The 113,582-nt window shown below is 70.8% G+C and carries 106 protein-coding genes and 2 tRNA genes (2 of these 108 only partly in view); 70 read left to right on the forward strand and 38 right to left on the reverse strand.

The genetic code is table 11. The features are described from left to right. The 5 genes from ABZS61_RS13350 to ABZS61_RS13370 all read left to right on the forward strand — a co-directional run. Positions 1–640 carry the 3' portion of an ABC transporter permease gene (locus tag ABZS61_RS13350; RefSeq protein WP_356418897.1) on the forward strand. The gene continues 284 nt to the left of window position 1, outside the view, so only the last 640 of its 924 coding nucleotides appear in the window; its start codon lies beyond the left edge, outside the window; its stop codon occupies positions 638–640. After that, on the forward strand, positions 633–1,613 hold the full coding sequence (locus ABZS61_RS13355; protein WP_356418900.1) for an ABC transporter permease: 981 nt from the start codon (positions 633–635) through the stop codon (positions 1,611–1,613). Before ABZS61_RS13350 ends, ABZS61_RS13355 begins: the two co-directional genes overlap by 8 nt. Before the next feature lie 13 nt (positions 1,614–1,626). Beyond that, a complete protein-coding gene (locus ABZS61_RS13360; RefSeq protein ID WP_356418903.1) occupies positions 1,627–2,604 on the forward strand; it encodes an ABC transporter ATP-binding protein in 978 nt (325 codons plus the stop codon). Further along, positions 2,594–3,790, forward strand: coding sequence for a dipeptide ABC transporter ATP-binding protein (locus tag ABZS61_RS13365; protein WP_356418906.1), 1,197 nt, complete (start codon positions 2,594–2,596; stop codon positions 3,788–3,790). Before ABZS61_RS13360 ends, ABZS61_RS13365 begins: the two co-directional genes overlap by 11 nt. A 206-nt stretch (positions 3,791–3,996) precedes the next feature. Continuing rightward, positions 3,997–5,118, forward strand: a complete 1,122-nt coding sequence (locus tag ABZS61_RS13370) for a hypothetical protein (protein ID WP_356418909.1) — start codon at positions 3,997–3,999, stop codon at positions 5,116–5,118. 3 nt (positions 5,119–5,121) lie between these two features. Here ABZS61_RS13370 and ABZS61_RS13375 read toward each other — a convergent pair whose 3' ends face one another. After that, on the reverse strand, positions 5,122–7,242 hold the full coding sequence (locus ABZS61_RS13375; protein ID WP_356418912.1) for an alpha/beta fold hydrolase: 2,121 nt from the start codon (positions 7,240–7,242) through the stop codon (positions 5,122–5,124). A gap of 166 nt (positions 7,243–7,408) precedes the next feature. On the opposite strand from ABZS61_RS13375, the gene ABZS61_RS13380 reads away from it, so the two are divergent. The 7 genes from ABZS61_RS13380 to ABZS61_RS13410 all read left to right on the forward strand — a co-directional run bounded on the left by ABZS61_RS13380 (position 7,409) and on the right by ABZS61_RS13410 (position 13,953). Next, positions 7,409–7,603, forward strand: a complete 195-nt coding sequence (locus ABZS61_RS13380) for a hypothetical protein (RefSeq protein ID WP_329207729.1) — start codon at positions 7,409–7,411, stop codon at positions 7,601–7,603. A 114-nt stretch (positions 7,604–7,717) separates the two neighbouring features. Further along, positions 7,718–8,629, forward strand: a complete 912-nt coding sequence (gene mshB, locus ABZS61_RS13385) for an N-acetyl-1-D-myo-inositol-2-amino-2-deoxy-alpha-D-glucopyranoside deacetylase (RefSeq protein ID WP_356418916.1) — start codon at positions 7,718–7,720, stop codon at positions 8,627–8,629. Continuing rightward, positions 8,626–9,087: a DUF6113 family protein gene (locus tag ABZS61_RS13390; RefSeq protein ID WP_356418919.1), complete on the forward strand. Its 462-nt coding sequence runs from the start codon at positions 8,626–8,628 to the stop codon at positions 9,085–9,087. The genes mshB and ABZS61_RS13390 overlap by 4 nt, the downstream gene beginning before the upstream one ends. A gap of 175 nt (positions 9,088–9,262) precedes the next feature. Beyond that, a complete protein-coding gene (locus ABZS61_RS13395) occupies positions 9,263–11,443 on the forward strand; it encodes a hypothetical protein (RefSeq protein WP_356418922.1) in 2,181 nt (726 codons plus the stop codon). Positions 11,444–11,716: 273 nt separating this feature from the next. After that, positions 11,717–12,877, forward strand: coding sequence for a histidine kinase (locus tag ABZS61_RS13400; protein ID WP_356419404.1), 1,161 nt, complete (start codon positions 11,717–11,719; stop codon positions 12,875–12,877). After that, positions 12,874–13,485, forward strand: coding sequence for a response regulator transcription factor (locus ABZS61_RS13405; protein ID WP_356418925.1), 612 nt, complete (start codon positions 12,874–12,876; stop codon positions 13,483–13,485). Before ABZS61_RS13400 ends, ABZS61_RS13405 begins: the two co-directional genes overlap by 4 nt. A gap of 30 nt (positions 13,486–13,515) precedes the next feature. Next, positions 13,516–13,953, forward strand: coding sequence for a VOC family protein (locus ABZS61_RS13410; protein WP_356418928.1), 438 nt, complete (start codon positions 13,516–13,518; stop codon positions 13,951–13,953). A 162-nt stretch (positions 13,954–14,115) separates the two neighbouring features. Here ABZS61_RS13410 and ABZS61_RS13415 read toward each other — a convergent pair whose 3' ends face one another. From ABZS61_RS13415 to ABZS61_RS13430, 4 genes are all read right to left on the reverse strand, one after another. Beyond that, a complete protein-coding gene (locus tag ABZS61_RS13415) occupies positions 14,116–15,909 on the reverse strand; it encodes a coagulation factor 5/8 type domain-containing protein (protein WP_356418931.1) in 1,794 nt (597 codons plus the stop codon). A gap of 286 nt (positions 15,910–16,195) precedes the next feature. Further along, positions 16,196–16,756 (reverse strand): sugar O-acetyltransferase, encoded by a 561-nt coding sequence (locus ABZS61_RS13420; protein ID WP_356419406.1) that lies wholly within the window; start codon positions 16,754–16,756, stop codon positions 16,196–16,198. Positions 16,757–16,827: 71 nt separating this feature from the next. After that, on the reverse strand, positions 16,828–17,691 hold the full coding sequence (locus tag ABZS61_RS13425; RefSeq protein ID WP_356418934.1) for a transglutaminase-like domain-containing protein: 864 nt from the start codon (positions 17,689–17,691) through the stop codon (positions 16,828–16,830). A 26-nt stretch (positions 17,692–17,717) separates the two neighbouring features. Continuing rightward, the gene (locus ABZS61_RS13430) at positions 17,718–18,731 is read right to left on the reverse strand and encodes a GNAT family N-acetyltransferase (RefSeq protein ID WP_356418937.1); all 1,014 of its coding nucleotides are present in this window, start codon (positions 18,729–18,731) and stop codon (positions 17,718–17,720) included. A gap of 117 nt (positions 18,732–18,848) precedes the next feature. On the opposite strand from ABZS61_RS13430, the gene fdxA reads away from it, so the two are divergent. Both fdxA and dapC read left to right on the forward strand, forming a co-directional pair. After that, positions 18,849–19,169, forward strand: coding sequence for a ferredoxin (gene fdxA / locus ABZS61_RS13435; protein WP_014154250.1), 321 nt, complete (start codon positions 18,849–18,851; stop codon positions 19,167–19,169). A gap of 101 nt (positions 19,170–19,270) precedes the next feature. Beyond that, on the forward strand, positions 19,271–20,374 hold the full coding sequence (gene dapC, locus ABZS61_RS13440; RefSeq protein WP_356418939.1) for a succinyldiaminopimelate transaminase: 1,104 nt from the start codon (positions 19,271–19,273) through the stop codon (positions 20,372–20,374). A 78-nt stretch (positions 20,375–20,452) separates the two neighbouring features. On the opposite strand, the gene ABZS61_RS13445 is transcribed toward dapC, so the two are convergent. Next, positions 20,453–20,800 carry an ATP-binding protein gene (locus ABZS61_RS13445; protein WP_329207709.1) on the reverse strand — a complete coding sequence of 116 codons (348 nt, stop codon included), beginning with the start codon at positions 20,798–20,800 and terminating at the stop codon, positions 20,453–20,455. Positions 20,801–21,108: 308 nt separating this feature from the next. Then, positions 21,109–22,017, reverse strand: a complete 909-nt coding sequence (locus ABZS61_RS13450) for a hypothetical protein (protein WP_356418943.1) — start codon at positions 22,015–22,017, stop codon at positions 21,109–21,111. Between the two features lie 62 nt (positions 22,018–22,079). Between ABZS61_RS13450 and dapE the strand changes: the two genes are divergently transcribed. Together dapE and ABZS61_RS13460 are read left to right on the forward strand one after the other, a co-directional pair. Further along, positions 22,080–23,159, forward strand: a complete 1,080-nt coding sequence (dapE, locus tag ABZS61_RS13455; RefSeq protein ID WP_356418946.1) for a succinyl-diaminopimelate desuccinylase — start codon at positions 22,080–22,082, stop codon at positions 23,157–23,159. Positions 23,160–23,242: 83 nt separating this feature from the next. Further along, positions 23,243–24,028, forward strand: a complete 786-nt coding sequence (locus ABZS61_RS13460; protein WP_356418949.1) for a TIGR00730 family Rossman fold protein — start codon at positions 23,243–23,245, stop codon at positions 24,026–24,028. 35 nt (positions 24,029–24,063) lie between these two features. Here the strand turns inward: ABZS61_RS13460 and folP are convergent, their stop codons facing one another. Then, the gene (folP, locus tag ABZS61_RS13465) at positions 24,064–24,936 is read right to left on the reverse strand and encodes a dihydropteroate synthase (protein ID WP_356418952.1); all 873 of its coding nucleotides are present in this window, start codon (positions 24,934–24,936) and stop codon (positions 24,064–24,066) included. A 453-nt stretch (positions 24,937–25,389) separates the two neighbouring features. Here folP and ABZS61_RS13470 point away from each other — a divergent pair, with 453 nt between their 5' ends. Then, positions 25,390–25,821, forward strand: a complete 432-nt coding sequence (locus tag ABZS61_RS13470; protein WP_356418955.1) for a DivIVA domain-containing protein — start codon at positions 25,390–25,392, stop codon at positions 25,819–25,821. Next, positions 25,818–26,420, forward strand: a complete 603-nt coding sequence (locus tag ABZS61_RS13475; protein WP_356418958.1) for a DNA-3-methyladenine glycosylase I — start codon at positions 25,818–25,820, stop codon at positions 26,418–26,420. The genes ABZS61_RS13470 and ABZS61_RS13475 overlap by 4 nt, the downstream gene beginning before the upstream one ends. A 74-nt stretch (positions 26,421–26,494) precedes the next feature. On the opposite strand, the gene ABZS61_RS13480 is transcribed toward ABZS61_RS13475, so the two are convergent. Next, a complete protein-coding gene (locus ABZS61_RS13480) occupies positions 26,495–27,307 on the reverse strand; it encodes an enoyl-CoA hydratase-related protein (RefSeq protein ID WP_356418961.1) in 813 nt (270 codons plus the stop codon). Between the two features lie 314 nt (positions 27,308–27,621). Here ABZS61_RS13480 and ABZS61_RS13485 point away from each other — a divergent pair, with 314 nt between their 5' ends. Next, the gene (locus ABZS61_RS13485; RefSeq protein WP_003966491.1) at positions 27,622–27,789 is read left to right on the forward strand and encodes a DUF3117 domain-containing protein; all 168 of its coding nucleotides are present in this window, start codon (positions 27,622–27,624) and stop codon (positions 27,787–27,789) included. An 84-nt stretch (positions 27,790–27,873) separates the two neighbouring features. Here ABZS61_RS13485 and ABZS61_RS13490 read toward each other — a convergent pair whose 3' ends face one another. After that, positions 27,874–28,539, reverse strand: a complete 666-nt coding sequence (locus ABZS61_RS13490) for an O-methyltransferase (protein WP_356418964.1) — start codon at positions 28,537–28,539, stop codon at positions 27,874–27,876. Positions 28,540–28,717: 178 nt separating this feature from the next. Here ABZS61_RS13490 and sigE point away from each other — a divergent pair, with 178 nt between their 5' ends. The 5 genes from sigE to ABZS61_RS13515 all read left to right on the forward strand — a co-directional run bounded on the left by sigE (position 28,718) and on the right by ABZS61_RS13515 (position 33,743). Further along, positions 28,718–29,479 carry an RNA polymerase sigma factor SigE gene (gene sigE / locus ABZS61_RS13495; protein WP_356418967.1) on the forward strand — a complete coding sequence of 254 codons (762 nt, stop codon included), beginning with the start codon at positions 28,718–28,720 and terminating at the stop codon, positions 29,477–29,479. Next, complete coding sequence (locus ABZS61_RS13500) at positions 29,476–30,444, forward strand: zf-HC2 domain-containing protein (protein WP_356418970.1); 969 nt, start codon at positions 29,476–29,478, stop codon at positions 30,442–30,444. Before sigE ends, ABZS61_RS13500 begins: the two co-directional genes overlap by 4 nt. A gap of 90 nt (positions 30,445–30,534) precedes the next feature. Beyond that, entirely contained in the window at positions 30,535–32,361 is a 1,827-nt protein-coding gene (locus ABZS61_RS13505) for a trypsin-like peptidase domain-containing protein (protein ID WP_356418973.1), read from the forward strand. A gap of 120 nt (positions 32,362–32,481) precedes the next feature. Further along, positions 32,482–32,955, forward strand: coding sequence for a sec-independent translocase (locus ABZS61_RS13510; RefSeq protein ID WP_356418976.1), 474 nt, complete (start codon positions 32,482–32,484; stop codon positions 32,953–32,955). 125 nt (positions 32,956–33,080) lie between these two features. Further along, the gene (locus tag ABZS61_RS13515; protein ID WP_356418979.1) at positions 33,081–33,743 is read left to right on the forward strand and encodes a hypothetical protein; all 663 of its coding nucleotides are present in this window, start codon (positions 33,081–33,083) and stop codon (positions 33,741–33,743) included. A 108-nt stretch (positions 33,744–33,851) separates the two neighbouring features. Here ABZS61_RS13515 and ABZS61_RS13520 read toward each other — a convergent pair whose 3' ends face one another. From ABZS61_RS13520 to ABZS61_RS13530, 3 genes are read right to left on the reverse strand one after another with little or no spacing between them, the layout of a single operon-like run. Next, entirely contained in the window at positions 33,852–34,985 is a 1,134-nt protein-coding gene (locus ABZS61_RS13520) for an Mrp/NBP35 family ATP-binding protein (protein ID WP_356418982.1), read from the reverse strand. A gap of 42 nt (positions 34,986–35,027) precedes the next feature. Beyond that, positions 35,028–35,588: a DUF1003 domain-containing protein gene (locus ABZS61_RS13525; RefSeq protein WP_356418985.1), complete on the reverse strand. Its 561-nt coding sequence runs from the start codon at positions 35,586–35,588 to the stop codon at positions 35,028–35,030. Next, positions 35,578–36,852, reverse strand: a complete 1,275-nt coding sequence (locus ABZS61_RS13530; RefSeq protein WP_356418989.1) for a CBS domain-containing protein — start codon at positions 36,850–36,852, stop codon at positions 35,578–35,580. Before ABZS61_RS13530 ends, ABZS61_RS13525 begins: the two co-directional genes overlap by 11 nt. A 174-nt stretch (positions 36,853–37,026) precedes the next feature. Between ABZS61_RS13530 and ABZS61_RS13535 the strand changes: the two genes are divergently transcribed. Next, positions 37,027–37,791, forward strand: a complete 765-nt coding sequence (locus ABZS61_RS13535; RefSeq protein WP_356418992.1) for a hypothetical protein — start codon at positions 37,027–37,029, stop codon at positions 37,789–37,791. 37 nt (positions 37,792–37,828) lie between these two features. Here ABZS61_RS13535 and ABZS61_RS13540 read toward each other — a convergent pair whose 3' ends face one another. Then, on the reverse strand, positions 37,829–38,347 hold the full coding sequence (locus ABZS61_RS13540; RefSeq protein WP_356418995.1) for a hypothetical protein: 519 nt from the start codon (positions 38,345–38,347) through the stop codon (positions 37,829–37,831). 12 nt (positions 38,348–38,359) lie between these two features. Next, positions 38,360–39,475 carry a magnesium and cobalt transport protein CorA gene (locus tag ABZS61_RS13545; protein WP_356418998.1) on the reverse strand — a complete coding sequence of 372 codons (1,116 nt, stop codon included), beginning with the start codon at positions 39,473–39,475 and terminating at the stop codon, positions 38,360–38,362. A 407-nt stretch (positions 39,476–39,882) separates the two neighbouring features. Here ABZS61_RS13545 and ABZS61_RS13550 point away from each other — a divergent pair, with 407 nt between their 5' ends. From ABZS61_RS13550 to ABZS61_RS13565, 4 genes are all read left to right on the forward strand, one after another. Then, positions 39,883–40,467, forward strand: coding sequence for a suppressor of fused domain protein (locus ABZS61_RS13550; RefSeq protein ID WP_356419001.1), 585 nt, complete (start codon positions 39,883–39,885; stop codon positions 40,465–40,467). 79 nt (positions 40,468–40,546) lie between these two features. Then, positions 40,547–41,191, forward strand: coding sequence for a DUF6758 family protein (locus ABZS61_RS13555; RefSeq protein WP_356419004.1), 645 nt, complete (start codon positions 40,547–40,549; stop codon positions 41,189–41,191). Positions 41,192–41,276: 85 nt separating this feature from the next. After that, positions 41,277–42,143: a PHP domain-containing protein gene (locus ABZS61_RS13560; protein WP_356419007.1), complete on the forward strand. Its 867-nt coding sequence runs from the start codon at positions 41,277–41,279 to the stop codon at positions 42,141–42,143. 131 nt (positions 42,144–42,274) lie between these two features. Then, positions 42,275–42,880 (forward strand): MarC family protein, encoded by a 606-nt coding sequence (locus tag ABZS61_RS13565; RefSeq protein WP_329207670.1) that lies wholly within the window; start codon positions 42,275–42,277, stop codon positions 42,878–42,880. Between the two features lie 82 nt (positions 42,881–42,962). Here the strand turns inward: ABZS61_RS13565 and ABZS61_RS13570 are convergent, their stop codons facing one another. Beyond that, positions 42,963–43,115 carry a hypothetical protein gene (locus ABZS61_RS13570; protein WP_093692475.1) on the reverse strand — a complete coding sequence of 51 codons (153 nt, stop codon included), beginning with the start codon at positions 43,113–43,115 and terminating at the stop codon, positions 42,963–42,965. Positions 43,116–43,326: 211 nt separating this feature from the next. On the opposite strand from ABZS61_RS13570, the gene ABZS61_RS13575 reads away from it, so the two are divergent. Continuing rightward, entirely contained in the window at positions 43,327–44,238 is a 912-nt protein-coding gene (locus ABZS61_RS13575; RefSeq protein ID WP_356419012.1) for an NYN domain-containing protein, read from the forward strand. Between the two features lie 25 nt (positions 44,239–44,263). Here the strand turns inward: ABZS61_RS13575 and ABZS61_RS13580 are convergent, their stop codons facing one another. After that, a complete protein-coding gene (locus ABZS61_RS13580; RefSeq protein WP_356419015.1) occupies positions 44,264–45,127 on the reverse strand; it encodes an alpha/beta fold hydrolase in 864 nt (287 codons plus the stop codon). A 102-nt stretch (positions 45,128–45,229) separates the two neighbouring features. Beyond that, entirely contained in the window at positions 45,230–47,209 is a 1,980-nt protein-coding gene (locus ABZS61_RS13585) for a DEAD/DEAH box helicase (protein ID WP_356419018.1), read from the reverse strand. A gap of 474 nt (positions 47,210–47,683) precedes the next feature. Here ABZS61_RS13585 and ABZS61_RS13590 point away from each other — a divergent pair, with 474 nt between their 5' ends. Beyond that, on the forward strand, positions 47,684–48,430 hold the full coding sequence (locus tag ABZS61_RS13590; RefSeq protein WP_356419021.1) for a ferritin-like fold-containing protein: 747 nt from the start codon (positions 47,684–47,686) through the stop codon (positions 48,428–48,430). Between the two features lie 28 nt (positions 48,431–48,458). Here ABZS61_RS13590 and ABZS61_RS13595 read toward each other — a convergent pair whose 3' ends face one another. From ABZS61_RS13595 to ABZS61_RS13610, 4 genes are all read right to left on the reverse strand, one after another. Further along, on the reverse strand, positions 48,459–48,731 hold the full coding sequence (locus ABZS61_RS13595; protein ID WP_356419024.1) for a hypothetical protein: 273 nt from the start codon (positions 48,729–48,731) through the stop codon (positions 48,459–48,461). A gap of 211 nt (positions 48,732–48,942) precedes the next feature. Continuing rightward, positions 48,943–49,170 (reverse strand): DUF3107 domain-containing protein, encoded by a 228-nt coding sequence (locus ABZS61_RS13600; RefSeq protein WP_329207656.1) that lies wholly within the window; start codon positions 49,168–49,170, stop codon positions 48,943–48,945. Positions 49,171–49,306: 136 nt separating this feature from the next. Next, positions 49,307–49,948, reverse strand: a complete 642-nt coding sequence (locus ABZS61_RS13605; RefSeq protein WP_356419028.1) for a TetR/AcrR family transcriptional regulator — start codon at positions 49,946–49,948, stop codon at positions 49,307–49,309. A gap of 167 nt (positions 49,949–50,115) precedes the next feature. Next, complete coding sequence (locus ABZS61_RS13610; protein WP_356419031.1) at positions 50,116–50,331, reverse strand: hypothetical protein; 216 nt, start codon at positions 50,329–50,331, stop codon at positions 50,116–50,118. Between the two features lie 110 nt (positions 50,332–50,441). Here ABZS61_RS13610 and ABZS61_RS13615 point away from each other — a divergent pair, with 110 nt between their 5' ends. The 7 genes from ABZS61_RS13615 (at position 50,442) to moeZ (ending at position 59,470) form a co-directional block, all read left to right on the forward strand. Then, positions 50,442–51,407: an alpha/beta hydrolase gene (locus ABZS61_RS13615; RefSeq protein ID WP_356419034.1), complete on the forward strand. Its 966-nt coding sequence runs from the start codon at positions 50,442–50,444 to the stop codon at positions 51,405–51,407. Between the two features lie 8 nt (positions 51,408–51,415). Beyond that, positions 51,416–52,747 carry a DUF3152 domain-containing protein gene (locus ABZS61_RS13620; RefSeq protein ID WP_356419037.1) on the forward strand — a complete coding sequence of 444 codons (1,332 nt, stop codon included), beginning with the start codon at positions 51,416–51,418 and terminating at the stop codon, positions 52,745–52,747. 437 nt (positions 52,748–53,184) lie between these two features. Continuing rightward, the gene (locus ABZS61_RS13625) at positions 53,185–54,987 is read left to right on the forward strand and encodes a DUF3492 domain-containing protein (protein ID WP_356419409.1); all 1,803 of its coding nucleotides are present in this window, start codon (positions 53,185–53,187) and stop codon (positions 54,985–54,987) included. A 34-nt stretch (positions 54,988–55,021) separates the two neighbouring features. Next, positions 55,022–56,296 (forward strand): hypothetical protein, encoded by a 1,275-nt coding sequence (locus ABZS61_RS13630; protein ID WP_356419040.1) that lies wholly within the window; start codon positions 55,022–55,024, stop codon positions 56,294–56,296. A gap of 133 nt (positions 56,297–56,429) precedes the next feature. After that, positions 56,430–57,395, forward strand: coding sequence for an NAD-dependent epimerase/dehydratase family protein (locus tag ABZS61_RS13635; protein WP_356419043.1), 966 nt, complete (start codon positions 56,430–56,432; stop codon positions 57,393–57,395). Beyond that, positions 57,383–58,207 (forward strand): spherulation-specific family 4 protein, encoded by an 825-nt coding sequence (locus tag ABZS61_RS13640; protein ID WP_356419045.1) that lies wholly within the window; start codon positions 57,383–57,385, stop codon positions 58,205–58,207. Before ABZS61_RS13635 ends, ABZS61_RS13640 begins: the two co-directional genes overlap by 13 nt. Positions 58,208–58,291: 84 nt before the next feature. After that, positions 58,292–59,470 (forward strand): adenylyltransferase/sulfurtransferase MoeZ, encoded by a 1,179-nt coding sequence (gene moeZ, locus ABZS61_RS13645; protein ID WP_356419048.1) that lies wholly within the window; start codon positions 58,292–58,294, stop codon positions 59,468–59,470. Positions 59,471–59,537: 67 nt separating this feature from the next. On the opposite strand, the gene ABZS61_RS13650 is transcribed toward moeZ, so the two are convergent. From ABZS61_RS13650 to ABZS61_RS13660, 3 genes are all read right to left on the reverse strand, one after another. Then, positions 59,538–61,085, reverse strand: a complete 1,548-nt coding sequence (locus ABZS61_RS13650) for an alpha/beta hydrolase (RefSeq protein ID WP_356419051.1) — start codon at positions 61,083–61,085, stop codon at positions 59,538–59,540. A gap of 90 nt (positions 61,086–61,175) precedes the next feature. After that, positions 61,176–62,771: an alpha/beta fold hydrolase gene (locus ABZS61_RS13655; protein WP_356419054.1), complete on the reverse strand. Its 1,596-nt coding sequence runs from the start codon at positions 62,769–62,771 to the stop codon at positions 61,176–61,178. 103 nt (positions 62,772–62,874) lie between these two features. Further along, positions 62,875–65,646 carry a lysylphosphatidylglycerol synthase transmembrane domain-containing protein gene (locus tag ABZS61_RS13660; RefSeq protein WP_356419057.1) on the reverse strand — a complete coding sequence of 924 codons (2,772 nt, stop codon included), beginning with the start codon at positions 65,644–65,646 and terminating at the stop codon, positions 62,875–62,877. Between the two features lie 221 nt (positions 65,647–65,867). On the opposite strand from ABZS61_RS13660, the gene ABZS61_RS13665 reads away from it, so the two are divergent. The 6 genes from ABZS61_RS13665 to ABZS61_RS13690 all read left to right on the forward strand — a co-directional run bounded on the left by ABZS61_RS13665 (position 65,868) and on the right by ABZS61_RS13690 (position 76,415). Continuing rightward, entirely contained in the window at positions 65,868–66,317 is a 450-nt protein-coding gene (locus ABZS61_RS13665; protein WP_356419060.1) for an MGMT family protein, read from the forward strand. A gap of 230 nt (positions 66,318–66,547) precedes the next feature. Then, positions 66,548–69,997: an ATP-dependent DNA helicase gene (locus tag ABZS61_RS13670; RefSeq protein WP_356419063.1), complete on the forward strand. Its 3,450-nt coding sequence runs from the start codon at positions 66,548–66,550 to the stop codon at positions 69,995–69,997. Between the two features lie 102 nt (positions 69,998–70,099). Beyond that, positions 70,100–73,621 carry an ATP-dependent DNA helicase gene (locus ABZS61_RS13675; protein WP_356419067.1) on the forward strand — a complete coding sequence of 1,174 codons (3,522 nt, stop codon included), beginning with the start codon at positions 70,100–70,102 and terminating at the stop codon, positions 73,619–73,621. A 10-nt stretch (positions 73,622–73,631) separates the two neighbouring features. Then, on the forward strand, positions 73,632–75,026 hold the full coding sequence (locus tag ABZS61_RS13680) for a dipeptidase (RefSeq protein ID WP_356419070.1): 1,395 nt from the start codon (positions 73,632–73,634) through the stop codon (positions 75,024–75,026). Positions 75,027–75,070: 44 nt separating this feature from the next. Next, positions 75,071–76,018 carry an NAD(+) diphosphatase gene (nudC, locus tag ABZS61_RS13685; RefSeq protein WP_356419073.1) on the forward strand — a complete coding sequence of 316 codons (948 nt, stop codon included), beginning with the start codon at positions 75,071–75,073 and terminating at the stop codon, positions 76,016–76,018. Positions 76,019–76,124: 106 nt separating this feature from the next. Then, positions 76,125–76,415 (forward strand): hypothetical protein, encoded by a 291-nt coding sequence (locus tag ABZS61_RS13690; protein WP_356419076.1) that lies wholly within the window; start codon positions 76,125–76,127, stop codon positions 76,413–76,415. 27 nt (positions 76,416–76,442) lie between these two features. Here the strand turns inward: ABZS61_RS13690 and ABZS61_RS13695 are convergent, their stop codons facing one another. After that, on the reverse strand, positions 76,443–76,688 hold the full coding sequence (locus ABZS61_RS13695; RefSeq protein ID WP_356419079.1) for a mycoredoxin: 246 nt from the start codon (positions 76,686–76,688) through the stop codon (positions 76,443–76,445). 191 nt (positions 76,689–76,879) lie between these two features. On the opposite strand from ABZS61_RS13695, the gene ABZS61_RS13700 reads away from it, so the two are divergent. The 5 genes from ABZS61_RS13700 to ABZS61_RS13720 all read left to right on the forward strand — a co-directional run bounded on the left by ABZS61_RS13700 (position 76,880) and on the right by ABZS61_RS13720 (position 80,869). After that, complete coding sequence (locus tag ABZS61_RS13700) at positions 76,880–79,108, forward strand: ATP-dependent DNA helicase UvrD2 (protein ID WP_356419082.1); 2,229 nt, start codon at positions 76,880–76,882, stop codon at positions 79,106–79,108. Positions 79,109–79,274: 166 nt separating this feature from the next. Beyond that, the gene (locus ABZS61_RS13705; protein ID WP_356419085.1) at positions 79,275–79,598 is read left to right on the forward strand and encodes a hypothetical protein; all 324 of its coding nucleotides are present in this window, start codon (positions 79,275–79,277) and stop codon (positions 79,596–79,598) included. Between the two features lie 171 nt (positions 79,599–79,769). Beyond that, positions 79,770–80,138, forward strand: coding sequence for a WhiB family transcriptional regulator (locus ABZS61_RS13710; RefSeq protein ID WP_351167944.1), 369 nt, complete (start codon positions 79,770–79,772; stop codon positions 80,136–80,138). Next, the gene (locus ABZS61_RS13715; protein ID WP_351167946.1) at positions 80,135–80,494 is read left to right on the forward strand and encodes a hypothetical protein; all 360 of its coding nucleotides are present in this window, start codon (positions 80,135–80,137) and stop codon (positions 80,492–80,494) included. The genes ABZS61_RS13710 and ABZS61_RS13715 overlap by 4 nt, the downstream gene beginning before the upstream one ends. 171 nt (positions 80,495–80,665) lie before the next feature. Then, positions 80,666–80,869: a hypothetical protein gene (locus ABZS61_RS13720; RefSeq protein WP_356419089.1), complete on the forward strand. Its 204-nt coding sequence runs from the start codon at positions 80,666–80,668 to the stop codon at positions 80,867–80,869. Positions 80,870–80,887: 18 nt separating this feature from the next. On the opposite strand, the gene ABZS61_RS13725 is transcribed toward ABZS61_RS13720, so the two are convergent. Both ABZS61_RS13725 and ABZS61_RS13730 read right to left on the reverse strand, forming a co-directional pair. Beyond that, positions 80,888–82,399 carry an AarF/ABC1/UbiB kinase family protein gene (locus ABZS61_RS13725; protein WP_356419091.1) on the reverse strand — a complete coding sequence of 504 codons (1,512 nt, stop codon included), beginning with the start codon at positions 82,397–82,399 and terminating at the stop codon, positions 80,888–80,890. Continuing rightward, positions 82,392–83,609, reverse strand: coding sequence for a ThiF family adenylyltransferase (locus tag ABZS61_RS13730; protein ID WP_356419094.1), 1,218 nt, complete (start codon positions 83,607–83,609; stop codon positions 82,392–82,394). The genes ABZS61_RS13725 and ABZS61_RS13730 overlap by 8 nt, the downstream gene beginning before the upstream one ends. Before the next feature lie 210 nt (positions 83,610–83,819). Here ABZS61_RS13730 and ABZS61_RS13735 point away from each other — a divergent pair, with 210 nt between their 5' ends. The 4 genes from ABZS61_RS13735 (at position 83,820) to ABZS61_RS13750 (ending at position 87,600) form a co-directional block, all read left to right on the forward strand. Next, positions 83,820–84,443, forward strand: a complete 624-nt coding sequence (locus ABZS61_RS13735; protein ID WP_356419097.1) for a M48 family metallopeptidase — start codon at positions 83,820–83,822, stop codon at positions 84,441–84,443. Between the two features lie 107 nt (positions 84,444–84,550). Next, positions 84,551–86,134, forward strand: coding sequence for a TerD family protein (locus ABZS61_RS13740; RefSeq protein WP_356419100.1), 1,584 nt, complete (start codon positions 84,551–84,553; stop codon positions 86,132–86,134). An 11-nt stretch (positions 86,135–86,145) separates the two neighbouring features. Then, a complete protein-coding gene (locus tag ABZS61_RS13745) occupies positions 86,146–86,826 on the forward strand; it encodes an AIM24 family protein (protein ID WP_356419103.1) in 681 nt (226 codons plus the stop codon). A gap of 18 nt (positions 86,827–86,844) precedes the next feature. After that, on the forward strand, positions 86,845–87,600 hold the full coding sequence (locus ABZS61_RS13750; protein WP_356419105.1) for an AIM24 family protein: 756 nt from the start codon (positions 86,845–86,847) through the stop codon (positions 87,598–87,600). Positions 87,601–87,672: 72 nt separating this feature from the next. Here the strand turns inward: ABZS61_RS13750 and ABZS61_RS13755 are convergent, their stop codons facing one another. Next, entirely contained in the window at positions 87,673–88,218 is a 546-nt protein-coding gene (locus ABZS61_RS13755; RefSeq protein ID WP_356419108.1) for an NUDIX hydrolase, read from the reverse strand. Further along, positions 88,215–89,717, reverse strand: coding sequence for a zinc-dependent metalloprotease (locus tag ABZS61_RS13760; protein WP_356419111.1), 1,503 nt, complete (start codon positions 89,715–89,717; stop codon positions 88,215–88,217). Before ABZS61_RS13760 ends, ABZS61_RS13755 begins: the two co-directional genes overlap by 4 nt. A gap of 191 nt (positions 89,718–89,908) precedes the next feature. On the opposite strand from ABZS61_RS13760, the gene ABZS61_RS13765 reads away from it, so the two are divergent. The 4 genes from ABZS61_RS13765 (at position 89,909) to ABZS61_RS13780 (ending at position 93,221) form a co-directional block, all read left to right on the forward strand. Next, positions 89,909–91,051 (forward strand): SDR family oxidoreductase, encoded by a 1,143-nt coding sequence (locus ABZS61_RS13765; protein ID WP_356419114.1) that lies wholly within the window; start codon positions 89,909–89,911, stop codon positions 91,049–91,051. Between the two features lie 140 nt (positions 91,052–91,191). Further along, positions 91,192–91,653 (forward strand): molybdenum cofactor biosynthesis protein MoaE, encoded by a 462-nt coding sequence (locus ABZS61_RS13770; RefSeq protein ID WP_356419117.1) that lies wholly within the window; start codon positions 91,192–91,194, stop codon positions 91,651–91,653. 127 nt (positions 91,654–91,780) lie between these two features. Continuing rightward, complete coding sequence (locus tag ABZS61_RS13775; RefSeq protein WP_351181275.1) at positions 91,781–91,951, forward strand: hypothetical protein; 171 nt, start codon at positions 91,781–91,783, stop codon at positions 91,949–91,951. 181 nt (positions 91,952–92,132) lie between these two features. Next, positions 92,133–93,221: a PDZ domain-containing protein gene (locus ABZS61_RS13780; protein ID WP_356419121.1), complete on the forward strand. Its 1,089-nt coding sequence runs from the start codon at positions 92,133–92,135 to the stop codon at positions 93,219–93,221. Between the two features lie 121 nt (positions 93,222–93,342). On the opposite strand, the gene ABZS61_RS13785 is transcribed toward ABZS61_RS13780, so the two are convergent. Beyond that, entirely contained in the window at positions 93,343–93,903 is a 561-nt protein-coding gene (locus tag ABZS61_RS13785) for a PPA1309 family protein (RefSeq protein ID WP_356419124.1), read from the reverse strand. Positions 93,904–94,039: 136 nt separating this feature from the next. On the opposite strand from ABZS61_RS13785, the gene ABZS61_RS13790 reads away from it, so the two are divergent. From ABZS61_RS13790 to ABZS61_RS13805, 4 genes are all read left to right on the forward strand, one after another. Then, positions 94,040–97,000 carry a UPF0182 family protein gene (locus ABZS61_RS13790; RefSeq protein ID WP_356419412.1) on the forward strand — a complete coding sequence of 987 codons (2,961 nt, stop codon included), beginning with the start codon at positions 94,040–94,042 and terminating at the stop codon, positions 96,998–97,000. Positions 97,001–97,042: 42 nt separating this feature from the next. Further along, positions 97,043–97,116 (forward strand) — tRNA-Met (locus ABZS61_RS13795). Between the two features lie 225 nt (positions 97,117–97,341). Further along, positions 97,342–99,333, forward strand: a complete 1,992-nt coding sequence (locus ABZS61_RS13800; protein ID WP_356419127.1) for a tetratricopeptide repeat protein — start codon at positions 97,342–97,344, stop codon at positions 99,331–99,333. An 81-nt stretch (positions 99,334–99,414) separates the two neighbouring features. Then, positions 99,415–99,488: transfer RNA gene (locus ABZS61_RS13805), tRNA-Met, on the forward strand. A gap of 153 nt (positions 99,489–99,641) precedes the next feature. On the opposite strand, the gene ABZS61_RS13810 is transcribed toward ABZS61_RS13805, so the two are convergent. Then, a complete protein-coding gene (locus ABZS61_RS13810) occupies positions 99,642–100,061 on the reverse strand; it encodes a Fur family transcriptional regulator (protein WP_356419130.1) in 420 nt (139 codons plus the stop codon). 159 nt (positions 100,062–100,220) lie between these two features. Between ABZS61_RS13810 and ABZS61_RS13815 the strand changes: the two genes are divergently transcribed. Continuing rightward, the gene (locus ABZS61_RS13815; protein WP_356419133.1) at positions 100,221–101,672 is read left to right on the forward strand and encodes a catalase; all 1,452 of its coding nucleotides are present in this window, start codon (positions 100,221–100,223) and stop codon (positions 101,670–101,672) included. 246 nt (positions 101,673–101,918) lie between these two features. Here the strand turns inward: ABZS61_RS13815 and ABZS61_RS13820 are convergent, their stop codons facing one another. After that, entirely contained in the window at positions 101,919–102,320 is a 402-nt protein-coding gene (locus tag ABZS61_RS13820; RefSeq protein WP_356419135.1) for a CBS domain-containing protein, read from the reverse strand. A 228-nt stretch (positions 102,321–102,548) separates the two neighbouring features. Continuing rightward, a complete protein-coding gene (gene hisN, locus ABZS61_RS13825) occupies positions 102,549–103,349 on the reverse strand; it encodes a histidinol-phosphatase (RefSeq protein WP_356419137.1) in 801 nt (266 codons plus the stop codon). 168 nt (positions 103,350–103,517) lie between these two features. Between hisN and ABZS61_RS13830 the strand changes: the two genes are divergently transcribed. After that, positions 103,518–104,132 (forward strand): TetR family transcriptional regulator, encoded by a 615-nt coding sequence (locus ABZS61_RS13830; protein WP_356419139.1) that lies wholly within the window; start codon positions 103,518–103,520, stop codon positions 104,130–104,132. A 33-nt stretch (positions 104,133–104,165) separates the two neighbouring features. Here ABZS61_RS13830 and ABZS61_RS13835 read toward each other — a convergent pair whose 3' ends face one another. The 4 genes from ABZS61_RS13835 to ABZS61_RS13850 form a co-directional block, all read right to left on the reverse strand. Continuing rightward, positions 104,166–104,489: a multidrug efflux SMR transporter gene (locus ABZS61_RS13835; RefSeq protein ID WP_356419142.1), complete on the reverse strand. Its 324-nt coding sequence runs from the start codon at positions 104,487–104,489 to the stop codon at positions 104,166–104,168. A 109-nt stretch (positions 104,490–104,598) separates the two neighbouring features. Then, on the reverse strand, positions 104,599–105,615 hold the full coding sequence (gene rsgA / locus ABZS61_RS13840; RefSeq protein ID WP_329207568.1) for a ribosome small subunit-dependent GTPase A: 1,017 nt from the start codon (positions 105,613–105,615) through the stop codon (positions 104,599–104,601). Positions 105,616–105,619: 4 nt separating this feature from the next. Beyond that, the gene (aroA, locus tag ABZS61_RS13845) at positions 105,620–106,999 is read right to left on the reverse strand and encodes a 3-phosphoshikimate 1-carboxyvinyltransferase (protein WP_356419146.1); all 1,380 of its coding nucleotides are present in this window, start codon (positions 106,997–106,999) and stop codon (positions 105,620–105,622) included. Between the two features lie 103 nt (positions 107,000–107,102). Then, a complete protein-coding gene (locus ABZS61_RS13850; RefSeq protein ID WP_356419149.1) occupies positions 107,103–107,816 on the reverse strand; it encodes a M50 family metallopeptidase in 714 nt (237 codons plus the stop codon). A 75-nt stretch (positions 107,817–107,891) separates the two neighbouring features. On the opposite strand from ABZS61_RS13850, the gene ABZS61_RS13855 reads away from it, so the two are divergent. The 7 genes from ABZS61_RS13855 to ABZS61_RS13885 all read left to right on the forward strand — a co-directional run. Next, on the forward strand, positions 107,892–108,707 hold the full coding sequence (locus ABZS61_RS13855) for an SOS response-associated peptidase (RefSeq protein WP_356419151.1): 816 nt from the start codon (positions 107,892–107,894) through the stop codon (positions 108,705–108,707). 17 nt (positions 108,708–108,724) lie between these two features. After that, positions 108,725–109,375, forward strand: a complete 651-nt coding sequence (locus ABZS61_RS13860; RefSeq protein WP_356419154.1) for an alpha/beta family hydrolase — start codon at positions 108,725–108,727, stop codon at positions 109,373–109,375. Between the two features lie 305 nt (positions 109,376–109,680). Further along, entirely contained in the window at positions 109,681–110,337 is a 657-nt protein-coding gene (locus ABZS61_RS13865; RefSeq protein WP_329215066.1) for a sigma-70 family RNA polymerase sigma factor, read from the forward strand. Further along, positions 110,334–110,651: a mycothiol system anti-sigma-R factor gene (gene rsrA, locus ABZS61_RS13870; RefSeq protein WP_356419157.1), complete on the forward strand. Its 318-nt coding sequence runs from the start codon at positions 110,334–110,336 to the stop codon at positions 110,649–110,651. Before ABZS61_RS13865 ends, rsrA begins: the two co-directional genes overlap by 4 nt. A 158-nt stretch (positions 110,652–110,809) precedes the next feature. Next, complete coding sequence (locus tag ABZS61_RS13875) at positions 110,810–112,198, forward strand: HD-GYP domain-containing protein (protein WP_356419159.1); 1,389 nt, start codon at positions 110,810–110,812, stop codon at positions 112,196–112,198. A 5-nt stretch (positions 112,199–112,203) separates the two neighbouring features. Then, the gene (locus ABZS61_RS13880; RefSeq protein ID WP_356419415.1) at positions 112,204–113,457 is read left to right on the forward strand and encodes an HD domain-containing protein; all 1,254 of its coding nucleotides are present in this window, start codon (positions 112,204–112,206) and stop codon (positions 113,455–113,457) included. A gap of 91 nt (positions 113,458–113,548) precedes the next feature. Continuing rightward, positions 113,549–113,582: the 5' end (the start) of a hypothetical protein gene (locus ABZS61_RS13885; protein ID WP_356419162.1), read on the forward strand. 959 nt of this gene lie beyond the right edge of the window; only the first 34 of its 993 coding nucleotides appear in the window; it begins with the start codon at positions 113,549–113,551; the stop codon falls past the right edge of the window.

Below are 113,582 nucleotides of genomic sequence, written 5' to 3' on the forward strand. Positions count from 1 at the left end.
CATCACCATCCGGCTCACCATCATCGCGATCGTGTTCGAGATCGTCATCGGCATCAGCCTCGGAGTCGTCACCGGACTGCACCGCGGGAGGCCCGTCGACACCGGGGTACTGATCCTGACCCTGGTCGTCATCGCCGTGCCCACGTTCGTCACCGGTCTGCTGCTCCAGCTCCTCCTCGGTGTGGAGTGGGGCATCATCAAGCCGTCCGTCTCACCCGAGGCACCGCTCGACGAACTCATCGTCCCCGGCCTCGTCCTGGCCTCCGTCTCCCTGGCCTACGTCACCCGCCTCACCCGGACCTCGATCGCCGAGAACGCCCGCGCCGACTACGTACGCACCGCCGTGGCCAAGGGGCTTCCCCGGCGCCGGGTCGTCATCCGGCACCTGCTGCGCAACTCCCTCATCCCCGTCGTCACCTTCATCGGTACGGACGTGGGCGCCCTGATGGGCGGGGCGATCGTCACCGAGCGCATCTTCAACATCCATGGAGTCGGCTACCAGCTCTACCAGGGCATCCTGCGGCAGAACTCCCAGACCGTCGTCGGGTTCGTCACCGTGCTGGTCCTCGTCTTCCTCGCGGCGAACCTGATCGTCGACCTCCTGTACGCCGTACTCGACCCGAGGATCCGCTATGCCTGAGCCGCAGCAGCCGTTCGACGAAGCGATCTCGGGGGCCGGAGCCGGCGGTGCGATGGACCTTGCGGTGGACGAGGGCACCAGCCTGGAGAAGACGCCCGGCGGTCCGGAGGGAACCGGCCCGGCCGGCAAGCCGCGCAGCCTGTGGTCCGACGCCTGGCGCGATCTGCGCCGCAACCCGGTCTTCATCATCTCCGGGCTGATCATCCTCTTCCTGGTGATCATCTCGATCTGGCCGTCGCTCATCACCGACCAGGACCCGCTCGACTGCGATCTGAGCAAGGCCCAGGAGGGCTCCCAGCCCGGTCACCCCTTCGGCTTCGACGGGCAGGGCTGCGACGTCTACACCCGCACGGTGTACGGCGCGCGCACCTCGGTCACGGTCGGTGTCTGCTCCACGATCGGCGTCTCGCTGCTGGGCGGCGTACTGGGCGGCCTCGCCGGCTTCTTCGGGGGCAAGGGCGACGCCGTCCTCTCCCGCATCACCGACGTCTTCTTCGGTATCCCGGTCGTCCTCGGCGGCCTGGTCTTCCTCTCCGTGGTCACCAGCTCCACCGTCTGGCCCGTGATCGGCTTCATCGTGCTGCTGGGCTGGCCCCAGATCGCCCGCATCGCACGAGGCTCCGTCATCACCGCCAAACAGAACGACTACGTCCAGGCGGCGCGGGCCCTGGGCGCCTCCAACTCGCGGATGCTGCTGCGGCACATCACCCCCAACGCCATCGCCCCGGTCATCGTCGTCGCGACGATCGCGCTGGGTACCTACATCTCGCTGGAGGCGACCCTCTCGTACCTGGGTGTCGGCCTGAAGCCGCCGGCCGTCTCCTGGGGCATCGACATCTCCGCCGCCTCCCAGTACATCCGCAACGCACCGCACATGCTGCTCTGGCCCGCCGGCGCGCTGGCGATCACGGTGCTCGCCTTCATCATGCTCGGCGACGCGGTGCGCGACGCCCTCGACCCCAAGCTGCGCTGAGGAGCCCGCTGCCATGTTGCTCGAAGTGCGCGATCTGCACGTGGAGTTCCACACCCGCGAGGGGGTGGCCAAGGCCGTCAACGGGGTCAACTACTCGGTGGCCGAGGGCGAGACGCTCGCCGTCCTCGGCGAGTCCGGCTCGGGCAAGTCGGTCACCGCCCAGGCGATCATGGGCATCCTCGACACGCCGCCCGGGAAGATCAGCGGGGGCGAGATCCTCTTCAAGGACCGCGACCTGCTGAAGATCAAGGGCGAGGAACGGCGCAAGGTCCGCGGCCAGGAGATGGCCATGATCTTCCAGGACGCGCTGTCCTCGCTGAACCCGGTGCTGAGCGTCGGGCAGCAGTTGAGCGAGATGTTCGTCGTGCACCGCGGGATGTCCCGCAAGGACGCGAAGGCCAAGTCCATCGAGCTGATGGACCGGGTGCGCATCCCGGCCGCCAAGGAGCGCGTCGGGAACTTCCCGCACCAGTTCTCCGGCGGTATGCGCCAGCGCATCATGATCGCCATGGCGATGGCGCTGGAACCCTCGCTGATCATCGCCGACGAGCCGACCACCGCCCTGGACGTGACGGTCCAGGCCCAGGTGATGGAGCTGCTCGCCGAACTGCAGCGCGAGCTGAACATGGGGCTGATCCTCATCACCCACGACCTCGGGGTGGTGGCCGACGTCGCCGACAAGATCGCCGTGATGTACGCGGGCCGGATCGTCGAGACCTCGCCCGTCCACGAGATCTACAAGGCACCCGCCCACCCGTACACCAAGGGACTCCTGCGGTCGATCCCGCGCCTGGACCAGAAGGGCCAGGACCTGTACGCGATCAAGGGGCTGCCGCCCAACCTGCTGCACATCCCCTCCGGCTGCGCCTTCCACCCCCGCTGCCCGATGGCCCAGGCCGTGTGCCGTACGGACGTGCCGCCGCTGTACACCGTGGACGAGAGCCGCCGGAGCGCCTGCCACTTCTGGAAGGAGACGCTCGATGCACGCTGAGGACCCGAGCCGTGGAGGCGTCACCGCCGGGGGTTCCACCCTGGTCTCCGAGGTGCGCGAGAGCGGCCCTGAGCGGCCGTACGCGGAGGGCGACCCGATCCTGGAGGTGCGCGGCCTGGTCAAGCACTACCCGCTCACCCGCGGCATCCTCTTCAAGAAGCAGATCGGGGCGGTCAAGGCCGTCGACGGGGTCGACTTCGATCTGGCGGCGGGCGAGACGCTCGGCATCGTGGGCGAGTCCGGCTGCGGCAAGTCGACCGTCGCCAAGATGCTGGTGCACCTGGAACCGCCCACCGGGGGCGCCATCCGGTACAAGGGCGAGGACGTCACCAAGCTGTCGGGCCGTGCGCTGAAGGCCGTGCGCCGCAACATCCAGATGGTGTTCCAGGACCCGTACACCTCGCTGAACCCGCGCATGACGGTCGGCGACATCATCGGGGAGCCGTACGAGATCCACCCCGAGGTGGCACCCAAGGGGAGCCGGCGCCAGAAGGTGCAGGACCTGCTCGATGTCGTCGGCCTGAACCCGGAGTACATCAACCGGTACCCGCACCAGTTCTCCGGCGGTCAGCGCCAGCGCATCGGCATCGCCCGCGGCCTCGCGCTCAACCCGGAGATCATCGTCGCCGACGAACCGGTGTCCGCGCTCGACGTGTCGGTACAGGCCCAGGTGGTCAACCTGCTCGACCGGCTGCAGGCCGAGTTCAGCCTGAGCTTCCTGTTCATCGCGCACGACCTGTCGATCGTCCGGCACATCTCGGACCGGGTCGGTGTCATGTACCTCGGCCGGATCGTCGAGATCGGCACGGACGAGGAGATCTACGACCACCCCACGCACCCGTACACGCAGGCGCTGCTGTCCGCCGTCCCCGTACCGGACCCGACGGCCCGCGAGTACCGTGAGCGGATCATTCTGCACGGCGACGTCCCGTCCCCGGCGAACATCCCGTCCGGCTGCCGCTTCCGCACGCGCTGCTGGAAAGCGCAGGAGCGGTGCGAGCTGGAGGTGCCCCTGCTTGCGGTCCCCGCCGTCTTCCGGGAGGCGGACACACCGGCCAGGCACGACTCGGCCTGTCACTTCGCCGAGGAGAAGCAGGTGGTACCGCCGGAGGGACTCCTGGAGACCCCCGAACCGCAGGACGCGCCACCGTCCCTGCACAAGGACGATCCGGGGGAAAAGAAATGATAAAAGGGCATCACATTCGTTAACACAGAGGCAACTTGACTGTCGCCGCACCGATATACGAACGCACCACCATGAAGAACGTACGGCCGTGCGGGTGCCGTGAACCGGCCGGGGTGCTCATCACGTCGCCCCGGCCGGTTTCCCGCTCCCGCCTTTCCCCACAGGTCCCCTTGTTCAACGGCGGACCGCGGTGGAGTATCGCTGGGGTGATAGTCACCCGGGGAGCCAGAATCACCGGCGCGCTGCTGTGCGCCGTGCTCGGCGTCATCGTCGCGGGCTGGATCGTGCGGGACGTGCGGGCGGCCGGCGACCCGCTGGACCTGCTTCGCTACTGGGCCGGCTACACCGACGCACGGCCGGATTCGCTGCCCGCGACGGCCCAGTCCGACCTCGTGCTCCTCGCCGTGTACATCCTCGCCACGAGCGCCGCCCTGCGTTCCTCGGTGGCCGCTTCGGCGCTCGTCGCCACCGGCGTGGTCACGCTCGCCCTGCGGCTGCCCGGCGTCTGGACCACCGGCGCCTCCTGGATGGACGGCCGCTACAGCGACGAGCTGCGCACCCGCGCCCTCCTCGGCACCTTCGTCGCGCTGGCCGCCGGGCTCGCGCTCATCGTGACCGGTGCGGCGGGCCGCAGGACGTCAGCGGACTTTGACGAACCGGGGCCCACCCGGCCCGGTCAGGGAGCCGCGGTCGTCACCTTCCTGGTGCTCGGTGCCTCCGGAGCCGTACTGATCGCCTGGGAGATCCGCCAGTTCGTCACGCTGCCGTCCGCCGTGTATCCCGACTGGTTCATCGGCGGGGACGCCGTCCGGGTCGAACTGACCAGTGCGCCGCCCGGCTGGAGCAGCGTGGCGCTCGCGGTGCTCTGCCTCGTCGTCGCGTTCACCGCGCTCTTCCACGCCGTCCACGCCCGGCCGCTCGGCATGATCGCCGCCGCGTTCCTGCTGCTCTCCGGAGGTCTCGGGATCGCCAGGGCCGTCCATCACGAGATGCTCGACCGCTTCGGTGCCCTGGGGACCGAGTACCAGCTCCTCGTGCTGACCTCGTTCTTCCTCGCCTTCGCCGGGGCGGCAGGACTGATCGTGCTTGCCCGCAGAGGCTTCGAGGACGCGGGCGGAGGCAGCAGGGGCTACGACAGCTACGGAGCGGGCGGATACGGCCCGCCGCCCGGCGACGGCTACGGATACCCGCAGGGACCCGGCCGGGGGCCCGCTCCGGGATACGGCTACCCGCAGGCGCAGCCGCCCGGCCCGGGACCCGGCTACGGGCCGCCGCCGGGCGGCGGATTCGGCCCTCCGCCGCCCTCGTCCCCGCCGCCTGCCTGGTGACGCCTACGACAGCCCCAGCGACCGCCTGAGGAAGTCCACCTGGAGCAGGAGCAGATTCTCCGCCACCTGCTCCTGGGGGGTCATGTGCGTCACCCCGCTCAGCGGCAGCACTTCATGCGGCCGTCCCGCCGACAGCAGCGCCGACGACAGGCGCAGCGCGTGGGCGACGACCACGTTGTCGTCGGCCAGACCGTGGACGATCATCATCGGCCGTACCTCGGCGGCGGGTTGGGAGAGCCCTTCGTCGGTCACCAGGGAGTTGTACGCGTACACCTCGGGCTGCGCCGCGGGGTCTCCGAGATAGCGCTCCGTGTAGTGGGTGTCGTACAGCCGCCAGTCCGTCACCGGGGCGCCCACGACAGCGGCGTGGAAGACGTCGGGGCGCCGCAGCACCGCCAGCGCCGACAGGTAACCGCCGTAGGACCAGCCGCGCATCGCCACCTTCGAGAGGTCCAGCGGGAAGCGTCCGGCCAGTGAGTGCAGGGCCTCGACCTGGTCGTCCAGGGTGAGGGCGAAGTCGTCCCTGACCGCCTTCTCCCAGCCGGGCGAGCGCCCCGGCGCGCCGCGGCCGTCCGCGACGACCACGGCGAACCCCTGGTCGGCGAACCACTGGGACGTGAGATGCGCATTGTGCGCGGCGACGACCCGGCGGCCGTGCGGACCGCCGTACGGGTCCATCAGGACCGGAAGGGGGCCGTCGGACTCCTCGTAGCCGGAGGGGAGCAGCACGGCGCACGGAATCCGCCGTGCGCCCCCCTCCGTCAGCTGTACCCGGGCCGTCAGGACCGGCTCCTGGGCGTGGCTGGCGACGGTGGCGGTCCGCCTGCCGTCCCGCAGCACCCGTACCGCCGTTCCCGGGTGCTCCAGGGATGCCGAGAGCAGCACCGTCACTCCGCCCGACCGCACAGCGGAGTGCACCCCCACGCCTTCGGAGACGCGCTCGACGCCCAGCTCGTTCACCCGGTACACATGGCTCTGCCCGGTCTCCGGATCTGCCGCCTTCTCACCCGCAGTCGCCGACACCAGGATGTCCGACTCCCCGATGTCCAGCACCGACTGGATGTGCAGCTGCGCCCCGGTCAGCGGCCGGTCACCGACCGACAGGACCCGCGCACCACCCTCGTCCGCGATCCGCACGAGCCGCCCGTCCGGCGCCCACGCGGGAACACCGCCGAAAAGATCAAGCCAGACCGCGTCCTCGTCGACATGCACCGTACGGGTCGTGCCGCTCTCCGTGTCCACGGCCAGATACAGCTGAATGCGCTGGTCACGGGCCTGCACCAGGAGCAGCGGAGCGCCGTTGGACGACCAGTGCACCCGGGCCAGATACGGGAAGCGGGTCCGGTCCCAGACAATCTCGGTACGTGCCCCGTCCAGACTCATCACGAAGAGCCGCACCTCGGCATTGGCCGTCCCCGCGGCCGGATAGCCGACCTCGGCGGGCTTGTCGCCCGGGTGCGCGGGATCGGCGATCCACCACCGCTGTACGGCGCTGTCGTCGACCCGGGCGACCAGCAGACGGTCCGACTCGGGCGACCACCAGAAGCCCCGGTAGCGGCTCATCTCCTCCGCCGCCACGAACTCGGCGAGGCCGTACGAGGTGTGCGCGTCCTCCGGCTCGGCGACGGGACGGTCCCCGTCGCCCGCCGCCCCCACGACCCGCAGCGCGCCGCGGGTGACATAAGCGATGTGCCTGCCGTCCGGGGAAGGGCGCGGGTCGATCACCGGGCCCGGAACCGGCAGCGCGCGCGCCGTGCCGGCCCGCAACTCGGCCACGTACACCTTGCCGGAGAGGGCGAACGCCGCCAACTCGGCCGCATCGTCCACCGCGTAGCCGACGATGCCCGCCGAACCCTCCCGCGCCCGCTCCCGCCTGGCCCGCTCCTGCGGCGACAGCTTCTCCGCCGAACCCCCCAGCAGGGCCTCGGGGTCGGCGGCGATCCGCTCCTCACCGGTTCCCGGGTCCAGCACCCAGAGGCGGTTCGCCCGGTCCGTGCCGGACGCCGAGCGGAGGAAGACCACCCGCGTCCCATCCGGTGAGACGGTGAAGGCCCGGGGTGCGCCCAGAGTGAACCGCTGGGTCCGGGCGTGCTGGCGGGCGAAGGACAGCTTCTGCGAGGTCATGGCTCCGAACCTAGCCCGGAGGGAGCCGCACGTGCGCCCCTCGTGCTGCTGTGCCCCGACCAATGCGTTGGCACGGATAGTTATGATCCGTAGCGCTCGGTGGGTATGAACCTGCTGGCTCCATGTGTGCTGCCCGTCCCGACCGTACTGATGGAGGTGAACCGCCGTGGCACTCTCGATTTCGGCGGTGGTGCTGCTGGCGATCGTCGTCTTCCTGCTGATCCGGAAATCCGGACTGAAGGGCGGACATGCGGTGGTCTGCGTGTTGCTCGGGTTCTATCTTGCGAGCTCGTCGATCGCGCCGACCATCTCGGAGGTGACGTCGAACGTGGCAGGAATGATCGGGGGCATCAAGTTCTGAGCGGCGGCGCGGGGGGCGCGGGCAGGGCGGACGCGGGGGGCGTGGCCCGCCTGTCCGGCCACCCCGGCCGGTGGGGAGTCGGCCCGCACGGGGGAGGGCTCGTAGGGTGGACCCATGAAGGACCTTCCCGCCCGCCGTCTGCTCCTGGTGCACGCGCACCCCGACGACGAGTCGATCAACAACGGGGCGACCATGGCCAGGTACGCGGCCGAGGGCGCCCACGTCACCCTGGTGACGTGCACGCTCGGCGAGGAGGGCGAGGTCATCCCGCCGGACCTGGCGCACCTCGCCGCCGACCGCGACGACGCCCTGGGCGCCCATCGCATCGGTGAACTCGCCGCCGCGATGAAGGAGCTCGGGGTCACCGACCACCGCTTCCTGGGCGGCCCCGGCCGTTTCCGCGACTCCGGAATGATGGGCACCGGGCAGAACCACAGGCCCGGTGCCTTCTGGGACGCGGACCCGGACGGCGCGGCCGGGCACCTCGTCGAGGTGATCCGTTCCGTGCGCCCCCAGGTCCTGGTCACCTACGACCCCGACGGCGGTTACGGCCACCCCGACCACATCCAGGCACACCGCGTCGCGATGCGCGCGGCCGAGCTGGCCGCGGATCCCGCGTACGGCACCGGCGACCCGCACGCCATCGCGAAGATCTACTGGAACCGGGTGCCGCGCTCCGTGGCCGAGGAGGCCTTCGCCCGGCTTCGGCTTGCCGCCCCGGACGCCTTCCCGGGGATCGCCGCCGTCGACGACGTGCCCGGCGTGGTGGACGACGCGGAGATCACCGCGGAGATCGACGGCTCTGCGTACGCCGCCGCGAAGACCGCCGCGATGAGGGCGCACGCCACCCAGATCGCCGTGGACGGGCCGTTCTTCGCTCTTTCGAACGACCTGGGGCAGCCCGTTTTCACCACCGAGTACTACCAGTTGGTGCGCGGAGCCCGCGGCAGGGACGATGATGCCCGGGAGCACGACCTCTTCGCAGGCGTGCCGGACGTGGCGGCAGCACCGGGAGCACAGGCATGAGCAGCAGGCAGAGACCGCGGGCCGCATCGCAGTCGCCGCGCACCAACGCGCCGCCCAGAGGCCCCGAGCCGACCGGTCTCGCCGCACCCCTCAACCCCGCGCGGATCGCCCTGTACGTCGGGCTCGCGGTGCTGGGCGCCGTCGTCGGGCTTGCGGGCACACTCGTCCAAGCGGGCCTGTTCCCGGGAGGGTTGCTGCTCGCGCTCGCCGCGTCGGCCGGACTGTTCTACGGGGGCCGGGTGCTGGCCCGGACCCAGTTCGGAGCGCTGGCACCGGCCGTGGGCTGGTTCATCGCCGTCGTCGTCCTGCTCAGCGGCCGTCCCGAGGGCGACTACGTCTTCGGTGACGAGATCGGTCTGACGCTCTTCATGCTCGGCGGCATGGGCGTCGCTGTGATGTGTGCCACCATGTCGCGGTTGCCTTATTCGGCCACCAACACCGGCCGACCGGGCACGTGATGTGCCACATCCGCTCCCGGAATGCCCCCCTCCACGGTGAGGGGTGCATCCTTGTTTTCTCCGCGGGCGGAGAGTCTGTCGGCGGCGGCCAGTATGGTGGTGCGCGCGCCGAGCCGTCCCCTGGCCTGCGGCATGGGGGAAGTACGGGCGGCGGAGCCAATCGGGAGAACCTGCTTTGAGTCGTGAAACTGACAGTTCGTCCTCCGGGCCCCAGGGGCGCGGCGGAGCCGCGTACCCGTCGGGTACGCCGCCGTACGGATCACGCCAGTATCCGTCGCTGCACCCGTCTCAGGACGGGCCGGAGGAGACTCCGGAGCCTGTGGATCCGCCTCGGCCGGAGGAGCCCAGAACCGAGACGACGCTGACGACGCGCATCCGGATCAACATCCCGGGTTCGCGTCCGATCCCGCCTGTCGTCGTACGTACGCCGATGAGTGACACCGGTACCTCGGGCGGCCGCCCGGACGCCGAGCGCACGGGCAGCACACCGAGGCCCGGCGCGCCCGCGCCGTCGTCCGGTGCTGCGGCAGGCGCCGGCGAGCGCGGCGATCCCGGCCCGGACACCAGGGACGCCCGGACCGCCGAGGCATCCGCCGAGAAGCCGGCCAGGGAGAAGGGCGGCAGCGACTGGTTCGCGCCGCGCAAGAACCCGGCGCCGGCACCCGGTACCGCGGTCCCCGGCCCTTCCGGCCCCGCTGCCGGTGCGTCCGCCACGGGTGGCGGACAGGGCGGCGGACAGGGCGGCGGGCAGGGCCCGGCGCCGACACCGCCGCGCGCCGAACCGCCGTACTTCTCGGACGGTCCGCAGCCGGGCGCCCCGCGCCCCGGGCGCAGCGCCCTCGACGACATCGACGCGGACATCCCCGGCGGGCCGCGCTCCACGCCGAATCTCGGGGTGCGCACACCGGGTCCGTCGGGCCCGACCAACGGTCCGGTCTCGGGCAGTTCGTCCCTGACGCCGAACCTCGACGGCATGCCCGGCATGGCCGGCCCGGCAGGCCCAGGCGGCCCGGCAGGCCCCAGGCCCGGCGGTCCGTCCCAGGGCGGCCCCGGCGGTCCGCTCGGCCCGGGTGGTCCCGGCGGCCCCTTCGGTCCCGGTGGTCCGGCCGGCCAGGGTGGGCCCGGCGGCGTACCGCCCCGGATGTCCGACGACACGGCGATCCTGACACCGCAGGCGGCGGCCCCTTCCGGCTCCGCCGGCCATGTCTCCGGTGACACGCTCACCAGCGGCATCCCCGTCGTCCCGTCGGACTCACGTTCGGTGTTCCCCGGTGGCCCCGGTGCCCCGGGCGGCCCCCGTGCCGACCTGGGGGCCGACGGCGCCATGGGCGGCGGACCGGCGGGTCCGGGCCACCAGGCGCCCGCTCCGGCACCCCGGCCCGTACCGAAGGCCGCACCTCCCGCGAAGAAGGGCCGCTCCAAGCTGGTCCTCCTGGGCGTGGGCGTCTTCGTGCTGCTCGGCATCGCCTACGGCGCCGGGCTGCTGATGAACCACTCCGAGGTCCCCAAGGGCACCACCGTCCTCGGCGTCGACATCGGCGGCGGCACGAAGGAGGAGGCGGTCACCAAGCTCGAGGCCGCCCTCGGGAAGCGTGCCGAGGCGCCCCTCCAGCTCTCCGTGGACGGCAAGAAGCAGAAACTCGCCCCGGACAAGGCCGGCCTCACCCTGGACAGCCAGGAGACGGTCCGCGGTGCCGCGGGCAGCGACTACAACCCGGTCTCGGTGATCAGCTCCCTGTTCGGCGGGGCACGCCCGGCCGACCCGGTGATCCCGGTCGACGAGGAGAAGCTCGGGGTCGCGCTGACCGACCTGGCGGGCGTCTCCGGATCCGCCAACGACGGCACGATCAAGTTCGAGCCGAACAAGGCCGTGGCCGTCCCCGGCAAGGCCGGCAAGGCGCTGGACGTCAACCGCTCGATGATCTCCGTCCGCGATGCCTACCGCGCGCAGGTCCAGACCGGTGAGCCCGCCGTCGTCGAACTGCCCGTCGCCACCACCCAGCCCACGATCACCAAGGCCGAACTGGACCGGGCCATGAAGGAGTTCGCCGAGCCGGCGATGTCCGGACTGGTCACCATCAAGGCCGGTCCCAAGCAGATCGACTTCGGTCCCGCGAGGTCCCTGCCGCAGATCCTGTCCATGAAGCCGGTCGAGGGCAAGCTGGTCGCGGTCTACGACAGGGAAGCGATCAACACCCTGCTGGACGGTGTCTTCGACGGCATCATGATCACCAAGGGCGACGGGAAGCAGCACGAGGTCAGCGCCACCGATGTGGCCCAGGCCATGCAGACCGCGCTGCTCGGCAAGACCCCCGCCGAGCGCACCGTCGCGATCAACCTCGGCGGCGAGGGCTGACCGGACGCCGCCCCCTGTGGCCGCCCCTGCCCGGACTCCGGGCAGGGGCGGTGCCGTGTTCCCGTCCGTCGGCTGTTGCTGCCCCGCGGCCCGCCCGGCCGGGACGGCGGCCCGGGCGGCAGAGCCCGGGCGGGATCGCCGATCCTCGCCGCGCCCGGCATCGCCATCGGCTACTTTGCGAGCGGTGGCGCGGTCCGCGCGATCACCGCTGCCCACCCATGCGTACCGGAAGGACACCGTGCGGGCGTGAGTGACGACGACGAGACGTACGCGGTGACGGCGGGCCCGCCGCAGGGCAGGCACCAGTTCGTCATCAAGCTGCTGTGGATAGGTATCTGGCTCGCGTTCATGGGCGCACCGGTGAAGGACCTCCTCGACGGGGACCACACCGGGTGGGCACGCGCGCTGGGCGCCCTGGGCCTCATGGTCTTCGTCGGGGTCTACCTCGTGCTGGTCTTCCGTCAGACGTCGAAGGCCATGGGACGGCGGCGCGTCCTGTCCACGATCGCCTTCCTCTGCGCCCTCGCCCTACTCCTCGCCCTGACGTTCGGGGTCCCGTGGCTCGTCCTGTTCGTATACGTCTGCGTCTCGGCGGGTGCCACACTGCCGATGCGGTACTCGCGCCTGCTGATCCCTCTGGTCGTCGCCGTGATGGCGGGAACCGGGCTCGCCCTGCACGATGCCCGTGAGACCGTCACCGCGCTCGTCTTCCCCGCGCTTCTCGGTGGATTCGCCATGACGGGGGTACGGCAGCTGATCCGTACGACCATCCAGTTGCGCGAGGCCCGAGCGACCGTCGCCCAGCTCGCCGCCAACGAGGAACGCCTGCGGCTCGCCCGCGATCTGCACGATCTGCTCGGGCACTCGCTCTCCCTGATCACACTCAAGAGCGAACTGGCGGGCCGGCTGCTGCCCGAGCACCCCGACCGGGCGGCCGAGCAGGTCGCCGACATCGAACAGGTCAGCAGGCAGGCCCTCGTGGACGTGCGCAGCGCGGTCACCGGCTACCGGCGGCCGACCCTGCCCGGCGAACTGGCCGGGGCCCGTACCGCACTTGCCGCAGCGGGCATCACCGCGGACATACGGGCCGATGCCCACGAGGGCCTGCCGGAGGAGCCGGAGGAGGTGCTCGCCTGGGGCATGCGGGAAGCGGTGACCAACGTCGTGCGCCACAGCGGTGCCCGGCGCTGCACGATCACCCTCACCCGGCGCCAGACCCTCGACGGGCCCCTGCTCGAACTCGTCGTCGCCGACGACGGGCGCGGCGCCCCGGGCCCGAAGGCGGGCAACGGGCTCACCGGTATCGCCGAGCGACTGGCCGCGGTCGAGGGGACGCTCGTCACAGGACCGGCCGGCGGCGGACCTGCCCAGGGCAAGGGCTTTGCACTGACCCTGCGCGTTCCCGTCGGTTCAGGCCTAGGATCCACAGGATGAGCATGATCAGACTCCTCCTCGCCGAGGACCAGTCCATGGTGCGCGAGGCCCTTGCCGCACTGCTGGGCCTGGAGCCGGACATCGAGGTGGTCGCCCAGGTGGCCCGCGGCGACGAGGTGCTGGACGCGGCACGCGAATACCGCGTCGACGTCGCCCTCCTCGACATCGAGATGCCGGGCCGCACAGGAATCGAGGCGGCCGCCGAGCTCCACCGAGAGCTGCCCGGCGTCAAGATCGTCGTCGTCACCACCTTCGGACGACCCGGCTATCTGCGCCGGGCCATGGAGGCGGGTGCGGACGCGTTCCTCGTCAAGGACGCCCCGGCGTCCCAGCTCGCCGCAGTGGTACGCAAGGTGCTCGCGGGCGAGCGGGTCATCGATCCGGCTCTTGCGGCCGCCGCGCTCGCCGATGGTGCGAGCCCGCTGACCGACCGCGAGCGCGATGTGCTGCGGGGGGCCTCGGACGGCTCCACCAACGCGGAGATCTCGGATGCGCTGCACCTCTCGCACGGGACCGTACGCAACTATCTGTCCACGGCGATCCAGAAGTTGGCGGCCCGCAACCGCGCGGAAGCCGTCCGGATCGCGCGCGAAAAGGGCTGGCTCTAGGACCCGGGCCGACCCGTGAGGAAGGGGACCATGTCCACCAGGTGGAGTCTGACGATCGACTGTGCGCGTCCCGCGGAACTGGCGCGGTTCTGGGCGCTGGCGCTCGGTTACGTGGAGAAGCCCCCGCCCGCCGGGTTCGCGAGCTGGGAGGCATGGTTCGCCCATCACGACATCCCGGAGGACGAATGGGATGACGGTGCCTACCTGTCCGACCCGGACGGTGTGGGCCCGGCCCTGTCGTTCCAGAAGGTCCCGGAGGCCAAGGCGGAGAAGAACCGGGTGCATATGGACGTGCAGGTCGGTGGCGGCCGCGAGACACCCTGGGAGGTGCGGTGGCCTCGGGTCGTCGAGGCCCGGGAGCGGCTGACGGCCGCCGGCGCGACGGTGGTCGCGGAGTACGACATGCAGGGCAAGCCCGACCATCTGATGTTGGCGGACCCGGAGGGCAACGAGTTCTGCCTGGTCTGACTCCTGGACTCGCGCTCCGGTCCGGTTCCGTCCCGCCGACAGGGCATCGCCGCAGACCCTGCCGGCGAAGTGCGCGCCGACCCTGCACGTCTGCCCGGTACCGGGCGGAAGGAACGGGGCCCGACCGCAGCAGCGGTCGGGCCCCGTTCCTTCCGTTCGCGGCTACGGGAAGGAGACCACCTGTGACGGGACGGTGGTGTCACCGGAGGTGGGGGATCCGGTGTCGTTGATGACGTGTTCGTACTGTCCCTTGCCGCCCAGGGACACCACGAGCAGGTCGTGGAACTTCACACCCGGCTTCACCGGTGCCTGGAACCCGTGGTGCTGCTGAATGGTCGGGTCGACGTTGTAGTAGCAGTAACTGCCCATGCCCCAGCCCTCATGGCTGGTGACCGAGTCGTCGACCTTGTAGGCGGCGTACCCCTTGGTGTCGCCGTTCTGGATGGCGGCCTGGTTGGGGGCGTCGTACGCCTTCTCGTTCTGGTAGAAGATCGTCTTGCCGTTCTCGCCGGACCACTGCACGTCGTACTTGTTGAAGTGCTCGACGAACAGGCCGGTGGCCAGCACGTCGTCGCCCTTCACGTGGACGCCGTAGTCCGCCCGGTTCGTCTCCCAGCCGACGCCCTCGCCGTGGTCGGCGCGCCACACCCAGGTGTGGTCGATGATCGTGTCGTCGCTGTTGACGACGATGCTGGTGGTCGCCTTGCCGGGGCCGGCGCCACCGATGCGCACGAACACGTCCTGGAGCGACGTCGGATCGGCCGAGTGGTCGGCGGAGGCGCCGTCGGGGCCGACCTCGACGAGCGTCTCGGAGTTGACCGGTCCCGCGTCGATCAGAAGACCGGCCAGCTTCACACCGTCGACGTCGCCGACCTTGATCGCGGTCACCCCGTTGTCGGGGATGATCGTGGCGAGCCCCAGGCCGAGGGCCACGGTGTCCGCCCGGTTGATGTTGATCGTCCGGTCGACGTGGTAGACACCCGGAGTGAACAGCAGGTGCAGCCCCTGTTCCACGGCCGCGTTGATGGTCTCTGCGGTCGCGCCGGGCTTGACCACGTAGAACTGGCTCAGCGGGATGGACTCGCCCTGCGGGGCGCCGTTCCCCCAGGTGGTGCCGCGCGCGTTGGTGCGCTTGGCGGGGACGAAGACCTTGTAGTCGGCGCCGTCCAGGTAGAGGAAGGGCTTCTCGCGGGAGACCGGAGTGGTCTCGAGCGTGGTGTACGGGGGTTCGGGGAAGCTCTGGGCGGGTGCGCCCTCGACTCCGGAGAACGTCATGTTCCAGACGCCGTTGCCCCAGCTGCCGACGGAGCTGTCGCGGGTGTACCACTGCTGCTGGGAGTAGGGGCCGACCTGGCCGTCGATCTTGCTGTCGGCGATGTAGCCGCCGCTGGCCCAGCCGTATCCGTCGGGCGCGAGGTTGAGCCCGCCCTTGACGTGCATGCGGCGGAAGGGAGCGGCCTGGGAGACGGCCCAGCGGTTGGTGCCGCTGACCGGGTTCAGGGCGAGGTTCTCGGCCGAACGCCAGAAGTTCTGGGTGGCGTTGCCGTTGAACCAGCCGGCGTCGACGGTCACATCACCGTTGAAGGTGGTGTCGTCGGGGTTGAGGCCGAGGCCGGCGATGGAGGTGTAGAAGCCGATCTGGGCGTTGATGTTGTCGTACGTGCCCGGCTTGAACATCAGCGCGTAGCGGTCGGTGCCGAACTGGGCCGACTCCTGCTTCTTGAAGATCTCGTCGACCTTGCCCTGGATGTTCGGGGTCGAGGGGTCGAAGACCAGGACGTTGGGTCCGAGGTCACCGCCGCCGGGGACCTCCTGGATGCCCTCGCCGAAGGCAGTCTGAGTGGCGGGGACCGCCATGAGGAGCGACACGGCGAGCGCCGCGAAGCCGAGGGCCCGGAAGCGGCGGCGCCTGTGGGGGGCGGTCCGGCCGCTGGGGCTCGTGGGGGGAACTTGCATGAAGTACATCTCCTGAGTCGTGGTACGGGTGCACGACGAACGTCCGAGAGAAGCGAGAGAGCGCTCTCTCGTGTCGGCGATGTAACCGTCATTGGTCGGGACGCGTCAAGAGGTGTGCATCAGAAGCCCCAGCCGTTTACCGATGACGCCACAATTAACTGCTGCGGAACGGCAATTGACCCCCTATGGGGTCAGTTCGCGGTGACCGTGACTTCACAGGATGACGACGCCGCCCGGATCCCGTCCGCGGTGATCGTTGTGTCGTCACGCTACGACCGGCACACCGTCACCCGGCGTCCGTGTCCTGGACGGTCCCGGTCCCGCGGATCACGCGGGCCGGATTGCCCACCGCGACGACATCGGCGGGCAGGTCCCTGGTGACCACCGCTCCCGCGCCGACCACCGTGTTCTCGCCGATCGTCACCCCGGGGCAGACGATCACCCCGCCGCCCAGCCAGACGTTGTCACCGATCGTAATGGGCTGCGCCGCCTCCCACTTGGCCCGGCGGGCCTCCGGCTCCACCGGGTGGGTGGGAGTGAGGAGCTGGACGTTCGGGCCGATCTGGACGTCGGCGCCGATGGTGATGCGGGCGACGTCGAGGAACACGGCACCGAAGTTGACGAACGTGCGGGCGCCGATCGAGATTCCGTAGCCGTAGTCCACCCGGAGCGGGGCCCGGACCTCCACGCCCTCGCCCAGCTCGCCCAGCAGTTCGGTGAGGGCCGCTCGCCGGGCCACGGGGTCGGCGGCCGAAGCGGAGTTGAACCGCTCGCTCAGCAGGGCCGCGCGCAGCGCATCGGCGGCGAGCTCGGGGTCGTCGGCGATGTACGGCTCGCCGGCGAGCATGGCTTCCTTCTGGCTGGTCACGTCATAGGCCCTTCAGTTGTCCCGCGTTCGCCCCTTCCGGACGAAAGACGCTAGTTCAGCAGCGCCCGGGCGGCCCGGGCGCGTTCGCGGATCGCCTGCGCCGCAGTGGGTTCGATCGCATCGACGACCTGGGCGTACTCCTCCATCTCCGCCGCCCCGCGCAGGAACTCCCCGCGCTGTACGAGGAGCTGGGCCCGCTCGTAACGGAGCCTGGCCGGGTGCGAGGGCAGCAGCAGGGAGAGTTCGAGCGCCCACAGCGCCACGTCCGTGCGCTCGGGGCGGGCCGCCGCCCAGGCCCTGATGTTGTTCAGGATTCGCAGCACGGTCTCCAGTGGCCCCGCGGGCGCCAGCATCGAGGCCTCGAGCGGTGCACCGGTCGCCCCCGCCACCATCAGAGCGGCGTCCTCGCCGCTCAACGGCGCACCGCCGGCGAACGGATCGGCCAGTACCCGTTCCGCCGGATCGCCGAACCCGACCACGAAGTGCCCCGGCAGCGCCACCCCGTACACGGGTGCGCCCGCCCTCCGCGCCACCTCGGTCCAGACCATGGAGAGCAGGATCGGCAGGCCCCGGCGGCGCAGCAGCACCTGCTGGAGCAGTGAGGACTCGAGCCGCTGGTAGTCGGCGGACGACCCGGCGAAACCGCACTGCTCGCCGAGCAAGTCTCCGAGCGCGGACGCCCACGCGGCCGCGCCGCGCGCACCGTACGGCAGGAGCCCCGCCAGCCGGTCCAGCTCGATCTGCGCGGCGTCGATGCCGTACGGATCTGCGGACGGCCGGGAGTCGGCCGCCGTCGGGGCTCCCGCCTCAGCACCCACCAGCAGGCAGAGCAGCGCGAGGTCCGGCCGCTCCGCGCGGGCCTCGTCGGCGAACTGACGCCGCCGTTCGGCCGCACCGGAATCCTGAGCGCTCATATGCGACTCATCCCCTGCTGTTCCCGCTAGGCGGACCGGAAGTGGTGGTACTGATGGTGGGTGGCGAAGCCCATGCCGTCGTACAGCGCACGTGCACCGTCGTTGTCCGCCTCGACCTGGAGCCAGGAGGCCGAAGCGCCCTCGTCCAGCGCCTTGCGGGCCAGCGCGGTCATCACGGCCGTGGCCAGGCCCCGGCGCCGGTACTCAGGGCCCACCTCCACAGCCATGAACCCTGCCCAGCGGCCGTCCACGACGCAGCGTCCGATCGCGGCGGGCACTTCGTCGGCACTCTCGCCCGGCACGGTGGCGAACCACACCGAGGGGCCGCTGCCGAGCACCTTCAGCACGTCGCTGCCCGGGGCGTGTCCGGGGGTGCCGAAGCGCTGGTACCGGGAGAGCCACGCGTCGTCCGTCCCACGGGCGAGCCGCACCGCCGAGACGTCCGCATCGAGGTCGCCGACCGGCGCGAGCGCCCCGATCCGCATCTCGGCCGACACCTCGCGCCGCCATCCGTGCTCCTCCAGCGCCGCGCAGAGCTGCTCCTGCGTGCCCTGCGCACCTGTGGCGGTCTGGATGTACGCGGGCAGGCCGCGCTCCCGGTACCACCCCAGGATGTGCTCCAGCGCCGAGTCGAGCGGGAGGCCGGGATCGCCGAGCGGGAGCACGGAGTTGGCGCGGCGGGTGAATCCGGCGGCGGCGCGCAGCTGCCAGTCGCCCAGCGGCTCGCTCTCCACGGGCTGCCAGGCGCGCGCGGCGACGCGCGCGAGTTCGTCGAACGAGGCGGCGGGGCCCCGACGGCGGGCCGGCGCGGAGGGCACCACCTTGCCCGCCACCAGCGACGATTCCGCTATGTGGACACTCTCGCCGCTCCGGGGCGTGATGGAGAGCACTTCGTTGTCCCACGATGTGAGAACCCCGACCGTGTCCGTGAACTTCGGGGCCTCACCGGGGGCACTGATCAGTTGGCGGACGGACACGCGTTTGCCCACGTCAGCAGCTGTCATGCGAACCTCAAGCCGTCCGCTGATGGTGAATTCCATAGGTCAGTACGCCCCTCCTGTTCGGATCGTGCCCCGGAACGGAGATACTAGGTGCGGGCATCGACGACGCCGCGCTCCCGCGCGAGAGCCAACGCCCTACCGAGGAGGAACGACAGCGTGACCTACGTCATCGCGCAGCCTTGTGTCGACGTAAAGGACAAGGCCTGCATCGAAGAGTGCCCCGTCGACTGCATCTACGAGGGCTCACGGTCCTTGTACATCCACCCGGACGAATGCGTCGACTGCGGAGCCTGTGAGCCGGTCTGCCCGGTGGAGGCCATCTTCTACGAGGACGACACCCCGGAGGAGTGGAAGGACTACTACAAGGCGAACGTCGAGTTCTTCGACGACCTCGGTTCGCCCGGTGGCGCCTCCAAGCTGGGTCTCATCGAGCGCGACCACGCCTTCATCGCCGCGCTGCCGCCGCAGAACCAGTAGCAGCGGCCGCACGAGCGCCGCCCGGTCCCGTACGGCTCGTCACCGTGCGGGACCGAGGTGTTTCCCGGCACGCACGTCCACGTACGAGAAAGCAGAGATCCGTGTCTGCAGCAGGTCCCGTCTCCTCCCGGCTCCCGGTCTTCCCCTGGGACAAGCTCACGCCCTACAAGTCGACGGCTGCTGCCCACCCGGACGGCATCGTCGACCTGTCCGTCGGCACGCCCGTCGACCCGGTGCCCGAGCTGATCCAGCAGGCGCTGATCAACGCCGCCGACAGCCCCGGCTACCCGACGGTATGGGGGACCGGAGCCCTGCGTGACGCCCTGACCGGCTGGGTGGAACGCCGGCTCGGCGCCGTCGGTGTGGAGCACGAGAACGTCCTGCCGGTCGTCGGCTCCAAGGAGCTGGTGGCCTGGCTGCCGACCCAGCTCGGCCTCGGCGCGGGTGACAAGGTGGCCTACCCGAGGCTCGCCTACCCGACGTACGAGGTCGGCGCGCGGCTCTGCGGCGCCGAGCCCGTCGTCTACGACGACCCCACCGATCTGGACCCGGCCGGACTCAGGCTGCTCTGGCTCAACTCGCCGTCCAACCCGACCGGCCGCGTCCTGCCCAAGGAAGAGCTGGCCCGGATCGTCGCCTGGGCCCGTGAGCACGGCGTGCTGGTCTTCAGCGACGAGTGCTACCTGGAGCTCGGCTGGGAGGCCGAGCCCGTCTCCGTGCTCCACCCGGACGTCTGCGGCGGCTCGTACGAGGGCATCGTCGCCGTCCACTCGCTCTCCAAGCGATCCAACCTCGCCGGCTACCGGGCGGCCTTCGTCGCGGGTGACGCGGCCGTCCTCGGCGAGCTGCTCCTGATCCGCAAGCACGGCGGCATGATGACCCCCGCACCGGTCCAGGCGGCGACGGTCGCGGCGTTGGCCGACGACACGCACGTGGCCGAGCAGCGGGCCCGGTACGCGCAGCGGCGCACGGTCCTGCGGGAGGCACTGGAGGCCCACGGCTTCCGGATCGAGCACAGCGAGGCGAGCCTCTACCTGTGGGCCACGCGCGACGAGCCGTGCTGGGAGACCGTGGCGTACCTGGCCGGGCTCGGCATCCTGGTGGCGCCGGGCGACTTCTACGGGCCGGCCGGGGACCGCTTCGTACGGGTGGCGCTGACGGCCACGGACGAACGGGTGGCCGCGGCGGCCAAGCGGCTGTCCTGACGCGATGCGCCGATGGGCCTCGGGAGTGCGCACTCCCGAGGCCCATCGGCGCATCAGTGCCGTGTACGTGCGGGTGGATCAGCCGATCGGCAGGCCGCCGGTGGGGAGGCCATCGGTCGCCAGGGTGTCGTTCGCCAGTTCGCCGCCCGCCACGGTGCCGGCCTTCTCGAGGGTCTGGCCGGCGACCGGGAGGGTCGTGCCGACGACCTTGCCGCCGGTCTCGTTCGCCACTCCGGTGCCCTGCTTCGAGGCGGAGTCGAGCGTGCTGCTCACGCCGGCACCGTCGAGCGTGGTCAGGCCGCCCAGGGCAGGGGTCTGCGGGAGCCCCGCGGCACCTGCGGCACCGGCCGCACCGACCACGGGTGCCGCGCCTGCGGCGATCAGCAGCGCGGCACGGGCGATCCGACGGGTCAGGGGGAGGGACATGATGCTCCTTCGACGGGACTACAACGGGTTCGCGACAGATGTGGAATCTGCCTGTCCGGTGATCCGGACGCACTGACAACCGGTCGAAGGGCAGGGAAGGTTGCGGTTCGCGAAGGTAAAGACTGAGTAATGCGTCAGATAATCCGCAACGGAGGAACCCGGGCAAACAATGCAATCCGTCGGCGTCGGACGAACCGTCACTTCCCTGTGTTCGCACGGAATTCCGGGGGTGGGACGGGCTCGTGGGAAGGGTGACGCGAGGGGGGTTGCAGGAAGGGCTGGACGGCCCGTACGGGCGACCCTCCGTACTACTGTGCGAGCCGCATTCGGACGGCCGTGGTGCCCGATTCCTTACGTTCCGTCCGCCAGCCCACATCGGCGTTCCACACGTGGCCGGCATACGAGACCTCGTCGATCCGCAGCGCGTCGGCCCGGGCGACCGCCCAGTGCGCCAGCTCCCAGCCACGCCGGGGCGCCGTGTCCGCAGCGGTCCTCACGGCGGACCGCACGGGCACCGAGACCGTGCCCGCGGCCGAGGCTCCGGCCGCCCCCGCGGCCGGGAGGACGTCCTCGCCGAAGGCGCGTACCAGCTCGGACCGCACCTCGGCCGCGTCCCCGGGGGTGGCCGCCGTCGACAGCGTGCAGCTCAGCGAGGCGGGCGCGCGTCCGGTCAGTGCGGCGGCCAGCAGTGCGGCGTCCGGCTCGTGCTTGGCGTACGCCTGCGGGAACCCGCTCTTCTGCACCCGCTGCGCGGCGACGGTCAGCGGCAGCCGCGAATAGCCCGGAACCTCGGCGAGGTGCTTGTAGAACTCCCCGGACGAATAGACCGGATCCATGATCTGCGCCGGCGTTCCCCAGCCCTGTGAGGGACGCTGCTGGAAGAGCCCCAGCGAGTCCCGGTCACCGTGGTCGATGGTGCGCAGCGCGGACTCCTGCAGCGCGGTCGCGAGTGCGATGGTCACCGCGCGCTCCGGCAGACCGCGGGTGGTGCCCACCGCCGAGATCGTCGCGGCGTTGGCGGCCTGGTCAGGGCTCATCTCGTACGTCCGCCCCTCGGTGCCGTCCCCGTCCGCGGAGCGCACGGTGCAGCGGGGAGCGCCCTTGTGGCCGGAGACGTACTGCACGGCCAGATAGCCGGCCAGGGCCACGAGCACGGCGAAGGCGGCCGCGATGCGGAAGAAGCGGCTGCGGCGGGTGGAAGTGGCGGTCCGGGGCACGGAGCCCACCGTACTGGAGGGTACGGGCGGGGCCGAGACCCAAGTCCCTTAGGGTCGTGACCATGGACCGACACACGCTTGACCTCGCGCTCGACGGACCCGAGCTCACGGCCCGGCTCGTCGACTTCCCGTCGGTCAGCGGGCAGGAGAAGGACCTGGCTGACGCGATCGAGGCGGCCCTGCGCCCGCTGCCGCACCTGACCGTCGAGCGGCACGGCAACAACGTCGTGGCCAGGACGCAGCTGGGCCGTGCCGAGCGCATCGTGCTGGCCGGCCACATCGACACCGTGCCGATCGCGGACAACGTCCCGTCCCGGCTCGACGAGAACGGTGTGCTGTGGGGGTGCGGAACCTCCGACATGAAGTCGGGCGTCGCCGTCCAGCTGCGGATCGCGGCGACGGTACCGGAGCCCAACCGCGACCTCACGTTCATCTTCTACGACAACGAAGAGGTCGCCGCCCACCTCAACGGCCTCGGACACGTGGCCGACGCGCACCCCGACTGGCTCGACGCCGACTTCGCCGTCCTCCTGGAGCCGTCCGACGCCCAGGTCGAGGGCGGCTGCCAGGGCACGCTCCGGGTCCACCTGCAGCTGGAGGGGGAGCGGGCCCACTCCGCGCGCAGCTGGATGGGGTCCAACGCGATCCACGCCGCCGCTCCGGTGCTGGCGAAGCTCGCCGCGTACGAGCCGCGCCGGCCGGTCATCGACGGGCTCGAGTACCGCGAGGGGCTCAATGCCGTACGCGTCGAGGGTGGCGTCGCCACCAATGTCATCCCGGACGCCTGCACGGTGGTGGTCAACTACCGGTACGCCCCCGACCGCACCGCCGAGGAGGCCGAGGCGCACGTCCGTGAGGTCTTCGAGGACTGCGGCGTCGCCGGATTCACGGTCGACGACCACTCCGGAGCCGCGATGCCCGGCCTCTCGCACCCGGCGGCCAAGGCGTTCATGGCGGCGGTCGGCGGTACGGCGCAGCCCAAGTTCGGCTGGACGGACGTGTCCCGGTTCGGCTCCCTCGGCATTCCCGCGGTGAACTACGGACCCGGGGACGCGCTGTTCGCGCACAAGCGGGACGAGCAGGTGGCGGTCGAACGGATCACGCACTGCGAGGAGCGCCTCCGCTCCTGGCTCACCAGCTGACTCACCGCATTCCCCTGCTCGTAACCTCGGCCGATCTACGCTGAAGCGACACGCACATCGCAGGTCGGCGGAGGGAGCAGGTCATGGGCAACCCGGAGGACGCACGGATCCCCGAGGGCGCGCAGGTTCCTGAGGGCGCGGTGAAGCCCGAGGAACAGCGGCTGGGCCCGGTACTGCGCCGCAGGGACCAGGTACAGCCGGGCACGACGGATCAGCGGCTGCTGGATTCCGAAGGCGATTCCGAATGGGTGCACACGGATCCCTGGCGCGTGATGCGCATCCAGTCGGAGTTCGTGGAGGGCTTCGGGGCCCTCGCCGAACTGCCGAGCGCGATCAGCGTCTTCGGATCCGCCCGCACACCGGCCGGCGGGCCGGACTACGAGGCGGGTGTCCAGATCGGCAGGGCGCTCGTCGAAGCGGGATTCGCGGTCATCACGGGCGGTGGCCCCGGGGCGATGGAGGCGGCGAACAAGGGGGCCCGGGAGGCGAAGGGCGTCTCCGTCGGTCTCGGTATCGAGCTGCCGTTCGAGTCCGGGCTGAATCCACATGTCGACATCGGCGTCAACTTCCGGTACTTCTTCGTCCGCAAGACGATGTTCGTCAAGTACGCGCAAGGCTTTGTCGTCCTGCCCGGAGGCCTCGGCACGCTGGACGAGCTGTTCGAGGCGCTCACCCTCGTGCAGACGGGCAAGGTGACACGCTTCCCGATCGTGCTGTTCGGATCGGCCTACTGGCGCGGGCTGGTGGACTGGCTGCGGGACACGGTGGTGGCCCAGGGCAAGGCGTCCGAGACGGATCTGCTGCTGTTCCACGTCACGGACGACGTCGACGAGGCGGTCTCGCTGGTGACCAAGGAGGTCGGTCGGTAGGGGCCCGTCACGGCGCCCCCGTCCCGTCCCCCCGGCTACGCCAGTCCCCGGCGGGCCACCGCAGGTGCGCGGTGGCCCGCGATGGAGGCCACCATGTCCAGGACCTGCCGCGTCTCCGCCACCTCGTGCACCCGGTACACCTGCGCCCCCAGCCACGCCGACACGGCAGTCGTCGCGAGCGTGCCGATCACACGTTCCTTGACCGGCTTGTCGAGGGTCTCCCCGACGAAGTCCTTGTTGGACAGCGAGACCAGCACCGGCCAGCCCGTGGCCGTCATCTCGCCCAGCCTGCGCGTCGCCTCCAGCGAGTGCCGGGTGTTCTTCCCGAAGTCGTGGCCGGGGTCGATCATGATCCCGTCCGGCCTGACCCCGAGCCCGACGGCCCGCTCGGCGAGGCCGACCGTCACCCGCAGGATGTCCGCCATCACATCGTCGTACGTGACCCGGTGAGGCCGGGTCCGCGGTTCGGCGCCGCCCGCGTGCGTGCACACGAGCCCGGCCCCGTACCGTGCCGCGACCTCGGCGAGTCTCGGGTCGACGCCGCCCCACGCGTCGTTCAGGAGGTCCGCCCCGGCCTCGCAGACGGCCTCGCCCACGTCGTGGCGCCAGGTGTCCACGCTGATCACCACGTCCGGGTGGCGGCGGCGCACCTCGGCGACGAAGCCGACCGTGCGGCGGGCCTCCTCCTCGGCCGTCACCTCCTCGCCGGGGCCGGCCTTCACCCCGCCGATGTCGATGATCGCGGCGCCCTCCGACACGGCCTGTTCGACCCGGGAGAGCGCGGGTTCGTCGCGGAACGTCGCACCCTGGTCGTAGAAGGAGTCGGGGGTCCGGTTCACGATCGCCATGATCACCGGCTCGTGCGGCCCGAATTCCCGCCGCCCAAGCCTGAGCGCACCGCTTCGCATCCCTGGTTCCTCCTCGATAGGTCGCCTGCGACCCTAAGGCCTCTCGTTCGGATCTTGCTCGGCTCGCGTGCCCTGGCACCGCACCTCGCGGCGTTGTCGTCGGTCGGCGACGCTCCGCGTCGCCTCCTGCCTCCGCCTTGCGATGTACGGCACCGGACCCCGCTGCCTGGTCCAGCCTGATCCGGACGAAAGACCCTTGGGCCTCTCGTCCGGATCATGCCGGGCTCGCGGGGTCCGGCACGCACATCTGCGGCGTTGCCGTCGATCACCGACTTCCCCGGGCTCTCGTCTTCGCCCGAGCAGGGGAGGCCCCCTCGCGTTGCCGGGATCCTCCGCCTTGCGGCTGCACGCACCGGACCCCGCTCCCTGATGCGGCCCGGCCCGAACGAAAGACCCTAACTGTCGGTGCCGCATGGCACGATCTCACCCGGACAGGTTTCCGCTCCCGGGGAGATGCACGTGTTCTGGTTCTTGCTGCTCACGATGGCCGTGGTGGTGGCCGCGGTCACGCTCGCGGTGGTCGGCGGAGGCGGAAGTGCGGTGCTGCAGGACGTGGAGCCCGAGCGGCTCACCGACCCGCTGCCGGCCGACCGCCCGGTCGGCCGCGCCGATATCGAGGTCCTGCGGCTGCCGTTGGCGGTGCGCGGCTATCGCATGGCGGAGGTGGACGAGGCGCTGGGCAGGCTCGGTGCCGAGCTCGCCGAGCGGGACGCCCGCATCGCCGAACTGGAGTCTGCGCTCGCCGGCGCGCAGGCGACCGCGGTGACCGGCCCCGACCTGTTCAAGCGGCCGGGCGAGCCGCTCGGTGGGGAGAGCGCCAGGGACACCGGCCGCGACACCGGCCGTGACAACGGCAGGCCGCCGGGCGAGGAAGGCCCGCGATGAGCGACGCCCGGCCGGCCGCCGACGGCGGTCTGCGCTGCCCGTGGGGCCTGTCCACGGAGGACTACCTCGCCTATCACGACACGGAGTGGGGCCGCCCGGTCCACGGCGATGACGCCCTGTTCGAGCGGCTCTGCCTGGAGGCCTTCCAGTCCGGGCTCTCCTGGCTGACGATCCTGCGCCGCCGCGAAGGGTTCCGCAGCGCCTTCGCCGGGTTCAAGATCTCCGCCGTGGCGGAGTTCACCGACGCCGACAGGGAACGGCTCCTCGCCGACGCCGGCATCATCCGCAACCGCGCGAAGATCGACGCGACGATGGCCAACGCCAAGGTGCTGGCCGGCTGGGGCGAGGGCGAGCTGGACGCACTCATCTGGTCGTACGCCCCCGACCCGGCCGGCCGCCCCGCCCCGCGGGCCCTCGGTGACGTCCCGGCCGTCACCCCGGAATCCACGGCGCTGGCCAAGGACCTCAAGAAGCGGTCCATCCGCTTCGTCGGCCCCACGACGGCCTATGCCCTCATGCAGGCCTGCGGCCTCGTCAACGACCACCTGGCCGACTGCGTGGCCCGGGAGGCGCTCCAGGGCCCGTCCAGCGCATCCTGACCGGCTCCACGACGTCCGGTCCCGAGCCGCCGAACGGCCCCGGCGCTTCCTGCCGAGGCCGACGGGCCCGGCGGCTACCTGCCGAGATACTTCGGCCGCTGCTTGGCGAGGAACGCCTCGACGGCGATGGAGTGGTCCTGCGACGCGCCCGCCCGGGTCTGGAGCTCGTCCTCCTTCTCCAGCGACTCGGCGAGCGTGTGGCCCGCGCCGTACGCCATCGACGCCTTCAGCGCCGCGTACGACACCGTCGGCCCTTCTGCCAGGGCACGCGCCACCGCGAGGGCCTCCTCGGCCAGGTCGGCGGCCGGCACCACCTTGTTGGCGATGCCCAGCTCGTACGCCTCCTGCGCGGAGATCGAACGCGGGAAGAACAGCAGGTCGGCGGCGCGGCTCGCGCCGATCAGCCGGGGCAGCGTCCAGGAGACGCCCGAGTCCGCCGTCAGGGCAACGCCCGCGAAGGACGTGTTGAAGGCGGCCGTGTCGGCGACGACGCGGTAGTCGGCCGCCAGTGCGAATCCGAAACCCGCGCCCGCGGCGACCCCGTTGACCCCGGCCACGACGGGCTTCTCCATCTCGGTGATGGCCCGCACGATCGGGTTGTAGTGCTCCTTCACGGTGCTCAGCGCGTTGCCGCCGCCCGACTCGCGGGCCTCGGCGAGCTTGGAGACGTGCTCCTTGAGGTCCTGGCCCACGCAGAAGGCGCGCCCGGTGGCGGTGAGCAGAACTGCTCGTACGGCGGTGTCCTCGGCGACGGCTCGAAGGGCGTCGCGGAGCGCGACCTTGGCCGCGGTGTTCATGGCGTTCATCGCGTCGGGTCGGTTGATCGTGATCGTCGCGAGCCCGTCGCTGACGTCCGTGAGCACGGCGTCAGCCATGGTGTCGGCCATTCCTGGGTCCCCTTACGGCTCCGGCATTGTGCCTGTCCAGGCAAGCATGGCCGACTTCGCGCGGGCCGGAGATGTGACCTGCGTCTAACAATTGGCTCTCGGCTGAGGGCCGGTGGCGGCGCAGTATCGCAGCCGGATCGCCGAAATGGGTGGTTTTGAGAGAGTGCGTTGCGCAAGCGATGCAGACCGATGTTGGTCATCGGGGTCTCCGATGCGGGATAATGCGAAGGAAGCAATGTGTTCGACGCCGGTGAGGCAGCGCCTGTCATGGGGCCGCCGGTTGGGATGAGCTGGTTTCAGGAAGGGGAACGAGCATGGCGGCCATGAAGCCGCGGACGGGCGACGGCCCGCTCGAGGTGACAAAGGAGGGGCGGGGCATTGTCATGCGCGTTCCGCTCGAAGGCGGCGGTCGGCTTGTCGTCGAGCTGACTCCGGACGAGGCCGATGCACTCGGCGATGCCCTGAAGAAGGTCGTCGGCTGACGTAGACGCGCCCACACTTCGCCACTGCCCCGGCACCGATTCGGTGCCGGGGCAGTGGTGCGTCATGGATCAGGTGGTGCGGCCTCAGCCGCGCCGTACCGCGCACAGCAGCCCGTCGCCCACCGGCAGCAGTGTCGCCATCAGCTCCTGGCTCTCCCGCACCGCCCGCAACAGCTCGCGCAGGCGCAGCACCTCGGCCGGCTGGGCGGCGGAATCGATGGTGCGGCCGTCCGCGAACACGCCTTCGAAGCAGACGAGACCGCCGGGCCGCAGCAGGCGCAACGATTCAGCGAGGCAGTCCAGGCTCTCCAGCCGGTCACCGTCGCAGAAAACAAGGTCGTAGCCGCCGTCGGCGAGTCGCGGCAGTACGTCGAGGGCGCGCCCGGGGATGAACCGCGCCCGGTTCGTGGCGAAACCCGCCGCCCGGAACGCCTCGCGCGCGAACTGCTGGCGCTCCGGTTCCGGATCGACGGTGGTCAGTACGCCGTCGGGGCGCATCCCGTGCAGCAGATAGATGCCGGACACGCCCGTACCGGTGCCGATTTCGGCCACCGCCTTGGCGTCCGCGGCGGCAGCGAGCAGGCGCAGCGCAGCTCCGGTGCCTGGGGACACCGAGCGGAGCCCTGACTCGCGGGCCCGGTCACGGGCCCAGCGCAGAGCTGCGTCCTCGGCGACAAAGGCGTCGGCGAACGCCCAGCTTGTCTGCCGGTTGGCGGTAATGACCCTCTCCTGTCCCCGTAGTTGGCGCAACGGTGACTGTATCCGCTGGACCCGGGAACCCGCAGATGGGACCGGGCGTTAGGTAGGGGCAGGGGAAAACACGTGGACCGGACCCGCTCACCGGGCCCGGAATATGGCCCTTGTTCCCGGGTACGCCCGGGCACCGGCAGATAAAAAGGCTTATCCGGAGCTAACAGGCGAGGTGGCTATGGTAGGGGCTCCACTGGACACCACCGGAGCCGATAGGGGAGGTGCGGCTGCGCCTGTGGATCGGGGAGGAGTGCTGCGGCGCTTTCTCAGGTCAGCTGGTGAGCCGAAATCCGTGACCAACATTGCTGACCGTTCTTCCAACGATTCCGCACCGACCGCGACCTTCGCCTCAGATGCGGATTCTCAGGCGTGGACCCCGCCCTCATGGGAAGAGATCGTCAGCACGCACAGCGGTCGCGTGTACCGCCTTGCCTACCGGCTGACGGGAAACCAGCACGACGCCGAAGACCTCACGCAAGAGGTTTTCGTCCGTGTCTTCCGCTCGCTGTCGACGTACACGCCCGGTACCTTCGAGGGCTGGCTGCACCGGATCACGACGAATCTCTTCCTGGACATGGTCCGCCGCAAGCAGCGGATCCGTTTCGACTCCCTGGGTGACGACGCCGCGGAGCGGCTGCCGAGCCGGGAGCCGTCCCCGCAGCAGGTCTTCAACGACACCCACTTCGACGCGGACGTCCAGCAGGCGCTGGACACCCTCGCGCCCGAGTTCCGTGCCGCGGTCGTCCTCTGCGACATCGAGGGCCTCTCGTACGAGGAGATCGCCGCCACGCTCGGCGTGAAGCTCGGGACCGTGCGCAGCCGTATCCACCGAGGCCGCTCGCACCTGCGCAAGGCGCTGCAGCACCGTTCGCCGGAGGCCCGCGCCGAGCAGCGTTCGCTGGCGGACGCGGTCCTGGCAGGGGAGGGCGGATCGGCGTGAGCGCCACAGGTCCGACCCCCGCGGAGCAGCATCTGGGGGACCGCCTCGCCGCGCTTGTCGACGGCGAGCTCAAACACGACGCCCGGGAGCGGGTCCTCGCCCACCTGGCGACCTGTTCCAGGTGCAAGGCCGAGGCCGACGCCCAGCGGCGGCTGAAGAGCGCCTTCGCGACCGCCACCCCTCCCTCGCCCTCCGAGGGGTTCCTTGCCCGTCTGCAGGGCCTTCCCGGGGGCCCCGGGAGTGACGACGACGGCCCGAGCCGCCCCTTCGGCAGTGGACGGCGCTTCGGGGAGGGACTCTTCCCTGAACTGCAGCACCCCGGCGCACGCCCGGGAACGACCCCCGGGTCCTCACCGCTGGACGGGTTCGGCTACCTCCCCACCGCGCACGGCTCCACCGCTGTACTGCCGGGCGGCCCGGCAGCATCGACCTTCCGCATCCACGACGTGGGCCGCGAGGCCGACCGTTCGCCGTGGCGTGCCCGACGCTTCGCGTTCGCCGCGGCAAGTGCCGTCTCGCTGGCGGCCATTGCGCTCGGCGGCGCCCTGCCCCTGGACCAGGGGCCCGACGCGCCGTTCAGCGCGGAGGGCTCAGGAAACAACGTGACGCCGCTCGACGCCGACGCACGGACCGGCAGTGCCAGTGCTGCGGCAAGCCGCGGTGGCGGCGGTGCTCTCGCGGTCGGCCCGGCCACTGCCGCCGCGCCCTCGCACCCCGCCCCGTCGTCATCCGCCCGCCCGGTGCTCGCCGCCGCGCCGTCGATGCTCAGCACCACGATGCTGAGCGGGCACTCGTACACGTACCCGGTGCTGAACGTGAGCGTTCCGCCGCTGATACGCCCGACCGACGCCGGCCCGCTCTTCTCGGCCGCGCTCGGTGGGGGAGCGGACCCGAAGCCGGCGCCCACGGCGACGGCCGCGCCGCAGCTCCGTGACTACGCGATGCCGCTTTCCCCCTTGCGCTGACGGGGACCCTGCGCACGGATTCGCAAACCTGGTTGAATTCCGGGAGGGACGCCCCTGTGGGGGCGTGCAGAGGCCAGTTGCGGGGAGAGCATGGACGACGGAAAGCCCAGCGGGCCGAAGGCGAAGTGGTGGAGCCGTCCCTCGACGGGACGTGCTGTCCCTGCCGAGCCGGAGGACTCGACGTCCGTCGCGGCCGAGGGCACCGTGGTCCACGGGACGTCACCGGAGCCGGCGGCCGAAGCAGCACCCCGGCCCGCCCCCGCAGTCGCCGAGCCGCCCGCGCCTCCGCTCGCCGAGCCGCCTGCGCCCGTCGAGGCGCCGGCCCCCCGTGCACAGCCGCTGCACGCTCCCGACGAGTACAGCACCCCGCCCTACGGCGGCCCGGGCCCGTGGGCGCCCGCGCCGCCCGTGCAGCGCCCGGTGCCGACCCCGGCGCACGGCACTCCGGTCCCCCCGCCCTACGCGGGGACGAACGGGCAAGGGACGGCCCTCCAGGCCGCAGCACCGGCACCCCTGCACGCCACGGCACCGGCACCTCTCCACACTGCGGCACCGGCACCCCTCCACGCCCCGGCACCTGTCGCCCAGGGCCCCGGTGAGGCGTACGCAGCCCCGCCCCGGACCCAGCCCCATGCGGTGCCGCAGCAGCATCACCACAGCGCGTCCCCGCAGCCGCAGCAGCCCCACCCCGCCCAGCACGAGCTCCAGCCGCAGACCTCCCAGTGGCTGCGCTACGACCCGTGGGGTGCGCCCCAGCAGCCACTCACGCACGCCGGCCCGCCCCTCGGCGCCGACCCGCAGCCCCGCAGGCGCCGCCGTGGAACCGCCCTGATCGGTGCCGCGCTGCTCGCTCTCGTCGCAGGCGGGATCGGCGGCGGCATCGGTGCCTACGCCGAGCGCAACGGGGGTCTGACCACGGTCGAGCTCCCGCAGGCCGGCCGGGACAGCGGAGGCCGGGCGCCCGACAGTGTCGCGGGCATCGCGTCCAGCGCGTTGCCCAGCGTGGTGACCCTGCACGTCAGCGGATCCGCCGAGTCCGGTACGGGCACCGGCTTCGTACTCGACAAAAAGGGCCACATCCTCACCAACAACCACGTGGTCGCCCCCGCGGGTTCCAACGGGGACATCACCGTCACCTTCAGCGGGGGAGAGACCGCGGCCGCCGAGATCGTCGGCAAGGACAGCGGCTACGACCTGGCTGTCGTCAAGGTGACCGGTGTGTCGGGCCTCAAGCCCCTGCCCCTGGGGAATTCCGACAACGTGCAGGTCGGCGATCCGGTGGTGGCCATCGGCGCTCCCTTCGACCTGTCCAACACGGTCACGTCCGGCATCATCAGCGCCAAGCAGCGGCCCATCACCGCGGGCGGCGAGAAGGGCGACGGCTCGGACGTCAGCTATGTCGACGCCCTGCAGACGGACGCCCCGATCAACCCCGGCAACTCAGGTGGCCCGCTCGTCGACTCCGAGGCCCATGTCATCGGGATCAACAGCGCCATCCGCGGCGCCGACAGCGGCTCAGGCCTCGACGGCGGGCAGTCCGGCTCCATCGGCCTCGGCTTCGCGATACCGATCAACCAGGGCAAGCGCGTCGCCGAAGAGCTGATCAACACGGGCAAGGCCACCCACCCGGTGATCGGCGTCACGCTGGACATGAAGTTCACCGGCGACGGAGCCAAGGTCGGCGGGAAGGGTGCCGACGGCGGGTCCGCGGTCACGGCGGACGGTCCCGCCGACAAGGCCGGCATCAAGCCGGGCGACATCATCACCGAGGTGGAGGGCGGGCGTGTGCACAGCGGCGAGGAACTGATCGTCAAGATTCGTGCCCACCGGCCGGGCGACCGGCTCGGCCTCCGGCTGACCCGGGATGGCAAAGAGCTGTCCATGACCTTGACGCTCGGCTCGGCGAGCGGCACCTGACGGCCACCGGCAGGTACCGCCCGGACAGCTCGGCCGGGTACCGTGGAGCCGGTCCGGGCCCCTGACGACCTGGTGGCGGAGAACCGCGGAGAACACGCAGAGAACACGAGGAGCAGCAAGGTGTTCAATGACATAGGCGCACTCGAGCTGCTGACGCTCGTGGTTCTTGCCGTGCTCGTATTCGGTCCTGAGAAGCTGCCGAAGGTCATCCAGGACGTCACGCGCACCATCCGCAAGATCCGTGAGTTCTCGGACAGCGCCAAGGAAGACATCCGCTCGGAGCTCGGCCCGCAGTTCAAGGACTTCGAGTTCGAGGATCTCAATCCCAAGACCTTCGTCCGCAAGCAGCTCATGGACGGCAACGACGACCTGGGGCTCAAGGAGATCCGCGAGAGCTTCGACCTCCGCAAGGAGATGGCCGACGTCACCGACGCGGTGAACGGCCGTGAGAGCGCGTCCTCCGCATCCGGCGCCGGTGCTGCGGCAGCGTCCGCCGTCGGCGCGTCGGCCGGTGGCTCCGCGCCCGATCTGCTCAAGAAGCCTGCCCAGCCTGCGAAGGACGAGCGTCCGCCCTTCGACGCAGACGCCACCTGAGACCGGTCAATCCCGACTCGTCCGGACGGTATGGCTATTCTCCATCTGTCCGGTTGCGAGGTTGCCCATGCCCACGGGGGGAGGGCCGCTCCGGATCAGTGAAGATCGAGGAGGCGGCCGGACAGATGGAGACGACGAGTCGGGTAGGGGCGGAAGACGCGCCCAGCGCAGTCACCGCAGAGGGGGTGCCGGCGACCCGGCGTACTGTCGACGGCTATCTCAAGGCGCCGTTCCCCTGGTACGGGCTGGACGGGGCGTTCACCGGTCCGCGCTGGCTGATGCAGGTCACCGCCTCGGCGGACGGCACCGTTCAGCACGGTTCCACCGGGCACGGCGAGGAGCCGGTGGTGCGGGCCGACGCGGGCGCCGAGAAGGCTCGCTTCGCGGTGGTCGTGACGGTGGCCAGCAGTCCGGTACGGCGCAGTGGTGACGGCACCGGTGTGCTGGACGCCACCACCGTATCCTCGGCGGCCTGGCTGGCGGGCTCCGGTCTGCTGGCCTGCACATGGCCTCCGCAGATGGACCACACCCTGCGCAACGAATGGCTGAACCAGCAGACCGAGACCGCGTTCGAACTCGCCGACGACCTGGGCGAGGCGCCGTGGTCGACGCTCTCCCTGCCGGTGGACGGCTTGCCGGTGGAGTTCCACTACCGCGAGTCCGAGTTCGGCTGGGTGCTGGCGGGTTCGGCGCCCGACGGGGTGCACATCGGCGCGTACGGACGCGGGATGAGCGCCTACGGCCTGGGCTTCGCCGTGGTCGGCGACATCGCCGCGTACGACAACTGAGCGAGCGCGAGGCGGCGAGCGGACGCGCGGCGTCGCGCGGACAGCCGTAGGCGACAGCGGTCAGGGGCGGCGCCTCCGAAGAGGTGCCGCCCCTGACCCGTGGACCGCTCAGAACTTGTTGCGCGGGGTGAGCCCCAGCGACATGCCGGACAGGCCGCGCTGACGGCCGCTCAGCTTCTCCGCGATGGACCGCAGTGCGGCGCCGGCCGCGGAGTCCGGGTCGGACAGCACGACGGGCTTGCCCTCGTCGCCGCCCTCGCGCAGGCGCACGTCGATCGGGATGGTGCCCAGGACCGGCACCTCGGCGCCCACCGTCTTCGTCAGTCCCTCGGCGACCCTTTGGCCACCGCCCGAGCCGAACACGTCGATGATCTCGTCGCAGTGCGGGCACGGCATCCCCGACATGTTCTCGACGACGCCGACGATCTTCTGATGGGTCTGCACGGCAATGGACCCGGCCCGCTCGGCGACCTCGGCGGCGGCCTGCTGGGGGGTCGTGACGACGAGGATCTCGGCGTTCGGCACGAGCTGTGCCACGGAGATCGCGATGTCACCGGTGCCCGGCGGCAGGTCGAGCAGCAGGACGTCCAGGTCGCCCCAGTACACGTCGGCGAGGAACTGCTGCAGCGCGCGGTGCAGCATGGGCCCGCGCCACACCACCGGGGCGTTGCCCGGGGTGAACATGCCGATGGAGATCACCTTCACGCCGTGCGCCGACGGCGGCATGATCATGTTCTCGACCTGGGTGGGCTTGCCGTCCGCGCCGAGCATCCGGGGCACGCTGTGCCCGTAGATGTCCGCGTCGACCACGCCGACCTTGAGTCCGTCGGCCGCCATCGCCGCGGCGAGGTTCACGGTCACCGAGGACTTGCCGACGCCGCCCTTGCCGGACGCGACCGCGTAGACGCGCGTCAGCGAGCCGGGCTTGGCGAACGGCACCTCACGTTCCGCCGTGCCGCCGCGCAGCGAGGAGGCGAGCTCCTTGCGCTGCTCGTCGCTCATCACGTCAAGGGTGACCTCGACCCGCGACACGCCCTCGACGCGGGCCACCGCGTCGGTCACGTTCTTGGTGATCGTCTCTCGCATCGGGCAGCCGGAAACCGTGAGGTACACGGTGACAGCGACCACACCGTCAGGATCGATCTCGACCGATTTCACCATGCCCAGCTCGGTGATCGGTCGGTGGATCTCCGGGTCGTTCACTGTCGCCAGTGCTTCACGCACCGCGTCTTCCGTAGCCATAGGACGATGGTACGGCGCCGGTGCCTACGCGCGGGTAGCCCCTCAGCGGTCGCCTTCGTCACTCTCGACCTGGAAGAGGACCTGGCGCTCCTCCATGTCCTTCACCATGGCCTCCAGCTCCGAGCGGATCCAGTCCCGGGTGGCGACCTCGCCGAGACCCATCCGGAGCGCCGCGATCTCGCGGGTGAGGTACTCGGTGTCCGCGATCGACCGCTCGTTCTGCTTGCGGTCCTGCTCGTGGGTCACCCGGTCACGGTCGTCCTGGCGGTTCTGCGCGAGGAGGATCAGCGGGGCCGCGTACGAGGCCTGGAGGGACAGCATCAGGGTCAGGAAGATGAACGGGTACTGATCGAACCGGAACTTCTCCGGCGCGAAGATGTTCCACACCACCCACAGGATGATGATCAGCGTCATCCAGACGATGAACCGTCCCGTACCCAGGAAACGGGCGATGCGCTCCGAGAAGCGGCCGAACGCCTCGGGGTCGTACTCCGGCAGCAGCCGGCGCCGCGGGGCCTTCGGCTGGTCGAGCCGGGGCCGCGGGGGGCGTACGAGGCCCGACGCGCCGGTCGACGCGGCTCTCGGGCGGTCCTCACCGGCCATCGGCGATCCCCTCCTCGCCCTGGAAGTCGGTCTCGCGCCAGTCCTCGGGCAGCAGGTGGTCGAGCACGTCGTCGACGGTCACCGCGCCCAGCAGCGACCCGGTCTCGTCCACCACGGGAACGGAGACCATGTTGTACGCGGCCAGGAAACTGGTCACGGCCGACAGCGGGGTGTCCGGCGTCAGCGGTACGAGGTCGCTGTCGATGAGCGAGCTGACCAGCGTGAACGGTGGATCGCGCAGCAGCCGCTGGAAGTGCACGGTGCCCAGGTACTTGCCGGTCGGGGTCTCGTCCGGTGCCCTGCAGACGTACACCTGCGCGGCCAGCGCCGGGGAGAGGTCCTGCTGCCGGACCCTGGCCAGCGCGTCCGCGACCGTCGCGTCCGGGCGCAGGATGATCGGCTCGGTCGTCATCAGACCGCCCGCGGTCCGCTCCTCGTACGACATGAGGCGGCGTACGTCGGCGGCGTCGTCCGGCCGCATCAGCGCCAGCAGCCGTTCCTTGTCCGCCTCCGGCAGCTCCGAGAGCAGGTCGGCCGCGTCGTCCGGGTCCATCGCCTCCAGGACGTCCGCCGCGCGGTCCTCCTTGAGCTTGCCGAGGATCTCCACCTGGTCGTCCTCGGGGAGCTCCTCCAGTACGTCCGCGAGCCGGTCGTCGTCCAGGGCCGCGGCGACCTCGGCCCGGCGCTTGGGCGACAGGTGGTGCAGGGCGTTGGCGACATCCGTCGGACGCAGCCGTTCGAAGGTGGCGACCAGGCTCTCGGCACCCTGGCCGTGCTCGTCCAGCGAGAAGCCGCTGATGGCGGACCACTCCACGGTCAGGGTCTCGCCCTTGCGGCGCAGCGCGCCGCCGCGTCCCTTGCGTACGAAGAACTTGTCGATCTCCCAGTCGCGGCGGGCCGGCAGCTGCTGGATCGCGACATCGAGGACGGTGACCTCCTCGTCGGTTTCGACCAGGTGCACCCGCCGGTCAAGGATCTCGCCGAGAACGAGTCGCTCGGTCGGGCGCTGCTCGAAGCGCCGCATGTTGACCACTCCGGTGGTGATGACCTGGCCCGACTCGACGCCCGTCACCCGGATCATCGGCAGGAAGATCCGCCGCCGGCTCACCACTTCGACGACCATCCCGAGCAGCCGCGGCGGTTTGCCGCCGACGCGCAGCATGGCCACCAGATCGCGGACACGGCCGACCTGGTCGCCGTTGGGGTCGAAGACCGGCACACCGGAGAGGTGCGAGACGAAGACACGAGGAGCGCCTGCTGCCATCCTGTGCGCCTCCCTGAAGTCCCTCACGCCCTCCTTTGCGTGATCAGGCTAGCCCGTACCGCGACGGTGTGCGCCGGTGGACCCGTCCGTACGGCGCACTGCCGATTGGCGTACGCGGCACAGGTACGCTGCCGTCTGCCACCCCCCGACACACAGACGAGAGGCAGTGCGCCCGTGACCTCTTCCGCCCCGGCCGTCCGGGCCCATCGCCGGACCGCTCTCGCCGTGGTGCTCTGCGCGGGCCTGACCGCCGCGCTCACGGCCTGCGCCGGAGAGGACCCGGACAAGGGGACCAACGGTGTCGGCAAGCTGACCGCAGTCCAGATCGACGGCAAGGCGCGGGCCGCCGCGGACGCCTCGGACGCGGTGAGGCTCACCGGCAAGCTGGTCAGCAAGGGGGGCACGTACACCCTGAACATGCAGCTCAGCGCCGATGGTGGCACCGGATCGGTCACCTCGAAGCAGAGCACGTTCGCCTTGCTGCGGATCGGTGACGAGCTCTTCCTCAAGGCCGACGCGGGGTTCTGGAACCACGCGGACACGGGCGACGGCGACAACGAGGGCGACCGGGCCGCCGCGGACAAGCTGCAGGGCAAGTACGTGAAGGTCCCGCAGGACGACCCGACCTACAAGCAGCTGCGCGGCTTCACGGAGAAGAAGACGCTGCTCGACGGCATGCTCGCTCTGCACGGGAAGGTCAACAAGGGCGACCGCGACACGATCGGCGGGGTTCGTACCGTGCAGATCATGGGTGGAGAGGGTGAGGGCGGCGCGCTCGACGTCTCCCTGGAGGGCACCCCGTATCCGCTGCGCGTGGCGCGTGGCGGGGGCGGCGGCATCGTCACCCTCGCCGACTGGGGCAAGGCCTTCCCGCTGGAGGCGCCGCCCGAGAGTGCCACCGTCGACTACGGCGGCCAGCTCCCCAAGTCCTCCGGCTGAGCGCGGCGCCCTCCGCCGGCCCTCCCCGGCCGGTTCGTCAGTTCTTCCTGCGGCGCTTGAGCAGCAGTCGGGGAAGCGCGGCGGGCGCGGGCCGCCGCGTGGTCGCCCCGGTGGGCAGCGGAGCAGCGGCCAGGGAGCCGTCCGGCACCTCCGTACGGGAGGCGCCCGGCGTCAGCCGTACCACCCGGCACTCCCGCGCCCACCGGTCGGTCATCTGTTCGGCGTCCGGTGCGTTCAGCCGCTTGCCCTTGAGCTCGGCGACCGCCGCCTCCCACTCCTCGGAGTGCGGTTCCAGCACGGCGACCGCAGCGGTCCAGGCGACGAGCCTGCCGCCCTTGTCCTTGCTGCGCACGGTCACTTCGGCTGCGCCGCCGTCCACGAGGCCCTCGGGGAGCGGCTGCTCCCCGGGCCCGTCGCCGACGAGCACGGCCGCGGCCTCGTGCCAGACGTGCCACAGGGCCCGGGCGGGGCCGGTGCCCCGCACCCAGATCAGGCCGGACTTCTTGGTGGCCTCTTCGACGAGAGCCCGGCCCAGCAACACGTCAGCAGCAGTCATGCCCGAACTCTATTAGAGCCAGCCGTTGCGCTTGAGGCTGCGGTGGATGGTGAAGCAGACGATTCCGATGACGCCCATCACCACCGGATAGCCGTACGTCCACTCCAGCTCCGGCATGTGATCGAAGTTCATGCCGTACACGCCGCAGATCATCGTCGGTACCGCGATGATGGCGGCCCAGGACGTGATCTTGCGCATGTCCTCGTTCTGCGTCACCGTCGCCTGCGCCAGATTGGCCTGAAGGATCGAGTTGAGCAGCTCGTCGAAGCCGATGACCTCTTCGTGCACGCGGGCGAGGTGGTCGGCGACATCGCGGAAGTACTTCTGGATGTCGGGATCGATCAGCCGCATCGGGCGCTCGCTCAGCAGCTGCATGGGCCGCAGCAGCGGCGACACGGCGCGCTTGAACTCCAGTACCTCGCGCTTCAGCTGATAGATCCGGCCCGCGTCCGAACCGCGCGGACCGCCCTTCGCCGGCGTGGAGAACACATCGATCTCCACCTCGTCGATGTCGTCCTGCACCGAAGCGGCCACCGCGATGTACCCGTCGACCACATGGTCGGCGATGGAGTGCAGCACGGCGGACGGGCCCTTGGCGAGCAGCTCCGGGTCGTCCTGGAGCCTGTGGCGCAGGGCGCGCAGCGAGCCCTGTCCGCCGTGCCGGACGGTGATGACGAAGTCCCGCCCGGTGAAGCACATCACCTCACCGGTCTCGACGACCTCGCTGGTCGCGGTCAGTTCGGCGTGCTCGACGTAGTGGATGGTCTTGAAGACGGTGAACAGCGTGTCGTCGTACCGCTCCAGCTTGGGCCGCTGGTGGGCGTGGACGGCGTCCTCGACGGCGAGCGGGTGGAGACCGAACTCCCGTGCGATACCGGCGAATTCCTCCTCGGTCGGCTCGTGCAGGCCGATCCAGGCGAATCCGCCTTCCTCGCGCACGCGCAGCATCGCCTCGTGCGGGGTCTGGCAGACGTCGGCCGCGAGCCGGCGTCCGCCCTGGTAGACCGCGCAGTCGACGACCGCACTGGAGACGGTCGGGTCGCGGGTGGTGTCGTAGCTGTTGTACGGCGTGTTGCTCTTGCGCAGGGACGGGCGCACGGCGGCGCGCAGGTCGCGGATCATCGACAAGGCTGACTCCTTCACGGAGGGCCGTCGGCGGGGGCGTGGAACAGCCCGGAATGGGGACGTGCGCTCACGTCCGCAAAGCGGGCGGCACCGCGCAGGCGCGATGACGGCGTTCGCTACAGACAGGCAAAAACGAGGGGCTCTTCCGTTGCGCGAACTGCCGCGAGGACGTCCTGGGAGGGCGTCAGACCACAGAAGGTAGGCGTCGTGCGGAAGAGCGGTTGGTACTGCACGGTCGACTTGGATCCACCGCAGCCCCACCTCCTCCGGCCGGTCCCCCGTGGGGGATCACGTGTACCGGGACTGAGAGCATCGCTTGGCGTGCTGTCCCGGCCGACGGCCCAGGCTATCAGCCACCCCGGGGCCAATCCGTACCTTTGCCCGTTCGAAACGCGTTCTATGCTCGCGGCATGGGAGAAATTCTTGCTCTGGTCGAGGCCCGGCTCCGTACGGCCCTGGGCGAACCGGACGCACGCGCCGATGTGACGTTCCTCGGCACGGACCGTATCGAGGTGCTCCGCTTCATCGACGGCGACGTGGTGCGCTACGCCACGCTCGGCATGTCCGGACAGCCGATGGCCGACCCCACCTCGCCCCTCGCCGACCCGGTGAAGGGCCCGCGCGCGGAACTGGTCCTGTCGGTACGGGCCGGCCTCGCCGACACCGACCAGGTGCTGCGGCCGCTCGCCGTGCTGGCCGCCTCCCCGCAGGTCGAGGGACTGATCGTGGCTCCGGGCGCGTCGCTGGACCTCGGCCAACCGCTGTGGTCCGGGGCGCCGTTCAACTCCGTGCTCGTGGCCGAGCCGGGCGGTCTGGTCGAGGACCTGGAACTGGACGAACCGATGGACCCGGTGCACTTCCTGCCGCTGCTGCCGATGACCCACAACGAGGCGGCCTGGAAGCGGGTCAGGGGGGCGCAGGAACTGCAGGAGCGCTGGCTGTCCCACGGGACGGATCTGCGTGACCCGCTGCGTTCCTCGGTACCCCTGGACTGACCGGGTCCACCGGGTCGCCGCGCTGCGGACGGGTGATCGTCCTTGACGCGGCGACGACCCAGGAGGACCGTTGGGCCCTATGAGGGGCGAACCCAGTTGCCCGAAGTGCGGTGGCCGGGTCAGGGCGCCCGGTCTGTTCGCCGATTCCTGGCAGTGCCCCGTGCACGGCCAGGTGCACCCGATGCAGCCGGTGATCCCACCCAGTGTCGAGGCGCTGGGCGTGGTGGTGCACCGGGCACAGGTGCCGGTGTGGATGCCGTGGCCGCTCCCGGTCGGCTGGCTGTTCACGGGCGTGGCGTACGCCGGTGACGACCGCAGCGGCGGCCGGGCGACCGCTGTGGCCTGCTCCGGCCCCGGTCCGCTCGGAGGCATGGGCGAGCTGCTGCTCGTCGCCGAGGAGCTCGGCGTAGGGCTCGGCGCGCGCTACGCGGGCATCGAGGGCCTGGACCCCGGTGCCGGATTCGGTGTCGAGGGCGCACCGGACGCCAAGGTGCACGCCGCAGGACGCCCCACCCCGCTGTGGCACGTCAAGGACGCCCCGGACGACCGGGCGGTCTTCGCGGGCGAAGCACGCGGTCTGTGGCTCTGGGCGATCCTCTGGCCCGAACAGTCCGGGCTCCTGATGTACGACGAACTGGTGCTGACCGATCTGCGCGACGCCGGCGCGGAGGTGGACCTCCTCCCGTGCGGGGCGCTCACGCCCCGGCTGCTCACGCCGCCCTGACCGGGGTCGCGGCGACGGGGCCGGGCGCGCCCGGCGGTTATCCTTGACCGTCCCCCTGTCCGCAGCCCGCCCTGGAGTACGCGTCGTGCGCATCGATCTGCACACCCACTCCACCGCGTCGGACGGCACGGACACCCCCGCCGAGCTGGTGGCCCGTGCCGCGGCGGCGGGCCTGGACGTCGTCGCCCTCACCGACCACGACACGGTGGGCGGGCACGCGGAAGCCGCCGCCGCCCTTCCCGAGGGCCTCACGCTCGTCACCGGCGCCGAACTCTCCTGCCGCATCGACGGCATCGGCCTGCACATGCTGGCGTACCTCTTCGACCCCTCGGAGCCCGAACTGGCGCGCGAGCGCGAGCTCGTGCGGGACGACCGGGTGCCGCGCGCCCGGGCGATGGTGGTCAAGCTCAGGGAACTCGGTGTCCCGGTCACCTGGGAGCAGGTCGCGCGGATCGCCGGGGACGGCTCCGTGGGCCGTCCCCACATCGCCACCGTGCTGGTGGACCTCGGTGTCGTCGACACGGTCTCCGACGCCTTCACGCCGGCCTGGCTCGCGAACGGCGGACGGGCTTACGCGGAGAAGCACGAACTCGACCCGTTCGACGCGATCCGGCTGGTCAAGGCGGCGGGCGGCGTCACCGTCCTCGCCCATCCGCTCGCCGTCAAGCGCGGCGACGTGGTGCCCGAGGCGGCGATCGCCCGTCTGGCGGCCGCGGGGCTCGACGGCATCGAGGTGGACCACATGGACCACGACGTGCCCACCCGGGCCCGGCTGCGCGGCCTCGCGGGCGACCTGGGGCTGTTGCCCACCGGGTCCAGCGACTACCACGGCACCCGCAAGACCGTACGGCTCGGGGAGTACACCACCGATCCCGAGATCTACGGGGAGATCACCCGGCGCGCCACGGGAGCTTTCCCGGTGCCGGGAGCCGGTGGGCCCCGCCGGGCGTAACGCGCCTCCCGCACGCACCTCCTTCCTGTCTCCGGCGGCACCCCTGTCGCCCCCTCGCAGCGTCCGGCCGTCCTCCCGGCCCCGGACATGCGCACCTCTGTTCGGCCCGCTCTTCTCTCGCAAGGCTCACTGTGTTCGACGTCGCTGTCTTCGGATCCCTCTTTCTCACCCTTTTCGTGATCATGGATCCCCCCGGAATCACCCCGATCTTCCTGGCCCTCACCGCGGGCCGCCCCGCCAAGGTGCAGCGCAGGATGGCTCTGCAGGCGGTCGCGGTCGCCTTCGGGGTGATCGCCGTCTTCGGTCTGCTCGGTCAGCAGATCCTCGACTACCTGCATGTCTCCGTTCCCGCGCTGATGATCGCGGGCGGGCTGCTCCTGCTGCTGATCGCGCTGGACCTGCTCACCGGCAAGACGGACGAGCCGACGCAGACCAAGGACGTCAACGTGGCTCTCGTCCCGCTGGGAATGCCGCTGCTCGCAGGGCCCGGTGCCATCGTGTCGGTGATTCTGGCGGTGCAGCACGCGGACGACGCGGCCGGTCAGCTCTCGGTGTGGTCGGCGATCATCGCCATGCACGTCGTGCTCTGGGTGACCATGCGCTATTCGCTGCTGATCATCCGTGTGATCAAGGACGGCGGTGTGGTCCTGGTGACCCGGCTCGCCGGAATGATGCTCTCGGCCATCGCCGTCCAGCAGATCATCAACGGGGTCACCCAGGTCATCCAGAACTCCTGACGCATCCGGACAGCACGGCGCCCCCGCACAGACCTTCCGTGCGGGGGCGCTTCTCTTCAACGGCGCAAAGCGGTGTAAGGCGTTACGAAGCCGAGCTGTCGGCCGGCCGGATGTAGATGCGCTGGCCTATTGCCGCAGCCTGCTGCACGATCCGGTTGACGGAGGCGGCGTCCACGACGGTGCTGTCCACGGCGGTACCGTCGACATCGTCGAGTCGCATGATCTCGAAGCGCATATGGCTTCCCTTCGTCTGATCCTCCTGCTGGAGAACTACTGGGGAGGACGGGCTGGCCGTCCGCAAGGATGAAGAGCGCAAGGCGTCTGCGTCTCGCGCTCCACAGGGGGTACAACGGCTTGCCCTCTACAAACATTCCCTACGCTAAGGAAATTTTTTGGATGTCTAAGTACCCTTCAGTAACTGAGCATGCGCAGACAATGAGGACCGCATGAACCACGCGGACACGCGGCCGGACGAAGGACCAGGCATCCGCGAGCAACTGGACCGCACGAACGAGCTGCTCCAGCGCGTGCTCGCGGAGGTGTCCAAGACGCCCTCCACCCACGCGATCTTCGTGGACGCGGGCTACGTGTACGCCGCGGCCGGGCTGCTCGTCACCGGCACCGAGGACCGCCGTTCCTTCGATCTCGACGCCGAAGGGCTGATCGAGGCCTTCATCGACAAGGCCCGCACGATCTTCGCGGACAGCAGGCTGCTGCGCGTCTACTGGTACGACGGGGCCAGGCGCAGGATCCACACCGTCGAGCAGCAGTCCATCGCGGAGCTCCCCGACGTCAAGGTCAGACTCGGCAACCTCAACGCCAACAACCAGCAGAAGGGCGTCGACTCGCTGATCCGGACCGACCTCGAGTCGCTGGCCAGGCACCGGGCCATCAGCGATGCGGCACTCGTCGGCGGCGACGAGGACCTGGTCTCGGCCGTCGAGGCGGCACAGGGCTACGGGGCCCGCGTCCACCTCTGGGGCATCGAGGCCGGCGAAGGCCGCAACCAGGCCGAGCCCCTGCTCTGGGAGGTCGACAGCCAGCGCACCTTCGACCTCGACTTCTGCCAACCGTACGTGACCCGGCGCCCCGTCACGATGTACGAGGACGACAGCCCGGCACCGGCCCGTGAGGACGTCCGCTTCGTCGGCGCTCAGATCGCCGCCACCTGGCTCTCCTCGCGCGGCCGGGAGTCCCTCGCCGACCTGCTGCCGGGGCACCCCTATCTGCCGGGCTCCGTCGACCAGGACCTGCTCGTCGAGGCAGAGCGGCTGCTCCAGCACTCGCTGCGCGGCCACGCGCATCTGCGGCGAGCGCTGCGCGACGGCTTCTGGCAGCACCTGCAGGCCCAGTACTGACCTCCGGCCGACGCCGTACCGGAGATCAGGGGCTGTTCCAGAAGGAGACGAGCGCCGCCGCCGTCACCTCCGGCCTGGCCGTGTTGGGGGAGTGCTCGGCTCCCTCGATCACGGTGCGCCGCGCACCCAGCCGCCGCGCCATGTCGTCCAGCAGCGGCACGGGCCAGACGTCGTCGACCTCGCCCGACACCACGTGCACGGGCAGGGGCAGGGCGGCGAGCTCGGCCACCCGGTCCGGCTCGGCCGAGAGCTGGGCGCCCGTGGCGATCAGCTGCGCGGGGTGGTGGCGCATCCAGCGGCGACGCAGGTCCTCGCCGTCCCCGGTGTCCGCGTCTTCGGGCGGATCGAGGGCGCGCATGGCCTGCCAGACGTCGGCCATGCTCCAGCGGGTCAGAGCGTCGCTGAGCAGCTGCGCCTTCTTCTGCTGGGCGGGGGCGATCTCGGCCGGTCCGGATGACATCAGGGTCAGCGAACGGAACGGCGAGGCGTCGAGCAGCACCGCGGCGCGGGCGATCTGGCCGCCCAGGGAGTGCCCGAGCAGATGGATCGCGCCGGTTGCGGCGGAGCCGTCCGGGCCGGTGAGCGCAGCGGCCTGGGCCAGCACATCACGAGCCAACTCCACCTGCCTATAAGAGTCCTGACGGTCCGTTCCCTCGGTCTCGTACTGGCCGCGGCCATCGACGGACACCACTCGGAACCCGGCATCCGCCAGAGGCTCGAGCAGGGCGATGAAGTCCTCCTTGCTGCCGGTGTACCCGGGCAGCAGAAGGGCGGTCGAGTGCGCTCCGGTACGCGGTGCGGCGTCCAGTACGGCGAAGTCCCCGCGCGCGGTACGCAGCATGCGGGCACGGGCACAGGGGGGCGGGGCGAAGGTGGGCGGCCGGCTCATGGGGCGAGGTTATCGCCGGTGGCGGTACCGCGCCCGGGAACGCGTACGGCCCCGGTCCCCGCAGGTGCGGGAACCGGGGCCGTACGGGACGGGCCCGAGTGATCAGCCTTCGGTCGTCGCCGTCTCGGCGGCGGCCGTCGTCGCGCGGGCACGACGACGGCGCGGCTTCGCAGGAGCCTCGTCCCCGGCCACGGCGACGCTCGCCACGGTCTCGGAGACTCCGGCCTCCGCCTTCACGGCGGCACGCGGCCGGCGACGGCGCGGCTTCGTCTCCGCGGCCTCCTCGGTGGCGGCCGGAGCGGCTGCCACCGCCTCGGTCTTCGGCTTGGCGGCGGCACGGGGCCGACGGCGGGCCTTGGTGTCGGGCACGGGCTCGGACGCCGGAGCGATCTGGAAGTCGACCTCGTCGACGACCGGCCTGACGACACGGGCACGGCGGCGGGGCTTGGTGACGGGCTCCGCCACCGGTGCGGCGGAGGCCACGGTCTGGAAGTCGACCACGGGCTCGGCGGCCGGGGCCACCGTCACCGTCTCGGCGACCGCCTTCGCGGTGGTGGTCCGGGCGCGGCGGCGGCGCGGCTTCGCGTCGGCCTCCGGCTCGGCCTCGGCCACGGCGCTCTCGACGACAGCAGGTGCGGCCGGAGCCTCGGCCACTGCCACCGCGGACTCCACGACGCCCTCGGGGGCGCCGACGCGGGCACGGCGACGGCGGCGCGGGGTGCGCGCCTCCGCCTGCTCCTCGCCGGCCTCCGTGGACGGCGCGGGCACGGTGACGGCGCCTTCCTCGGACGCGCTGCCGGCCCGTGTGCGACGACGCTGACGCGGGGTGCGCGGGGCGCGCTCCTCACGGGGGGCGGGGGCGGTCGCGGCGGACTTGCGGCCGCGACCGCCGGTCTCGCCGAGGTCCTCGAGCTCCTCGGCCCGCAGACCCGCACGGGTCCGCTCGGTCCGCGGCAGAACACCCTTGGTGCCTGCGGGGATGTCGAGGTCCTCGTACAGGTGCGGCGAGGTGGAGTACGTCTCGACCGGGTCCGGGAACTTCAGGTCCAGGGCCTTGTTGATCAGCTGCCAGCGCGGGATGTCGTCCCAGTCGACCAGCGTGATCGCGATGCCCTTGGCACCCGCACGGCCGGTACGGCCGATGCGGTGGAGGTAGGTCTTCTCGTCCTCCGGCGACTGATAGTTGATGACATGGGTCACACCCTCGACATCGATACCGCGCGCGGCGACATCGGTGCAGACGAGGACATCCACCTTGCCGTTGCGGAACGCGCGCAGTGCCTGCTCACGGGCACCCTGGCCGAGGTCGCCGTGGACCGCGCCGGACGCGAAACCGCGCTTCTCCAGCTGGTCGGCGATGTCGGCCGCCGTGCGCTTCGTACGGCAGAAGACCATGGCCAGTCCGCGCCCGTTGGCCTGGAGGATGCGGGAGAGCATCTCCGGCTTGTCCATGTTGTGCGCGCGGTAGACGTGCTGCGCGGTGTTCTTGACGGTCGTGCCCTCGTCGTCGGGCGACGTGGCGTTGATGTGCGTCGGCTGCGACATGTAGCGGCGCGCGAGGGAGATGACAGCGCCCGGCATGGTGGCCGAGAACAGCATCGTCTGGCGCTTCGGCGGCAGCATCGTGATGATGCGCTCGACGTCGGGCAGGAAGCCCAGGTCGAGCATCTCGTCGGCCTCGTCGAGGACGAGGACGCGGATGTGCGAGAGGTCGAGCTTGCGCTGGCCCGCGAGGTCGAGCAGACGGCCCGGGGTGCCGACGATCACATCGACGCCCTTCTTGAGGGCCTCGACCTGGGGCTCGTACGCCCGGCCGCCGTAGATCGCGAGAACGCGGACATTACGGACCTTGCCGGCGGTGAGCAGGTCGTTGGTGACCTGCTGGCACAGCTCGCGGGTGGGGACGACGATGAGAGCCTGCGGCGCGTCGGTGAGCTTCTCCGGCGCGGCGCGGCCCGACTCGACGTCGGCGGGGACGGTCACACGCTCCAGGAGCGGAAGACCGAAACCGAGCGTCTTGCCCGTGCCGGTCTTGGCCTGGCCGATGACGTCGGACCCGGAGAGCGCTACGGGGAGCGTCATCTCCTGGATGGGGAAGGGGGACGTGATGCCGACGGCCTCAAGGGCTTCGGCCGTCTCGGTAAGGATTCCGAGGTCGCGGAAGGTAGTCAGGGTGCTGCCTCTTCTGTGAGACGCGGCCCGAGGCGAACGCTGGGGGTCGTACCGTGCCGGGGTTGGTCATCCGGCCGTGGATGGGCCGGGTGGCGCGGGACCACTGCCGTCGCTCGAGCGCTCGTGCCGCTGAGGGGGCCCCTCATCTGCGGTCGTACGTGTCGCACATACCGCGTGGAGGGCTGTCGGGTCGGAGCCGATCGGGCCACCGACCGGGCATCCTCATTCAAGGTCGCGCTTCTGGCACATGACAATGCTCAGTAAGCGCAATACCACTGTACCCCGGATTCGCGCATGTGTGTTGGGCGAATTCATCGGAACGGTGTGATGTCTCCGGCTGACCAGGCCCTTCCGTCCCGGGGCGGGCGGGCTATTCTGCGCTCCATGGAGACGCCTGACAACGCCACTGAAGCATCCGACGAAGCCCCCGCACCCACCGGGATCGCCGCCCAGGACTGGGCCACCGCGTCCGCCGACCCGCAGTACCGTGCCGCAGTCGTGGATCTGCTGGGCGCGCTCGCCTACGGCGAACTGGCGGCCTTCGAGCGGCTCGCCGAGGATGCGAAACTCGCGCCGACACTCGGCGACAAGGCGGCACTGGCAAAGATGGCGTCCGCCGAATTCCATCATTTCGAGCAGCTGACGGACCGGCTCACCGCGATCGAGGAGGAGCCGACGGCGGCCATGGAGCCGTTCGCCAAAGCCCTGGACGACTTCCACCGGCAGACCGCCCCCTCGGACTGGCTCGAGGGCCTCGTCAAGGCGTACGTCGGCGACTCGATCGCCAGCGACTTCTACCGTGAGATCGCGGCCCGCCTCGACACAGACACCCGCTCCCTCGTGCTGTCCGTGCTCGACGACACGGGCCACGGCAACTTCGCGGTCGAGAAAGTACGGGCCGCCATCGAGGCGGAACCCCGTGTGGGCGGCCGGCTCGCGCTCTGGGCCCGGCGGCTGATGGGGGAGGCGCTCTCCCAGGCCCAGCGGGTGGTCGCCGACCGCGATGCCCTGTCGACGATGCTCGTGGGCGGAGTCGCGGACGGCTTCGACCTGGCCGAGGTCGGCCGGATGTTCTCCAGGATCACCGAAGCCCACACCAAGCGGATGGCCGCACTCGGCCTGGCGGCCTGAGCGACGACCCCGCTGGGCCCTGACGCCGCTACTGGGCCGCCGCGGACCGGACCGGCCGGCTGCGGCGCGGGCGGATGAGCAGCGACAGGGTCACCGCCCCGACCAGCACCGCGCCGACCAGTGTCGCCAGGACATGGCCGGAGCCCAGTGCCGAGTGCGTCAGATACGCCCCGAACAGGGCCCCGAGCGCCCCGGTGAGGAGCACGGTGCGGGGGGACGGGAGCCGGCCGGGCAGCCGGCGGAGCGCGACCCAGGACAGGGCGAGTCCGAGCACGACGGAGCTGATGGATTCCCAGAGCACAGAGTGTCACCTCGCTTGATTGCGCGGCGGTCAGATCGGTCGTAGGCGGTATTACCCGGGGCCGCGGAATGCAACCCTCCCCTGCCCCCGGGAAACCCCTCCGGGGGAAAACCGGTGGTGAAACGGTTGGGACGGGAAAACGGGGACAGCGGAAGAGGCCCGGCGGATGTCGTCCGCCGGGCCTCTTCCGCTGTCTCTCGGGTCGCGCGACCTACAGCGCGCCGAACCCCACCCGTCGGGTGCTGGGCTCGCCGATCTCCACGTACGCGATCCGGTCGGCCGGTACGAGAACCTTGCGGCCCTTGTCGTCCGTGAGGCTGAGCAGCTGCGCCTTGCCGCTGAGCGCCTCGCCGACCGCGCTCTCGACCTCTTCGGCGGAAAGCCCGCTCTCCAGAATGATCTCCCGGGGCGTGTGCTGCACCCCGATCTTGACCTCCACGGCTATGTCCCTCCGACGGTCCGTCTCTGCGCGGTGAACCGCGCCGTACGCAGCACACATTAGCCCGGTGAAGGGAGCGACCACCGGTCGACCGGCAACGCCCGCAGCGAACACCGGCGCCTGCCGCGCCGGGGACTCAGTGCTGATCGGTGCCGTACAGCGGGAATCCCGCGATGCCCCGCCATGCGAGCGAGGTCAACAGCTGTACCGCGCTGTCACGCGGAATGCCTGACGGGCTGGAGAGCCAGTAGCGCGCAACCACCTGGGAGACGCCGCCCAGGCCGACCGCGAGCAGCATCGACTCGTCCTTGGACAGGCCCGTGTCACCCGCGATCACGTCGGAGATCGCCTCGGCACACTGCAGGGAGACCCGGTCCACCCGCTCGCGGACCGCCGGCTCGTTGGTCAGGTCGGACTCGAACACCAGGCGGAAGGCGCCGCCCTCGTCCTCCACGTACGCGAAGTAGGCGTCCATCGTCGCCGCCACGCGCAGCTTGTTGTCCGTCGTCGAGGCAAGGGCCGTGCGGACCGACTGGAGCAGCGACTCGCAGTGCTGGTCGAGCAGGGCCAGGTAGAGCTCCAGCTTGCCGGGGAAGTGCTGGTAGAGCACCGGCTTGCTGACACCGGCCCGCTCCGCGATGTCGTCCATCGCGGCGGAGTGGTAGCCCTGCGCGACGAAGACCTCCTGCGCAGCGCCCAGCAGCTGATTGCGTCGGGCGCGGCGGGGCAGGCGAGTGCCCCGCGGGCGCGCTGCCTCTGTCTGCTCGATGGCTGTCACGCCGCCTCCCAAATTGTGATCAAGCACAGCCGTTCCGTACGCGCTGCGCCGTGCAGCCATCGTACTTTTGAGTAACCCGGGTGTGCGCGGCGCGGACGCAGAATTTCACGGACCGGACTGCTGCGGTAGCCACAGATGTGCCAGGTGATGCCGCAAAGCAGGGCGTATTACCGGTAATCGTCCTCATCTTGTGCGACGACGCGGGCCTGCTCCGCCGCATCGGCCTCGTTCGCCGTGTTCCGGTCGATGTCGGTGAGCGGTTCGTCGCGCTCCTGCCGGATGTCGGCGTGCTGTTCCGCGGCGTCGGCTTCGGGGGTTTCCTGGTCCGGTTCGTCGGACTGCGTGTCCTCGAAGGTCTCCGGGTCGCTCGGGTCGACCGTCATGGTGGCTCCCTTCCTTCCCTTGAAGCCTAGGAGCAACCCTTCGAGGGCGCTATGCGGCCTGTGATGGCGAACACATGAACCAGCGCGTGATCGTCTCGTAACATTGCCGCATGTCTTCGACCGAGCTGCCCGGTACCCGAGCCGCCGCCGCCGCGGTGGCTCCCTTGGTCAGTGCTGTGAGGGTCGCGGAGGGTGAGGAGCTTCGCTCCGTCCCGCTGCCCGGCCTCACGTTGACCGTCCGCGGCCGCCCCGGGGCGACGGCGGGTCTCGCTCCCGCTCTCTTCGTGCACGGGCTGGGCGGCTCGTCCCAGAACTGGTCGGCGCTCATGCCGATGCTCGCGGACGTGGTCGACGGGGAGGCGGTCGACCTGCCCGGCTTCGGGGACTCCCCGCCGCCGGACGACGGCAACTACTCGGTCACCGGACACGCCCGGGCCGTGATCCGGCTGCTGGACGCGGGGCAACGCGGACCCGTTCACCTTTTCGGGAATTCTCTGGGTGGTGCGGTTGCCACCCGGGTCGCGGCAGTCCGCCCCGATCTGGTGCGCACCCTGACGCTGATCTCGCCCGCCCTGCCCGAGATCCGGGTGCAGCGGCCTGCCGTGCCGACCGGGCTGCTCGCACTCCCGGGCGTCGCTTCCCTGTTCTCCCGGCTCACCCGGGGGTGGACCGCGGAACAGCGCACCCGCAGTGTCATGGCACTCTGTTACGGCGATCCGGCGCGCATCTCCGAGGAAGCCTTCCGTCACGCGGTGGCCGAGATGGAGAGACGGCTGGAGCTGCCGTACTTCTGGGACGTCATGACGCGCTCGGCACGTGGCATCGTCGATGCCTACACTCTGGGCGGGCAGCACGGGCTGTGGCGCCAGGCCGAGCGGGTGCTCGCACCGACCCAGCTCGTGTACGGCGGACGGGACCAGCTCGTCTCGTACCGGATGGCACGCAGAGCGTCCGCGGCCTTCCGCGACTCGCGGCTGCTGACACTGCCCGACGCTGGGCACGTGGCGATGATGGAGTACCCGGAGGCGGTCGCCCAGGCGTTCCGGGAACTGCTCGACGAGTGCGGCAGGAGCTGATCCGGGGCGTGGGACGACACAGTCGAAAAGGCCCGGTGGCCAAAGGGCGCGATACCGGGGCCGCTGCCGGCAGCGAACGCGGCACGGCCCGCTCCGAATCCGGCAACGGGCGGCGCAGGCCGGACTCCGCCGCACCGTCCGCAGGGGGCGGCCACACGCCGTTCCACGATGTTCCGCAGGCACGCGGCGGCCATCCCGAGCAGCGCGAGCCCGGCGGCGGCTGGGGCACCGGCACCCAGCAGCGGTACGGCGACTGGCAGGGGCTCGGCCCCGGCCAGCAGGCCTACGCCCGGCAGGCCGTGGCGCGGCAGCTGACGGCCCAGCAGGCGGCGCAGCGCGCGGCCGACCGGCGCCCGACCACAGGGCCGCAGACCGGTGGCACGCCGCTGATACCGGGCCCGCGCAGGGAGTTCGTCGACGCGTTCGACCGTACGGACGGGCCCACCGCACAGCCGGCCGAGGAGGCCGAAGGTTCCGACGGGTCCGGGGACGCCCTGGGTGCCGGTGCCCGGGAGGGCAGGGGAGGCAAGGGCCGCGCCTTCACCGGGATCGCGGCCGCAGCGGTGACCACGGTGCTCGCGGTCGTGGTGGCCGGACAGGTCGCAGAGGGTGCCGGGGGTGATTCCTCGGTCGCGTCGCAGGCCGCGGGCGTCGACCGGCAGGGCCCCGAGGACACGTCCCGCTCCGTGGAGCGGCAGACCCCCCGGACGCAGCCTCAGCAGGTGGAGGCCAAACCCCTGACGTACGCGGAGAAGATGGCCAAGCCCTATCCGCTCGCCCCGACGCTCAAGGGGTCCGGGAAGTTCGAAGCCGTCCCGGGGCTGGCGAAGGCACCTGGCAAGGGGCACAAGTACCGCTATCGGATCGACGTCGAGAAGGGCCTCGGTCTCGATGCCGCCCTCTTTGCCGAGGCCGTACAGGAGACGCTCAACGACGACCGCAGCTGGGCGCACAACGGCGCCATGACCTTCGAGCGGATCTCCTCCGGTGAGCCCGACTTCGTGATCACGCTCGCCAGCCCGGGAACCACCGGGATCTGGTGCGAGAAATCGGGTCTGGACACCACGGAGGACAACGTGTCCTGCGATTCCGCCGCTACGGACCGCGTCATGATCAATGCGTACCGCTGGGCCCAGGGCGCCTCGACCTTCGGTCCGGACAGCCTTCTGGCCTACCGTCAGATGCTGATCAACCACGAGGTCGGGCACCGGCTCGGACACAACCATGTGAGCTGCCGCACTCCCGGAGCGCTGGCGCCTGTGATGCAGCAGCAGACCAAGACGCTGGAGCTGGACGGCATCAAGTGCAGGCCCAATCCGTGGGTGCACCCCGGCAGTTGAGCCGTGCGCTCTCCGCTTCCTTCCGGAGCTCGCCCGGTCATGAATGCCGCGCCCGGGCGGGTCCGTTCGCAGGCGCGGCATTCCGGCGTGCGGCCCTCCCCGTTCCGGGGCGGAACCTCGCGGTCGACGAGGTGTACGGATCCCCGGAGGACCCGTACACGAAGCAGCTCCTGGCGGCTGTTCCGGCGCTCGATCCGGCACGTGCGGCCGTGCGCCGCGCCGCCCGCAAGGAACTGGCCGCAGCCTGACGCGCTGTAATCGAACGGCACCTTATCGCGACAGAACGCGACGGGGGCGGGAAAGTTACGGTGGTTCACCCCTTTCGGTGGTGCGACGGACAACCGTCCGTCGCACCACCGGCGTATCCGCTTACGGTCGTCCCGCTGTGAGTCGCCGATCAACGGCGGCCGCCCACAAGGGAGATCGGGGGTGTGCTCGTGCGGATCGGACTCCTCACGGACGGTGGTTATCCGTATGCGACCGGTGAGTCCAGACTCTGGTGCGACCGCTTGGTGCGCGGTCTGCCCCAGCACGAGTTCGACCTCTTCGCACTCAGCCGCTCCGCCCACCAGGAACAACAGGGCTGGGTGAGGCTCCCGGACCGGGTCGCGCGGGTGCGGACGGCGCCGCTGTGGACGCACGACGACGAGGCCCGGCACGGATTCCGTACGAGAGGGCTGCCCGGCCGGCTCGCCACCGGTCTGGGGCGCTCGTACGGGCGGCGCGACCGGCGGCGCTTCACGTCGCACGTGACGGCTCTCGTCGACGCCGTCTGCGCGGGAGGCGACGCCGCCGCGGAGACCGGTGAGGACACCGGGCGGGCAGCCGCCCACGCCGCGTCGGCGGACCGCTTCACCGACGGCCTCTACGGTCTGGCCGAACTGGCCCGGGAGCGCGGTGGCCTGCACACCGCGCTGCGCTCCGAAGTGACCGCAGGGATCGTGGAGTCGTCGTGCCGCGCCCCAGGAACCGGACGGACCCTGCACGGCGCGACCGTCCCCGACTACCTCGCCTTCGCCGCCGAACTGGAGCGCGTCCTGCGCCCGCTCTCCCTCGACTGGTACGACGAGGAGAGCCTCGGCGCGGTCGACCTCTGCCACGCGGCCTCCGGTGGTGCCGCGGCCCTCCCCGGGCTGCTGGCCAAACGCTTCTTCGGAGTGCCGCTGCTGGTCACGGAACACGGCGTACCGCTGCGGACGCACTATCTGGCCGCGCCCGAGGCGTCGTTCGGCGCGCCGGTGCGCGCCCTGCTGGCCAACTTCCACGGGCAGCTGGCCTCAGAGGTGTACCGGCAGGCCACGGTCATCACGCCCGGCAACACCCATGTCCGCCGCTGGCAGGAGCGGTGCGGGGCCGACCGCGCCAAGTTGCGCACGGTCTACCCGGGCATGGAGGCGGAGCGCTTCGGTGCCATCGGGGAAGGGGACGACGGCGGTGGTCCGGACACGCTCGTCTGGATCGGACGGATCGAACCCGCCAAGGACCTGATCGCCCTGCTGCACGCCTTCGCCGAGGTGCGCCGGGCCGAACCGGACGCGCGGCTGCGCATCTTCGGGGCCCCGGCCCAGGGCGGCGAGGGGAACACCTACCTCGCGCACTGCCGGGCCCTCGCCGCCCAGCTCTTCCCCGACGAGGCGACGGACGCGCACGCCGTGGGCGACAACCCGGTCACCTTCGAGGAGATCGGCGGTCCCGAGGTACCCGATCTCGCGGAGGCCTACGCCGCGGGCGGTGTCGTCGTTCTGTCCAGCGTCGTCGAAGGCTTCCCCATCAGCCTGGTCGAGGCGATGTTCTGCGGCAGGGCCACCGTTTCGACGGATGTCGGCGCCGTCGTCGAAGTCATCGGCGGTACGGGGCTCGTGGTGCCCCCGCGCAACCCCCGGGCGCTCGCCGACGCCTGCGTCGCACTGCTGCGCGACCCCGAGCGCCGCGCACGACTCGGAGCCGCGGCGCGCGCCCGGGCGCTCGAACTCTTCACCGTCGAGCAGAACCTTGCGGCATTTCGCGGCATCTACCTGGACCTCGTGATGCATTCCCCGGCCCCATGGGTCGCGACAGCCGGCCCTGAGGACCCCGACGGCCCACCACGCCCCTTCGCCACACCCCCGGAGGCCCATGTGCTGGGCCAACTGCCCCCCGCCCCGGTGGCCTCGGGCGCCCCCCGGGTCCCGAGCTGGGCCGTCGGCGCCGAGGAGGGCGTGTGCGCGGGCGGACGCCGAGTGGGGGACCGCGATGCGTGACGACCTGAGCGGCCACGACCACGGAGGACCCACGATGGGCCGACCGACCGACGTCCGGGACGGAACCGCCGCGCTGCCGCAACGCACCCCGGAGGCCACCGCGGCCGACTCGCTGTCCGCCACGGCCACCGACGACGCGGACGGCGGGACGTCCCCCTCGGCCGGCGGCGGTGCCCCGGAGCAGGCAGCCTCAGGCGCCCGCGCCCCGGAGATCGCCTACCACCCCGCCCGCAGGACCGTCGCGCGGCGCGGTCCCGCCGACCCCGTGAAACTGCTCATGCACCGCCACCGGGACCTCTGCGAGCGGGCCGTCGACCCCTTGGAGATCGCAGCCGGCCTGGAGGCCCACGGGCTCACCGACCGCAGCGCCGCCCGCTATCGGCACCGCGACGTCTTCTCGCTCGCGGAGGAGCTCTACGCCCGCGTACCGGGCACGGTGCGGCCCACACCCTCCGACACCCCGCAGCCGGGGCCCGACACCGGGACGCGGGCCGGCTGGACGCTGCTCGCGCTACTCCCCGGCGCCGCGTGCCTCGCGACCGTCGGAGTGCTCAGGGCCACCGAAGGGGTGCTCCACGGGGAGGCGCGGTTCGCGGTGACCGCCCTCGGGGCGCTGCTCGTCGTCCTCGGGCTCCGCCTCTGCCTGCGGACCGGCCCCCTGCGCGCTCCGGCCGGCGTCGGCGGCGTCACGCTGTACGTCTGCTGGCTCCTCGGCTACGCGGTGTACGGCGACGACCTGCTCGGCCAGGTCATCAGCGGTGGCCCCGACGGGCACTGGACAGCGACGCCCGCCCCTCTGCTCGGGCTGGCGCTGTCCGTGGCCCCCGCCGCCTGGTGCACGCACCTGTTCGCCGTACACGCCCGCCGACGACTCGCAGGCAGCCACGGACTGGCGGAGTTCGGCGCCGGTGTACGCCCCCTGCTCCTCGGCCTCGTCGCCGTCTTCCTGTGTGCGCTGGCCGCGATGCTGTTCCTCGCCGGTCTCGGCCACGGGGGCGGCGGAGCCCCTCTCGCCCCGGCCGCACTCGGAGCCCTGCTCTTCCTGGCCCGTCTGCTGGCCGTCCACGGCTTCCCCGAACCCGCCGCCACCGGACTCGCCGCAGCCTGCGCGGTCGAAGTGGCCGCTCCCTTCCTGATCCTGGCCGGGCGGCTGCCCGGTCTCGACCTCCTCGCCCGGCCCGTCGAGGCCCTCGTCATGGCGGCCGGCGCCGGAGGCGTACCCACCCTGGCCTGCGGCGTCGCCGCCCTCGGCCTGCTGATCCACGCCTCGGTCGCGCTCTCCCGGGCTTCCGCCCACGCCACGGCGTAACCAGAGACCGCCCCTCCGCGGAGCCGACGCCGCGGACCTTCCTCCCGCACCACACCTTCCTCAAGGAGACACCGGACATGACCCCCCAATCCCTCGCACCGGCAGCCCGCCGTCGGCACTCAGGGGGCGCGCGATGAGGGTTCTGCTGCTCGGAGCCAACGGATTCCTCGGCCGCTTCGTCGCCGACCGCCTGCTCGCCGACCCTGCCGTGCACCTCACGGCGCTCGGCCGCGGCGACGACGCCGACGTACGGTTCGACCTCGCCGGCGGAAGTCCCGGAGCGCTCACCCGCTTCCTGGACGCGGTCCACCCCGGAGTCGTCGTCAACTGCGCGGGCGCCACCCGAGGCGGCGCACGCGACCTCACCCGGCACAACACCGTCGCCGTCGCCACCGTCTGCGAAGCCATGCGGCGCAGCGGCTGCAGCGCCCGGCTCGTCCAGGTCGGCTGCGCCTCCGAGTACGGGCCCTCGCAGCCCGGCTCGTCGACCCCCGAGGACGCCGTGCCCCGACCCGGGGGCCCGTACGGCGTCAGCAAGCTCGCCGCCACCGAACTCGTCCTCGGTTCCGGCCTGGACGCGGTCGTCCTGCGGGTCTTCTCACCGGTCGGGCCCGGCACCCCGGCGGGCTCCCCGCTCGGCAGGCTCGCCGAGACGATGCGCCGGGCCATGCAGTCCGGCGACCCCGAGCTCAAGCTCAGCGGCCTCGGTGTACAGCGCGACTTCGTCGACGTACGGGACGTGGCGCGCGCCGTCCACGCCGCCTCGCTGTCCGCCGCCCAGGGCGTCGTCAACATCGGCACCGGCAGGGCCGTACGGCTGCGTGACGCCGCGGCGGTCCTCGCCAGGGTCGCCGGATACGCGGGCGCCCTCCATGAGCTCGACACGCCGCCCGCCCGGCTTCCGATCGGCGCCCCCCGGACCTCCACGGAGTCCGTCGTCGAGCATCTCGCCGCGACACCGTCCCCCTATCCGGACGGCTGCGGCGCGTGGCAGCAGGCCGACGTGCGCACCGCCAGGGACCGGCTCGGCTGGCGCCCCCGGATCAATCTGGAGGAGTCCCTGGCCGACATCTGGATGGAGGCGGCATGCCGTATCTGACCAGCACGGACGCCACCCTGCGGACCAGTGGCGCCGAAGGGCTCGGCGTCGGCGTCCCCGGCTACGCCCATCCGCTGCTCGCCCCCACCGAGTGGGCCGAGCTCAACCGCCCCGGTACACCCCTGCACTGGGCGGTCCTCAACATCGACAACGGGCCGGGTGACCGACCCGACCCGCACTGTCTGGTTGCGGCGGGCCGCCTCCGCAACGCCCGGGAACGGGCCCTGCACGGAGAGGCTCCCGACGACGCCGTCCGGGCGGCGGGCGGCCGGCTGCTGGGCCACCTCGATCTGGCCTTCGGCAGCCGCCCCTTCGGGGAACTGGTCGCCGAGGCCCAGTCCTTCCTCGACTGGTACCGGGTCGGCGGCTTCTACCTCGACCGCTGCCCCGCCGAGCGCGCCGGCCTCCCGGCGGTCCGCCGCCTCACCAGCACCCTGGGTGCGCTCCTGGAGGACAGCGACAGCGCGGACGGGGGCGGCATGCTGGTCCTGGGGCACGGCACCCACCCGCATCCCGGCTACGCGGAGGCGGCCGACCAGCTGGTCACCTTCCGCGGGCCGTGGACCGACTACCGCTGGTCACAGGTGGCCGAGTGGACCGCCGCGTACGATCCGGGCCGTTTCGCCCACTTCGTCCACGGGGTTCCGCGTACCCACCTCGAGGAGGCCATGCGCGTCGCTCGCTGGCAGGGCGCGGGCACGATCTTCTTCACGGACCGTGACGGCCGGCGAGGGCAAACCGACCCATTCGCGGCACTGCCCAGCTACTGGGACGAATTCGTCTCGCGGATCGGACCCGGTATCTCGGAATGAGGAGCGGCGTGGCAGTGTTACGGCAGAACAACCGTACGTAGATGAAGTACGTAGAAACCGACCACCTGCATTGTTGAGGTTCCTGTGTCGCTGCCACCCTTGGTCGAGCCAGCTGCTGAGCTCACCGTCGACGAGGTCCGCAGGTACTCCCGCCACCTGATCATCCCGGATGTCGGGATGGACGGACAGAAGCGGCTGAAGAACGCGAAGGTGCTCTGTGTCGGCGCCGGCGGGCTCGGCTCGCCGGCCCTGATGTACCTGGCCGCGGCCGGTGTCGGCACGCTCGGCATCGTGGAGTTCGACGAGGTCGACGAGTCGAACCTGCAGCGCCAGATCATCCACAGCCAGGCCGACATCGGCCGGTCCAAGGCCCAGTCGGCCAAGGACTCGGTGCTGGGCATCAACCCGCTGGTGAACGTCGTCCTTCACGAGGAGCGGCTCGAAGCCGACAACGTGATGGACATCTTCGCCCAGTACGACCTGATCGTGGACGGCACGGACAACTTCGCCACCCGCTATCTCGTCAACGACGCCGCGGTCCTGCTGAACAAGCCGTACGTCTGGGGTTCGATCTACCGTTTCGACGGCCAGGCGTCCGTCTTCTGGTCCGAGCACGGTCCCTGCTACCGCTGCCTCTACCCGGAGCCGCCGCCCCCCGGCATGGTCCCGTCCTGCGCCGAGGGCGGTGTCCTGGGCGTGCTCTGCGCGTCCATCGGCTCCATCCAGGTCAACGAGGCCATCAAGCTGCTCGCCGGCATCGGTGACCCGCTGGTCGGCCGCCTGATGATCTACGACGCCCTGGAGATGCAGTACCGCCAGGTCAAGGTCCGCAAGGACCCGGACTGCGCGGTCTGCGGCGAGAACCCCACCGTCACCGAGCTCATCGACTACGAGGCCTTCTGCGGCGTCGTGTCCGAGGAGGCCCAGGAGGCGGCGGCCGGTTCCACGATCACTCCCAAGCAGCTCAAGGAGTGGATCGACGGGGACGAGAAGATCGAGATCATCGACGTCCGCGAGCCGAACGAGTACGAGATCGTCTCGATCCCGGGCGCCAAGCTGATCCCGAAGAACGAGTTCCTGATGGGCAACGCGCTCCAGGACCTGCCGCAGGACCGGCGCATCGTCCTGCACTGCAAGACGGGTGTCCGCAGCGCCGAGGTCCTCGCGGTCCTCAAGGCTGCGGGATTCGCCGACTCCGTGCACGTCGGCGGCGGCGTGATCGGCTGGGTCCACCAGATCGAGCCCGAGAAGCCGGTCTACTAGGGTCTTTCGCTGGACGAACGGGGCCGGCTCCTACGGGGGCCGGCCCCATTCGTACGTTGCGCGGCCGTCAGCCGCAGGTCCGGCCGTCCGCCGGGACCTTCCCGTCCAGGAAGTAGGCGTCGACGAGCGAGGTCACGCACGTGCTCTCGCCGTACGAACCGTGTCCCTCGCCCTTGTTGGTCACCATGATGCCGACCCCCTCGCCCAGCTCGTCGGCCATCTTCTGCGCGCCTTCGTACGGTGTCGCCGGGTCGCCTGTCGTGCCGATGACGAGCATCGGTGCGGCGCCCGGAGCACTCGTCTCCGGTGTGTCGAGCTCCCCTTCGACCGGCCACCGGGCACACCATCCCGCCGTGTCCCACGCCAGGAACGGGCCGAAGACCGGCGACAGTTCGCGGAACTCGGGCAGCAGTGCCCGGGCCTCTGATGCCGTCGGCCTGGCCTTGGTGTCCGCGCAGGAGATCGCCCGCTGCGAATGGTTCTGGGTGTCGTAGTGCCCGTTCTCGTCGCGGCCGTTGTACGAGTCGGCCAGCCGGAGCAGCCCGTCGCCCGTGCCCCTGTGCTGGGCCTCGTCGAGCGCGTCCGTCAGGGTCGGCCAGCCGCTCTTCGAGTAGAGAGGGGTCACGATGCCGGTGATGGCGAGCGTCTCGTTGAGCCTGCGGCCCGAGGAGGTCGGCAGGGGGGCGGCGTCGATCCGTCGCAGCAGCGCCGCTATCCGCTGTGTGCCCGCCTCCGGGTCCTGGCCGCGGTCCTCGAGGTAGTTCTCCAGCGCCCGCTGGAAGCCCGTCGCCTGGTTGCGCGCGTGCCCCACCGTGTCCGCCGTCGGGTCGACGACCGCGTCCAGCACGACCCGCCCCACGTTCTTCGGGAAGAGATGGGCGTACGTTCCGCCGAGCTCCGTACCGTACGAGATGCCGAAGTAGGAAAGCTTCCCGTCGCCGAGCGTCCTGCGGATCACATCCATGTCCCGGGCCGCGTTCGTCGTGCCGACGTGGGGGAGCACCGTGCCGGAGCGGCGCTCGCAGCCGGCGCCGAAGTCCGTACCGTCCTTGACGAACGCGGTTTCCTCCGCAGCCGTCTCCGGGGTCATGTCGATCTCGCGATAGGCCTTCTCCTGCTCCTCGTCGGTGCGGCAGCGGACCCCGGAGCTGCCGGCGACGCCGCGGGGATCGAAGCCGACGAGGTCGTAGCGGGTGTTGAGCTTCCGGTACGAACCGGCGGCGCGCGGCAGGATGTCGACGCCTGAGCCCCCGGGGCCGCCGAAGTTGAAGAGCATGGAGCCGATGCGCCGGCTCTTCTCCGTGGCCTGCTTGCGGATCAGGGCGATGCCGATCGTGTCGCCGTCCGGGCGTGCGTAGTCCAGCGGGACGTCGACGGTGGCGCACCGCCAGGCGGCACCGGGCGCTCTGCCGCCCTGCGGGGCTTCGCAGCGCTTCCAGTTCAGCTTCTGGGAGGCGGGTGAGGAGGACGGCGAGGAGCCGGGCCGGGCGGACGCGGATTCCGGGGACGCGGGCTGCGGGGGTGCGGGGCTGTCGCACCCCGCGAGCACTCCTGCCGTCAGCAGGGCCGCCCCGGCCAGGGCAGCGGTCCTGGCGGCCCGTCCGCGTACGCGCATGTGCGTTCCCTCCCCGTTGCCCGAGGGCCGATTCCGCGAAGGCGGCCGGCGCACGCGGGCGTTACAGATGCCCGGTCATGCTAAGGGCTGTCATTCGCAGACCGTGCCCGTGGCCGGTACCTTCCCGTTCAGCAGATAGCCGTCCACGGCCCTCTGCACGCAGACGCTTCCGCCGTTGTACGCGCCGTGGCCCTCGCCCTTGTACGTGAGCGCGATCCCGACCCCCTTGCCGAGCTCGGCCGCCATCGCCTTGGCGCCCGCGTACGGCGTCGCCGGGTCCCCGGTGTTGCCGATGACCAGGATCGGTGCCGACCCCGGGGCGCTGACGTCGGGAGTGTCCCAGGCGCCCGCGACGGGCCAGCCGGTGCAGGACATGAGCCCCCAGCCCAGATAGTCGCCGAAGACGGGGGAGGCCTCGCGGAACTCGGGGAGTGCTGCCCTGGTCTGCTCCAGGGTGAACCGCTCCTTGGAGTCCGCGCAGTTGATGGCCGCGTTGGCGGCGTTCGAGTTGTCGTAGTGGCCGTCCTCGGTGCGTCCGTTCAGCGAGTCGGCGAGCGCGAGCAGCAGTCCGCCGTTGTCACCGTCCGCCTCGTCGAGCCCTTGTTCGAGCAGTGGCCACGTCTCCTTGGAGTAGAGGGCCGACGCGATGCCGGTGGTGGCCTGGGTCTGCGTCAGTTCGCGTTCGCCGAGCCCCGGGACGGGCTTCTTCTCCAGTTCGGCGAGGAGCGCGGCGATCCAGTCCTGGACCTCCTGCGAAGTGGAACCGGGGAGACGGCAGTCGTCGCGCTCGGCGCAGTCGGCGGTGAAGTTGTCCAGGGCGAGCTGGAAGCCTTCGGCCTGGCCGAGCGAGGACTGCTTGGAGTTCTCCGTCGGGTCGACGACGGCGTCCAGGACCATGCGGCCGACCTTCTTCGGGAACTGGTGGGCGTATACGCCGCCCAGTTCCGTTCCGTACGAGATCCCGAAGTAGTACAGCTCGTCGTCGCCGAGCACTTCGCGGAGCAGGTCCATGTCCCGGGCGGCGTTCGTCGTACCGACGAAGGGCAGCACCTCGCCGGAGTTGTCCTCGCAGTCCGCGATGTAGGACTTCTGGTCCTCGACGAAGGCCTTCTCCTCGGCGGCGTCGTCCGGAGTGCCGTCCATCTCGTACCGCGCGTCGAGTTCCTCGTCGTCCGAGCAGACGACACCCTCGCTGCGGCCCACCCCGCGCGGGTCGAAGCTCACCAGGTCGTAGCGGGTACGGAGCGTCTCGTACTCCGTTCCGAAGGACGGCAGGGTGGCGACTCCGGATGCACCCGGCCCGCCGAAGTTGAAGACGAGGGAGCCGATCCGGCGGTCCTGGTTCCTGGCCCTGGCGCGGACGAGCGCCATTTCGATGGTCCTGCCGTCCGGTTCCGCGTAGTCGAGCGGCACGTCCATGAAGGAGCACTCCCATACCGCCCCTCCCGGCAGTGGGGAGGGGGACGCCCCACTGCCCTGGGCCTCGTTCGGCGCCGGGCAGGGCTGCCAGTCGAGCTTCTGGGAGGACAGCTCCTCCGCCGTCGCCGTGGGTGAGGCGGTCGATGCCGTGGAGGGCTTCGCCCGGTCCGTACTCCCGCTGTCGTCGTCGGAACAGGCGGCCAGCGGCAGCAGCACGACGGTGGTGGCAGCGAGGGCGGCGGCACGCAGGGCGGGGGAGGTCCTCATGACCCCATCGTGCGGCGGGGCACGGGGGAGCGCGCGGGGCACGGTCCATGCGAGTGGCACGCGCCCCGTGCGGTCTGTTCCGGAGCATGTCCGGGAACGTGCGCTAGAGCTCGCCCTTCCGGGTCAGCTGGTTGAAGCAGATCCAGCCGGGAAGCACCGGCAGCCACAGCGTCATCACGCGGTACAGCAGCACCGCCGGCGCCGCGACCTCACTCGGCAGGCCGACCGCGATCAGCCCCAGGGTCAGCGCGCCCTCGACCGCGCCCATACCGCCCGGGGTGGGCGCCGCGGACCCGATGGCGTTGCCCGCGAGGAAGACCACCGCGATGCTGGCGTAACTGAGCTGCGGTACACCGGGACCGCTGAATGCCCGGATCGACGCGTCCAGGCAGAGCACGAACAGGCCGGTCAGCAGCAGCATGCCGCCGATGCCGGTGACCAGCTTCTGCGGGCGCTGCACGACGTCGAGCATGCGCGGTACGACCCCGGCGAACAGTGACCGCACCCGGGTCACGATGAACTTCCGCAGGAAGGGGATCGCGGTCACCACCAGCACGAGCACCGCCGCGGTGAGCAGCCCCGCGATGACCGTTCTCGACGGGGTGAGCGAGTCCGGAGTCCTCTCCGTACCGGTCAGATAGCCGAACAGGGCCAGCAGCAGGATGTGGCAGCCGAGGCCGAACAGTTGGGAGGCGCCGACACTCGCGACGGCGAGCCCCGGGCGTACTCCGGCGCGCTGCAGGAAGCGCGTGTTCAGCGCCACGCCGCCGACCGCGGCCGGCGCGACGATCTTCACGAACGACCCGGCGACCTGTGCCACCACGGTCTTCCTGAACGGCACCCGCTCGGGCACGAAGCCCAGCAGGCTCATGGCCGCGGCGATGTAGCTCAGGGCCGAGAAGCCCAGTGCCGCCGCCACCCAGCCCCACTCCGCCTGCTCCACCACCGTGCTGAAGTTCGCCTGGGTGACCTGCGAGATCAGGAAGTACGCGGCGATCGAACCCGCGATGAAACTGAACAGGGTGCGCGGCTTGATGCGTTCGAGCCGCACCGGCTCGACCGGCGCCTGCGGCCGGATCAGCAGCACCTGCCGGCGGATCTGGGCGAGCATGTCCTCCTCGCGCGCCTCGTCCAGGGCATCGTCGATCGCCCGCTTCTCGGCCTGCTTCTCGGTGCGCAGCGACTTGCGTGCCGTCTTGCGGTCGCCGCCGGTAGCCTCGTCCTGCTGGTCCGCCTTCGCCTGCTTGGCCGCCTGCGAGGCCTCGAGGACGGCCTCACGCTCGCGCTGCGAGCGCTCGCGGGCGATCCTGCGCAGCGTCGCCCGGGTGGAGCGGCTGAGCGCGATCGGCTGGAGCAGCGGCAGGCTGTCGGCGACGGCGTCGGGACCGAGCACGGCGAGCGCCCCGGCCACCGCCCGTTCGGCGCCCACCCGCAACCCCGTCGTGGTCAGCAGCTGGGCGACGTCCATGCGCAGGATCAGGTCGCCGGCGGCGATCTCACCGCCGCGGAGATCCGTGACGAACACCGTGCCGGAACGATCCACCAGAATCGCGTCGCCGGTGAGCCTGCGGTGCGCGATCCGCCGCGACTGGAGCGCCTTGACCTGCCGCCAGGCGCCGCGCACCAGGTCGTCGGTGATCTCCTCGTCCTCCATCGAGTCCAGCGAGCGCCCGCCGATGTGCTCGTACACCAGCATCACGGCGTCGGGGCCGAGCTCGGAGGTCGCGATCAGCTTGGGTGCGTTCGCCCCGGCGGCGATCGCCGCGTACGCGAGCAGCGCCTCCTGCTCCAGAGCCTGGCGCAGGGACTGGATGGAGCGGCGCTGGGTGATGGTGCGCAGGGTGAGCCTGCGCCACACCCGGTAGAAGAAGCCCTGCGCCTGCTGTTCCCGGTCGACGACCGTCACGTCCAGCGGTGGACCGTTGTCCAGGGTGACCAGATAGCGGCGGCCGCGGTCGCTCTGGTCGGCGTTGTCGGCGGCTTCCTCGGTGCGCATCGCGGCGACCGGACGGAAGCCGACATGGCGCAGACCGGCCATCAGGTGCTGGCCGGTCGGACGGACGTTCGGCGAGCCGACCGCGTACAGCGTGCCGTACGCCACGGTCCAGCCGATCAGTACGGTCAGGATGATCGAGAACGGCGTGGTGTAGCCCCCGACCAGCATCGCGAACGCGTCCAGCAGGAGCACCACCCACAGCACGACCCGCCAGCGCGGTCTGCGTGCCATGCCCACCGCTGTCATGTAGGCGATGACGGGGGCGAGGTAACCGTGTACGGGATCGGTGAGCGCGTCACCGGGCTGCGGCTGGGTCAGCGCGTCCCGGATGGTCCCGGACGCCGATCTCGCGACCCAGAGGTCGGTGGCCAGCGTCACCCCGTGGGCCAGCACGGCGGCGAGCACGCCGTCCGCGATGCGCAGCCCGTCACGTTTGACCAGACGCTCGATCGCGAAGGCGACCGGTACGAGCAGCACAGCGATGCTGGACACCAGCCCGGCGATCTTGATCAGCAGGTCGGGCGCCTGGTCGGTGCCCTTGGAGATGTCGTCCTCGAGGCCGGTGGTGGTGCCCTGGGCGAAGGCGGCGATGGAGAAGAGAAGGACGATCGCGAGGACGCCGACGAGGAGCCGCAGCAGATCGGAGGGGCGGTGCACCCGTGCGGGAAGCAGCGGCTCGTCGCCCGATACGCGGTCGGTCAGCCCCGCGTCGGCCGTGGCGAGGGTCGAGCCCGCGAGGTGCTCCTCCTCGGCTCCGGGAGTGTTCCGGGCGTCCGAGGCGGTCTGCGTATCCGGGGCGGCGGTCTGCGCATCCGGGGCGTCGGGCGCGTCCGGGCGCGGCTCCGCATCAGAGGCGTCGGCCGCCTTCGGTGGCTGCACGCCCTGCTCCTTCGTCGCCTCTGATTGGTCTTCGTGTTCTCGTATCACCGGTCACCGCCCGCATGATGGTGGCACGGCCTGCAGACAGAGGGGGGCATCAGGGTGCATTGCACGGGCGCGCGATGCGCAACATACGCTCCTTTGCCCCCACGTAGGCGCTGTGTGATCAGGACGAGACCGAACCGGCACGACTGTCGGCGGCGTACGGCAGGATGTGTCGGATGAGCAAAGACCGGACGAGCGGCGGCGCCGCCGGTGCCGCGCCGCAGGCTCCCACGGACACCGGGCTGCCCGAGTACGCGGAGCGGGTCCTGGACGTCGCCGACCTGATTCCGCCCGGCCGTGTCATGACGTACGGCGATGTGGCGGAGTGGCTCGGCGACGGCGGACCGAGACAGGTCGGCCGGGTGATGGCGCTGTACGGCTCCGCGGTGCCGTGGTGGCGTGTCGTGCGGGCCGACGGGGCACTCCTCCCGGGGCACGAGCTGCGGGCGCTCGGCCACTACCGCGAGGAGGGCACACCCCTGCGCGAAGCCTCGCGCAGCGCGGAGGGGCACCTCCCGCGCCTCGACATGAAGCGCTCCAGGTGGGACGGCGTCACGGCCGCGACGGGCCGTCCGGGCAGCGGCCCGGACCACGGTCCGGCCGGGGGCGAGGAAGCTCACACCTGACAGCTTCGGCCATCGCGCGCCCCGGAGACATGCGCCGGGCCGGTACGGGACACGAGCCGCGCCCGCGGGGCGCACACGTGACGCGGGGCGCACACGTGACGAGGGACGCAGCCCAGTCGCTGCGCACAGGCCCGCCGCTGGCGTAGCGTCGTCCACGCGCGGCACGCTCCGCTCCTTCGTTCCAGCACACCCGAGCAGACCGAGTACACCCACCAGGACCGGCGACCCACGTGAGCTCCTCCTTCACCACCCGGAACAGTCCGCACCGCCAGGCACGGCGGCGGACCCCGGGCGCCTACCGGCTGGTGCGCACCCCGCCGGGATCCGTGGACCCCCCTCTCCTGGACGCAGGCCAACGCGCGGTGGTTGACCACAGGACCGGCCCCCTGCTGGTCCTAGCCGGACCGGGCACGGGCAAGACCACCACGCTCGTCGAGGCCGTCGCCGCCCGTGTGGCCGCGGGGACCGACCCGGCCCGCATCCTGGTCCTCACCTTCAGCCGCAAGGCGGCCGTGGAACTGCGCGACCGGATGGCGTCCAGGCTCGGCGGCCCCAGGGGCCCGCAGGCCACCACCTTCCACTCGTACTGCTACGCCCTGGTCCGCGCGCACCAGGACGCCGACCTGTTCGCCGATCCGCTGCGTCTGCTCTCCGGACCCGAGCAGGACGTCACCGTCCGAGAGCTCCTCACGGGTCAGCTCGGCCTGGAACAGGCAGGACTCGCCCATGTCCGCTGGCCCGACGAGCTGCGGGCCTGTCTGACCACGCGCGGCTTCGCCGACGAGGTGCGCGCGGTGCTGGCCCGCAGCCGCGAACTCGGTCTCGGCCCGGACGCCCTCGCCGCCTTCGCACGCCGCACCGGTCGCCCGGACTGGAGCGCCGCCGCGCAGTTCCTCGCCGAATACCTGGACGTCCTCGACGCACAGGGCGTCCTCGACTACGCGGAACTGGTCCACCGGGCTGTCCTGCTCGCCGAGCGTCCCGAGGTCGGCGCGCTGCTGGCCCGGAGCTACGACGCGGTCTTCGTCGACGAGTACCAGGACACGGACCCGGCCCAGGTGCGGCTGCTGCACGCGCTGGCGGGGAACTCCGGGAGCGCCCCGGGCACCGGGGGAGGCCGGACGCTGGTCGCCTTCGGCGACCCGGACCAGTCGATCTACGCCTTCCGGGGCGCCGATGTGAACGGCATCCTCGACTTCCCCGACACCTTCCGCCGCGCCGACGGCGCGCCCGCCCCCGTCGGTGTCCTCACCACCTCGCGCCGCTCCGGTGCGCAGCTGCTCGCCGCCACCCGGTTGCTGACCCGCCGGATGCCGCTCACCCGCCTGCCGTCGGACAAGGTCCGGGCCCACCGCGAGCTGTCCGCCGTACGTGGGGGCGGGCGCGTGGAGACGTACACCTATCCGACCGCCTCCACCGAGCTGGAGAACATCGCCGACCTGCTGCGGCGTGCGCACCTGGAGGAGGGCGTGCCGTGGAGGGACATGGCGGTCCTCGTGCGTGCCGGAGGCCGTTCGATTCCTGCCGTGCGCAGGGCACTGACCTCCGCCGGTGTGCCGCTGGAGGTGGACGGGGACGACCTTCCGCTGCGCCATGAGCCGGCGGTCGCGCCCCTGCTGACCGCACTGCGGACGGTGGCGAAGGCGGCGGTGGGGCGTGCCGTGCCCGAGCCGTACGAGGACGCTGCGACGGGCAGTGATGCCGGAGCGGGCAGCGGGGGTGACGGCGGCAGCAACGGTGCTGGTGACACCGCCAGTGACGGCGACAGCGGTGGTGACGGCGGCATCGGTAGTGCCACGGATGCGGGCAGGCTCGACACCGAGACCGCCCTCACGCTCCTCACCTCCCCGCTCGGCTCCATGGACGCCGCCGATCTTCGGCGCCTGGGCCGTGCTCTGCGCGATGAGGAGCGGGCCGCCGGCAACCGCGTGCCGCCGCCGTCCGGCGAGCTCCTGGCCCGGGCCCTCGCGGAGCCCGAACGCCTCGTCGCGCACGATCCGGCGTACGCCCGCGGCGCCCAGCGCCTCGGCGCGCTCCTGCGCAAGGCCCGCGAACTCCTGGAGGGTGGCGGCACCGCCGAGGAGGCCCTGTGGGCCCTGTGGGCCGGCACCCCCTGGCCCGGCAGACTCGAGCGGGCCGCACTGCGCGGCGGCGCGGGCGGCAGGAACGCCGACCGGGACCTCGACGCCGTGTGCGCCCTCTTCGAGACAGCGGCCCGCGCGGAGGAGCGCACCGGAGGACGGGGTGCGCTCAACTTCCTGGAAGAGGTCGACGCCCAGGACATCGCCGCCGACACGCTCTCCCGGCGTGCCGTGCGCCCCGACGCCGTACGGCTGATGACCGCGCACCGTTCCAAGGGCCTGGAGTGGCGGCTGGTCGTCGTCGCCGGGGTGCAGGAAGGGCTCTGGCCCGACCTCCGCCGCCGCGGTTCGCTCCTGGAGGCGGACCGGATCGGCCGTGACGGCCTGGCCGAACCCCTCACCCCGGGGGCGCTCCTGGCCGAGGAACGCCGCCTCTTCTACGTCGCCGCCACCCGTGCCCGGGAACGTCTCGTCGTCACAGCCGTCAAAGCCCCCGCCGACGACGGCGACCAGCCGTCACGCTTCCTCGCCGAACTCGGGGTCGAACCCCGCGACATCACCGGTCGGCCCCGCCGTCCGCTCGCTGTCGCGGCGCTCGTCGCCGAACTCCGGGCGACGACCGTTGACCCCGCCGCCTCGGCCGCCCTGCGCGACGCCGCCGCACACCGGCTCGCCCGGCTCGCCGCGCTGACCGACGACGAGGGCCAGCCGCTCGTGCCCGCCGCTCATCCGTACCGCTGGTGGGGCCTGAACGAGCCGACCCGTTCCGAGGTCCCGCTCCGCGACCGGGACCATCCCGTCGCGCTGTCCGGGAGCGCGCTCGACCAGCTGGCCAACACCTGCGCCCTGCAGTGGTTCCTGGGCCGTGAAGTGAAGGCCGACGCCCCGGCAACGGCCGCGCAGGGTTTCGGCAACGTGGTCCACGTACTCGCCGACGAAGTGGCATCCGGCCGTACCGCCGCCGACCTGGACGTCCTGATGGAGCGCCTGGACTCCGTCTGGAACGGCCTGGTCTTCGACGCCCCATGGAAGTCCCAGCAGGAGAAGGACCAGGCGCGTGCCGCCCTGGAGCGCTTCCTGCGCTGGCACGTCATGGACCGCACCGGTCGCACCCCGGCCGCCAGCGAGCACGACTTCGACGTGACGCTGGAAGCGGGGGAGTACGCGGTGCGCATCCGGGGCTCCATGGACCGGGTCGAACAGGACGCCGAGGGCCGGGCCTACGTCGTCGACTTCAAGACCGGCAAGGGGGCACCGACCAAGGACGAGGTGGCCGCGCACCCCCAGCTCGCCGTGTACCAGCTGGCGGTCAGGGAAGGCGCCGTCGACGACGCCTTCGACGGCCGACGCCCCGATTCCGGCGGTGCCGAACTCGTACAGCTGCGCCAGCCTGCGCCGAAGAAGGAGGGTGGCGACGCCCTTCCCAAGGTGCAGGCCCAGGAACCCCTGTCCGGGGAGTGGGTCTCCGACCTGCTGGCCACAGCCGCCGGCCGCGTCCTGGACGAACGCTTCACACCCACGGCCGGCCAGCACTGCACCCACTGCACCTTCCGGGCCTCGTGCAGCGCACAGCCAGAAGGCCGCCAGATCATCGAGTGAAGAGTGATGTTCGGGGGAGCCAGCCGGTGACGTCCTGGGCATCGGACCGGGCGCTGTCCGGGCATGACGGCTTTGTCGGTGTCTGCGGTTAGCCTCTCTGGAGTGTCCTCGCGTATCACCGACCCCGAGCAGCTCAAGGAGCTCCTCGGGATCCCCTTCACCCCGGAGCAGACGGCCTGCATCACAGCGCCGCCCGCACCGCAGGTGATCGTGGCCGGAGCCGGCTCGGGGAAGACCACGGTGATGGCGGCCCGCGTGGTGTGGCTCGTCGGGACCGGACAGGTCGCCCCGGAGCAGGTCCTCGGCCTGACCTTCACGAACAAGGCCGCCGGCGAGCTCGCCGAGCGGGTCCGCAAGGCCCTCGTCGCAGCCGGGGTCACCGACCCGGACGTCATCGACCCGGACAACCCCCCGGGCGAGCCCAGCATCTCCACGTACCACGCCTTCGCCGGCCGGCTGCTCACCGATCACGGCCTGCGGATCGGGCTCGAACCCACCACCCGCCTCCTCGCCGACGCGACCCGCTACCAGCTCGCCGCCCGGGTGCTGCGCGAGGCCCCCGGCCCCTTCCCGGCCCTGACCCGGTCCTTCCCCACGCTGGTCAGCGACCTGCTGGCCCTGGACGCCGAGCTCGCCGAACACCTCGTACCCCCCGAACAGCTCGCGGAGTACGACACCGAGCTGCTCCACACGCTCGCAACGGCCAGGCTCACCAACGCCGAACTGCGCAAGATCCCCGAAGCGGCCGAGGCCCGCCGCGAGCTCCTCGAACTGACCCGGCGCTACCGTGCGGCCAAGCGCAGCCGCGACCTCCTCGACTTCGGCGACCAGATCGCACTCTCCGCCGAGCTGGCCCTCACCCGTCCCGAGGTCGGCGCCATCCTGCGCGACGAGTTCCGGGTCGTCCTGCTCGACGAGTACCAGGACACCTCCGTGGCCCAGCGCCTCCTGCTCGCCGGCCTCTTCGGCGGGCCGGGCGAAGCCGCGGCCGGCCACGCCGTCACCGCCGTCGGAGACCCCTGCCAGGCGATCTACGGGTGGCGCGGCGCCTCCGTCGCCAACCTCGACGACTTCCCGCACCACTTCCCGCACGCCGACGGCACCCCCGCCACCCGCTACTCCCTCAGCGAGAACCGCCGCAGCGGCGGCCGCCTCCTCCACCTCGCCAACCGCCTCGCCGACCCCCTGCGCGCCATGCACGAGGGCGTGGAGGCCCTCAGACCCGCGCCCGGAGCCGAGCGGGACGGCATGGTGCGGTGCGCCCTGCTCCGTACCCACGCCGAAGAGATCGACTGGCTCGGCGACTCCCTCGCCCACCTCGTGCGGACCGGCACCGCCCCCGGGGAGATCGCCGTGCTGTGCCGGACCGCCGGAGACTTCCCCCTGATCCAGGCCGCCCTCGTCGCCCGGGACATCCCGGTCGAGGTCGTCGGCCTGTCCGGGCTGCTGCACCTCCCCGAGGTCGCGGACCTCGTCGCCGTCTGCGAGGTCCTGCAAGACCCCGGGGCCAACGCCTCGCTGGTCCGGCTGCTCATCGGACCGCGCTGGCGGATCGGCGCCCGGGACCTCGCACTGCTCGGCCGCCGCGCCCGCCTTCTCGTCCACCGTGCCTCCCACGGCGAGGACGACGACTTCGACCCCGACCGCCGTCTTGCCGAAGCGGTCGAAGGGATCGACCCCGCCGAGGTGATCTCGCTCGCCGACGCCCTGGACACCTTCCTGGAGTCCGGAGGGGCCGCGGACGACGGACTGCCGTTCTCGGCCGAGGCACGCGTCCGTTTCGCCCGCCTCGCCACCGAACTGCGCGACCTGCGCCGCTCCCTGGCCGACCCCCTCATGGACGTACTGCACCGCGTCCTCGGCACCACCGGTCTCGAAGTGGAACTCTCCGCGTCGCCGCACGCCCTCGCCGCCCGCCGCCGCGAAACCCTCGCCAACTTCCTGGACGTCGCCGCGGGCTTCGCCGCAGTCGACGGCGAAGCCTCCCTGCTCGCCTTCCTCGGCTTCCTGCGCACCGCCGCGCAGTACGAGAAGGGCCTGGACAACGCCCTGCCCGGCGGGGAGAACACCGTCAAGGTCCTCACCGCGCACAAGTCCAAGGGCCTGGAATGGGACGTCGTCGCCGTGCCGGGGCTGGTCACCGGTCAGTTCCCCAGCGGCCAGTCCCGGGACGCCTGGACCTCGCAGTCCAAGGTGCTGCCGCACGCACTGCGCGGCGACGCGGCCACCCTCCCGGTCGTCCGCTCCTGGGACGCCAAGGGCCTCAAGGCGTTCAAGGAGGAGATGAAGGAGCACCAGCACACCGAGGAGCTCCGCCTCGGCTACGTCACCTTCACCCGCCCCCGCAGCCTGCTCCTGGGCTCCGGCCACTGGTGGGGCCCGTCGCAGAAGAAGACGCGCGGCCCGTCCGCCTTCCTCGAGGCGCTGTACGAGCACTGCGCCTCCGGGTACGGCGAGATCGAAGCCTGGGCCGACGAGCCCGGGGAGGACGAGGAGAACCCGGCGCTGGAGGAGAAGGGCACCGACCAGGCCTGGCCGCTCCCCCTGGACGACTCGTCCATGGCCCGCCGTCGCGCCGCCAGGGACACGGTGCTGGCCCACCTGGAGGCCCTGGCCGCCGCCCCCGTACCGGACGTGTACGAGGAAGGCCCCGCCCTGTCCTACGAGGAGCCCCCGTACGACGAGGATCCGGAACCCCCGTACGACGACGGGGAGGACGTGTACGACGAGACCGACGCACCCTACGACGACCCGTTCCCCGACGGTGCGCCCTCCCACGACGACCCCGGAACCCCGTCGCAGGCCCCGGCCCCGGCCGCCCCCCAGGTTCCTGCCGCCCGCACCCCCGCGGACGCGGAGCTCACCCCCGCGGACGCGGAGCTCACCCCCGCGGACGCGGAGCTCACCCCGGAGGGATCGCGGCTCACTCCGGAGGAATCGCGCACCCTCGCCTCCTGGGACCGCGATCTCGACGCCCTCGCCGGTGAACTGCGCCGTGCCCGCGCATCCGTGCGGGACGTTCTCGTACCCGCCTCGCTCTCCGCCACCCAGCTCCTGCACCTGGCCGACGACCCCGACAGCTTCGCGCGGGAACTGGCCCGCCCCATGCCCCGGCCTCCACAGCCCGCTGCCCGCCGGGGGACCCGCTTCCACGCCTGGGTGGAGTCCAGATTCGAAGAGCTGCCGCTGCCCATGCTCGGCCCCGACGAGCTCCCCGGGGGCGACGACAACGACACGGAGATCGCCGACGAACGCGACCTCGCCGCCCTCAAGGAAGCCTTCGAGCGCAGCGCGTACGCCCGGCGCACCCCCTACCGCGTCGAGACCCCGTTCCAGATCACCCTCGCCGGCCGTGTGATCCGGGGCCGGATCGACGCGGTCTACCGCACGGGCGACACCTACGAGATCGTCGACTGGAAGACCGGCCACCACCGGACGGCCGACCCCCTCCAGCTCGCCGTCTACCGCCTGGCCTGGGCCGAACTGCACGGTCTTCCGCCGGAGGCCGTCGCCGCGACGTTCCTGTACGTACGCACCGGGGAGACCGTCAGCCCGGCCCGGCTGCCGGGCAGAGCGGAGCTGGAGCAGCTCCTGCTGGACGAGTCACCTCCGCAGGGCCGTTAGGCTCAGGACCATGAGCGACACCCCGGACAGCGCCGTCCGTACGTACACGGAGCAGCACCGCACAGCCTTCCTCGACGACCTCGCCGAGTGGCTGCGCATCCCGTCCGTATCCGCACAGCCGGAGCACGACGGAGACGTACGGCGCAGTGCCGAGTGGCTCAAGGACAAGCTCACGCAGACCGGGTTCCCCGTCACCGAGATCTGGGAGACGCCCGGCGCCCCGGCCGTCTTCGCCGAGTGGCCGTCCGACGACCCCGACGCACCGGTCGTCCTCGTCTACGGCCACCACGACGTACAGCCCGCGGCCCGCGAGGACGGCTGGCACACCGACCCGTTCGAACCGGTGATCCTCGACGGCAGGATGTACGGACGCGGTGCGGCCGACGACAAGGGCCAGGTGTTCTTCCACACGCTCGGCGTCAGGGCGCACCTCGCGGCAACCGGCCGCACCACCCCCGCCGTGCACCTCAAACTCCTCGTCGAGGGCGAGGAGGAGTCCGGCTCCCCGCACTTCCGCGCCCTGGCCGAACAGCGTGCCGGCCGCCTCGCCGCCGACGTCGTGATCGTCTCCGACACCGGCATGTGGGACGAGAACACCCCGACCGTCTGCACCGGAATGCGCGGCCTCGCCGAGTGCGAGATCGAGCTGCACGGCCCGGGCCAGGACATCCATTCCGGATCGTTCGGCGGCGCCGTACCCAACCCCGCGACCGCCGTGGCCCGCCTCGTCGCCGCGCTCCACGACACACAGGGGCGGGTCGCGGTCCCCGGGTTCTACGACGGCGTCGCCGAACTCACCGACGCCGAGCGGGCCCTCTTCGCCGAGCTGCCCTTCGACGAGGCCACCTGGCTGCGCACCGCCGCTTCGCAGGCCACCGCGGGCGAGGCCGGGTACACCACCCTGGAACGCATCTGGGCGCGTCCCACCGCCGAGGTCAACGGCATCGGCGGCGGCTACCAAGGGGCGGGCAGCAAGACGGTCATCCCCTCGTCCGCCCTGGTGAAGCTGAGCTTCCGGCTCGTCGCCGGCCAGGACCCGGAGCGCGTCCAGCAGATGGTCCGCACGTGGGCCGAGGAACAGATCCCGGCAGGTATCCGCCACCGCATCACCTTCGCCCCCGCCACCCGCCCCTGCCTGACCCCGCTGGACCACCCCGCACTCCAGGCAGTGGCCCGTGCCATGGGACGGGCCTTCGGGAAGAAGATCCTCTTCACCCGCGAAGGAGGCTCGGGCCCCGCCGCCGACCTGCAGGACGTACTCGGCGCACCCGTCCTCTTCCTGGGCATCTCCGTACCGTCCGACGGCTGGCACGGCCCCGACGAGAAGGTCGAGATCGACCTCCTCCTCAAGGGCGTGGAGACCGCCGCCCACCTGTGGGGCGAACTGGCCGCGGCACCACGCTGAATCTCTGATCACCCGATCCACCCCCGGGGGAGTAGGAAGCACCTGTGAGCACCTTCGACAACGCCACCACTGACCGTCCGATCGGCCTCACCGCGCCCAGCGGCATCGACCGTTCCGCGCACCACCGGCTCGACGAGGCCTGGCTCGCCGCAGCCTGGAGCCACCCGACGACCAGAGTCTTCGTCGTATCGGGCGGACAGGCGCTGATCGACGACACCCCGGACGGCGGCACCGAGCTCGTCATGACGCCGTCGTTCGAGGCGCCGCTCACCGAGACCCACCGCTACTTCCTCGGCACCGACGAGGAGGGCGTGCGCTACTTCGCCCTCCAGAAGGACTCCCTGCCTGGCCGCATGGACCAGTCCGCGCGCCCGGCGGGCCTGCGCGAGGCGGGGCTCCTCCTCGGCGCGAGGGACGCCGGGCTGATGGTGCACGCCGTGGCCCTGGAGAACTGGCAGCGCCTGCACCGCTTCTGTTCACGCTGCGGGGAGCGCACCGTCATCGCGGCAGCCGGCCACATCCGCCGCTGCCAGGCTTGCGGCGCCGAGCACTACCCGCGCACCGACCCCGCGGTGATCATGCTCGTCACCGACGACCAGGACCGTGCCCTGCTGGGCCGCCAGGTGCACTGGCCGGAGGGACGCTTCTCGACGCTCGCAGGCTTCGTCGAGCCGGGCGAGTCGATCGAGCAGTCCGTGGCCCGTGAGGTGTTCGAGGAGGCGGGCGTCACCGTCGGCGAGGTCGAGTACATCGCCAGCCAGCCGTGGCCGTTCCCGTCCAGCCTGATGCTCGGGTTCATGGCACGTGCCACCTCTTCGGAGATCAACGTGGACGGGGAGGAGATCGAGGAGGCCCGCTGGTTCTCCCGCGAGGACCTGACGGCGGCCTTCGAATCGGGCGAGGTACTGCCCCCGTTCGGCATCTCGATCGCGGCGCGCCTGATCGAGCTCTGGTACGGCAAGCCGCTCCCGAGGCCGGGCAGCGCCGGCTGACGGTGTGGGTGTACGGGCGGGGTGCGGCGGCACGGTGCGGCGCCCCGTGTGACATGCGCGGGGACGTGCTACCTCTCCTGCCCGGACAAGGGGAGCCACGACAGACGTGCGGGCACGGGAGTACGACGGCACGGAGCCGGCCCGGCTCCAGGAGCGGCTCGGCCGCTCCGAGAACGGAGCCGGACACGTGCCGGACGACCGCAGCCGGGTGGTGACCACGGACTGGGGCCCGCTGTCCACCCACGTCGGCTGCTCGGTGGAGACCGCCGAGCGGATTCAGGGCGACGCCGAACGGATATTGGGCGACGCCGAACCCGAAGCCCTGCCGGTCACGGCTCAGACGCGCGTCGATCGGTACGCCGACCGTCCGGGACGATGCAGAAGGCCCCCGCCGTAGCGGGGGCCACTCTGTACGCACAAGAGATCAGGCTGCGCCGAGCGCCTGCTTGACCTGGGCCAGCGAGGGATTCGTCAGCGTCGAACCGTCGGGGAAGAGCACGGTCGGGACCGTCTGGTTTCCGCCATTCGCCTTCTCGACAAACGCTGCCGAATCCGGGTCCTGCTCGATGTTGACCTCGGTGTACGCGATGCCTTCGCGGTCCATCTGGCCCTTGAGCCGGCGGCAGTAGCCGCACCACGTGGTGCTGTACATCGTCACAGTGCCCGGCATGTCGCTGGCGCTCCCTTGTCTCGTCCGTCTCGCTGGAACGCGGAAAGGACACGTTCCCGTCCCTTCCCGCATGCAGGGAACGTACGGGACCCGGCCGCCATTCCCGCGGTCGCACCCGTATCAGTACGACAAACGGCACCCCCTGTGGACAACTTCCGCACCCGCCTCCCGCGACCTGGCAGCATGGCAGGGTGACAGCAGCAACGCATTCCACCCTTTTCCCGCAGGTCCCCGAGTCCGCGGACGCCGTCCTCGACGGGCTCGACCCGGAGCAGCGCGAGGTCGCGCTGGCCCTCGCCGGACCCGTGTGCGTGCTGGCCGGAGCCGGTACGGGCAAGACGCGAGCCATCACGCATCGCATCGCGTACGGGGTGAGGGCCGGGATACTCCAGCCGACGACCGTGCTCGCCGTCACCTTCACCAACCGCGCCGCCGGCGAGATGCGGGGCAGGCTCCGCCAGCTCGGCGCGACCGGGGTGCAGGCGCGGACGTTCCACTCCGCTGCCCTGCGCCAGCTCCAGTACTTCTGGCCGAAAGCAGTCGGTGGTGCGCTGCCGCGTCTGGTGGAGCGCAAGGTCCAGTTGGTCGCGGAGGCAGCGGCACGCTGCGGCGTCCGGCTCGACCGCAATGAGCTGCGGGACGCCACGAGCGAGATCGAGTGGGCCAAGGTCACCCAGACCGTGCCCGCCGACTACCCGGCCGCGGTCGCCAAGACCCAGCGCGACGCCCCGCGCGATCCTGCCGAGCTGTCACAGATCTACGCGATGTACGAGCAGCTCAAGCGCGACCGGTCGGTGATCGACTTCGAGGATGTGCTGCTTCTCACCGTCGGCATCCTTCAGGACCGGCACGACATCGCCGAGCACGTGCGCACCCAGTACCAGCACTTCGTCGTCGACGAGTACCAGGACGTCAGCCCTCTCCAGCAGCGGCTCCTCGACCTCTGGCTCGGCGACCGGGACAACCTGTGCGTCGTCGGTGACGCCAGCCAGACGATCTACTCCTTCACCGGGGCGACCCCCGACCACCTGCTGAACTTCCGCACCCGCCACCCGAACGCGACGGTGGTCAAGCTGGTGCGGGACTACCGTTCCACGCCCCAGGTCGTCCATCTGGCCAACGGACTGCTGAGCCAGGCGAGCGGCAGAGCGGCGGAGCACCGGCTGGAGCTGGTCTCGCAGCGCGAGAAGGGCCCCGAGCCCTCCTACACGGAGTACGCGGACGAGCCCGCGGAGGCCGAGGGCACCGCCCGGCGGATCCGTGACCTGATCGCTGCGGGTGTCCCGGCCGGCGAGATCGCCGTGCTGTACCGGGTCAATTCCCAGTCCGAGGTCTACGAGCAGGCCCTCGCCGATGCCGGTGTGCCCTATCAGCTGCGCGGCGCGGAGCGCTTCTTCGACCGTGCGGAGGTACGGGAGGCGGGCGTCGCCCTGCGCGGCGCCGCCCGCGCCGGGGGCAACGACTCCTTGCTCGACGGAGCCGAGGGACTGCCCTCCGAGGTGCGGGCGGTGCTCTCCACCAAGGGGTGGACATCCAAGCCGCCCAACGGGTCGGGTGCGGTCCGGGACCGCTGGGAGTCACTGGCCGCTCTGGTGCGTCTGGCCGAGGACTTCGAACAGGCCAAGCCGGGAGCGACGCTCTCCGACCTCGTGGCGGAACTCGACGAACGGGCCGCCGCCCAGCACGCCCCCACGGTCCAGGGCGTCACGCTGGCTTCGCTGCACTCGGCGAAGGGGCTGGAATGGGACGCAGCCTTCCTGGTCGGGCTCACCGAGGGCATGATGCCGATCGCCTACGCCAAGACCGATGAGCAGGTCGAGGAGGAACGCCGGCTGCTGTACGTCGGTGTCACCCGGGCCCGATTCCACCTCTCGCTGTCCTGGGCCCTTTCCCGCTCTCCCGGCGGTCGCGGCGGCCGCAGGCCGACCCGCTTCCTGAACGGTCTGCGGCCCGGCTCGACCGCCTTCGGCACACGGGGCGGCGCAGGGGGAGGCGGAGGCATCGACCGCGGCTCGGCTGCGGGCACGGGCAGGGGCAGCGATGGCTCCGGGGCGGCGGCCCGGCCCAGGCGCCGCGGGCCGGTGCTGTGCCGGGTCTGCGGCAAGACCCTGACCGAAGCCGGCGAGATGAAGCTGATGCGCTGCGAGGACTGCCCGTCCGACATGGACGAGGGGCTGTACGAGCGGCTGAGGCAGTGGCGTGCGGACCGGGCGAAGGAGATCGGCCAGCCCGCGTACTGCGTGTTCACCGACAAGACGCTGATGGCGATCGCCGAGGCCGTGCCGGACACCGAGGGCGAGCTCGTCGTCATCGCCGGTGTCGGCAACCGGAAGCTGACCCGCTTCGGAGCCGATGTGCTCGACATCTGCGCAGGTCGGACGCTGGAACCGGAGTCAGGAGCGGGCGACGACGGCATGTGAGAAAAACTCGTCGAAAAAATAGTTTGCGCCCGCAGCAGTCATCACCATAGGTTCTTAACCACGGGAACAGCGACTTCTCTGAAGCCCTGATTCCGTGCTGTACTTATCCGAATACGCAGGACCGGCTCCGGCCGGTCCCCTGAGACGCCGAGAGGAGGCGATTCCTGTGATCAGCATCATCAACACCATCAAAATGACCGATCCGTCGGTCGCCTCCGCCTGCTCGCTCGGCCTCGCCTGCTCTTCGGAACTTTCGCTTCGTGTCACCGGTGTGTTCGGCGTCTCCGTCGGCAGCCCTCTGTCTCTGGCGAGCCTGCCCGTTCGGGAGCGCAATGAGCGACCGACCGAGGCACCGGCAGCAGCAGTAGCGAAGGGACAGGCTCGCGCCTATGCCTTTGCGGCCGTCGGTGCAGGAGCCAAGAAGCAGACGACACAGCACCACACGATGTGGGCCTTCCGTGGGCCTGAACCCTGGAGTGATCCAGCCTGATCCAGCATCAGGCCGGCGCCTTCAGGGCCGCGGAACCCCACTCGGGATCCGCGGCCCTTTTGTTTTGTCCGAACGGATGAGACGAGACGAAGGAGCCTCGGGACAAGCAGTACTGGTACCAGCAGCCAACCGGCCAACAGGCCGGCACGACCAGACGAGGACCACACCACCGTGCAAACCGAAACGCACGCCCCGTCCGTACCGCCTTCCGACACGATCTCCCCGCCCGGCCTCACGGAGGACTCCACCTTGATCCCGCTCACCGCGCTCACCGCGCTCGACGACGCCATCGAGAACCTCGGCGTACCCGTCCCCTGCCGTTCGTACGACCCGGAGGTCTTCTTCGCCGAGACGCCGGCCGACGTCGAGTACGCCAAGTCCCTCTGCCGGACCTGTCCGCTCGTCGAGGCCTGTCTCGCCGGCGCCAAGGAGCGTCGCGAGCCGTGGGGCGTCTGGGGTGGCGAGCTCTTCGTCCAGGGCGTCGTGGTCGCCCGCAAGCGTCCGCGTGGCCGTCCGCGCAAGAACCCGGTCGCGGCGTGACCGCCGGCCTGGGGGTCATGTCCCCCACACGAACAAAGCGCATCGGAACCATCGACCGTCCCCAGACCCATGACCCCCGAAATCAGGCACCAATGATCACCCCCACGAAGGAGCCCGTCGGCTCCGCGACCCCGGACGTCACCATCATCGGCGCGAACGACTCGCGTCAGAACAGGACCCGCGAGATGCAACTCATCCCAGAAGCCCTGGCCCGTGCGCATATGCACGACCGCCTGAGGGAAGCCGAGGTGGATCGCCAGGCAGTGCGCCTGGTGGCCGCCCGGCGGATGCAGCGCCGGGCGGAGCGTGCCTCGATGCGCGCCCGCCGTGCGCTCGCCATGGCGGTCATGCACTAGCAGCGCCGCCAGCAGCACGATGTGCCCGCCGCGAGACGGCGGCACGGCTGCGGGGGCAACCGCTCTGCCCCTCGCGCAGCCACCCACCCCTTCCGCGGGGCCGGTCCGAACAGGCCGGCCCCGCGGTGCGTTGTGCCGAGCCCGCCGGACCGACGGGGATATCGTCGCGAGGTGGACGAGGAGACTGATCGCCCGGCCGGGCCGGGTGCCGGGCAGGTGTCATGTGCCCGGTGCGGCGCCGTCGCCGATGGCGACACGGCACCCGTGACCTGGATCTGTTCTGTGGAGAACGGCAGACGCCAGTATTTCTGCGAGGACTGTTCCCGGTCCCATCTTCGGGCGATCGAGGGCCGGCTGGACTCCGACTGGTGGTGACGGGGGAGGCCGCAGTTGTCAGGAAAGGCTCCGGGCCTCGACCGTTGCGCCCTCCTGGCCGTACGCGCCCAACTGATCTTCCTGAATCGCCTGGACGCCCTCGCCCGCCTGATCGTCCTCGTTCTCCCGATCCGGCTCGTTTTCCAGGAGGAACCCCGGCAGCCACGACTCCAGTTCGTCCCGCAGACGCACCGTGGCACCGAGCTGGCACAACACGCCGATGGTGCTCAGTGTGACGCGGTGTATCAGCAGATAGGACGGCGGAAGGTTCAGCTGCTTGCCCAGCTGGTGGGCGGGGGAGCGCAGGTCGGCGATGCGGGCGGCCTGACTCCGCAGCCAGGAGCGGGTGAAGGTGAACTCGTCCACCTGTGCCGGTTCGATGATCGGCAGGAGATAGTCGAGTACGGCGTCCGGCGCGAGTTCGATCGAGTCCTTGACGAACCCCTCCCCACGGAGCAGCTGGTACACGGCCTCGGCATCACCCTCCAGCGTCATCCTCAGTGAGTCGCCGATGGTCCGCGGCAGTCCGCCCGGCAGCCGGTCCACCGTTCCGAAGTCCAGGACCCCCAGCCTCCACCGGTCGGTATCTCCCTCGGTGCTGCCCGCCTCGGCAGCCCCCTCCTCGCCGGCCTCCTCCTCCGCTTCCGTGCCCGGCGGAGGCAGCAGCCGGAAGTTGCCCGGGTGGGGGTCGGCGTGGAGCAGGCCGGTTCGTGCCGGCCCCGAGAAGAGGAAGCGCGCGAGCAGCTGACCCGCCCGGTCCCTCTGCTCCTGCGTGCCATCGGCGATCACTTCCGACAGGGGGATTCCGTCGATCCACTCGGTCACCAGCACCTGCTCGGACTGGTGCACCACTCCGGGGATCACCACATCGGGGTCGTCCTCGAACTCCGCCGCGTGTTCCTGCTGGGCCTGAGCCTCCAGCGCGTAGTCCAGCTCCTCCGAGACCCGGTCCCGCAGTTCCGTGATGAGCGGCTTGATGTCCATCCCGGGAATCAGCGGACCGAGCAGCCTCGCGAAGCGGCTGAGCTGGGTCAGATCCGAGAGCAGTGCCTCACCCGCGCCCGGATACTGCACCTTCACGGCGACGTCGCGCCCGTCGTGCCACACAGCGCGGTGGACCTGCCCGATCGACGCGGCGGCGGACGGCCGATCCTCGAATTCGAGGAACAGTTCCCGCCAGTCCTCACCGAGCCGCTCGGCCAGCACGCCGTGGACGGTGCGGGTCGGCATGGGCGGAGCGGCCTCCTGAAGTTTGGTCAGTGCCGCTCTGTACGGGCCTGCGACATCTTCGGGCAGCGCCGACTCGAAAACGGACAGCGCCTGCCCGAGCTTCATCGCACCGCCCTTCAACTCGCCCAATACCTTGAAGAGTTGATCCGCCGTGCGCTGTTGGACCTCACGGGCAACGATCTCGGCGGACTTGCCGCCTATCCGCTTGCCCAGACCCCACGTGGCACGCCCGGCGAAGCCGAGCGGCAGCGCGGCCAGCTTCGCGGTACGGGTGACCGCCTTCCGGGGAAGATCAGACATGTGCCCCTCCAAGTCCCAGACTGCCGTGCCGCGTGAGTGTTCGGCCCTGCTCCGTCGGCGGCGGCCACCCCGCCATTGTGTCCTGTGCCGGGCAGGCCGCGGAGGTGAGCTCCCCCTCAGTCTGCCCGGCAGCACCACAGGAGCAGTCGAGGTGGGCGCCCAGCCGTTCTGCCCGCCACTCCAGCAGAGGCAGCGCGGCCTCCCAGCGGGCACCGGTGACGGCAGGCAGTTCCCCGTCGAGAAAAGAGAGTGAATGGGCTGCCGCGAGACCGGCCACCGCCGTCGCCAGCCCCAGATCGCAGGCCGGCACCGTGCTGCGCCGCCCGGACTTCCACTGCGCCAGCATCCGCGGCCACTGCGGGTCCTGCTCCGCACGGTGCAGCGCCAGACAGCTTGCACAGCCGGTGCCGCCCGGCAGCACCAGCGGACCGACCACCCCGGTGGCTTCGATCACTCCCGCGTAGAGATGCGGCGTACCTGAGGCGATCCATGGCGCGGCCGTATCCGGATCGGGGGCGTAGACCGAGAGTCCGTCCCGCGGCGCCACCACGATCAGGGACAGTGCGGGCTCGCCGCCCGCCTGAGCGCCTGCTGTCTCCGCCTGCCGGGGAGGTCCGCCGGCCGCGGACCGGCGGACCAGCTGCCGGGCCGCCGAATCCCGCCTCTCCCCGACGGCCGCCGCCGGAAGACCGCCGGGCGCGATGTCCCACGGTTCGGTGCGGCCACCGTCGAGCACCTCGACCCTGCCCACTCCCGCCCCGGACAGCACCGCGGCGATCGCGGCGCCGACCCTGCCCGCACCCCGTACCTGGACCCGCATCGCGCGCCGGGCCGCGAGTCTGCGCAGCCCGCTCCCGGGTTCCGGATGGACGACGGAAAGTGACGCGGCGTCGGGGCGCTGCCGCTCCAGGGTCTCGGCCCGTCGGCGTAACGCGTCGGCCTCCGGACCACCCGCACTCAAGTCGTCGAGCAACCCCGCCTCCGTCAGGCGTGATACCAGGACGTCCACATGACGGTCCGACAGATCCAGTGCTTCGGCCTCTTCGCGCAGCAACGCGAGTCCGCGTGTTCCGTCGAGCAGTTCGAGGAAACTCCCGGTAGCGATATCCATCGGACCCAGCGTCACGGCATGCGCGGGCGTCACACCGAATTGCACGGTGTTCCGCCCGCGCCAGGCCCGGCGGAGCGCAGGTTTCAACATCGGATGCATGACTTCTCCCCGGTCGGTGTCGGGTTGCGCCGGTCGGTATCGGCCGGCGCCTGGATCCGTTGTCAGAATGCAACGCGGTGGCGAAACGTGCAGAAAGTTATCCACAGGCTGGGGCATTAGTCGTTCAAATGGTGCACGCGGAGAAGTGGATCAACGCCGAACCGTCCGGGGGGCGGGACTTCCCGCGCCGACAGCGGGTAACGTCATGGCGTGTCCGCCGACTCTTCACCCGGCCTCGCCGGGGAGACCCCCGTGCGCAGCGCCGGACGCCACCGGCGCAGCGCGGCCGCCCACCAGTCCCGCGCATCGGTGACGAGTGCGGTCGAGGTCCGCAGAAGCGCCCGGCGCAGCAGAACGGTCTCGGCGTACCGCGAGGGCGACCGCACGATCGTTCTCATCCCCGCCCGGATGTCGGAGGCGGAGGAGCAGCGCTGGGTCGGCGTGATGCTCGACAAGCTCGCCGCTCAGGAGAGCAAGCGGGTGATCGGCGACAGCGAGCTCGCCGAACGTGCCGAAGGGCTCTCCGCCCAGTACTTCGAGGGCCGGGCGCGCCCCGCCTCGGTGCGATGGGTGACCAATCAGAACACCCGCTGGGGTTCCTGTACCCCGGCGGAGGGCAGCATCCGTCTCTCGCACCGGCTGCAGGGCATGCCGGAGTACGTCGTCGACTACGTCCTCCTCCATGAACTGGCCCACCTGCTGGTTCCCGGACACGGGCCGCGCTTCTGGCGCCTGCTGGAGGCGTATCCGCGTACCGAGCGGGCGCGTGGCTATCTCGAAGGAGTCGTGGCGGCCGAGCGGCTGCCGCATCTGCCCACCGCACGTGAAGAGTGACGTTCGGTGATTCTGTACCGGGTCTGTACCGACTTAGCTCAATGTCGGGGTTTGCGGTTAGCCTGACGCGACGGATTTACATTCGGGATGGGGGACGGTCGTTACGCATGGCCAGGGAATTCCAACGCGGCCACAAGGCCAAGATCAGTGATCTCACGCCAGGGACGGATCTGTACGTAGGTGTGCAGATCGCCGGACCCGGCCTGACGTTCGACATCAGCTGCTTCGGTCTCGATGCCAATGAGCAGCTCTCGGACGACCGGTATTTCATCTTCTTCAACCAGCCGAAATCACCCGAGGAGTCCATTCAGCTGCTCGGTGCCCAGGCCGGCGACACCGAGTCCTTCCGCGTCACCCTCGACCGCATTCCGGCGAACATCCACAAGCTTTCGTTCACCGCGACTCTCGACGGTGCGGGGCAGATGTCGCAGGTCGGCCCCGGGTACATCCGGATCGTCGCCGGCGGCGAGGAAGTGGTGAAGTACGCCTTCACCGGTTCGGAGTTCACCACCGAGCGCGCGGTCATGCTGGGCGACTTCTACCTCAAGGACGTGTGGCGGTTCGCCGCCGTGGGCCAGGGCTTCGACGGCGGCCTGGACGCGCTGCTCAAGAACTTCGGCGGCGAGGTCGCCGAGGAAGCTCCGGCAGCACCACAGCCACAGGGTGCGGCGCCGTCGTTCGCCCCGCCCGCCCAGTCCACCGCGCCCCCCGCTTTCGGCGCCCCGGCAGCGCCCCATGCCCCGCAGCCCGCACCGTCGTTCGGGGCGCCCGCCGCACCGCAGCAGCCGGTGCACGCCGCGCCGACGATCGCGGCGCCCCTGGCACCGCAGGCGCCGGCACCGTACGGGCAGCCGCCTCAGCAGCCGCAGTTCGGTCAGGTCCCTGGCCAGGCCGCGCCGCCGTACGGTCAGCAGCCACCGCCGGCCCCGCCGTTCGGTCAGCAGGCTCCGGCCCCGTACGGGCAGCAGCCTCCGGGCATGCCGCCCGGTGTGCCCCAGGGAGTGGTGCCCCAGGGTGTCCCGCAGGCCGGTGCAGGGCTGCAGGCAGCCCTGCAGCCGTACAAGGAGACGGCCACCGGGCAGCGCTGGACCTCGCAGAACCAGCAGCTCATGCGCGTGGACCTGACCATGGGAGGAACACCTGTGCTCGCCCGCCAGGGCAGCATGGTGATGTACCAGGGGAAGGTCGACTTCGGCTACAAGGGCGCCGGCTTCGCGGGCCGCATGATCGGTAACGCCACCGGCCAGGAAATGCAGCTCATGCGCTGCACGGGTCGCGGGCAGGTCTTCCTCGCCGAGGAGGGATCGCACCTGCACCCCATCGAGCTGCAGGGTGACGGCATCTGCGTCTCGGCGGAGAGCGTCCTCGCCTTCGACGAGTCGCTGCAGTACGAGGTGCGCAGGATCGAAGGGCACGGGATTCCCGGCGGTGCTCTGTTCACCATGCAGTTCCAGGGCACGGGCACCGTCGTCGTCAAGACCCACGGTGTTCCGGTCGTCCTGCCGGTCACCCCGACCACGTTCGCCGACTGCAACGCGGTCGTGGCCTGGTCGGCGGCGTCGCAGGTGATCATCTCCAGCCAGGTCCGACTGCGCCGCAACGCGTATCCGGGCCACAGCGGGGAGACCGTGAACCTCCAGTTCCGGGGAGCCCCCGGGAACTTCATCGTCGTCCAGCCCTACGAGGTCTGAGGGAGCCCGTCATGAATCAGCAACTCGCGGGCTTCGCCCCGACCCCCGTCACGGCCCGGATGGAGAACCACGGCCGCACGATGCTCAAGGTCGCCATGGCCTCCGGGCAGGACCTCTACGCACGCACCGGCTCGATGGTGGCCTACGAGGGCTTCATCCAGTACGAGCCCAACCCGCCCGCCGTCCGCCAGATCGCCTCGCAGTGGATCACCGGCGAGGGCGCGCCTCTGATGAAGTGCGCCGGTGACGGGCTGCTCTACCTCGCCGACTACGGCGCCGATGTGGTCGTCATCAATCTCAACAACGACTCGCTCTCGGTCAACGGCACCAACCTCCTCGCCTTCGACGGCCACCTCACCTGGGGTGTGGAGCGGGTCAAGGGCCTGGCCAAATTCGCCGGCCAGGGCCTGTGGAACGTCTGCGTCCAAGGCACCGGATGGGTCGCGATCACCTCGCGCGGCACGCCGATCGTCGTCGACTGCGGCCGGGGCGAGGACGAGACGTACGTCGACCCCGACGCGCTCGTCGCGTGGTCCCCGAACCTGAAGGTCAAGGGCAAGCGCAGCTTCAAGGCGAGCTCGCTCATCGGGCGGGGCAGCGGAGAGGCATACCAGATGGCCTTCTCGGGTCAGGGCATCGTCGTCGTCCAGCCGAGCGAGGACAGTACCGATCGCCTTCGGGTCCGGAACTGAGCGGGGGGAGAACACATCATGCAGAGTCCGCTTTTCAGCCTCACCGAACAGCAGTCGCAGGACCGGTACACCGTCCAGAACCCGCAGCTCCTGCGGGTCGCGCTGTCCGGTCATGACGACGTCCTCGCCCGCAAGGGAGCCATGGTCGCCTATCAGGGGCTCATGGAATTCGACGGCGAATACCAGTCGCAGGGACAGCGCAACGCCCGCAGGAGGACGGGCGAAGGCCTCGACCTGATGCGCTGCTCGGGCCAGGGAACGGTCTACCTGGCCAACCTCGCCCAGTACATCCACGTGGTCGATGTCGACCGCGAGGGCCTGACGGTCGACAGCGCGTACGTCCTCGCCCTCGACTCGTCGCTGCACACCGAGGTCATCGCGGTGGACAGCCAGTACGGGATCTCGGGCACGGGCAAGTACCAGCTCAACATCTCCGGCAGTGGCAAGGTCGCGCTGATGACCTCGGGCCAGCCGTTGATGATGCAGGTCACGCCCGACAAGTACGTGAATGCCGACGCCGACGCGATCGTTGCCTGGTCGAGTGGGCTGAGGGTGCAGATGCAGGCGCAGACGCACTCCTCCGGCGTATTCAGGCGCCGCGGCAACACGGGGGAGGGCTGGGAGCTCAGCTTCCTGGGCCAGGGCTTCGCGCTCGTCCAGCCGAGTGAGGTGCTGCCTCCGCAGCACGCGCAGATCGGCCAGGGTGCGGCAGCGCAGTTCGGCGTGGGTCAGCACGGCGCCCACAGCCAGAACCAGAACAACGCCTGGAACTGAGTCACCCGGATCCGGTACAGGGAAGGGGCGGCCTCTCGACGAGGCCGCCCCTTGCTCATGCCTGCGCGTGCGCTAGTGGCCGTGCTCCAGCCGTGCCCGGGTCCCTTCCACCAGCCGCACGACCGAGGCGTCCGCGACTCCGGCCACCTCTTCGTACGGGAACCAGCGCAGATCGAGGGATTCCTCGCTGATCCGTTCCGTCGCGCCGGCGGGAGCCGTAGCCGCGTACTGGACGTCGAGGTGCCAGTGACAGGGCGCCGGAATGGGGTGACGGTCCAGCCGGACCGGTCCTCCGGGCAGCAGGGTCAGTCCGGAGATCCCGGACTCCTCCGCGGCCTCACGCAGGGCCGCGGAGGCCAGACTGGAGTCCTGCGGCTCGCAGTGGCCGCCCATCTGGAGCCACATCTGCAGCTTCCTGTGCAGAGTGAGCAGAACCCGGCCCCGTTCCGGATCGATCACCAGGGCGCTGGCCGTCAGATGCCCGGCCCCGCAGGCCTTCCACATGCCGTCCGGGTGCCCGGCCAGATGGTCCAGGTACGTCCGGCGCAGCTCCCTCTGGTCCTCCTGCTCCGAGTCGTAGCCCTTGAGTACGAGAACGGCGTCGTCGTGCAGGCTCACTTGTCGGTGTCGTCCTTGCCGTCGCGCTTGGAGCCGTCCGAGCCGTCCGAGCCGTCCGAGCCGTCCGAGCCGTCCGAGCCGTCCGAGCCGTCCGAGCCGTCCGAGCCGTCCGATTCCTCGGCGGCAGGCTTGTGCGGGCCCTTCGCGGCCTCGCCGAGCATCTTGTCCAGCTCGGAGAAGTCCAGCTGCTCGTGGTGCACGAACCCGTCCGGGTCGTCCAGGTCGTGGGCCGTCGGCAGCATGTCCGGGTGCTCCCACAGGCCGTCACGGCCGTCGACGCCCCGGGCGTCCGTCAGCGAGGCCCACAGCCTCGAAGCGTCCCGCAGGCGGCGCGGACGCAGCTGGAGGCCGATCAGGGTGGCGAAGGTCTGCTCGGCCGGACCGCCGGACGCACGGCGCCTGCGCATCGTCTCGCGCAAGGCGTCCGCCGAAGTCAGCCGGGGCTTCGCGGCCTCGTGCACCACGGCGTCCACCCAGCCCTCGACGAGGGCGAGCGCTGTCTCCAGGCGGGCGAGCGAGGCCTTCTGCTCCGGTGTGTCCTCCGGCTGGAACATGCCTTGCTGGAGCGCGTCCTGCAACTGCTCGGGCTGCGTCGGGTCGAACTGGCCGACGACGTCCTCAAGCTTGCTGGTGTCGACCTTGATGCCCCGCGCGTACGCCTCGACCGCACCGAACAGATGCGAGCGCAGCCACGGAACGTGGGCGAAGAGCCGCTGGTGGGCGGCCTCTCGCAGCGCGAGATACAGCCGCACCTCGTCCTGCGCGACGCTCAGGTCCTTACCGAACCGCTCGATGTTCAGCGGAAGCAGCGCTGCCTTGCCCGCCGGGCCCAGAGGGAGCCCGATGTCCGTCGATCCGACGACCTCGCCGGCGAGCACGCCGACCGCCTGCCCGATCTGCTGACCGAACATGGCACCGCCCATCGAGCGCATCATCCCGATCAGCGGGCCCGCCATGGCCTGCATCTCCTCGGGCAGGACGTCGCCCATGGCCAGTCCGACCCGCTCGGCCACCGGGTCCACCAGCTGCTGCCAGGCAGGAAGGGACGCCTCGACCCACTCCGCACGGCTCCACGCCACCGTCGAGACGGAACCGGAGGGCAGCGACGTCACGCCGTCCAGCCAGAGATCCGCCAGACGCAGCGCCTCGGTGACCGCCGACTGGTCCGACGGGCCGACGCTCGCGTCCTTGCTGCCGTCCGGCGTGCCCTGCGACACCGTCTGGCGGGCGATCTGCTTGGCCATGTCCCAGTTGACGGGCCCGCCCTCGTAGCTCAGCATCTGGCCGAGCTGCTGGAAGGCCGCTCCCAGGTCGTTCGGGTTCATCGTGCCGAACATCGCGGCGAACGGGTTGTCCCCGCCCGCGCCCGGCCCGATGCCGAACGGGTTCGCCGGCCCGCCCGAACCCTGCCCACCTCCGGTGGGGTCCTTCTTCTTGCCTTCGTCGCCGTTTTCCGGCTCCTCCGGCGGAAGGCCGAATCCGAATGGGGTGTCACTCACGGGTTTCCTCGGCTCGTAGGGCCGTCGGCTCGAACCGACGGCGACTGCCCGACATCACCATCCAGCGTAGACACCAAAGGCCGCTTAGGGCCTCAGTGCTCCGCCGGCTCCCGGCCTGCGGCAGGATGGACGCCACCTGGTACGTACGCGTCATTCGGGTACGTACTGAAGACAACCGCTGGAGACGCCCGGTGAGTTCCCCAGATCCACAGGTTCGCGCAGCGCGAAACCTGGCCGACCCCACGCCCGAGAGCAAGCCGACAAAGAATCCTTCCAGAAGCCGGGGCCCCGTTGTCGCGGTCACCGGCGCCGCGACCGGCGTCGGTGAACTTCTCACCGCCCATCTCGCCGCATCCGACGAGATCAAGCAGGTCATCGCCATCGACGAGCGCCGGGGGGAGGTGTCCGAGGCCACATGGCACATCCTGGACGTACGGGACCCCGCCATCGCGGAGAAACTGCGCGGGGCGGATGTCGTCGTGCACCTCGCACTCGATCTCGACCTGGAGACCGACCCCGCGGCCCGTACCGCGTACAACGTACGCGGCACCCAGACCGTGCTGACGGCCGCAGCGGCCGTCGGGGTCCACCGGGTCGTGCTGTGCACCTCGGCGATGGTCTACGGCGCGCTTCCCGACAACGACATCCCGCTGTCCGAGGACGCCGAACTGCGTGCCACGGCCGAGGCCACCGGTGTCGGCGACCTGCTGGAGATCGAACGGCTCGGGCGCCGAGCACCCCGTGCCCACCCCGGACTCAATGTCACGGTGGTACGCCCGACCGTTCTGGTCGGCGGTACGGACACCGCGCTGACCCGCTATTTCGAGTCCCCGAGGCTCCTGGTCGTTGCCGGATCGCGCCCCACCTGGCAGTTCTGCCACGTCGAGGACCTGGTGAGCGCCCTGGAGTACGCGGCCCTGGAGAAGATCGACGGGGAGTTCGCGGTCGGTTGCGACGGCTGGCTGGAACAGGAAGAGGTGGAGGAGCTCTCCGGCGTGCGCCGGATGGAACTGCCGTCCGCCGTCGCCCTCGGGGCAGCGGCCAGGCTGCACCGGATCGGCCTCACCCCGTCCCCGGCGGGCGACCTCGCCTACACCATGCACCCCTGGGTCGTCAGCGTCAGCCGGCTCCATGACGTCGGCTGGCGGCCGCGGTGGACCAACGAGGAGGTCCTCGGAGCGCTCCTGGAAGAGGTGGAGGGGCGCCATACGGTCGCCGGCCGCCGCCTCGGCCGCAAGGACGCCACCGCGGCAGGCGCCGCGGGAGCCACGGTCGCGCTCCTGGGCACGGCGGCGCTGGTACGCCGCGCCCGCAAAGCGCGCCGCCGCTTCTAGAGAGGCCCGGGTCCCCCGTCTCCCCGGGTGCGCACCGGACGCTCCAGGGGGGACCTGTAGGAGGCTCCAAGCAGGCCGGCCGGCCTGCTGGTCGAAAGCGCTATTCCGCGATGTCGGCGCCGTGCGGCACGATGGGTCCCATGGCACGCACCCACGACCACCCCGGCGAGCAGGCAGCTCAGGACCCGATCCGGCTGCTGGAGATCAGGGAGACGCCGCTCTCCGTCGACGAGATCTTCCGTGCGGTCGGCGACGACGCCGCCGGTGGCATCGCGCTCTTCGTCGGCACGGTGCGCAATCACGACGACGGACAGGATGTCGGCACGCTCGGCTACTCCTGCCATCCGAGCGCCCAGGACGAGCTGCGCAGAGTGGCGGAGAAGGTCGTCGCGCAGTTCCCGGTGAGGGCGCTGGCCGCCGTCCACCGGGTGGGTGAGCTGGGTGTGGGCGATCTGGCGGTGGTGGTCGCCGTCTCCTGCGCCCATCGGGGTGAGGCCTTCGAGGCCTGCCGCAAGCTGATCGACGACCTCAAGCACGAGGTACCGATCTGGAAGCACCAGCGTTTCTCGGACGGCACGGAGGAGTGGGTCGGCGCTTGCTGAGCGCAAACCGCCCCAGGGGTGTTCAGCCCCGATTTGCGTAACCGCACCCCTGCCACGAGCGTTGGTCCTGCAGGTGGTTAATCTTCTGATCGTCAGTTGCGGTCGCTCATGGGGTAGGGAGGTCGTGATGGCAGCACTCGCTTGGCTTTTGATTCCACTTTTCGCCGCTCTCGGCGCGGCGATATGGGGAGGGTGGGCAGCCCGCAATCGAACGACCGGCGACGTCACCGAACTCGCCGGCTACGCCAGGTTCCGTGAAGCGATGGAGAAGTCGGACTCCGGTTCCGAGACGGTCTGAGACCGCGGCGGCTGTACGCAGTTGCCAATCCCGCATCGTGTCCACACTCCTCCTCCGCGCGGTTCTCCGCGCAGTGAGGTGACCGGCGGCCCCCTCTGCCGACCCCGTGCCACGCGGCCTCGCGCCCCGTACGGACCGGCCCCGACGGTGCACTGACAAGCCCTTCCCGTACTGTCGTTCCATGCCACGCCGCACCGCGACGATGCTCGCCTCCACGCTCATCCTGATCGCGCTGCTCTGCGTGGGCGTGCTGATCCCCGTGCCGTATTCGGAGATGTCTCCCGGCCCGACCGTGAACACCCTCGGCGACGCGCGTGGCGAACCCGTTCTGCACATCACCGGCCGCAAGACCTACCCGACGTCCGGGAACCTCAACATGACGACGGTCCGTGTCACCGGCGCGGACTACGACATGAACATCGTCGAGGCCGTCTACGGCTGGCTGGCCCACGACAGCGTGATCGTGCCGCACGACACCCTCTACCCGGACGGCAAGACGGAGGAGGAGTCGACGCAGGAGAATGCGGAGGAGTTCAGCCAGTCCCAGGAGAGCGCCAAGGTCGCGGCCCTCGAGGAACTGAAGATCCCCGTCACCTCACGCGTCGTGGTCTCCACCGTCGTCAAGGACAGCCCCGCCCAGGGCAAGCTGCACGCGGGCGACGTGATCAAGGCCGTCGACGGTACGGCGGTCAAGCAGCCCGAGGACGTCGCGAAGCTCGTCACCGAACACAAGCCCGGTGAGGACGTCGTGTTCACGATCATCCCCGCCAAGGCGGCGGCCGCGGCCGAGAAGGCCGGCAAGGAGCCGCGGGGCACGCGTGAGATCACCCTCACCACGCGGAAGGCCCCTTCGGAGGACCGCGCGATCGTCGGCATCCAGGCCGGGACCGACCACACGTTCCCGTTCGAGATCGACATCAAGCTCGCCGACGTCGGCGGCCCGAGCGCCGGGCTGATGTTCTCGCTGGGCATCATCGACAAGCTCACGCCCGGACAGCTGACGGGCGGGAAGTTCATCGCGGGCACCGGCACCATCGATGACAGCGGCAAGGTCGGGCCGATCGGCGGCATCAACATGAAGCTGGTCGGTGCGCGCGATGCCGGCGCCCGGTACTTCCTCACCCCGGACGACAACTGTGCCTCCGCGGCGGCCGACACCCCGAGCGGTCTGACCCTGGTGAGGGTGAAGACCCTCGACGACGCGAAGAAGTCGCTGGAGAAGATCCGCGCAGGGGATCCGGCAGGCCTGCCGAGCTGCTCGACAGGCTGAGCCGGTCCGCGCGACGGCAGGCTGATGCCGGCCCCCGCGCGACGGCAGGGGCCGGGACAGTTCCGCGGGACGGGACCAGCCGGGTTCCGCGGGACGGGACCAGCCCGCGGAACCGTGAGTTCTAGGCCTCGAAGGTGGCCGCGAGTGCCTCGGCAAGGCCCGGGACCAGGCCCGCACCGGTCAGGACCTCGGTCGGGGAGTCCTTCTCCCGCAGCCGCACAGCGGAGTCCCGCGCCCCGTCCCGCAGAACCGCCACGGTCATCCGGACCTCCTGCCGGTCCGGGTGCTTGGCGACCCACTTGGTCAGCTGGCTGTCGCTGAGGCCTTCCGGTACGGAGGCTTCGGCGGACGGCGGCAGCATCAGCCGCTCCACCGTCATGGCGCAGCCGACCACGGCGTCGGGCCAGGCGATCGTGGCGAGGAATTCGTCCAGGGCGGTGCCGTCGGGAAGCTCCTCCTGTTCGATAGGGGTGAAGGCCGCGGTGGTCGACGCGGCGTCGTCGAGACCGAGCTGGGCTGCGAGGCCCGGCTCGCTGGCGCGCAGCCTGGCGGTGTCGACGAGGGCGAACAGGCGGGCGGGCTGATCCCAGCCGAGGCCTGCGGCGTAGGCGTCGATTTCGAGTACGGCGACGGTGAGGGGGCTCGCGGCCATCGGAGGGCCTGAGGGGGAAACGTTGGGCATGGTCAATATCCTGCCTCCTTCCGCCCCGGGAACGGGAACTAGGTAAAGCCTCAGTAAGTTGCATAGGTGGGCTCTACGATCGCTGGGCCTGCTTCACACGACCGCGAACTTCGAGGTGCGCACGTTGGCTTTCCAGATGCCGGACCGCGGCGGAGGCCCGACCGGGCCACGGATCAGAGTCGGCCGCCCGTCCCGGCGCGTCCGTACCCTGCTCATGACACTGGGTGTCCTGGCGGTTCTCGCCATGGCCTTTGTCATGTTCGCCGGGTTCTGGACAGACTGGCTCTGGTATCGGTCGGTCGCGTATTCGTCCGTCTTCACCACCACCCTGTGGACCAAGATCGGGCTGTTCCTCGTCTTCGGACTGCTGATGGCCATCGCCGTCGGCGTGAACATCTGGCTCGCGCACCGGCTGAGGCCGCCGCTGAGCGCGATGTCGCTGGAGCAGCAGAGCCTGGACCGCTACCGGATGAGCGTCGCCCCGTACAAGAAGTGGGTGCTGCTCGCGATCACCGCTCTCGTCGGGCTGATCGCCGGAGCGTCCGCGTCGGGCCAGTGGCGTACGTGGCTGATGTACGTCAACGGCGTGCCGTTCGGGCAGAAGGACCCCCAGTTCAAGCTGGATGTGTCCTTCTACGCCTTCGACCTGCCGTGGTACCGCTTCATGCTCGGCTTCGGCTTCGCCGCTGCCGTGCTGTCGCTGATCGCCGCAGCGCTCACGCACTACCTGTACGGCGGGCTGCGGATCACCAGCCCCGGCGCACGGGCCACGGGTGCGGCCACCGGCCATCTCTCCGTGCTGCTCGGCATCTTCGTCTCGCTGAAAGCCGTGGCGTACTGGCTCGACCGGTACGGCCTCGCCGTGAAGTCGAGTGACTTCAAGGCCACGGACAACTGGACGGGCCTGAGGTACGTCGACGCCAACGCCTACCTTCCGGCGAAGACGATCCTCTTCTGCATCGCCGTCATCTGCGCCCTGCTGTTCTTCGCGACGCTCTGGCGGCGCACCTGGCAGCTGCCGGTGATCGGCTTCGGCCTGATGGTGCTCTCCGCGATCCTGATCGGCGGGCTCTACCCGGCGATCGTGCAGAAGTTCCAGGTCCAGCCGAACGAGCAGGCCAAGGAAGCACCGTTCATCCGGAAGAACATCGACGCGACCCGCGATGCCTACGACATCGACGACGCGAAGGTGGACGACTACTCGGGCAAGAGCACGACCACGGACGGCGCCAAGCTCCGGGCCGGTGCGGACGCCGCGGCCAGCTACCGCGTGATGGATCCGAACGTCGTCTCGCCGGCTTTCCAGCAGCTCCAGCAGAAGAGGAACTACTACCAGTTCCCCAAGACCCTGGACGTCGACCGCTACAAGGGAACCGACGGCAAGGAGCAGGACACCGTCATCGGCCTGCGCGAGCTCAACCTCGACGGCCTCCCCAAGCGGAACTGGATCAACGACCACTTCACGTACACGCACGGCTACGGCGCCATCGCGGCCCGGGGCACCACGACGGGCACCAACCCGGCGGGCTCCCCCGACTTCACGGAGTCGGGCCTGCCGACCACCGGTGAGCTGCCCAAGTACGAGCAGCGGATCTACTACGGCGAGAAGACCGAGCAGTACTCCATCGTCGGAGGACCCCAGAAGGAGCTCGACTACGAGGAGGACGGCGAGAAGACCACCAGCTACAAGGGCAACAGCGGGGTCAGTCTCGGCAACGCCTTCAACCGCGCCGCCTACGCCGTGTCCTTCAGCGAGCCGCAGATATTCTATTCCGGGGCCATCGGCGAGGGTTCGCGGATCCTGTACAACCGCACCCCCAAGGAGCGCGTCGAAGCGGTCGCCCCCTGGCTGACCATCGACGGGGACGCCTATCCGGCGGTCGTGGGCGGCAGGATCCAGTGGGTCGTCGACGCCTACACGACGACCAACGGCTACCCGTACGCATCGCGTACGACGCTCGGTGACACCACGGCGGACTCGCTGACCACCAACCAGCGCGCCGTCGTCGCCCAGCAGAACCAGGTCAACTACATCCGCAACTCGGTGAAGGCCACCGTCGACGCGTACGACGGCAAGGTCAAGCTCTACGAGTGGGACACCGAGGACCCGGTGCTCAAGACCTGGCGCAAGGCGTTCCCGGGAACCGTGAAGTCGCGGGGGGACATCCCGCAGGACCTGATGGACCATCTGCGCTACCCGCAGGACCTGTTCAAGGTCCAGCGGGAACTGCTCACGCGCTACCACGTCCAGGATCCCGCGCAGTTCTACAGCGGCAGTGACGCCTGGCAGGTTCCGGACGACCCCACCAACAAGGAGCCCGGGGCCGTTCCGCCGTACTACCTGAGCATGAAGATGCCAGGTCAGGACGCGCAGAAGTTCTCCCTGACCACGACGTTCACACCGAAGGGGCGGCCCGACCTCGGGGCGTTCATGGCGGTGGACGCGGACGCGGCCAGCGAGGACTACGGCACCATAAGGCTGTTGAGAGTCACCACCACGGTGAAGGGCCCGGGCCAGGTACAGAGTGAGCTCAACGGCAACGACGACGTCGCCGAGTTCGTGAGGAACCTCAAGGGCACCGACTCGGACATCGAGTACGGCAATCTGCTGACCGTGCCGCTGGATGGCGGCTTCCTCTACATCGAGCCGGTGTACACGCGCGGTGGCACGCAGAACTATCCGCTGCTGCGCAAGGTCGCCGCCTCGTACGGGTCGAAGATCGTCTTCGAGAACAGCCTCGGGGAGGCGCTCAACGCGGTCTTCGGTGTGGAGGAGTCCGATACGACCACCCCGCCGACGGAGCCCGACGAGCCACCGGGTGACACCACCGAACCGCCTGCCACCGGGGAGGCCGCTCTGAAGAAGGCCATCGCGGATGCGCAGAAGGCGTACACCGCGGGTGAGGCGGCCCTGAAGAAGAACGACTGGACCGCTTACGGCAAGGCGCAGGCGGACCTGCAGGACGCCCTCAGGCGAGCGGCGGCCGCCCAGCCCAAGGCCGCCGGCGGAGCCGACGCGGCGGACACGGCGGACACGGCGGCCAAGCCCGACACGGCCGACAAGGCCGATGAGAAGGGCGAGGACCAGGGCAGCTGAGAATGTTCCACCCCGCGTCGTGGTACGGTTTGAACACAACGACGCGGGGTGGAGCAGCTCGGTAGCTCGCTGGGCTCATAACCCAGAGGTCGCAGGTTCAAATCCTGTCCCCGCTACTGAAGACTGAGGCCCGGATCCTGAAAAGGATCCGGGCCTTCGTCGTGCCGTCGATCGTCGCCTCGGGCACTTTCTCAAGTTGTCGGTGCGAAGTGCGGTTCGCAGAGCACCAGTTGAGCTTGAACGTGTTTGACTTGTCTCTCTGTGGGCATGTCGACAAAACGCTGAAGTGACCTCACTGGCCGCGGTATACCAGGTGTACGCGGGTTGCAGGTGGTGCGACGATGGTATTTATGGGGGACAGGGCAACTCTGTTGGAGACAGGGCGGTTTGTGCAGCGACACGTCCGAAAGACGGAAAACGTGGCGGATGCGGTATTTGCCGCTGCCCTCGCCGAGGCCGCAGGCACCGCTGACGACACTTCCGCCGAGGACGCCGCCTACGCCACGGACACCACAGATACCACGGATCACGCCGAGATCGAGGCGCGACACCGTCGCGCGGCGGAGGCCGGCGACGCCGCGTCGATGAGCGTCCTCGGTGCGCTCCTGCTGCGCCGCGGCGACCTCGACGGTGCCGAGTCCTACCTGCGTGCCGCCACCGCCGAGGGCGACCGGGCCGCAGCCAACAACCTGGGCGTCCTCCTCCATCAGCGCGGGTACGCGGACGAGGCGGCCGGGTGGTGGCGCATCGCAGCCGTCGCCGGGTCCGCCGCCGCCGCGCACGCCCTCGGGCGCCATTTCCGGGAGTGCGGCGACGAGCCCGGGGCCGAGTACTGGCTGCGTCAGTCCGCCGAGCAGGGCCACGCGCTGGGCGCCTACGCCCTGGCCGACCTGCTCGAGCACCGGAGCGACGTGGGAGCCGAGCGCTGGCTGCGGGCTGCCGCCGAACAGGGTCACCGCGAGGCTGCGTACCGCCTCGCACGCATCCTGGAACGCAACGCTGTCGAGGAGCCGCAGGACGCCTTCGGCATGGGGCGGAGCGCCGGAACGGGCGCGCCGAGCGTTCTGGACGGCCGTGTCGCGACGGGGAAGAGCGACGGTCCCGTCGCGGGCCCGGCGTCCGGCCGGGTGGGCGAGGCCGAGCAGTGGTACCGGCAGGCTGCCGCCCGCGGTCACCGCCGTGCCGCCCTGCACCTCGGGGCCATCCTGGAGCAGCGCGGTGAGCTCAAGGATGCGGGCCGCTGGTACCTCACCGCGGCCAAGGACGGTGAGCCCCGCGCTGCCTGCGCCCTCGGTTTCCTGCTGCGCGACGCGGGCGACGAGGAGAGCGCGGCCGTGTGGTGGCTGCGCGCCGCCCAGGACGGCGACGGCAATGCCGCGAACGCCCTGGGGGCACTCCACGCGGCCCGCGGCGAGCAGCAGACCGCCGAGCGCTGGTACCGCGCCGCGATGGACGCGGGCGACGTCAACGGTGCGTACAACCTCGGCCTGCTCTGCGCGGCCCAGGACCGCACTCCGCAGGCCGAGCAGTGGTACCGCCGTGCCGCCTACGCAGGACATCGCGAGGCCGCCAACGCGCTGGCCGTGCTGCTGCTCCAGGCGGGCGACGGCAGCGGTGCCGAGCCGTGGTTCTCCAAGGCGGCCGAAGCGGGCAGTGTCGATGCGGCGTTCAACCTCGGCATCCTGCACGCCGGACGCGACGAGGACCGTACGGCGCTGAGCTGGTACCAGCGGGCGGCCGCCGCAGGGCACACGGATGCGGCGCTGCAGGTCGGCATGGCGCTGCTTCGCGACGGTGAGGAGCGGGAGGCCGAGCGCCATCTTCGCTGCGCTGCCGGTGGCGGCAGTGCGGAGGCGGCCTTCCGGCTGGCCGGCGTGCTCGATCTGCGCCAGCCGCCCCCGGGACCGCCCGGACTGGGCGAGCCGATGCCGGAGAAGACCGAGTGCGAGGAGTGGTACGAGCGCGCGGCCGAGCAGGGGCACCGCCGTGCCCAGGTCCGGGCCGGGATGCTCGCCGCGGCCCGCGGCGACATGGAGAGCGCCGCACGCTGGTACCGCGAGGCGGCCGAGTCGGGCAGCCGCAACGGGGCCTTCAACCTCGGCCTGCTGCTCGCCCGTGAGGGCAGCGAGCGCGAGGCGGCCCTGTGGTGGGGCCGCGCCGCGAACGACGGGCATGGCCGTGCCGCCCTGCGCCTCGCACTGCTCGCCGCTCGCCGGGGTGAGCTCACGGAGGGGCAGCGCTGGTGTGCCCGTGCCGTCGAACTCGGACCGGCGGAGGTGGCCGAGCGGGCCGCCCGGTTGCTCGAAGCGCTCCACCAGGAGCTCACCGCTTAACCGTGCGCTCCGGGGGCAAAGGTCTCCGCGGAAGGGATTTGCGCTGGTCGGCGGGGTCCCGTACTGTTGCACTCACAACGACGCGGGGTGGAGCAGCTCGGTAGCTCGCTGGGCTCATAACCCAGAGGTCGCAGGTTCAAATCCTGTCCCCGCTACTGAAGACTGAGGCCCGGATCCTGAAAAGGATCCGGGCCTCAGTCGTATGTCCGGTCGCACGCAGGGCAACAGAATCTTGCGCAACCGGGACCCGTGCGCGGCACAGTCCCGCACCCGGGGTCCCGCGCACAGGGGGCGGGACCGGTCCCGGCTCAGGCTGTGGCGGCACAGTTCGGGCAGACGCCCCGGTAGGTCACCTCGACGTTGGAGACGGTGAATCCGAAGCGCTCGGCGGCCGGCAGGTCGGCCAGCGGATCTCCCGACGGGTGCACGTCCCGGATGGCTCCGCACCGGGCGCACACCAGGTGGTGGTGAGGGCGATGAGCGTTCGGGTCGTACCGCTTGGCCCGGTGGTCGGTCGACACCTCGAGGACCTCGCCGAGGGACACCATCTCGCCGAGTGTGTTGTACACGGTGGCGCGGGAGATCTCCGGCAGCCGGCCGACAGCCCTCGCGTGCACCTCGTCCGCCGTCAGGTGCACGTGGTCCCCGTCAAGGACCTCGGCCACGACACGCCGCTGCGCCGTCATGCGCCAGCCGCGTCCACGAAGTCGTTCCAGGAGGTCACTCATGGGGTCAGCCTAACAGTGGGAGGGCTGAGTCCCGAATGGGTGTGATTTTGGATCCCTGCTTGACTTAGACAATGTCCATTGTAGGATCGAAAACGGCATCGGCCGAGGGGCAGGCTGCGCAGGGATCGAACTGTGCAGGACATGACGCAGGAGGCGCACGTGACGCAGGGACCGCTCACCACGGAGGCCGGCGCGCCGGTTGCCGACAACCAGAACAGCGAGACGGCCGGCCCGGGCGGACCGGTCCTCGTGCAGGACCAGGCGTTGCTCGAGAAGCTCGCCCACTTCAACCGTGAGCGCATCCCGGAGCGCATAGTGCACGCCCGCGGCGCAGGTGCGTACGGCACGTTCACGCTGACCCGCGACGTCTCGCAGTGGACGCGTGCGGCATTCCTTTCCGAGGTCGGCAAGCAGACCGAGACGTTCCTGCGCTTCTCCACCGTCGCGGGAAACCTCGGTTCCGCCGACGCGGTGCGCGACCCCCGCGGCTTCGCGCTGAAGTTCTACACCGAAGAGGGCAACTACGACCTCGTCGGCAACAACACCCCGGTGTTCTTCATCAAGGACGCCATCAAGTTCCCCGACTTCATCCACACCCAGAAGCGCGACCCGTACACCGGCTCGCAGGAGGCCGACAACGTCTGGGACTTCTGGGGTCTGTCGCCCGAGTCCACGCACCAGGTGACCTGGCTGTTCGGCGACCGCGGCATCCCGGCGACGCTGCGCCACATGAACGGGTACGGATCGCACACGTACCAGTGGAACAACGAGGCCGGCGAGGTCTTCTGGGTCAAGTACCACTTCAAGACCGACCAGGGCATCAAGAACCTCACCACCGACGAGGCCAACCGCCTCTCGGGAGTGGACCCGGACAGCCATCAGCGCGACCTGCGCGAGTCCATCGAGCGCGGCGAATTCCCGTCCTGGACGGTGCAGGTGCAGATCATGCCGGCGGCCGAGGCGGCGGACTACCGCTTCAACCCCTTCGACCTGACCAAGGTCTGGCCGCACGAGGACTACCCGCCGGTCGAGATCGGCAAGCTCGAGCTCAACCGCAACCCGGAGAGCATCTTCGCCGAGGTCGAGCAGTCCATCTTCAGCCCCGCGCACTTCGTGCCCGGCATCGGACCGTCCCCGGACAAGATGCTCCAGGGCCGCCTCTTCGCGTACGGCGACGCCCACCGCTACCGCGTCGGCATCAACGCAGACCACCTGCCGGTGAACCGCCCGCACGCCACCGAGGCGCGTACGAACAGCCGTGACGGCCATCTGTACGACGGCCGCCACAAGGGCACCAAGAACTACGAGCCGAACAGCTTCGGCGGTCCGGTCCAGACCGGCCGACCGCTGTGGGAGCCCCTTCCGGTCACCGGCGGTACAGGAAACCACGAGGCCCCGCGCCACGCCGAGGACAACGACTTCGTCCAGGCCGGAAACCTTTACCGGCTCTACTCCGAGGACGAGAAGGACCGGCTGATCGAGAACCTCGCCGGGTTCATCTCCAAGGTCTCGCGCGACGACATCGCCGAGCGCGCGATCAACAACTTCCGCCAGGCCGACGGTGACTTCGGCAAGCGGCTGGAAGCAGCGGTCCAGGTGCTGCGGGGCTGAGCCGTCGGACACGGGTGCGGGACGGGGCAGCAAATCCACTGCCCCGCCCCGCACTTCTGTGTGTGCTCGCGTCACAGGGTGAGCCGGTGCACGCCCCCTGGCCCGTGCAGACGTACAGCCGGCGGCCGTTCGTGGCCGGGCGGCTCATGACGCTGCGGGACCACGCCGCGGGACCTGCCGGGCCGAGCAGCGCCGCGCGACCGGAGGGATCCCGTGCGCGGGGGCCGGCCGGGCGTCGCCGATCGCTCAGCCGACCAGCTCCACCGGAGGACGCCCGGCCGGCGCCCAGCAGCGGATGATGTCGCGCACCGACACGATGCCGACCGGTCCGTCGTCGTCCAGCACGATCAGATGCCGGAAGCCGCCGTGCGTCATGGCTTCGGCGGCCTCCTCCAGGGTCCAGACGGGGGCGGCGAAGACCACATCGGTGGTGGTGTGGCTGGAGGCGGTCTCGACATCGGGGTTCTGGCCCGATCCGACCGCGTTGAGGATGTCGCGTTCGGTGAGAATGCCGAATCCGCAGGTGTCCGGGTCATGGACGACGGCTGCTCCGACACGGCGAACCGACATCAGCCGGGCGGCCTGGCGGAGGGTGTGGGTCGGGCCGATGGTGAGAACCACCGTGCTCATGGCGTCACGGACGAGCATGAAAGGAGCCACCTCCTTCGTGAAGCGACTACGTGAGCCGATTCACAAGTTCACAAGTAGGGGGACTCTCAGAGTCGCACTGTTGGGGGGCGGCAACAAGGGGTGGCGAAGACCGTTCGAGGGGCGTGCGGTGGTGCGGCACGCCCCTCGTGGTACCGGCGCGCCCACTCGGGCCCCCGGCATGGCTGCTCAGGCGGTGGACCGCCTCGGGAGGCCGGTCCCGCCCTGTCAGTAGCGCTGATTCAGATAACCCAGCAGTTCGTGGTGGAGCGTCCCGTTCGAAGCCGCGGCGTTGCCGCCGCCCGGACCGGGCACCCCGTCCAGGCTGGTGAACTGCCCGCCCGCCTCCTGGACGATGATCGCGTTCGCCGCCATGTCCCAGAGCGAGAGCTCCGGCTCGGCGCAGATGTCGACCGATCCCTCGGCAACCATCATGTACGGCCAGAAGTCCCCGTACCCGCGGGTGCGCCAGCAGGCCCGGGTCAGGTCCATGAAGCCGTCGAGCCGGCCCTGCTCCTCCCACCCGGTCAGCGAGGAGTAGGCGAGCGACGCGTCGGCGATGCGCTCCACCTTCGACACGTGCAGCCGGGTCGCGGAGGTCAGGCTGCGGCCGGAGAAGGCACCGGCTCCCTTCGCCGCCCACCAGCGCCGGTTCAGCGCGGGCGCGGACACCACGCCGACCACCGGCTGGAAGCCGTCCTCACCCGCTTCCATCAGCGAGATCAGCGTCGCCCAGACCGGCACACCGCGGACGTAGTTCTTCGTGCCGTCGATCGGGTCGATCACCCAGCGGCGCGGACCGGTCCCCTCGATGCCGTACTCCTCGCCCAGGATCGCGTCGCGTGGGCGGGCCCGATGGAGGTGGCCGCGGATCAGCTCCTCGGCGGCCTTGTCGGCCTCGCTCACCGGCGTCATGTCCGGCTTCGTCTCGACCTTGAGGTCCAGAGCCTTGAACCGGTCCATCGTCGTCGCGTCGGCGGCGTCCGCCAGCACGTGGGCGAGGCGCAGATCATCGTGGTAGTCGGGCATGCCGTCACAGTATCCACCGGCACCCGTCCGGGCTACACGGCCCCGCGCGCAGGAGCGCTGACGGGAAGGCCGATGCGGGCGCCGACGGGAAGCCGGTGCGCGGCCCCTTGACAGTGCGGGGGAGCGAGTCAACTCTGAATCGCAGATTCCCCGGCGTGGGAGGCAACGATGCCCGCAGCGCGAGAAGCCCTGCTGGACGCGGCACTGTCGGCGCTCTCCACGCTGCCGTGGACGGCGGTACGCATGGTCGACGTGGCAACCGCCGCCGGGGTCTCCCGGCAGACGCTCTACAACGAGTTCGGCAGCAAGGACGGCCTGGCCCGCGCCCTGATCCGGCGCGCGGCCGACGGTTATCTGGCCGGGGCGGAACGGGCCCTGCGCGCGCACGGGACCGCGGGAACGGGACCGGCGGAGCTCGCCCTCTGGACGGTGCGCGCCGCCCGGGCGAACGACCTGGTCAAGGCCCTGCTCACGGGATTCTGGGGAGATCGGTTACCCCGGCCGGTGGCTACCGGGCCGTCGCCGTCGTTCGTTCCGGCGCAACGCCGGGCCGATGCCGCGCTGCCGACGCCCACGGAGCTGCTCGCGCTCGTCCGGGACCGGGCCGTCGCCGCACTCCAGAGCTCTCCGCAGGATGCCGCGGAACTGGCGCTGACCTGCGAAATTGCGCTCCGTCTCGCCCTCTCCTACGCGATCGTGCCGGCGGTTCCCGCACCGTCCCCGGTCGGGGCGGACGCGGTGACGCTGGTGCGCGAGGCCCTGGCGCGGCACCCGGCACGCTGAAGCGCGGTGCGGTGGACGGGGGTGCACGGAAGCTCAGGTCGAGGAGCCCGACAGCTGCAGACCGATCACGCCGACGATCACCAGCGAGATCGAGATGAGCTTGAGCGTGGAGACCACGTCGTCGAGGAAGACCATCCCGTAGATCGCGGTGCCGGCCGCGCCGATGCCCGTCCACACCGCGTAGGCGGGGCCGACATCGAGCTTCTTCAGGGCCAGCGTCAGCAACCCGAAGCTTCCGAGTGCGAACACACAGAACGCGATCGTCGGCCACAGCCGGGTGAAGCCGTGCGAGAGCTTCAGACACACGGCGAAGCCGGTCTCCAGCAGTCCTGCGACCACGACCAGCAACCACGCCATCGTCAGGTGCCTCCCACGTAGGTGACTGCTTCGTCTCGCTTGACGCGATTATGCACTTACCAGTTGTGGGAGCTCGCAAACGTGCGCGAGTCGTGCGGGCCGACGCCCTTCAGTCCCCTTCGCGGCGCTCCCGGGTCGAGAGCAGCCGCCGCAGGGAGTCGAGCCGTGCGGGATCCGCGTGACCCTCCGAGACCCAGGCATCCAGGGCGCATTCGGGCTCCCGGTCGTCATGGGTGCAGCCGCGCGGGCAGTTCTCCGTACCCGGCTGCAGATCGGGGAACGCGTTGATGACCCGGGACGGGTCGACGTGGTGCAGCCCGAACGAACGGACACCCGGGGTGTCGACCACCCAGCCGCGGTCGTCCGGCAGCGGCAGCGCGAGCGCCGACGTGGTGGTGTGCCTGCCGCGGCCCGTGACGGCGTTGACCACGCCGGTCGTACGCCGCCGGTCCTTCGGCACCAGGGCGTTGACCAGGGTCGTCTTCCCGACTCCGGAGTGCCCGACGAACGCGGTCACCCGGTCGTTGAGCAGCTCCCGCACCCGGTCGGCCGCGTCACCGTTCTCCAGTTCCTCGCGGCTGGTCACGATGTACGGGACACCCAGCGGGGTGTACGCCTCCAGAAGCTTGTCCGGGGACGCCAGGTCGGACTTGGTCAGGACGAGGAGCGGGGTGAGCCCGCCGTCGTACGCCGCCACCAGACAGCGGTCGATCATCCGGGGGCGGGGTTCCGGGTCGGCGAGCGCGGTGACGATGGCCAGCTGATCGGCGTTGGCGACGACCACCCGTTCGTACGGATCGTCGTCGTCCGCCGTACGGCGCAGGACCGAGCGGCGCTCGCCGATGCGGACGATGCGGGCCAGGGTGTCCTTGTCGCCGGAGAGATCGCCGACGATGGAGACCATGTCTCCCACGACAGCGGCCTTGCGGCCCAGCTCACGGGCCTTCATCGCCATCACGGTGCGCCCGTCGACGAGGCAGGTGAGCCGGCCGCGGTCGACGGTGAGGACCATGCCGTCCTGGGCGTCCTCGTGCTTCGGGCGGGTGTGTGTGCGCGGGCGGTTGCCCTTGCGGTTGGGGCGGACGCGGATGTCGTCCTCGTCCGGGTTCTTTCCGTAGCGGCGCATGTCCTCAGACCCCACGCCTTCCCGGGGTCGCCCCGAGTGCTCCCGGCGATACGCCGACCGCTCCGGAGGGTTCACCGAGCATGCCGGCCCACATCTCGGGGAAGTCCGGCAGCGTCTTCGCCGTCGTACCGACGTTCTCGATCTCCACGCCCGCGACGGCGAGGCCGATGATCGCGCCCGCCGTCGCCATCCGGTGGTCGTCGTACGTGTGGAAGGTGCCGCCGTGCAGCGGGCGCGGCCGGATCCGCAGTCCGTCGGCGGTCTCGGTGACGTCGCCGCCGAGGCCGTTGATCTCCTTCGTCAGAGCGGCCAGCCGGTCCGTCTCGTGCAGGCGCAGATGGGCTACGCCGCTCAGCGTGGAGGGGGAGTCGGCGAGGGCGGCGAGGGCGGCGATGCCCGGGGTGAGTTCGCCGACCTCGCTCAGGTCGACGTCGATGCCGTGGATGCGGCCCGATCCCGTGAAGGTGAGGCCGCGCTCCGTCAGCTCGCAGCTGCCGCCCATCGCGGTGAAGATCTCGCGCAGCGCGTCACCCGGCTGGGTGGTGCGCAGCGGCCAGTCGGGGACCGTGACGCGGCCGCCGGTGACCAGTGCGGCCGCGAGGAACGGCTGGGCGTTGGACAGGTCCGGTTCGACGGTCAGGTCGCGGCCCAGCAGCGCGGAGGGGGAGACCCGCCAGACGTCGGGCTCGCCGCCTGTCTCCGGCTCGTCGACCTGGGCTCCGACCGCGCGCAGCATGTCGACGGTCATCCGGATGTGCGGCATCGAGGGCAGGGCCGAACCCGTGTGCCGTACCTCCACCCCCTGGTTGAAGCGGGGGGCCGACAGCAGCAGTGCGGAGACGAACTGGGAGGACGAGGAGGCGTCGATGGCCACCGGACCGCCGTCCAGCGCGCCCGCGCCGTGGACGGTCAGCGGCAGTGCCCCGCGCCCGTCGTCGTCGATCCGGGCGCCCAGCACCCGCAGTGCGTCGATCACGCCGTTCAGGGGACGCTCGTAGGAGCGGGGGTCGCCGTCGAAGTGGACCGGGCCGTCCGCCAGGCAGGCCACGGGTGGCAGGAAGCGCATGACCGTTCCCGCGTTGCCGACGTCGACCGAGGCGGGGCCGTGCAGGCCGGCCGGAATGACCCGCCACGCCTCGCCCGAACCGTCCGGGCCGACGCCCTCCTCGATTCCGACGCCCATCGCACGGAGCGCCTGTGCCATCAGAAGGGTGTCCCGGGAACGCAGTGGGCGGCGCAGCCAGCCCGGCTCGGAGGAGAGGGAGGCGAGGACGAGGGCGCGGTTGGTGACCGATTTCGAGCCGGGCACGGTGACGGTCGCGTCGACGGCTCCGCCGGCAAGCGGGGCGGGCCAGAGGGCGGGGTGCACGGAACTTTCGGTCATGGCCCTCACTTTAGTGGCACACCGCAAACCCAGATCCCGATCAAATGGGACGAAATAGTGATGTAACGCAAGGGTGGTACACACGACGGGGCGCTCCGGGCCGTCACAGGCCGAGCAGCCAGCGTCCGCCGCCGATCAGTGAGCAGAGCGACACCGCGTGGAAGAGGAAGAGCCATATCGCGGCCGGTGCGTGCGTCAGCCTGGAGAGCTGGTCGGCGTCGGAGTCCGGCGCACCGCCGTGCCGTCGCTTGGACTGCAGCTCGAACGCCGGGCGCACTCCGCCGAGCAGGAGGAACCAGACCACGGTGTACGCGAACGCCGACTGGACGGCGGCCGACGTCAGCCAGGACACCAGCAGGAAGGCCGCACCCGTGAGGATGACGGTCAGCGCCCCGTACAGATTGCGGATCATCACCAGCATCACCGCGAGCAGCGCGGTCGCCAGCCACAGGAGCAGGGTGATCCGGCCGTTGGTGAGCAGCCAGGCACCGCCCAGCCCCAGCAGCGGAGGCGCGGTGTACCCGGCCGCCGCCGTGAGGATCATGCCGGCCCCGGTCGGCTTGCCGCGGCTCACGGTCAGCCCGCTGGTGTCGGAGTGCAGCCGGATCCCGGAGAGCTGCCGGCCGGTGAGCAGGGCCACCAGTCCGTGGCCGCCCTCGTGCGCGATGGTGATCGCGTTCCGGGAGAGCCGCCATATGAAGTTCGGTACGACGGCGATGAGCGCCACCGTGGCCGTCACGACCACGAGCCACTGCTCGGGCGCGGGCTGGGTGCCGAAGACGCGATCCCACAGATCGCCCAGTTCGGTGCTGTCCATGGTGCGCGCGGCTCCTTGAGGTACTTGAGGTATTCGGCGTCCACTCGGCATGACGGTCGTGGCAGTCTGGCACTTATGTGCGGACGGTATGCAGCGAGTCGGCGGCCCGAGGACCTGACCGGACTCTTCGGGGTCGAGAAGTGGGAACCCACCGAAACCCTGGAGCCCGACTGGAACGTGGCGCCGACCAAAGAGGTCTATGCGGTTCTGGAGCGTCCTGTGAAGGACGCAGACGACCGGCGTCCGGTTCGCCAGCTGCGCACTCTGAAGTGGGGCCTCGTACCGTCCTGGTCGAAGTCTCCCGAAGGAGGCGCCCGCATGATCAACGCCCGCGCGGAGACCGTCCACGAGAAGCCCTCCTTCCGCCGCCCCTTCGTGTCGAGGCGCTGCATCCTTCCCGCGGACGGCTACTACGAGTGGGTCACCGGCGCCGACGAGCGGCAGCTGGAGGAGACAGGGAAGCGGAAACGCCCCCGTAAGCAGCCCTACTTCGTCACACCGGCGGACGGTGCGGTCTTCGCGATGGCGGGTCTGTACGAGTTCTGGCGGGACCGGACCCTGCCCGACGACCATCCGCAGTCCTGGTGGGTGACCTGCTCCGTGATCACGACGGAGGCGGAGACGTCCCCGCTGGCCGTGGCCCCCGCCGAGGGGCCCGCCGCGCTCGCCGACATCCACCCCCGGATGCCCCTGATGCTCACCCCCGACCGCTGGGACGACTGGCTCGACCCGGCGCGTACCGACATCGCGGAGCTGAAGGCCCTGCTGGCACCGCCGCCCGGAGGGCTCATGCGCGCCTACCCGGTGGCCACCGCGGTCAGCAATGTCCGCAACAACGGCCCGGAACTGCTGGAGGAGCTGGCCGCGCCGGAGGTGAGCACGCTCTTCTGACCCGTCAGGATGGTCCCGTGACCCGTGCAGAGACAGCGCAGTGGACCGAGACGGTCGATACGGAAGCCGGAGTGGCCAGGATCACCTGGCGGTCCGCGGAGGACGCCCGGCTGGTGCTCGCAGTCGGCCACGGAGCGGGCGGTGGCATCGAGGCCCGCGATCTCCAGGCCCTCGCCGCCGTGCTCCCCGGCCGCCGGGTGAGCGTCGCCCTGGTGGAGCAGCCCTGGCGGGTGGCGGGGAAGAAGCTCGCGCCCGCTCCCCGGACCCTGGACACGGGCTGGCGCGGGCTGTGGCCCGCGCTGGCCGTCCCGGGGCTGCCCGTCGTCGCCGGGGGGCGCAGCGCGGGGGCACGGGTGGCCTGCCGTACGGCGACGGAGCTAGGTGCCCACGCGGTGCTCGCGCTGAGCTTTCCGCTGCACCCGCCGGGCAGACCGGAGAAGTCCCGCAAGGACGAACTGCTGGGGGCAGGCGTACCCGTCCTGGTCGTGCAGGGCGGGCGCGACCCGTTCGGACGCGCCGAGGAATTTCCTCCGGGGGAGCACACGTTCGTCGAGGTGCCGTACGGGGACCACGGTTTCGCCGTGCCCAAGAAGGCCCCCCTGACCCAGGATCAGGCCATGGAGCTCCTGACCGGCGCGACGGCCGAATGGCTGGGCGGACTCCCCTAGCCGCGCGGCTCCGGGCCGCATCCCAGGCACCGGCGGGGCCCCGGGAATGCGGCGTGCGGGGCCGCTGTTGTTCGGGACGTCGGTACAAGAATGTCCTACGTGGAGAGGGAGTCCGTCGCATGGGTTCGACCATCTGCCCGCGCCGCTCGAACACCGCTGACCTGGAGTGGACGGTCCTTCACGCGGCCACGACCACTCCCGAGCGCGCCGTGAGCGGACCGGATCGACAGCCCGCGTCGAAGCAAGGTCGACTATTCTCCGAGGCGAGCGGGTCCGGTTTCGGTTCCGCCACATCGTTGGAGGAGGTGGGTCCGGTCACTGGGACCGACACAGGGACCGACGACGGCCGTGCGGAGGAGACGACCGCCGAGCGCAACGCGCGCTTCGAGCGGGACGCCCTCGGATTTCTCGACCAGATGTACTCGGCCGCGCTGCGCATGACGCGCAACCCCGCCGATGCCGAGGACCTGGTCCAGGAGACGTACGCCAAGGCGTACGGCTCCTTCCACCAGTTCCGTGAGGGCACGAACCTCAAGGCGTGGATGTACCGCATCCTCACGAACACGTTCATCAACTCGTACCGCAAGAAGCAGCGTGAACCCCAGCGGAGTGCCGCCGAGGAGATCGAGGACTGGCAGCTGGCGCGTGCCGAGTCGCACATGTCCACCGGTCTGCGCTCGGCGGAGTCCCAGGCGCTGGACCACCTGCCGGACTCCGATGTGAAGTCAGCGCTGCAGTCGATCCCCGAAGAGTTCCGCATCGCCGTGTATCTCGCCGACGTAGAGGGCTTTGCGTACAAGGAGATCGCGGACATCATGGGGACCCCCATCGGTACGGTGATGTCCCGCCTGCACCGGGGACGCCGTCAGCTGCGCGGCATGCTGGAGGACTACGCGCGTGAGCGCGGGCTCGTCCCGGCCGGTGCCGGTGAGTCGGACGACAGGAAAGGCTCGACCTCATGAGCTGCGGAGAGCCGCACGAGACGGATTGCTCAGAGGTTCTCGATCATCTCTATGAGTTCCTCGACCATGAGATGCCCGAGGGCGACTGCACCAAGTTCGAGGTGCACTTCGAGGAGTGCTCCCCGTGCCTCGAGAAGTACGGCCTGGAGCAGGCCGTGAAGAAGCTGGTGAAGCGCTGCTGCGGTCAGGACGACGTCCCGACCGATCTGCGCTCGAAGGTGATGGGGCGGATCGACCTGATCCGTTCGGGGCAGGCCGTCCCGGAGCAGGACGTCGCGATGGGCGGGGCCGAACGGCCCGCCACCGCCGAGTGACAGCGGCCGTCCGGCGCCGCCCTCACGCGCCCCTTGCCGAGTGCCTGAACCCCTGCGGCGTCACCCGAATGTGCTAATCCCGCCCATCGGGGCCCTTGCCCACGTCCAACTCGCTAGCCTGGCGCCTTCATTGACCAGGCTGGGGGCGGGCGGTACGGGTGAGGAGCACACCGGGGGCGGCGCGCGCCTACATTCTGGCCGCGCTGATCTGCTCCGTTCTCTGCGCCCTGCCGGCGCTGGCCCCCGGGGCGGGCACCCCCTGGGGCACGCTCGCCCTTCTCACGGCGCTCTACCTGGGCTGTGAGCTGCCCGGGCGCTGCCCCTTCCTCGGCAGCTCCGTCCCGGTCACCGCCGGATCGTTCTTCCCCCTGCTGCTCGCCGCCGCCTTCCTCCTGCCCCCCGCTGCCGCCGTCATGGTCGCGATACCGGGGTCGCTGGCAGGCCGCGTCGAACAGCCGCCGGCGGCCGCCCGCCGCGTCTGGCGGGCCGCACAGCTCTCCCTCGCGGTGTGGGCGGCCTCGTCGGTCCACACCGCGCTCAAGGGCCCGGTCACACTCGGTGGCCCCGGCGGCGGTGCGGTGCCGGACCTCCCGTACGCCCTGTTACCCGCCTGCGCCGCGGCTCTCGTCTTCAGCCTCGTCCTGGCCGCCCTGGACGGGGGCATCCTCGCCGCGGCCGAGCGCGTGCCGCTGCGGCACGCCTGGCGCGGACTGCCGGCGAGCTCACTGGGGCCGCATCTGGTGCACGCGCCGGCCGGGCTGATGATGGCCGTCCTCTGGCGCAGTTCGTACGGGCCGGTGTCGGCGCTCGTCGTCCTGCTGCCGATGTACATCTCCTGCTGGGTGTTCGCCCAGTACCACCGCAGGCACGCCGCCCACCGCGCCACCATCCGGGCGCTGGTCCAGGCCGTCGACATCAAGGACACGTACACCCGCGGGCACAGTGAGCGGGTGGGGCTGGCCTCCGAGCTGATCGCCCGTGAGCTCGGCATGGAGGAGGAGCGCATGGAGGCGCTCCGCTTCGCCGGGATCCTGCACGATGTCGGCAAGCTGGGCGTGCCGACGCGGGTGTTGCGGAAGGACGGGCCGCTGACCCCGGAGGAGCGCCGGGTCATCGAGCTGCATCCGGAGTACGGGCACGAGATCGTCCGGGGCATCGGCTTCCTCGACGAGGCGCGAGCCGCGATCCTGCACCACCACGAACGTCTCGACGGCAGCGGCTATCCGTACGGTCTCACCGGCGACGAGATCCCCGAGTTCGCCCGGGTCGTGGCCGTCGCCGACGCCTTCGACGCGATGACCTCGACCCGTTCCTACCGGCGTGGACGCCCGGTTCCGGCGGCGGTGGAGGAGCTGGAGCGCTGCGCGGGCAGCCAGTTCGACCCGCGGATGGTGCGGGCCCTCGCGAGGGCCGTGGACCTGCACGGCTGGTCCTCGGCGGCCGGCGCGGTCACCTCGGACGAGGAGACGTTCGGTGTGCCCCGTCAGCGGTCGGGGAAGCCGCCGTCCGCCGCCGGTACCGCGGACCGGCACGGACGGCTCCGGTGAGCCTGATCAGCCGCCCTTCGCTGCCCCCGGCCGTCCTCGCCGTCCGCGGCGCCGCGCTCGCCCTCGCCGTCGTCGCGCTCGGCCACACCCTGTGGAACGGTGTCGTCGCACCCGGGCACGCGCTCGCCTTCGGAGTCCTCGTCACCGTGGGCGAGCTGGCCCGCTGGGGCGCCCTGCCGGGCGAGCGGGAGCCCGCGCCCCTCGGCGCGGCCGGAGCGCTCGCGTACGCGCTGCTCGGACGCAGCGCCGGGGAGCCCAGCGCGCACGGCGCCCTTCAGGTGATCACCGTGGTCGCCGCGGCGCAGCTGCTCGCCTCGGTGCCCCAGCTGGCGCGCGGCAGCGGCCCGGGACCCGACCGGGTGGCCCGCCGCATCCTGGCCGTCGCCTTCGCCGCGGTGTGTTTCCAGCCGCTCTCGAACTCGGGGCGGGCCACGCTCTGGCTCGGCGAAGGACCGTACGTCGCGCTCTTCCTGCTCCTGCTGCTGGTCCTCACCGCCCTGTGCGACGCCGTCCTGGCCGCCCTGCTGCTGCACTCCCGCACCCGGTACCCGTTCGGACCCCTGCTCCGTGAGGAGCTCCGCGCCCTCAGCGGCATCGGTTCGGCGGTCTGTGCGACCGGTGCCGTCATGGCGCTCGGCGTCGCCGTCGGCGGGCTCTGGGCGCTGCCCGTCCTGTGTGTCCCGCTGCTGCTCACCCAGGTGTCCTTCCGCCGGTACGCCGCCGTGCGCACGACCTACCACCAGACGATCACCTCGCTGGCCCGGTCCACGGAGATCGCCGGGTACACCCAGCACGGCCATGCCCGCAGGGTCGCCGAGCTCTCCACCGCCGTCGGGAGGGAGCTCGGCCTGGCCGGCCCCGAGCTGACCGTCCTGGAGTACGCGGCACTGATGCACGACATCGGCCAGCTCTCTCTCGTCGATCCGGTGCCCGAGGGCGCGACCGCGGGTCTGCCGCTCGCCGAGCAGCGCCGGATCGCGCTGCTCGGCGGCGCCGTGGTCAGGCAGACCGGGGTGGACACCGAGGTGGCGGTGGTCGTGGAGCAGCAGGCCGATCCGTACCGGGAACAGCCGATTGCGGCCAGGATCGTCCGCACGGTCAATGCGTACGAGGACCTGTGCGGGGAAGGCGTCAGTGGTCCCCTGGGGGCGCTGGAGCAGCTCAGGCTCGGTACCGGCCGCGACTACCAGCCGCGGGTGGTCGAGGCGCTGGCCAGAGTCCTGGCACGAGGCGGTCTGACCTCGGTCCGGTCTGGGTAACCCATGGGTAATGAGCGAGCGTCCGGCCGGGCATGGTTGGATGCGAAGGAGAGCGGAAAACGAGGGTGTCCAGTCGGGACAGGCGGGAATCGTGAGGATCTTCGGGAAGGTACGGCATCGGCCAT

Origin of the sequence: Streptomyces sp. NPDC005566 (assembly GCF_040605575.1) — a bacterium.
Taxonomy (GTDB): Bacteria; Actinomycetota; Actinomycetes; order Streptomycetales; family Streptomycetaceae; genus Streptomyces.

Bases quoted from the DNA above. Each gene is read 5' to 3' on its own strand.
- ABZS61_RS13430 (WP_356418937.1), bottom strand. From the start codon at position 18,731: ATGGAATTCACCATCAGCGGACGGCTTGAGGTTCGCATGACAGCTGCT.
- rsgA (WP_329207568.1), bottom strand. From the start codon at position 105,615: ATGCGCCGCTACGGAAAGAACCCGGACGAGGACGACATCCGCGTCCGC.
- ABZS61_RS13665 (WP_356419060.1), top strand. From the start codon at position 65,868: ATGAGCAAAGACCGGACGAGCGGCGGCGCCGCCGGTGCCGCGCCGCAG.
- ABZS61_RS13695 (WP_356419079.1), bottom strand. From the start codon at position 76,688: ATGCCGGGCACTGTGACGATGTACAGCACCACGTGGTGCGGCTACTGC.
- ABZS61_RS13515 (WP_356418979.1), top strand. From the start codon at position 33,081: ATGGAGACGACGAGTCGGGTAGGGGCGGAAGACGCGCCCAGCGCAGTC.
- ABZS61_RS13800 (WP_356419127.1), top strand. From the start codon at position 97,342: ATGGTATTTATGGGGGACAGGGCAACTCTGTTGGAGACAGGGCGGTTT.
- ABZS61_RS13750 (WP_356419105.1), top strand. From the start codon at position 86,845: ATGCAGAGTCCGCTTTTCAGCCTCACCGAACAGCAGTCGCAGGACCGG.
- ABZS61_RS13590 (WP_356419021.1), top strand. From the start codon at position 47,684: ATGGAGACGCCTGACAACGCCACTGAAGCATCCGACGAAGCCCCCGCA.
- ABZS61_RS13445 (WP_329207709.1), bottom strand. From the start codon at position 20,800: ATGTCCCTCCCCCTGACCCGTCGGATCGCCCGTGCCGCGCTGCTGATC.
- ABZS61_RS13405 (WP_356418925.1), top strand. From the start codon at position 12,874: ATGAGCATGATCAGACTCCTCCTCGCCGAGGACCAGTCCATGGTGCGC.
- ABZS61_RS13520 (WP_356418982.1), bottom strand. From the start codon at position 34,985: ATGGCTACGGAAGACGCGGTGCGTGAAGCACTGGCGACAGTGAACGAC.
- ABZS61_RS13650 (WP_356419051.1), bottom strand. From the start codon at position 61,085: ATGCGCGTACGCGGACGGGCCGCCAGGACCGCTGCCCTGGCCGGGGCG.
- ABZS61_RS13570 (WP_093692475.1), bottom strand. From the start codon at position 43,115: ATGCGCTTCGAGATCATGCGACTCGACGATGTCGACGGTACCGCCGTG.
- ABZS61_RS13615 (WP_356419034.1), top strand. From the start codon at position 50,442: ATGTCTTCGACCGAGCTGCCCGGTACCCGAGCCGCCGCCGCCGCGGTG.
- sigE (WP_356418967.1), top strand. From the start codon at position 28,718: ATGGTAGGGGCTCCACTGGACACCACCGGAGCCGATAGGGGAGGTGCG.
- ABZS61_RS13830 (WP_356419139.1), top strand. From the start codon at position 103,518: ATGCCCGCAGCGCGAGAAGCCCTGCTGGACGCGGCACTGTCGGCGCTC.
- dapE (WP_356418946.1), top strand. From the start codon at position 22,080: ATGGACCGACACACGCTTGACCTCGCGCTCGACGGACCCGAGCTCACG.
- hisN (WP_356419137.1), bottom strand. From the start codon at position 103,349: ATGCCCGACTACCACGATGATCTGCGCCTCGCCCACGTGCTGGCGGAC.
- ABZS61_RS13530 (WP_356418989.1), bottom strand. From the start codon at position 36,852: ATGGCAGCAGGCGCTCCTCGTGTCTTCGTCTCGCACCTCTCCGGTGTG.
- ABZS61_RS13850 (WP_356419149.1), bottom strand. From the start codon at position 107,816: ATGGACAGCACCGAACTGGGCGATCTGTGGGATCGCGTCTTCGGCACC.
- ABZS61_RS13680 (WP_356419070.1), top strand. From the start codon at position 73,632: ATGAGCGACACCCCGGACAGCGCCGTCCGTACGTACACGGAGCAGCAC.
- ABZS61_RS13555 (WP_356419004.1), top strand. From the start codon at position 40,547: ATGAGGGGCGAACCCAGTTGCCCGAAGTGCGGTGGCCGGGTCAGGGCG.
- ABZS61_RS13540 (WP_356418995.1), bottom strand. From the start codon at position 38,347: ATGACTGCTGCTGACGTGTTGCTGGGCCGGGCTCTCGTCGAAGAGGCC.
- ABZS61_RS13635 (WP_356419043.1), top strand. From the start codon at position 56,430: ATGAGGGTTCTGCTGCTCGGAGCCAACGGATTCCTCGGCCGCTTCGTC.
- rsrA (WP_356419157.1), top strand. From the start codon at position 110,334: ATGAGCTGCGGAGAGCCGCACGAGACGGATTGCTCAGAGGTTCTCGAT.
- ABZS61_RS13460 (WP_356418949.1), top strand. From the start codon at position 23,243: ATGGGCAACCCGGAGGACGCACGGATCCCCGAGGGCGCGCAGGTTCCT.
- ABZS61_RS13525 (WP_356418985.1), bottom strand. From the start codon at position 35,588: ATGGCCGGTGAGGACCGCCCGAGAGCCGCGTCGACCGGCGCGTCGGGC.
- ABZS61_RS13365 (WP_356418906.1), top strand. From the start codon at position 2,594: ATGCACGCTGAGGACCCGAGCCGTGGAGGCGTCACCGCCGGGGGTTCC.
- ABZS61_RS13575 (WP_356419012.1), top strand. From the start codon at position 43,327: ATGAACCACGCGGACACGCGGCCGGACGAAGGACCAGGCATCCGCGAG.
- ABZS61_RS13610 (WP_356419031.1), bottom strand. From the start codon at position 50,331: ATGACGGTCGACCCGAGCGACCCGGAGACCTTCGAGGACACGCAGTCC.
- ABZS61_RS13740 (WP_356419100.1), top strand. From the start codon at position 84,551: ATGGCCAGGGAATTCCAACGCGGCCACAAGGCCAAGATCAGTGATCTC.
- ABZS61_RS13775 (WP_351181275.1), top strand. From the start codon at position 91,781: ATGGCAGCACTCGCTTGGCTTTTGATTCCACTTTTCGCCGCTCTCGGC.
- ABZS61_RS13480 (WP_356418961.1), bottom strand. From the start codon at position 27,307: ATGGCCGACACCATGGCTGACGCCGTGCTCACGGACGTCAGCGACGGG.
- ABZS61_RS13425 (WP_356418934.1), bottom strand. From the start codon at position 17,691: ATGAGCGCTCAGGATTCCGGTGCGGCCGAACGGCGGCGTCAGTTCGCC.
- ABZS61_RS13730 (WP_356419094.1), bottom strand. From the start codon at position 83,609: ATGCATCCGATGTTGAAACCTGCGCTCCGCCGGGCCTGGCGCGGGCGG.
- ABZS61_RS13770 (WP_356419117.1), top strand. From the start codon at position 91,192: ATGGCACGCACCCACGACCACCCCGGCGAGCAGGCAGCTCAGGACCCG.
- ABZS61_RS13835 (WP_356419142.1), bottom strand. From the start codon at position 104,489: ATGGCGTGGTTGCTGGTCGTGGTCGCAGGACTGCTGGAGACCGGCTTC.
- ABZS61_RS13470 (WP_356418955.1), top strand. From the start codon at position 25,390: ATGCACGTGTTCTGGTTCTTGCTGCTCACGATGGCCGTGGTGGTGGCC.
- ABZS61_RS13355 (WP_356418900.1), top strand. From the start codon at position 633: ATGCCTGAGCCGCAGCAGCCGTTCGACGAAGCGATCTCGGGGGCCGGA.
- mshB (WP_356418916.1), top strand. From the start codon at position 7,718: ATGAAGGACCTTCCCGCCCGCCGTCTGCTCCTGGTGCACGCGCACCCC.
- ABZS61_RS13580 (WP_356419015.1), bottom strand. From the start codon at position 45,127: ATGAGCCGGCCGCCCACCTTCGCCCCGCCCCCCTGTGCCCGTGCCCGC.
- ABZS61_RS13585 (WP_356419018.1), bottom strand. From the start codon at position 47,209: ATGACGCTCCCCGTAGCGCTCTCCGGGTCCGACGTCATCGGCCAGGCC.
- ABZS61_RS13390 (WP_356418919.1), top strand. From the start codon at position 8,626: ATGAGCAGCAGGCAGAGACCGCGGGCCGCATCGCAGTCGCCGCGCACC.
- ABZS61_RS13485 (WP_003966491.1), top strand. From the start codon at position 27,622: ATGGCGGCCATGAAGCCGCGGACGGGCGACGGCCCGCTCGAGGTGACA.
- ABZS61_RS13415 (WP_356418931.1), bottom strand. From the start codon at position 15,909: ATGCAAGTTCCCCCCACGAGCCCCAGCGGCCGGACCGCCCCCCACAGG.
- ABZS61_RS13855 (WP_356419151.1), top strand. From the start codon at position 107,892: ATGTGCGGACGGTATGCAGCGAGTCGGCGGCCCGAGGACCTGACCGGA.
- ABZS61_RS13630 (WP_356419040.1), top strand. From the start codon at position 55,022: ATGGGCCGACCGACCGACGTCCGGGACGGAACCGCCGCGCTGCCGCAA.
- ABZS61_RS13375 (WP_356418912.1), bottom strand. From the start codon at position 7,242: ATGACCTCGCAGAAGCTGTCCTTCGCCCGCCAGCACGCCCGGACCCAG.
- ABZS61_RS13810 (WP_356419130.1), bottom strand. From the start codon at position 100,061: ATGAGTGACCTCCTGGAACGACTTCGTGGACGCGGCTGGCGCATGACG.
- ABZS61_RS13780 (WP_356419121.1), top strand. From the start codon at position 92,133: ATGCCACGCCGCACCGCGACGATGCTCGCCTCCACGCTCATCCTGATC.
- ABZS61_RS13360 (WP_356418903.1), top strand. From the start codon at position 1,627: ATGTTGCTCGAAGTGCGCGATCTGCACGTGGAGTTCCACACCCGCGAG.
- ABZS61_RS13820 (WP_356419135.1), bottom strand. From the start codon at position 102,320: ATGCTCGTCCGTGACGCCATGAGCACGGTGGTTCTCACCATCGGCCCG.
- ABZS61_RS13640 (WP_356419045.1), top strand. From the start codon at position 57,383: ATGCCGTATCTGACCAGCACGGACGCCACCCTGCGGACCAGTGGCGCC.
- ABZS61_RS13725 (WP_356419091.1), bottom strand. From the start codon at position 82,399: ATGTCTGATCTTCCCCGGAAGGCGGTCACCCGTACCGCGAAGCTGGCC.
- ABZS61_RS13550 (WP_356419001.1), top strand. From the start codon at position 39,883: ATGGGAGAAATTCTTGCTCTGGTCGAGGCCCGGCTCCGTACGGCCCTG.
- ABZS61_RS13745 (WP_356419103.1), top strand. From the start codon at position 86,146: ATGAATCAGCAACTCGCGGGCTTCGCCCCGACCCCCGTCACGGCCCGG.
- folP (WP_356418952.1), bottom strand. From the start codon at position 24,936: ATGCGAAGCGGTGCGCTCAGGCTTGGGCGGCGGGAATTCGGGCCGCAC.
- ABZS61_RS13790 (WP_356419412.1), top strand. From the start codon at position 94,040: ATGCCGGACCGCGGCGGAGGCCCGACCGGGCCACGGATCAGAGTCGGC.
- ABZS61_RS13505 (WP_356418973.1), top strand. From the start codon at position 30,535: ATGGACGACGGAAAGCCCAGCGGGCCGAAGGCGAAGTGGTGGAGCCGT.
- ABZS61_RS13410 (WP_356418928.1), top strand. From the start codon at position 13,516: ATGTCCACCAGGTGGAGTCTGACGATCGACTGTGCGCGTCCCGCGGAA.
- ABZS61_RS13475 (WP_356418958.1), top strand. From the start codon at position 25,818: ATGAGCGACGCCCGGCCGGCCGCCGACGGCGGTCTGCGCTGCCCGTGG.
- aroA (WP_356419146.1), bottom strand. From the start codon at position 106,999: ATGACCGAAAGTTCCGTGCACCCCGCCCTCTGGCCCGCCCCGCTTGCC.
- ABZS61_RS13785 (WP_356419124.1), bottom strand. From the start codon at position 93,903: ATGCCCAACGTTTCCCCCTCAGGCCCTCCGATGGCCGCGAGCCCCCTC.
- ABZS61_RS13655 (WP_356419054.1), bottom strand. From the start codon at position 62,771: ATGAGGACCTCCCCCGCCCTGCGTGCCGCCGCCCTCGCTGCCACCACC.
- ABZS61_RS13420 (WP_356419406.1), bottom strand. From the start codon at position 16,756: ATGCTCGCCGGCGAGCCGTACATCGCCGACGACCCCGAGCTCGCCGCC.